112 protein-coding genes, 1 tRNA gene and 2 pseudogenes (1 of these 115 running past the window's edge) are annotated in these 111,596 nt (G+C 66.7%); 79 read left to right on the plus strand and 36 right to left on the minus strand.

Annotation, left to right across the window (positions count from 1 at the left end; all coding sequences use genetic code 11):
* Positions 1-80 precede the first annotated feature (80 nt).
* Positions 81-157: transfer RNA gene (locus H7A85_RS08740), tRNA-Met, on the minus strand.
* 140 nt (positions 158-297) lie between these two features.
* Between H7A85_RS08740 and H7A85_RS08745 the strand changes: the two genes are divergently transcribed.
* The 11 genes from H7A85_RS08745 (at position 298) to H7A85_RS08795 (ending at position 14,674) form a co-directional block, all read left to right on the plus strand.
* The gene (locus tag H7A85_RS08745; RefSeq protein WP_182085557.1) at positions 298-900 is read left to right on the plus strand and encodes a DNA-3-methyladenine glycosylase; all 603 of its coding nucleotides are present in this window, start codon (positions 298-300) and stop codon (positions 898-900) included.
* 38 nt (positions 901-938) lie between these two features.
* Positions 939-1,892, plus strand: coding sequence for a DMT family transporter (locus H7A85_RS08750; RefSeq protein WP_182085558.1), 954 nt, complete (start codon positions 939-941; stop codon positions 1,890-1,892).
* 423 nt (positions 1,893-2,315) lie between these two features.
* Positions 2,316-2,897, plus strand: a complete 582-nt coding sequence (locus H7A85_RS08755; protein WP_182085559.1) for a hypothetical protein — start codon at positions 2,316-2,318, stop codon at positions 2,895-2,897.
* 63 nt (positions 2,898-2,960) lie between these two features.
* Complete coding sequence (locus tag H7A85_RS08760; RefSeq protein WP_210270237.1) at positions 2,961-4,100, plus strand: CsgG/HfaB family protein; 1,140 nt, start codon at positions 2,961-2,963, stop codon at positions 4,098-4,100.
* 104 nt (positions 4,101-4,204) lie between these two features.
* The gene (locus tag H7A85_RS08765; protein WP_182085561.1) at positions 4,205-7,957 is read left to right on the plus strand and encodes a hypothetical protein; all 3,753 of its coding nucleotides are present in this window, start codon (positions 4,205-4,207) and stop codon (positions 7,955-7,957) included.
* A 111-nt stretch (positions 7,958-8,068) separates the two neighbouring features.
* The gene (locus H7A85_RS08770; protein WP_182085562.1) at positions 8,069-8,665 is read left to right on the plus strand and encodes a peptidoglycan-binding domain-containing protein; all 597 of its coding nucleotides are present in this window, start codon (positions 8,069-8,071) and stop codon (positions 8,663-8,665) included.
* Between the two features lie 92 nt (positions 8,666-8,757).
* Positions 8,758-9,609, plus strand: coding sequence for a DUF2793 domain-containing protein (locus H7A85_RS08775; RefSeq protein ID WP_182085563.1), 852 nt, complete (start codon positions 8,758-8,760; stop codon positions 9,607-9,609).
* Positions 9,610-9,721: 112 nt separating this feature from the next.
* The gene (locus H7A85_RS08780) at positions 9,722-10,873 is read left to right on the plus strand and encodes an anhydro-N-acetylmuramic acid kinase (RefSeq protein ID WP_182085564.1); all 1,152 of its coding nucleotides are present in this window, start codon (positions 9,722-9,724) and stop codon (positions 10,871-10,873) included.
* 74 nt (positions 10,874-10,947) lie between these two features.
* Complete coding sequence (locus tag H7A85_RS08785; protein ID WP_182085565.1) at positions 10,948-11,451, plus strand: 2Fe-2S iron-sulfur cluster-binding protein; 504 nt, start codon at positions 10,948-10,950, stop codon at positions 11,449-11,451.
* Positions 11,448-12,431, plus strand: a complete 984-nt coding sequence (locus H7A85_RS08790; protein WP_182085566.1) for a xanthine dehydrogenase family protein subunit M — start codon at positions 11,448-11,450, stop codon at positions 12,429-12,431. Before H7A85_RS08785 ends, H7A85_RS08790 begins: the two co-directional genes overlap by 4 nt.
* Complete coding sequence (locus H7A85_RS08795; RefSeq protein WP_182085567.1) at positions 12,431-14,674, plus strand: xanthine dehydrogenase family protein molybdopterin-binding subunit; 2,244 nt, start codon at positions 12,431-12,433, stop codon at positions 14,672-14,674. Before H7A85_RS08790 ends, H7A85_RS08795 begins: the two co-directional genes overlap by 1 nt.
* A gap of 41 nt (positions 14,675-14,715) precedes the next feature.
* Here H7A85_RS08795 and H7A85_RS08800 read toward each other — a convergent pair whose 3' ends face one another.
* Positions 14,716-15,675 (minus strand): sugar kinase, encoded by a 960-nt coding sequence (locus H7A85_RS08800; protein WP_182085568.1) that lies wholly within the window; start codon positions 15,673-15,675, stop codon positions 14,716-14,718.
* Positions 15,675-16,601: a ribokinase gene (locus H7A85_RS08805; RefSeq protein ID WP_182085569.1), complete on the minus strand. Its 927-nt coding sequence runs from the start codon at positions 16,599-16,601 to the stop codon at positions 15,675-15,677. Before H7A85_RS08805 ends, H7A85_RS08800 begins: the two co-directional genes overlap by 1 nt.
* Positions 16,602-16,700: 99 nt before the next feature.
* Here H7A85_RS08805 and H7A85_RS08810 point away from each other — a divergent pair, with 99 nt between their 5' ends.
* From H7A85_RS08810 to H7A85_RS08830, 5 genes are all read left to right on the plus strand, one after another.
* Positions 16,701-17,099, plus strand: coding sequence for a LysR family transcriptional regulator (locus H7A85_RS08810; protein ID WP_182085570.1), 399 nt, complete (start codon positions 16,701-16,703; stop codon positions 17,097-17,099).
* Between the two features lie 67 nt (positions 17,100-17,166).
* A complete protein-coding gene (gene modA, locus H7A85_RS08815; protein ID WP_182085571.1) occupies positions 17,167-17,925 on the plus strand; it encodes a molybdate ABC transporter substrate-binding protein in 759 nt (252 codons plus the stop codon).
* Positions 17,903-18,610 carry a molybdate ABC transporter permease subunit gene (modB, locus tag H7A85_RS08820; protein WP_182085572.1) on the plus strand — a complete coding sequence of 236 codons (708 nt, stop codon included), beginning with the start codon at positions 17,903-17,905 and terminating at the stop codon, positions 18,608-18,610. The genes modA and modB overlap by 23 nt, the downstream gene beginning before the upstream one ends.
* Entirely contained in the window at positions 18,607-19,779 is a 1,173-nt protein-coding gene (modC, locus tag H7A85_RS08825; protein ID WP_182085573.1) for a molybdenum ABC transporter ATP-binding protein, read from the plus strand. Before modB ends, modC begins: the two co-directional genes overlap by 4 nt.
* A complete protein-coding gene (locus tag H7A85_RS08830; RefSeq protein WP_182085574.1) occupies positions 19,752-19,958 on the plus strand; it encodes a molybdopterin-binding protein in 207 nt (68 codons plus the stop codon). The genes modC and H7A85_RS08830 overlap by 28 nt, the downstream gene beginning before the upstream one ends.
* Positions 19,959-20,014: 56 nt before the next feature.
* Here H7A85_RS08830 and H7A85_RS08835 read toward each other — a convergent pair whose 3' ends face one another.
* Both H7A85_RS08835 and H7A85_RS08840 read right to left on the minus strand, forming a co-directional pair.
* Positions 20,015-23,155, minus strand: a complete 3,141-nt coding sequence (locus tag H7A85_RS08835; RefSeq protein ID WP_182085575.1) for an efflux RND transporter permease subunit — start codon at positions 23,153-23,155, stop codon at positions 20,015-20,017.
* The gene (locus H7A85_RS08840) at positions 23,152-24,351 is read right to left on the minus strand and encodes an efflux RND transporter periplasmic adaptor subunit (protein ID WP_182085576.1); all 1,200 of its coding nucleotides are present in this window, start codon (positions 24,349-24,351) and stop codon (positions 23,152-23,154) included. The genes H7A85_RS08835 and H7A85_RS08840 overlap by 4 nt, the downstream gene beginning before the upstream one ends.
* Positions 24,352-24,438: 87 nt before the next feature.
* On the opposite strand from H7A85_RS08840, the gene H7A85_RS08845 reads away from it, so the two are divergent.
* From H7A85_RS08845 to H7A85_RS08855, 3 genes and pseudogenes are all read left to right on the plus strand, one after another.
* Complete coding sequence (locus H7A85_RS08845; protein WP_182085577.1) at positions 24,439-25,098, plus strand: TetR family transcriptional regulator; 660 nt, start codon at positions 24,439-24,441, stop codon at positions 25,096-25,098.
* A gap of 229 nt (positions 25,099-25,327) precedes the next feature.
* A complete protein-coding gene (locus H7A85_RS08850) occupies positions 25,328-25,732 on the plus strand; it encodes a helix-turn-helix domain-containing protein (RefSeq protein WP_182085578.1) in 405 nt (134 codons plus the stop codon).
* Positions 25,733-25,751: 19 nt separating this feature from the next.
* A pseudogene (locus H7A85_RS08855) lies at positions 25,752-26,132 on the plus strand (DUF6456 domain-containing protein); the annotation flags it as partial.
* A gap of 67 nt (positions 26,133-26,199) precedes the next feature.
* On the opposite strand, the gene H7A85_RS08860 reads toward H7A85_RS08855, so the two are convergent.
* Positions 26,200-26,622, minus strand: a complete 423-nt coding sequence (locus H7A85_RS08860; protein ID WP_182085580.1) for a SufE family protein — start codon at positions 26,620-26,622, stop codon at positions 26,200-26,202.
* Between the two features lie 76 nt (positions 26,623-26,698).
* Complete coding sequence (locus H7A85_RS08865) at positions 26,699-27,088, minus strand: DUF5330 domain-containing protein (RefSeq protein ID WP_182085581.1); 390 nt, start codon at positions 27,086-27,088, stop codon at positions 26,699-26,701.
* A gap of 414 nt (positions 27,089-27,502) precedes the next feature.
* On the opposite strand from H7A85_RS08865, the gene H7A85_RS08870 reads away from it, so the two are divergent.
* The 3 genes from H7A85_RS08870 to H7A85_RS08880 are packed head-to-tail and all read left to right on the plus strand — an operon-like array spanning position 27,503 to position 30,291.
* The gene (locus H7A85_RS08870) at positions 27,503-29,215 is read left to right on the plus strand and encodes a HAMP domain-containing sensor histidine kinase (protein ID WP_182085582.1); all 1,713 of its coding nucleotides are present in this window, start codon (positions 27,503-27,505) and stop codon (positions 29,213-29,215) included.
* 10 nt (positions 29,216-29,225) lie between these two features.
* Entirely contained in the window at positions 29,226-29,951 is a 726-nt protein-coding gene (locus H7A85_RS08875; protein ID WP_182085583.1) for a peptidoglycan-binding protein, read from the plus strand.
* 4 nt (positions 29,952-29,955) lie between these two features.
* Positions 29,956-30,291: a DUF1491 family protein gene (locus H7A85_RS08880; RefSeq protein WP_182085584.1), complete on the plus strand. Its 336-nt coding sequence runs from the start codon at positions 29,956-29,958 to the stop codon at positions 30,289-30,291.
* A gap of 10 nt (positions 30,292-30,301) precedes the next feature.
* Here H7A85_RS08880 and H7A85_RS08885 read toward each other — a convergent pair whose 3' ends face one another.
* Positions 30,302-31,336, minus strand: a complete 1,035-nt coding sequence (locus H7A85_RS08885; RefSeq protein ID WP_182085585.1) for a hypothetical protein — start codon at positions 31,334-31,336, stop codon at positions 30,302-30,304.
* A 272-nt stretch (positions 31,337-31,608) separates the two neighbouring features.
* Between H7A85_RS08885 and H7A85_RS08890 the strand changes: the two genes are divergently transcribed.
* Positions 31,609-31,803, plus strand: a complete 195-nt coding sequence (locus H7A85_RS08890; RefSeq protein ID WP_182085586.1) for a hypothetical protein — start codon at positions 31,609-31,611, stop codon at positions 31,801-31,803.
* Between the two features lie 9 nt (positions 31,804-31,812).
* Here the strand turns inward: H7A85_RS08890 and H7A85_RS08895 are convergent, their stop codons facing one another.
* Genes H7A85_RS08895 through H7A85_RS08905 form a run of 3 tightly spaced genes read right to left on the minus strand, consistent with a single transcriptional unit; the run spans position 31,813 to position 35,176 of the window.
* A complete protein-coding gene (locus H7A85_RS08895; protein WP_182085587.1) occupies positions 31,813-32,394 on the minus strand; it encodes a DUF1254 domain-containing protein in 582 nt (193 codons plus the stop codon).
* Positions 32,387-32,974 (minus strand): DUF1214 domain-containing protein, encoded by a 588-nt coding sequence (locus H7A85_RS08900; protein WP_182085588.1) that lies wholly within the window; start codon positions 32,972-32,974, stop codon positions 32,387-32,389. Before H7A85_RS08900 ends, H7A85_RS08895 begins: the two co-directional genes overlap by 8 nt.
* Positions 32,975-33,019: 45 nt before the next feature.
* Positions 33,020-35,176, minus strand: a complete 2,157-nt coding sequence (locus tag H7A85_RS08905) for a PBP1A family penicillin-binding protein (protein WP_182085589.1) — start codon at positions 35,174-35,176, stop codon at positions 33,020-33,022.
* Between the two features lie 176 nt (positions 35,177-35,352).
* On the opposite strand from H7A85_RS08905, the gene H7A85_RS08910 reads away from it, so the two are divergent.
* The 31 genes and pseudogenes from H7A85_RS08910 to H7A85_RS09060 all read left to right on the plus strand — a co-directional run bounded on the left by H7A85_RS08910 (position 35,353) and on the right by H7A85_RS09060 (position 64,423).
* Positions 35,353-35,841, plus strand: a complete 489-nt coding sequence (locus tag H7A85_RS08910) for a YcgN family cysteine cluster protein (protein ID WP_182085590.1) — start codon at positions 35,353-35,355, stop codon at positions 35,839-35,841.
* A gap of 115 nt (positions 35,842-35,956) precedes the next feature.
* Positions 35,957-36,331, plus strand: a complete 375-nt coding sequence (locus H7A85_RS08915) for a hypothetical protein (protein WP_182085591.1) — start codon at positions 35,957-35,959, stop codon at positions 36,329-36,331.
* A 41-nt stretch (positions 36,332-36,372) separates the two neighbouring features.
* A complete protein-coding gene (locus tag H7A85_RS08920) occupies positions 36,373-37,620 on the plus strand; it encodes a terminase family protein (RefSeq protein WP_244631091.1) in 1,248 nt (415 codons plus the stop codon).
* A 40-nt stretch (positions 37,621-37,660) separates the two neighbouring features.
* Positions 37,661-38,878: a phage portal protein gene (locus H7A85_RS08925; protein ID WP_182085593.1), complete on the plus strand. Its 1,218-nt coding sequence runs from the start codon at positions 37,661-37,663 to the stop codon at positions 38,876-38,878.
* Positions 38,879-38,913: 35 nt separating this feature from the next.
* Positions 38,914-39,255, plus strand: a complete 342-nt coding sequence (locus H7A85_RS08930; RefSeq protein WP_348519697.1) for a DUF6107 family protein — start codon at positions 38,914-38,916, stop codon at positions 39,253-39,255.
* Positions 39,252-39,797, plus strand: a complete 546-nt coding sequence (locus H7A85_RS08935; protein WP_182085595.1) for an HK97 family phage prohead protease — start codon at positions 39,252-39,254, stop codon at positions 39,795-39,797. The genes H7A85_RS08930 and H7A85_RS08935 overlap by 4 nt, the downstream gene beginning before the upstream one ends.
* A gap of 82 nt (positions 39,798-39,879) precedes the next feature.
* Positions 39,880-41,130 carry a phage major capsid protein gene (locus H7A85_RS08940; protein ID WP_182085596.1) on the plus strand — a complete coding sequence of 417 codons (1,251 nt, stop codon included), beginning with the start codon at positions 39,880-39,882 and terminating at the stop codon, positions 41,128-41,130.
* Positions 41,131-41,200: 70 nt separating this feature from the next.
* Positions 41,201-41,749: a phage head-tail connector protein gene (locus tag H7A85_RS08945; protein WP_182085597.1), complete on the plus strand. Its 549-nt coding sequence runs from the start codon at positions 41,201-41,203 to the stop codon at positions 41,747-41,749.
* On the plus strand, positions 41,750-42,082 hold the full coding sequence (locus H7A85_RS08950) for a phage head closure protein (protein WP_182085598.1): 333 nt from the start codon (positions 41,750-41,752) through the stop codon (positions 42,080-42,082).
* Between the two features lie 233 nt (positions 42,083-42,315).
* Entirely contained in the window at positions 42,316-42,726 is a 411-nt protein-coding gene (locus tag H7A85_RS08955) for a DUF3168 domain-containing protein (RefSeq protein WP_182085599.1), read from the plus strand.
* Between the two features lie 88 nt (positions 42,727-42,814).
* Entirely contained in the window at positions 42,815-43,228 is a 414-nt protein-coding gene (locus tag H7A85_RS08960) for a phage major tail protein, TP901-1 family (RefSeq protein ID WP_182085600.1), read from the plus strand.
* A gap of 1 nt (position 43,229) precedes the next feature.
* Positions 43,230-43,568 (plus strand): gene transfer agent family protein, encoded by a 339-nt coding sequence (locus H7A85_RS08965; protein WP_182085601.1) that lies wholly within the window; start codon positions 43,230-43,232, stop codon positions 43,566-43,568.
* A gap of 47 nt (positions 43,569-43,615) precedes the next feature.
* A pseudogene (locus tag H7A85_RS08970) lies at positions 43,616-43,795 on the plus strand (phage tail assembly chaperone); the annotation flags it as partial.
* The gene (locus H7A85_RS08975) at positions 43,788-44,369 is read left to right on the plus strand and encodes a phage tail tape measure protein (RefSeq protein ID WP_182085603.1); all 582 of its coding nucleotides are present in this window, start codon (positions 43,788-43,790) and stop codon (positions 44,367-44,369) included. The pseudogene H7A85_RS08970 and the gene H7A85_RS08975, both read left to right, overlap by 8 nt.
* A gap of 2 nt (positions 44,370-44,371) precedes the next feature.
* Entirely contained in the window at positions 44,372-45,004 is a 633-nt protein-coding gene (locus H7A85_RS08980) for a DUF2460 domain-containing protein (protein WP_182085604.1), read from the plus strand.
* Complete coding sequence (locus H7A85_RS08985; protein ID WP_182085605.1) at positions 45,001-45,876, plus strand: DUF2163 domain-containing protein; 876 nt, start codon at positions 45,001-45,003, stop codon at positions 45,874-45,876. Before H7A85_RS08980 ends, H7A85_RS08985 begins: the two co-directional genes overlap by 4 nt.
* Positions 45,873-46,310: an NlpC/P60 family protein gene (locus H7A85_RS08990; protein WP_182085606.1), complete on the plus strand. Its 438-nt coding sequence runs from the start codon at positions 45,873-45,875 to the stop codon at positions 46,308-46,310. The genes H7A85_RS08985 and H7A85_RS08990 overlap by 4 nt, the downstream gene beginning before the upstream one ends.
* A gap of 3 nt (positions 46,311-46,313) precedes the next feature.
* On the plus strand, positions 46,314-50,162 hold the full coding sequence (locus H7A85_RS08995) for a glycoside hydrolase/phage tail family protein (protein WP_182085607.1): 3,849 nt from the start codon (positions 46,314-46,316) through the stop codon (positions 50,160-50,162).
* Positions 50,163-50,208: 46 nt separating this feature from the next.
* Positions 50,209-50,403 carry a hypothetical protein gene (locus H7A85_RS09000; RefSeq protein WP_182085608.1) on the plus strand — a complete coding sequence of 65 codons (195 nt, stop codon included), beginning with the start codon at positions 50,209-50,211 and terminating at the stop codon, positions 50,401-50,403.
* A gap of 100 nt (positions 50,404-50,503) precedes the next feature.
* The gene (locus H7A85_RS09005; RefSeq protein WP_182085609.1) at positions 50,504-50,815 is read left to right on the plus strand and encodes a hypothetical protein; all 312 of its coding nucleotides are present in this window, start codon (positions 50,504-50,506) and stop codon (positions 50,813-50,815) included.
* Between the two features lie 36 nt (positions 50,816-50,851).
* On the plus strand, positions 50,852-51,514 hold the full coding sequence (locus H7A85_RS09010) for a response regulator transcription factor (protein ID WP_182085610.1): 663 nt from the start codon (positions 50,852-50,854) through the stop codon (positions 51,512-51,514).
* Positions 51,514-52,941, plus strand: coding sequence for an ATP-binding protein (locus H7A85_RS09015; RefSeq protein ID WP_182085611.1), 1,428 nt, complete (start codon positions 51,514-51,516; stop codon positions 52,939-52,941). The genes H7A85_RS09010 and H7A85_RS09015 overlap by 1 nt, the downstream gene beginning before the upstream one ends.
* 50 nt (positions 52,942-52,991) lie before the next feature.
* On the plus strand, positions 52,992-53,390 hold the full coding sequence (locus tag H7A85_RS09020; protein ID WP_182085612.1) for a hypothetical protein: 399 nt from the start codon (positions 52,992-52,994) through the stop codon (positions 53,388-53,390).
* A gap of 570 nt (positions 53,391-53,960) precedes the next feature.
* Complete coding sequence (locus H7A85_RS20820; protein ID WP_244631057.1) at positions 53,961-54,677, plus strand: hypothetical protein; 717 nt, start codon at positions 53,961-53,963, stop codon at positions 54,675-54,677.
* Positions 54,674-55,153: a cytochrome c maturation protein CcmE gene (ccmE, locus tag H7A85_RS09030; protein WP_182085614.1), complete on the plus strand. Its 480-nt coding sequence runs from the start codon at positions 54,674-54,676 to the stop codon at positions 55,151-55,153. The genes H7A85_RS20820 and ccmE overlap by 4 nt, the downstream gene beginning before the upstream one ends.
* Complete coding sequence (locus tag H7A85_RS09035; RefSeq protein WP_182085615.1) at positions 55,150-57,126, plus strand: heme lyase CcmF/NrfE family subunit; 1,977 nt, start codon at positions 55,150-55,152, stop codon at positions 57,124-57,126. Before ccmE ends, H7A85_RS09035 begins: the two co-directional genes overlap by 4 nt.
* 2 nt (positions 57,127-57,128) lie before the next feature.
* Positions 57,129-57,605 carry a cytochrome c-type biogenesis protein gene (locus H7A85_RS09040; protein ID WP_182085616.1) on the plus strand — a complete coding sequence of 159 codons (477 nt, stop codon included), beginning with the start codon at positions 57,129-57,131 and terminating at the stop codon, positions 57,603-57,605.
* A 126-nt stretch (positions 57,606-57,731) separates the two neighbouring features.
* Positions 57,732-59,249, plus strand: coding sequence for a Do family serine endopeptidase (locus H7A85_RS09045; RefSeq protein ID WP_182085617.1), 1,518 nt, complete (start codon positions 57,732-57,734; stop codon positions 59,247-59,249).
* Between the two features lie 115 nt (positions 59,250-59,364).
* Positions 59,365-60,042, plus strand: coding sequence for a response regulator transcription factor (locus H7A85_RS09050; protein WP_182085618.1), 678 nt, complete (start codon positions 59,365-59,367; stop codon positions 60,040-60,042).
* A gap of 42 nt (positions 60,043-60,084) precedes the next feature.
* Positions 60,085-61,485, plus strand: coding sequence for a HAMP domain-containing sensor histidine kinase (locus tag H7A85_RS09055; protein ID WP_244631059.1), 1,401 nt, complete (start codon positions 60,085-60,087; stop codon positions 61,483-61,485).
* The gene (locus H7A85_RS09060) at positions 61,466-64,423 is read left to right on the plus strand and encodes a bifunctional [glutamine synthetase] adenylyltransferase/[glutamine synthetase]-adenylyl-L-tyrosine phosphorylase (RefSeq protein WP_182085826.1); all 2,958 of its coding nucleotides are present in this window, start codon (positions 61,466-61,468) and stop codon (positions 64,421-64,423) included. The genes H7A85_RS09055 and H7A85_RS09060 overlap by 20 nt, the downstream gene beginning before the upstream one ends.
* Positions 64,424-64,430: 7 nt before the next feature.
* Here H7A85_RS09060 and H7A85_RS09065 read toward each other — a convergent pair whose 3' ends face one another.
* A complete protein-coding gene (locus H7A85_RS09065) occupies positions 64,431-66,788 on the minus strand; it encodes a PAS domain-containing sensor histidine kinase (protein WP_182085619.1) in 2,358 nt (785 codons plus the stop codon).
* 228 nt (positions 66,789-67,016) lie between these two features.
* Positions 67,017-69,698 (minus strand): aminopeptidase N, encoded by a 2,682-nt coding sequence (pepN, locus tag H7A85_RS09070; RefSeq protein ID WP_244631060.1) that lies wholly within the window; start codon positions 69,696-69,698, stop codon positions 67,017-67,019.
* A gap of 231 nt (positions 69,699-69,929) precedes the next feature.
* On the opposite strand from pepN, the gene H7A85_RS09075 reads away from it, so the two are divergent.
* Positions 69,930-70,880 carry a DMT family transporter gene (locus H7A85_RS09075; protein ID WP_244631063.1) on the plus strand — a complete coding sequence of 317 codons (951 nt, stop codon included), beginning with the start codon at positions 69,930-69,932 and terminating at the stop codon, positions 70,878-70,880.
* Between the two features lie 55 nt (positions 70,881-70,935).
* On the opposite strand, the gene H7A85_RS09080 is transcribed toward H7A85_RS09075, so the two are convergent.
* On the minus strand, positions 70,936-71,265 hold the full coding sequence (locus H7A85_RS09080; protein WP_182085620.1) for a hypothetical protein: 330 nt from the start codon (positions 71,263-71,265) through the stop codon (positions 70,936-70,938).
* Positions 71,266-71,403: 138 nt separating this feature from the next.
* Entirely contained in the window at positions 71,404-72,261 is an 858-nt protein-coding gene (locus H7A85_RS09085) for a uracil-DNA glycosylase (RefSeq protein WP_182085621.1), read from the minus strand.
* Positions 72,262-72,442: 181 nt separating this feature from the next.
* Here H7A85_RS09085 and H7A85_RS09090 point away from each other — a divergent pair, with 181 nt between their 5' ends.
* Both H7A85_RS09090 and H7A85_RS09095 read left to right on the plus strand, forming a co-directional pair.
* A complete protein-coding gene (locus H7A85_RS09090; protein WP_182085829.1) occupies positions 72,443-74,107 on the plus strand; it encodes an electron transfer flavoprotein-ubiquinone oxidoreductase in 1,665 nt (554 codons plus the stop codon).
* 42 nt (positions 74,108-74,149) lie between these two features.
* On the plus strand, positions 74,150-74,758 hold the full coding sequence (locus tag H7A85_RS09095; protein ID WP_182085622.1) for a glutathione S-transferase family protein: 609 nt from the start codon (positions 74,150-74,152) through the stop codon (positions 74,756-74,758).
* On the opposite strand, the gene H7A85_RS09100 is transcribed toward H7A85_RS09095, so the two are convergent.
* The 3 genes from H7A85_RS09100 to H7A85_RS09110 form a co-directional block, all read right to left on the minus strand.
* Positions 74,759-75,769, minus strand: coding sequence for an endonuclease/exonuclease/phosphatase family protein (locus H7A85_RS09100; RefSeq protein WP_182085623.1), 1,011 nt, complete (start codon positions 75,767-75,769; stop codon positions 74,759-74,761).
* A gap of 2 nt (positions 75,770-75,771) precedes the next feature.
* Positions 75,772-77,271: an AMP nucleosidase gene (locus H7A85_RS09105; RefSeq protein WP_182085624.1), complete on the minus strand. Its 1,500-nt coding sequence runs from the start codon at positions 77,269-77,271 to the stop codon at positions 75,772-75,774.
* Positions 77,272-77,335: 64 nt separating this feature from the next.
* A complete protein-coding gene (locus H7A85_RS09110) occupies positions 77,336-77,485 on the minus strand; it encodes a hypothetical protein (RefSeq protein ID WP_182085625.1) in 150 nt (49 codons plus the stop codon).
* Positions 77,486-77,690: 205 nt separating this feature from the next.
* Here H7A85_RS09110 and H7A85_RS09115 point away from each other — a divergent pair, with 205 nt between their 5' ends.
* Positions 77,691-78,398, plus strand: coding sequence for a glutathione S-transferase family protein (locus tag H7A85_RS09115; RefSeq protein ID WP_182085626.1), 708 nt, complete (start codon positions 77,691-77,693; stop codon positions 78,396-78,398).
* A gap of 33 nt (positions 78,399-78,431) precedes the next feature.
* Here H7A85_RS09115 and H7A85_RS09120 read toward each other — a convergent pair whose 3' ends face one another.
* The 3 genes from H7A85_RS09120 to H7A85_RS09130 form a co-directional block, all read right to left on the minus strand.
* A complete protein-coding gene (locus H7A85_RS09120) occupies positions 78,432-79,589 on the minus strand; it encodes an acyltransferase (RefSeq protein ID WP_182085627.1) in 1,158 nt (385 codons plus the stop codon).
* Positions 79,589-79,939 carry a DUF2147 domain-containing protein gene (locus tag H7A85_RS09125; protein WP_182085628.1) on the minus strand — a complete coding sequence of 117 codons (351 nt, stop codon included), beginning with the start codon at positions 79,937-79,939 and terminating at the stop codon, positions 79,589-79,591. Before H7A85_RS09125 ends, H7A85_RS09120 begins: the two co-directional genes overlap by 1 nt.
* 85 nt (positions 79,940-80,024) lie before the next feature.
* Positions 80,025-80,372 carry a DUF2147 domain-containing protein gene (locus tag H7A85_RS09130; protein WP_182085629.1) on the minus strand — a complete coding sequence of 116 codons (348 nt, stop codon included), beginning with the start codon at positions 80,370-80,372 and terminating at the stop codon, positions 80,025-80,027.
* 340 nt (positions 80,373-80,712) lie between these two features.
* Between H7A85_RS09130 and H7A85_RS09135 the strand changes: the two genes are divergently transcribed.
* Positions 80,713-80,979, plus strand: coding sequence for a sel1 repeat family protein (locus H7A85_RS09135; RefSeq protein WP_244631064.1), 267 nt, complete (start codon positions 80,713-80,715; stop codon positions 80,977-80,979).
* A gap of 16 nt (positions 80,980-80,995) precedes the next feature.
* Here the strand turns inward: H7A85_RS09135 and H7A85_RS09140 are convergent, their stop codons facing one another.
* Entirely contained in the window at positions 80,996-82,102 is a 1,107-nt protein-coding gene (locus tag H7A85_RS09140) for a pyridoxal phosphate-dependent aminotransferase (RefSeq protein ID WP_182085630.1), read from the minus strand.
* 629 nt (positions 82,103-82,731) lie between these two features.
* Here H7A85_RS09140 and H7A85_RS09145 point away from each other — a divergent pair.
* Positions 82,732-83,976: a porin gene (locus tag H7A85_RS09145; protein ID WP_182085631.1), complete on the plus strand. Its 1,245-nt coding sequence runs from the start codon at positions 82,732-82,734 to the stop codon at positions 83,974-83,976.
* A gap of 838 nt (positions 83,977-84,814) precedes the next feature.
* On the opposite strand, the gene H7A85_RS09150 is transcribed toward H7A85_RS09145, so the two are convergent.
* Positions 84,815-87,007 carry a lytic transglycosylase domain-containing protein gene (locus H7A85_RS09150; RefSeq protein ID WP_182085632.1) on the minus strand — a complete coding sequence of 731 codons (2,193 nt, stop codon included), beginning with the start codon at positions 87,005-87,007 and terminating at the stop codon, positions 84,815-84,817.
* Positions 87,008-87,304: 297 nt separating this feature from the next.
* Between H7A85_RS09150 and dapA the strand changes: the two genes are divergently transcribed.
* From dapA to H7A85_RS09165, 3 genes are all read left to right on the plus strand, one after another.
* Positions 87,305-88,189, plus strand: a complete 885-nt coding sequence (gene dapA / locus H7A85_RS09155) for a 4-hydroxy-tetrahydrodipicolinate synthase (protein ID WP_182085633.1) — start codon at positions 87,305-87,307, stop codon at positions 88,187-88,189.
* Positions 88,190-88,267: 78 nt separating this feature from the next.
* A complete protein-coding gene (gene smpB, locus H7A85_RS09160) occupies positions 88,268-88,747 on the plus strand; it encodes an SsrA-binding protein SmpB (protein WP_182085634.1) in 480 nt (159 codons plus the stop codon).
* 69 nt (positions 88,748-88,816) lie between these two features.
* Positions 88,817-89,401, plus strand: coding sequence for a peroxiredoxin (locus H7A85_RS09165; protein ID WP_182085635.1), 585 nt, complete (start codon positions 88,817-88,819; stop codon positions 89,399-89,401).
* 16 nt (positions 89,402-89,417) lie between these two features.
* Here H7A85_RS09165 and H7A85_RS09170 read toward each other — a convergent pair whose 3' ends face one another.
* Together H7A85_RS09170 and H7A85_RS09175 are read right to left on the minus strand one after the other, a co-directional pair.
* Entirely contained in the window at positions 89,418-90,086 is a 669-nt protein-coding gene (locus tag H7A85_RS09170; protein ID WP_244631066.1) for a uracil-DNA glycosylase, read from the minus strand.
* A 4-nt stretch (positions 90,087-90,090) separates the two neighbouring features.
* Positions 90,091-90,687, minus strand: a complete 597-nt coding sequence (locus tag H7A85_RS09175; protein ID WP_182085636.1) for an NYN domain-containing protein — start codon at positions 90,685-90,687, stop codon at positions 90,091-90,093.
* A gap of 215 nt (positions 90,688-90,902) precedes the next feature.
* Between H7A85_RS09175 and rpoZ the strand changes: the two genes are divergently transcribed.
* The 9 genes from rpoZ (at position 90,903) to recO (ending at position 98,605) form a co-directional block, all read left to right on the plus strand.
* A complete protein-coding gene (gene rpoZ, locus H7A85_RS09180; RefSeq protein WP_182085637.1) occupies positions 90,903-91,316 on the plus strand; it encodes a DNA-directed RNA polymerase subunit omega in 414 nt (137 codons plus the stop codon).
* A gap of 111 nt (positions 91,317-91,427) precedes the next feature.
* Complete coding sequence (locus tag H7A85_RS09185; RefSeq protein WP_182085638.1) at positions 91,428-93,623, plus strand: bifunctional (p)ppGpp synthetase/guanosine-3',5'-bis(diphosphate) 3'-pyrophosphohydrolase; 2,196 nt, start codon at positions 91,428-91,430, stop codon at positions 93,621-93,623.
* 40 nt (positions 93,624-93,663) lie between these two features.
* Entirely contained in the window at positions 93,664-94,242 is a 579-nt protein-coding gene (gene pyrE, locus H7A85_RS09190; protein ID WP_182085639.1) for an orotate phosphoribosyltransferase, read from the plus strand.
* 23 nt (positions 94,243-94,265) lie between these two features.
* A complete protein-coding gene (locus H7A85_RS09195) occupies positions 94,266-94,841 on the plus strand; it encodes a DUF2062 domain-containing protein (protein ID WP_182085640.1) in 576 nt (191 codons plus the stop codon).
* Positions 94,838-95,242: a holo-ACP synthase gene (gene acpS / locus H7A85_RS09200; protein ID WP_182085641.1), complete on the plus strand. Its 405-nt coding sequence runs from the start codon at positions 94,838-94,840 to the stop codon at positions 95,240-95,242. The genes H7A85_RS09195 and acpS overlap by 4 nt, the downstream gene beginning before the upstream one ends.
* Positions 95,243-95,339: 97 nt before the next feature.
* On the plus strand, positions 95,340-96,074 hold the full coding sequence (gene lepB / locus H7A85_RS09205; RefSeq protein WP_182085642.1) for a signal peptidase I: 735 nt from the start codon (positions 95,340-95,342) through the stop codon (positions 96,072-96,074).
* The gene (rnc, locus tag H7A85_RS09210; protein ID WP_182085832.1) at positions 96,062-96,769 is read left to right on the plus strand and encodes a ribonuclease III; all 708 of its coding nucleotides are present in this window, start codon (positions 96,062-96,064) and stop codon (positions 96,767-96,769) included. The genes lepB and rnc overlap by 13 nt, the downstream gene beginning before the upstream one ends.
* A 79-nt stretch (positions 96,770-96,848) precedes the next feature.
* Complete coding sequence (gene era / locus H7A85_RS09215) at positions 96,849-97,796, plus strand: GTPase Era (protein WP_182085643.1); 948 nt, start codon at positions 96,849-96,851, stop codon at positions 97,794-97,796.
* Positions 97,797-97,879: 83 nt separating this feature from the next.
* Positions 97,880-98,605 (plus strand): DNA repair protein RecO, encoded by a 726-nt coding sequence (gene recO, locus H7A85_RS09220; protein ID WP_182085644.1) that lies wholly within the window; start codon positions 97,880-97,882, stop codon positions 98,603-98,605.
* Here the strand turns inward: recO and H7A85_RS09225 are convergent.
* The 7 genes from H7A85_RS09225 to H7A85_RS09255 form a co-directional block, all read right to left on the minus strand.
* Positions 98,586-99,110 (minus strand): tyrosine protein phosphatase, encoded by a 525-nt coding sequence (locus tag H7A85_RS09225; protein ID WP_182085645.1) that lies wholly within the window; start codon positions 99,108-99,110, stop codon positions 98,586-98,588. The two genes, recO and H7A85_RS09225, sit on opposite strands and share 20 nt — an antisense overlap.
* Positions 99,107-99,745, minus strand: coding sequence for an HD family hydrolase (locus H7A85_RS09230; RefSeq protein ID WP_182085646.1), 639 nt, complete (start codon positions 99,743-99,745; stop codon positions 99,107-99,109). Before H7A85_RS09230 ends, H7A85_RS09225 begins: the two co-directional genes overlap by 4 nt.
* On the minus strand, positions 99,742-100,590 hold the full coding sequence (locus H7A85_RS09235) for a folate-binding protein YgfZ (protein ID WP_182085647.1): 849 nt from the start codon (positions 100,588-100,590) through the stop codon (positions 99,742-99,744). Before H7A85_RS09235 ends, H7A85_RS09230 begins: the two co-directional genes overlap by 4 nt.
* A gap of 83 nt (positions 100,591-100,673) precedes the next feature.
* The gene (locus tag H7A85_RS09240) at positions 100,674-101,522 is read right to left on the minus strand and encodes a hypothetical protein (protein ID WP_182085648.1); all 849 of its coding nucleotides are present in this window, start codon (positions 101,520-101,522) and stop codon (positions 100,674-100,676) included.
* Positions 101,523-101,555: 33 nt separating this feature from the next.
* Entirely contained in the window at positions 101,556-101,816 is a 261-nt protein-coding gene (locus H7A85_RS09245; RefSeq protein WP_182085649.1) for a hypothetical protein, read from the minus strand.
* An 83-nt stretch (positions 101,817-101,899) separates the two neighbouring features.
* Positions 101,900-102,352 (minus strand): TIGR02301 family protein, encoded by a 453-nt coding sequence (locus H7A85_RS09250; RefSeq protein ID WP_244631068.1) that lies wholly within the window; start codon positions 102,350-102,352, stop codon positions 101,900-101,902.
* Positions 102,353-102,448: 96 nt separating this feature from the next.
* Positions 102,449-102,886 carry an NUDIX domain-containing protein gene (locus H7A85_RS09255; RefSeq protein WP_182085650.1) on the minus strand — a complete coding sequence of 146 codons (438 nt, stop codon included), beginning with the start codon at positions 102,884-102,886 and terminating at the stop codon, positions 102,449-102,451.
* A gap of 53 nt (positions 102,887-102,939) precedes the next feature.
* Here H7A85_RS09255 and H7A85_RS09260 point away from each other — a divergent pair, with 53 nt between their 5' ends.
* Genes H7A85_RS09260 through H7A85_RS09270 form a run of 3 tightly spaced genes read left to right on the plus strand, consistent with a single transcriptional unit; the run spans position 102,940 to position 105,372 of the window.
* Positions 102,940-103,689 (plus strand): SOS response-associated peptidase, encoded by a 750-nt coding sequence (locus H7A85_RS09260; protein WP_244631069.1) that lies wholly within the window; start codon positions 102,940-102,942, stop codon positions 103,687-103,689.
* Positions 103,690-103,709: 20 nt separating this feature from the next.
* Positions 103,710-104,747 carry a M20/M25/M40 family metallo-hydrolase gene (locus H7A85_RS09265; protein ID WP_182085651.1) on the plus strand — a complete coding sequence of 346 codons (1,038 nt, stop codon included), beginning with the start codon at positions 103,710-103,712 and terminating at the stop codon, positions 104,745-104,747.
* Positions 104,748-104,760: 13 nt separating this feature from the next.
* Entirely contained in the window at positions 104,761-105,372 is a 612-nt protein-coding gene (locus tag H7A85_RS09270; protein ID WP_182085652.1) for a LysE/ArgO family amino acid transporter, read from the plus strand.
* 12 nt (positions 105,373-105,384) lie between these two features.
* On the opposite strand, the gene H7A85_RS09275 is transcribed toward H7A85_RS09270, so the two are convergent.
* On the minus strand, positions 105,385-105,651 hold the full coding sequence (locus tag H7A85_RS09275) for a hypothetical protein (protein ID WP_182085653.1): 267 nt from the start codon (positions 105,649-105,651) through the stop codon (positions 105,385-105,387).
* Positions 105,652-105,864: 213 nt separating this feature from the next.
* Here H7A85_RS09275 and cysS point away from each other — a divergent pair, with 213 nt between their 5' ends.
* The 4 genes from cysS to rarD all read left to right on the plus strand — a co-directional run bounded on the left by cysS (position 105,865) and on the right by rarD (position 109,824).
* Positions 105,865-107,298 carry a cysteine--tRNA ligase gene (gene cysS, locus H7A85_RS09280; protein WP_182085654.1) on the plus strand — a complete coding sequence of 478 codons (1,434 nt, stop codon included), beginning with the start codon at positions 105,865-105,867 and terminating at the stop codon, positions 107,296-107,298.
* The gene (gene pip, locus H7A85_RS09285; protein WP_182085655.1) at positions 107,295-108,257 is read left to right on the plus strand and encodes a prolyl aminopeptidase; all 963 of its coding nucleotides are present in this window, start codon (positions 107,295-107,297) and stop codon (positions 108,255-108,257) included. Before cysS ends, pip begins: the two co-directional genes overlap by 4 nt.
* A gap of 31 nt (positions 108,258-108,288) precedes the next feature.
* Positions 108,289-108,786, plus strand: a complete 498-nt coding sequence (locus tag H7A85_RS09290; protein WP_182085656.1) for a GFA family protein — start codon at positions 108,289-108,291, stop codon at positions 108,784-108,786.
* A 66-nt stretch (positions 108,787-108,852) separates the two neighbouring features.
* Complete coding sequence (gene rarD / locus H7A85_RS09295) at positions 108,853-109,824, plus strand: EamA family transporter RarD (RefSeq protein ID WP_244631070.1); 972 nt, start codon at positions 108,853-108,855, stop codon at positions 109,822-109,824.
* 13 nt (positions 109,825-109,837) lie between these two features.
* On the opposite strand, the gene H7A85_RS09300 is transcribed toward rarD, so the two are convergent.
* The 3 genes in view from H7A85_RS09300 to H7A85_RS09310 are tightly spaced (at most 58 nt apart) and all read right to left on the minus strand, a layout consistent with a single transcriptional unit that may run on beyond the window.
* The gene (locus tag H7A85_RS09300) at positions 109,838-110,443 is read right to left on the minus strand and encodes a TIGR00730 family Rossman fold protein (RefSeq protein WP_182085657.1); all 606 of its coding nucleotides are present in this window, start codon (positions 110,441-110,443) and stop codon (positions 109,838-109,840) included.
* A 58-nt stretch (positions 110,444-110,501) separates the two neighbouring features.
* Positions 110,502-111,092, minus strand: coding sequence for an energy-coupling factor transporter transmembrane protein EcfT (locus tag H7A85_RS09305; RefSeq protein ID WP_182085658.1), 591 nt, complete (start codon positions 111,090-111,092; stop codon positions 110,502-110,504).
* A protein-coding gene (locus H7A85_RS09310) for an ABC transporter ATP-binding protein (protein ID WP_182085659.1) crosses the window boundary here: on the minus strand, positions 111,089-111,596 show its 3' portion. The gene runs 170 nt beyond the window's last position; only the last 508 of its 678 coding nucleotides appear in the window; its start codon lies off the right edge, out of view; the stop codon is at positions 111,089-111,091. Before H7A85_RS09310 ends, H7A85_RS09305 begins: the two co-directional genes overlap by 4 nt.

Consider the following 111,596-nt stretch of genomic DNA (forward strand, 5'->3'; position numbering starts at 1 on the left):
ATTGCAACAACATGCGACATGGACCGCTCAAGAGCGGTGGGCCGTGGAGTTCTAAGCTTATGTTTTTGCTTGTGAAAGTTTGGTAGCAGTGGGCAGACTTGAACTGCCGACCTCCGGGTTATGAATCCGGCGCTCTCACCAACTGAGCTACACTGCCGTGCAAGCCTTCGATGAGGCTCGAACATCCGTCGCCGCCCGGCCGGGTTGGCCGGTGCGATAGGCGGCGATATACGGATGGCGCGGCGCGCCTGTCAAGATGGCCCATGCCGTTCGCCCCCGTGCCGAACGAGGAAGTCCATGCGCCCAGCCTCCTCCAATCTCTTCGAACTCGGCGCACCCGAACTCGCGCGTCGCCTGATCGGCGCCGAACTCCTGTTCGGCAAGGTCGGCGGGCGCATCGTCGAGACGGAAGCCTACCAGGCCGACGACGCGGCCTCGCATTCGTTCAAGGGGGAGACACCGCGCAACCGCTCGATGTTCGGCCCTGTCGGGCGCGCCTATGTCTATTGCTCCTACGGCATTCACTGGTGCCTCAACATCGTCTGCGACGGACAGGCACCCGGGAGCGCCGTTCTCCTGCGCGCGCTGGAGCCCACCGAAGGGATCGAAGCGATGGGCGAGCGGCGCGGGACGAGCGACATTCACCGTCTGTGCTCTGGCCCGGGCCGTCTGACCCAGGCGCTCGGGATCGGCATCGAGCAGGACGGAATGCCGATCGACGAAGCGCCGTTCGAGCTTCGCCTGCCCGAGCGTGTGGTCGAAACGCTGGCGGCTCCGCGCGTCGGCATCACCAAGGCCGTCGACGTGCCTTGGCGCTTCTACGCCGCGAATTCGCGTTTCGTCAGCGGATCGCGGGTGGTTCGTTCGCGGCTTGTAGACGAGCCTTCATCGCCGCTGTAAGCCGCCCGAAAACCTTCTCCGTTCCGAGACGCCCCTTCATGAACTCGAAACCGCCCGGTGCCGCCGCGTTCGGACGCAGTACCCTTTGGGGCGTCGGGTTCATGGTGTTCGGCTGCTTCATGTTCTCGGTCAACGACGCGATGGGCAAGTGGCTCGTCGGGACATATGCGGTGGGGCAGCTCATTCTCCTGCGCAGCGTCGCGGCGATGATGGTGCTGGGCCCGTTCGTCTGGTCGAAGGGCGGGGTTCGCACCCTGCGCTCGGGCCAGCCGTGGCTTCACGCGCTGCGTGCGTCTGGTTCCGCGGCGGAAACGGGCTTCTTCTACTGGGCGCTCGTGCACCTGCCGCTCGCCAACGTGATGACCTTCTATCTCGCCGGCCCGATCTACGTGACGGCGCTTTCGGCACTGATTTTGAAGGAGCCCGTGGGGCGTATCCGGTGGGCGGCGGTGCTGGTGGGTTTCAGCGGGGTGCTCATCGCGCTCGGGCCGGATCTGACAACGGCCGGATGGCCGGCCCTGATCGCGGTTGCCGGAAGCTTCGCCTACGCTGTTCTGATGATCCTGACGCGCCATCTGGCGTCCGCCGGCGAGGTGACGCTGATCGGCTGGCAAACGGTCGCGGCCTTGGTTCTCGGGCTGATCCTGGCGCCGATGCATTGGGTCCCGCCCGCCGCTTCCGATCTCGGGTTCATGTTCCTGCTCGGCGTCGTCGCGATGGCAGCACATGCCTGTGTCAACCGTGCGCTGGTAATCGCTCCTGCGTCCGTCGTGGTCCCCTACCAATACACGCTGATCGTCTGGGCTCTTCTGTTCGGCGTGATGATCTTCGACGAGGTGCCGCGCCCGTCGATGCTCGTGGGAGCCGCCATCATCACGGCTTCCGGCGTCTTCATCTTCTTGCGCGAGCAAAGGCTCGAGACGCAGACCACCGTTCGCACCGCTGCGGCGACGGTGGGGGCGCCCGACGACGTCCAACTGCCGGAGCGTTGATCGGTCGAGGCGTACGACACCGCCACCCCATGGTCGGTGCAACCGCGGCTTCGATGTTCCCTTACGGCAACAGTCCCAACGGGCTCAATTCAGAGTCGTGGAACAATTGCACTTATAAGTTGCAATTCCCCGTAGGGTTGTGGCCTATGGGCTTTGCCGTCGCGGGAGTGCGTCAGGTTTCCGCCCGCTACCCTTCGGGCTGAACCGCAACGACCCTTCGTGCCGGAGCAGCCCGACCACCCGTGACGACCCCGCTTCGGGCGGAGATGTCGCCGCGAGGCATGCCGGACAATCGAATCGACCCCGATCCACTCGACCCCGCGAGCCTGGAGCTGAGCCTCCGTGTCCGCCGCAGCAAGGCCGCAAGCGATGCAGACTTCGCATAATTCTCCCAAGTCTTCTCGGCCCCGGCTGGTTCCCCGCTTGGCGACGATTTTCGTGATCATCACGCTGGCCGTCAGTCCGACGTGGTCGGCCTGGGCCAACGGATATGGCGAGAGCGCCCCCTGGCAGTTCCGCACGAGCGCCGACCGCGCCAATCTTTCCGTGAATCTCGACCTGATCGAGCGCAAGCGTGGCGGCTACTACGACAGCTTCAACCCCAACACCAACGTCTACAGCACCACCAATATCGACCGGCAGTTCAACTGCCAGGTGTCGTCGAGCGCCACCGGCAACGCCAGCGACAACGGGCAGACGGCGCGCTCCTCCTCTCCCGACACGCGGAACGAGGCGGGAATCTCGTCGGGGGCCAACGGCAACGCGGCGACGAACGCTGCGGGGTTGCCGGACAGCACCCTGAACAACGGGCAGACGAATTCCGGCAGCCAGACATCGGGTGTCGCCGGCTCCTATGCGGGGGCGGGGGGCGGGGTGATCGCCGCCAATGGCGGGCGCACGTGGCAGGCGCTGAACAACCAGCAGACCAACGGGGGAAACCAACAGGCCAGCGTTTCCGGGAGCGAAGCCTGCTCCTTCGGAGGCACCGGCGGCGCGCTGAACTGAAACGGCAAGCTCGGCTCGCGCGCAGCGTCGGCACAACGAGGGGACATGATGGTTTCGCGTAACATGAGGTTCGCTGCTCTGGCATCGGCGGCAATGCTGCTGCCCGGCTGCGCCAGCATCGAGCACAAGCAGTTCGCGCCGGGGGAGGCGCCGGTCGTGGTCGGCCCGCCCGTGCGCTCCAACGTGACGCCCTACGACGAGGCGCTGGCCTGCCTCGGCGACGAGATTCGCTCTTCGGGACGCAAGAAGCTCGGCATCGCGGTCGGCGACATCAAGGACTATACCGGCAAGTACAACCAGAACGAAGGCGCCGCGATCACGCAAGGCGGCGCGCTCATGGTGTATTCCGCGATCGGCAAGATGAACGACGCGGTGACGCTGCACGAGCGGTTCGACACGCGCGTCGCGGAAGCCGAGCTGATCTATCTCGACCGTCGCCAGCTCGGCGACGGGCAGCAGTACCCGCTGGGGCCGGGCGGGGCGCTCGTGCCCTACAAGCCCTATTTCGGCGGCTCGATCCGTGCTTCCGACTATTTCATCATCGGCGGCATCACCGAGCTGAACTACAACATCAATTCCGGCGGGGCGGAGGCCAACGTCAATCTCGTAGGCCCGAAGGCGCGCGTTTTCACCCTGAACGTCGCGGTGGACCTTCGCATCGTGTCCACCGAAACGCTGGTGGTCAGCCATACGGTGTCGATGTCGAAGCAGATCACCGGCTACGAGGTCGGCTTCGGCGTCTTCCGCTTCTTCGACAACGATCTCTTCGACATCAATCTGGGCGCCAAGAACCAGGAGCCGCTGCAGTTCGGCGTGCGCACCACGCTGGAAGCGGCGACGATCGACCTTCTGGCCCGGACGGCCAGCGTCTCGCCGTTTTCCTGCCTGGAGAAGGGGCCGGAAAAGGCGCTTCGCTATGTGTCGAAGACGCCGCCAGAGCCGCGCCTTCCCGCGCCCCCACGCCGCGCGGCGAGCGCTGCACCTTCGGACGAGCGGCGGGTCGCGGCAAGCCTGCCTCCGCCGCCCCCGGCGGCGCGGCCCGCCGTGACGCTGGGCTCCCCGACGGCGCGCACGTCAGGCCCGGCCGCCGCCCTGTCGGGGCCGAGCACGGAAGCGGCGCTGGCGCGCGAAAGCCTTCTCGAAACACCCGGCGCGCCCGCGCAGGTGCGGCCGACGACGCCCGGAGTCTTCGGCCAGTACTGAGTGCCCAACGCTTTGCATGCGGCGAGGTGGGCGCCGACACGAACGCCACCGCAACAGGAGCCGATCGCATCGCGGGAAAGCGTGCGGAGGAAACGGAGAACGACATGACGACGAACAACAGAAGCCGCCGGCTCAAGCTGCTCGGCGCCTCCAGTGTGGTGACGATCGCCGCGACCGTGGGCCTTGCCCAGGCCGCGACCATCATTCTGCCGGGCACCGCCTCGACCGGACAGTCCGGTGCGTCCACGCAACTGATCATCAACACCCAGTCGCTGGCCAATGCGGCGTTGCGCGCCTCCTACACGCCGGGCGCCGCTTCGACCGGCAGCCTGACGACGATCGGCATCGAAACGGCTGTCGGCACGACCGCCGAGCAGGCCGCGCGGACCGAAAGCCTCGTGGTCGACGACAACCGTGTCCTTGCGACGGCGACAGCCAACACGGGCATCTCCACCATCCAGGTCTCGCAAGCGAACAACGTTCTCAACGGAGCCAATGCGGGAATCGCGGTCGGCTCCAGCCAGTCGGTTGAAGGTCTCGACGCAGCCTCCAGCATCACGCAGGCGCGGGTCGGCCTCGGCCTGACAGGCGGCGTCCTGCCTCCCGCCTCGGGTCTTTCCCTGGACCAGAACACCGTCGCCGCAGCGGCCACCGGCAACTCCTCGACGAATGCCGTGGCGGGGATCGTGCCGACGACCGCTTCGCCCGGGATCGTTTCGTCCGTCACGACGAATACGTTCGGTTCCCAAGCGACGGCGGGCGTCGTCGTCGCCAACGATCAGCGCGCATCGGTCACCGAGGGCCTCAGGTCCAACGTGGGCGGCAGCACCGTGGGCGTCTTCGCCTCCGTCGATGCCGCCACGAATTCGGCCATCACGGCAAGCGCCAACTCGATCGACGCGTCGTCACAGGTGAACTCGACGCAGAACTTCGTGCGCTTCAATCCGACGACGGTGGTCGCACCCGCCCAGGCGGGCGGTGTTTCCACGGTTCAGACCGGCGCGCCGTCCCTCGACGGCGTGAGTGTGGCCGTCGCCAACAATCAGACCGCGACGGGCACCGCCCGGATCAGTTCGAACGTAGAGAATTCCGACGTTCTCGTCACCGTGACACGGACCGTCACCGATTCGGCGCTCTTCGCGGGCGATGTCGCGGCCACGGGCAATCGGATTTCAGCAGCTGCCGGCGTCAACAGCTCGGCGCTCAACGGTATCCGTATCGACGGCCTGTCGGTCGATGGCGCCTCGGCCGGACCGACCGGTGGAGCGATCGCGGGTGCGCTTACGTCTTCCTTCAACCGCGATCTGGCCGTGGTGAATAGCCAGACGGCGAGCGGACGCTCGCCCGTCGATGCACTCGTGGCCGGAAGCGACGTGCGGATCGATATCGACGGCACGTCCGGCTCCGTCACCTCGGCCGACAATCTTCTTTCCGCGTCCTCGACCGGCAACGAAGCGCTCGACAACCGCATCGAGTTCGACGGACGCTCGTTCGCGGCAACGGCGGCCGTCACCAACAACCAGAGCAATGCGGCAAGCCAGTCGTCACGTGCCGAGAACAGTTCCGTGCTGATCAACGGCGGCAACGTGGCGAACGGGTCCGTTGCCCTTCGCGGCAACCGCGTGGTGTCCGCCGCGTCGGGCAACTCGGCGAGCAACGCGGTCGATGTGACGGCCTTCTCGGTCGAGGTTCCGCCGGGCGGCGTCGCGAGCCTCGGGGAAGCCACCGTCGTCGGCGCCTTGATCGGGCTGAACCAGCCGGTTTCGAGCGCCGGCCTCGGCGTCCTGTCGAACCAGTCCAACTCCGCTTCGGCGAATGCGCAGGCGACGCGCACGACGATCGGCGCCGGCCTCGGGGCGATCGCCGACGGTTCGGCGACCGTCGCCGGTAACACGGTGGACGTTTCGGCCTCCGGCAACATTGCCGACAACTCGCTGGCGCTCGACACGTTCTCGTTCGGCCCGTCCAGCGGCACGGCGCTGCCGCTCAACATCAACTCCGCGGTTCTCGCCAGCCTCGGCACGCTTTCCGTCCAATCCAACACCGGATCGACCAACGCGCTCGGCCGAGACAATGCCATCGGACTGTCGGTGGCGGGTGCGACTCCCGGGTCCGATCTGTCGGTCACAGGCAACGCGATCCGCACGGCGGGAACGGGCAACTCCAACGCCTCGCTTCTGTTCGGCGGGTTCGGCGCGAACGGCGCGGCGCAGGAGGGACAAACATTCGCCTTCGACGGCTCCGCGGCGCTTCGTTCCGATCAAACGAATTCCGGCCCGGAAAACGTCGGCCAGCAGTTCCGGAACTCCATCGGCATCCAGCTGACGGGTGGCGGCTCCGATAACCTCGCGGGCTCGTCGATTGCCGTTTCCGACAACGCGCTGGAGGCTGCGGCGACGGGCAACGCATCCAGCAACCGGATCTTCCTGAACGGCTTCTCGGTCGCCAACTCGGCGGTAGGCGGGCTTCCGTCCGGCTCTGGCTACATCGCCTTCCCAGGGATCGACGTCATCGGATCGGTCGCCGACCTGTCAGCCATCAGTCGCCAGGCGAACTCCGCTTTCGAGAATGCGGTCAACCGGAACTCCACGATCGGTCTCTCGGCTGCGGGCTCCTCGCTGACCGACGGATCTGCCCAGATCGGCGGTAATCGCATCGGCGCGGACTCCAGCGGCAACATGGCGACCAACGTCGTCGCGGTGGCGGGGACCGACGGGGCGCCGGCGCAGTCCGTATCCGCCGCCGCCGTGGCAGCCAGCAGCCAAGTCAACAACGCTTTCCTCGGATCGTTGTCGGAGGTCGACGGCGCGACCATCGGCATGACGCTCTCGGGTGTCGTCGACGCGGCGGTCGGGGTTCTCGGCAATGCCATCGAGTCGAATGCCGTCGGGAACTCCGCCACCAACGCCGTGCAGATCTCGGCGTTCGAGATCAACGGGACGCGTAATGCAGGCCTGTTCAACCTGCCCGACGTGACTTCGGGCGCGGTCGGGGTGACGCAGGCGAGCTTTGCGGCCGTCAATCGACAGGACAACGCCAGTCTTCTGACGACTGCCTCGCTTAGCAACGCGCGCATCGCCATCGACGCGGCGGGAGGGAACTCCGACTCCGACCTTTCGGTGTCGAACAATCTCGCTCGGGCATCGGCTCTCGGTAACTCCGCGACCAACAGCGTCCAGCTGACCGCCGGAAGCACGCTGACGAACCCCAGCGCGTCCATCCTGAACGGCCAGACATCGACCGTGTCATCCAATGCCACAGCGTCGGGTGTCGCGACCGGGCTGACGAGTGCGGGTGGGCTGGGCAACGCAGCGTCGGTCGGTGGCAACACGCTGACCGCACTGGCTGGAGGCAACAGCGCCAGCAACACGCTGTCCGCGTCCTCGTTCAGCCAATCTGGCGGTCTCGTCGGCGGCATCGCGGCCAGCGACGGAACGACACGGTCGCCGTTCGCCATCACCAGCGTCCAGCTGAACGGCGGCGGGCACGTGGCGGCGATCAACAACGCCACGATCGGGGTCGTGAGCACCGGGCTTTCGGGCGGCGGCTCGCAGCGGGTCGGCGGAAATTCGATCGCGGCGGTGGGCGTGGCCAACGAGGCGGTGAACCGCATCGCACTCAACACCGCCGGGCGTAGCTCCTACGGCGGCGCGGCGATCAACAACGTGCAGACCAACCTGTCGGGCGGCAACGTCACCTCGACGGTGACGGGTGCGCGGATCGGGGTCGCCTCGCAGTTCGGCTCCGGCCTGTCCAGCGCCGTCACCGGCAACACGGTCTCGGCCTCGGCCACCGGCAACAGCGCGGTGAACTCGATCGGCGGCAGCGTCGGGTCGTTCTACGGCTCGTCGCGCTGACGGGAAGGGGCTGCCGCTTGGGCGGCCGCCCTTCGCAGAACCTACGGGAGGGGGCTTTCGGGCCTCCTCCTATCCTCGTCTTTTCTTCCCAAACGCTCCCCGGAGATTTCCATGCGATTGCTTGCTCCGTTGCTGGCCTCCTGCCTGTGTCTTTCCTCTGCCCACGCCGCGACGACGGCGGACGAGTTTTCCGTTCGCGGGCTGGGCGCGCAGCCCTGCGAAGCACTGGTCAAGGCTTACGATGACGAGGCGCAGCGACCGGCGGTGGTCGCCGTGCTCGGCAGTTGGGTCGCCGGCTACCTCAGCCACGCCAACCGCGCGACGCCGAGCGCCTTCGAGGTCATGCCGATCTCCGACAATCAGACCGTCGCCCATCTTGTGGTCAGCATCTGCCGCGACAACCCGGCAAGCCTTGTGGAAAGCGCGGCCGCCGGGCTGACGGATCGAATGAAGTCCGGGATCCAGACCACCAGCACGGCCCTCAGCGAGATCGGCGAGGGCGCCAAGAAGGTCGCCGTTCGCGCCGGAACGATTGCGGCGGTGCAGGCGCAACTCAAAAAGGACGGTTATCTAACGGGCGCGGCGGACGGCGCCTACGGCCCGGCGACCGCCAAGGCGCTGGTGGCCTTCCAGACCGCGCGCGAGCTGCCGACGTCCGGTGTGCCCGATGCCGCGACGCTAGTCAGCCTGTTCCTCGGGCGGGACTAGGCGCGCGCCCGGGGAAGGATTTCTCCGCTCTTAGTCCTCTCGGGCGCGTGCCGCTCGCAGGATGGCCGCTCCTTGATTCTGGAGCTTGGCCGATGTCCACGTCCCCTCGTCTTTCCCTTCCTCTCCTGATGCCGCAGCAGGCGCAGCGCCACCTGACGCTGAACGACGCGTTCAGGCTGCTCGACGTGTTCGTCCAGACGGCAGTGGTTTCGGCCGAACGTATCGATGAGCCCGAAGCAGGGGAGGAGGGGCAGCTCTTCATTCTGCCGGACGGTGCCTCGGGGCTGCGCTGGAGCGCGATGACGGCGGGGTCTCTCGCGTTGTTCGAGAACGGCGGCTTCGTGGAAATTCGGCCGGTGCCGGGGCAGATTGCTTTCGTGGCGGATCGACGCGCGCTTCTCCTCTTCGATGGCGACGCCTGGGTGTCGGACGTGACGGCGCGAGATGAATGGCCGGCCATTGGTGTCAACGCCGCCCCGTCCGCAGGCAACCGGCTGACGGTCGCGGCCGACGCCGAGCTTCTCACCTTCGACAACCGGACGCCGGGAAGCGGCGACGCGCGCAAGGTCATCAACAAGTCGGCGCAGGCGAACGTCGCCTCGGTCCTGTTTCAGACGGCCTTCGCGGGGCGCGGGGAAATCGGCCTCCTGGGCAACGACGCGCTGACGTTCCGTGTTTCGGCCGACGGCGGCTCGTTTCGCGCCGGCCTGCGGCTGGAAGGGGCGAGCGGGCACGTTTCGGTGGCGAGCGAATCGGCGCCGGTCTGTGCGCTGGACGTGGCTGGCCCGGTTCGGGTTGCGCGCTATGCCAAGGCCGCGCTGCCCGCCGCAACCGCGGGCGCTGGGCAGATCGTGTTCGTTTCGGACGACGCCGGCGGCGCGGTGCTGGCCTTCAGCGACGGGGCCGCGTGGCGGCGGGTGACGGATCGCGCCATCGTGATGTGAGTGGACCGGGAATTGCACTCTCGTCAGCTTGGCGCGGGATAGGCGTGCCACAGCCTTTGCGGCGCGGCGGATGTTTTCGGTTTTCCGTCGCGACGAATCGAGGAGTGTCGCAATGTCGGTTTGGTCGATCGGGCTCATGACGGGGACGGTGCTCGACGGCAATGTCGATATCGCCATGCTGTGCACCGACGGCGAAACCATCCACGAGTTCGGCCCGACGCTTCTGGCGCCCTACCCGAAGGACATCCGCCCCCTCCTGAAGGACACGCTGGCGGCGGCCGCGCGCTGGAACTTCGATGGGCCGGAGCCCGCCATCTTCCGAACCGCCGAACAGGCGCTCACGGCTGCCCAGAGCGAGGCCGTCGCTGCCTTTCTGGAGGACGAGGGCCTGCCGGCAGGCGATGTCGGCGTGGTCGGGTTCCACGGGCAGACGGTTCTCCACCGCGCGCCGAGCCCGGAGCGAAAGGGCGCAACCCGGCAGCTCGGCGACGGGCAGGCTATGGCGAACCGGCTCGGCATCCCGGTCGTGTTCGATTTCCGCAGCCGCGACGTCGAAGCCGGCGGGCAGGGCGCGCCGCTGGCCCCGATCTACCACCGCGCCCTTCTGGCCAAGATCGGTGCCGGCGAGGAAACGGCGTTCCTCAATCTCGGCGGCGTCGCCAACATCACCTGGGTTGCCGCCGACGGCGCGATGCACGCTTTCGACACCGGGCCGGCCAATGCGCCGCTGAACGACTGGATCCACGCCCACACGGGCGGCGAGATGGACCGGGACGGGGCGATCGCCAGCGAGGGCCGCGTGGACGAGGTACGGCTCGCACGGCTTCTGGAGCATCCTTACCTCACAAAACCCTATCCGAAATCGCTCGATCGCAACGATTTTACCGCGCGCATGGCTGAAGGCCTGTCGCTGGCCGACGGCGCCGCGCTCCTGACCGCATTCACCGCGGCGGCGGTCGGCAAGGCATTGGACCTCCTGCCGGTTCGCCCCAAACGGCTCGTGGTCGGCGGCGGCGGCCGGCGCAATCCCTATCTCATGAGCGAGATCACGAAGCGCTCGGGCGCCGAGGCGGTGAACGCCGACGCGCTGGGGCTGCGCGGCGACGCGATCGAGGCGGAATGCTTCGCGTTTCTGGCCGTTCGCGTCCTCAAGGGGCTACCGATCAGCTTCCCCTCGACCACCGGCGCGCCTGAGCCACTGACCGGCGGTCACATTGCAAGGCCGGTAGGCGGCCAAGCAGAGGATCGCGGCAAAAAGTCGTAAACGCTCGTTCCCGCGCATCCCTACCGCTCTAGCTGCGTTCCAAGATTGGAAACGTTACAGAGAGCGGCACATCCATGCGATTGACGGTCAACGGGACGGAGCACACGCTCGACGTCGATATCCGCACTTCGCTCCTCGACGCCCTCCGGGACCACCTGGAACTGACGGGTTCGAAGAAAGGCTGCGACCATGGCCAGTGCGGCGCGTGCACGGTCTTGGTCAACGGCCGGCGCATCAACTCCTGCCTGACGCTCGCCGTCATGCACGAGGGCGACGAGATCACCACGATCGAGGGTCTGGGCGCGCCCGGCCATCTGCATCCGATGCAGGAAAGCTTCGTCCACCACGACGGCTACCAGTGCGGCTACTGCACGCCGGGGCAGATCGTCTCGGCCGTCGGCATGCTCGGCGAGATTCGCGACAACTGGCCGAGCCATGTGTCGGACGACCTTGGCGGCGGTGTGGAGCTGACGAATGCCGAGATTTCCGAGCGGATGAGCGGCAACATCTGCCGCTGCTCGGCCTATCCCAACATCGTCAACGCGATCCGCGACGCGGGCGAGAAGGGGGCCCTGTGAAGTCCTTCGATTACGAGCGCGCGTCTAGCGCCAGTGAAGCCGCCGCCGTGGCGGCGGATGCCTCCACCAAGTTCATCGCGGGCGGCACCAACCTCCTCGACCTGATGAAGCTGCAGATCGAGACGCCGCGAAAGCTCGTCGACATTTCGCGCCTTCCCCTGCGCGAGGTCGAGGCGGACGGTTCTAGCCTTCGCATCGGCGCGCTGGTCACCAACAGCGATCTGGCGGCCAATGAAATCATACGCCGGGACTACGGCGTCCTGTCGCGCGCGCTTCTGGCCGGCGCATCCGGCCAGCTGCGCAACAAGGCGACGACCGGCGGCAACCTCCTCCAACGGACACGCTGCGGCTACTTCTACGAGACCAGCGCCCGCTGCAACAAGCGCGAGCCGGGCTCGGGCTGCGATGCGCGGGGCGGCTTCAACCGGATCCTCGCGATTCTCGGCACGTCGGAACACTGCATCGCCACGCATCCGTCCGACATGGCGGTGGCGATGCGCGTCTTGGATGCGGCGGTCGAGACGATCCGCGCCGATGGTTCGACGCGCGAGATCCCGATCGAGGAGCTTCACCGCCAGCCGGGCGACACGCCGCATATCGAGACGAGCCTCAAAGCCGGCGAACTGATCACCGCCATCCGCCTGCCGGAGCCGGTGCGGGGACATCACTTCTATCGCAAGGTCCGCGACCGGGCGTCCTATGCCTTCGCCCTTCTCTCCATCGGCGGCATCCTGCGGATGGAGGACGGGCGCATCGCCGACGTGCGACTCGCCTTCGGCGGCATCGGCACCGTTCCCTGGCGCTCCAAGGGCGTCGAGGAGCTTCTGGTCGGCGAGCGGCCGAGCGAAGTGCTCTTCTCGCGCGCGGCCGACCTGCTTCTTTCGGGCGCCGAAAGCTTCGGCGACAACGACTTCAAGATCGATCTCGTTCGGCGGACGCTGCCCGCCGTCCTGGCCGAAGCTTCGCGAGGAAACGCCTGATGGACACGACCCACAGCTTCCGCATGGACGAGCCGGTCGGCGAGACGCGGCTCGACCAAGGCGTCCAGAACGTCATCGGCAAGGGCGTCGATCGCTTCGAAGGGCCGCTCAAGGTGTCGGGCCGGGCGCCCTATGCCTACGAGCATCTGCATGGCCGAAACGTCGCCTTCGGCTTTCTCGTGCTTTCCACGATCGGCGCCGGCAAGGTCAAGTCGATCGACACGATGCGCGCGCAATCGACGGCGGGCGTCCTGACCGTCGTGGTGGACAAGCGCGGGCCGCGCGCGGCCGCAGATCCCAGCGATCCGGCACCGACCCCGGCGGGCGGCGAGGTGACGCATTACGGCCAGCCGCTCTGCCTCGTCGTGGCGGAAAGCTTCGAGGTCGCGCGCGACGCCGCCAAGCTCGTCGACGTCGAATACGAGACCGAGGACGGGCGCTACGACCCGATCGCGCTGCAGGACGAAGCTTACGATCCCGGACCGGGTACCATCCCCTCGGTCACCAAGAAGGGCGACTTCGACGCGGCGTTCGCCGAGGCCGAAGTGAAGCTCGACGAAACCTATACGACGCCGAGCCAGAGCCATTCGGCGATGGAGCCGCATGCGGCGGTCGCCAGCTGGGACGATGGCAAGCTGACGCTCTACGGCTGCTATCAGCTGGTTTCCACCAATGTCGGCCAGCTCGCCAAGGCGCTGGGCATCTCGAAGTCGAAGATCCGGATCCTCGCGCCCTACATCGGCGGCGGTTTCGGCGGCAAGCTGGGGATCGGGCCGGAGGCCGTCTTCGCCTCGATCGCCGCGATGGAAACCGGACGCCCGGTCAAGATCGCGCTGACGCGCCAGCAGGTCTACCAGACGACCTCGCGTCGCTCCGACACGATCCAGCGCGTGCGCCTCGGCGCCACGCGAGACGGGCGCATTACCGCGATCGGCCACGACACGATCACCAGCAACACGCCGGGCGACGAGTTCTTCGAGCCGGCCGGCATCTCGACCATGTTCCTGTATGGCGGCGAGAACCGGCTGATCACCCATCGCAAGACCGACGTGAACATTCTCCTGTCGTCCTCCATGCGCGCGCCCGGCGAGGCGGTCGGCATGCTGGCGCTGGAAAACGCCATGGACGAGATGGCCGAGAAGCTCGGGCTCGACCCGATCGAGTTCCGCAAGCGCAACGAGCCCGAGGTGGATCCGCAGGAGGGGCTGCCGTTTTCCTCGCGCAAGCTCGTCGAGTGTATGGACGTGGGGGCGGAGCGCTTCGGCTGGAATACGCGCAACGCCGTGCCGGGCAGCCGGCGCGAGGGCGAGTGGCTGATCGGCATCGGCATGGCGACCGCCTCGCGCAAGAACCTGCTCCAGCAGTCGTCCGCAAGGGTCACCCTGTCGCCGGAAGGCCATGCGTCGGTCGAAACCAACATGACCGATATCGGCACGGGGACCTACACGATCCTCCAGCAGATCACGGCGGAAATGCTGGGCTTGCCGTTGGAGCATGTGACGGTGAAGCTCGGCGATTCCGACGATCCCGACGCGCCGGGCTCGGGCGGTTCGTGGGGGGCGAATTCTGCGGGCTCCTCGGTCTATGTCGCCTGCGAGGGGGTGGTCGAGGCGATCGCCAAGAAGCTCGGCGTAAAGGTCGACGACCTGACGCTGAAGGACGGAACGGCGATCGCCGGCAACCGGCGGACGGGGCTGGCGGAGATTCTCGCTGGCGAGGCCATCACGGTGACCGGCACGTTCAAGCCGGGCAAGGCGTTCAAGGAAACGCATCAGGCGAGCTACGGCGCGCATTTCTGCGAGGTGGCCGTCAACGCCTATACCGGCGAAACGCGGGTTCGCCGCCTGCTGACGGTCGGCGCGGCCGGGCGCATCCTAAACGAGAAGACGGCGCGCTCGCAATGCTACGGCGGGCAGATCTTCGGCATCGGGACGGCGCTGACGGAGGAACTCGTCGTCGACAAGCGTACCGGGCTGATGGTGAACCACGACCTCGCCGAGTACCACGTTCCGGTCAACGCCGACGTGCCACAGCTCGACGTGGTGCTTCTGGAAGAACGCGACCATGCCGCGAGCCCGCTGGCGGGCAAGGGCATCGGCGAGCTCGCGATCAGCGGCGTCGGCGCGGCGGTGACCAACGCGATCTACAACGCCTGCGGCGTGCGCGTGCGCGATTATCCGATGACGCTGGACAAGGTGCTCAAAGGCTTGCCGCGCCAAAGCGTGGCGCAGGCTGCGGAGTAGGACGGGCGGGGCGGATCGGACGATCCGCCCCGTTTCTCATTTCAGGCGGAAGGCCCGTCGGGCCAGAGTGTATGCTCGGGCGAGACGATGGCGCCGTATTCGCCGATCACGGCGGAGGCCATGCGGTGTCCGGCGAAGGCGGCCGAAACGAGGCCGCCACCTTTCAGGACCACGGCCATCGCCGCGCCGTTGAAGCTGTCGCCGGCGGCCGTCGTGTCGACGATGCGGGTGACAGGCTGGCCGGCAACTTCGCGAAGACGCCCCGGCTCGGCGACAACTGCCGGTTCGCTGCCGGACTTCACGATCGCCGCCGAAGCGCCGAAGCCGAGCAGACGACGAGCGGCGGTGTGGCCGTCCTCGTCTCCATAAAGGGCGCGTTCGTCATCGAGACCTGGCATGGTCAGCGTGGCCGTGGCGTGGCCCGCCCGAATGACGCGGGCGGCGTCCTCTCGGCTTTCCCAAAGGCGCGGGCGGTAGTTGCCGTCGAAGCCGACGATCTTGTCCGCCGCCTTCATGCGAGCGGCCAGGGCGAGAAGTCGGTCCCGGCCCTCGGGCGACAGGATTGCGAGCGAGATGCCGGTGAAGTAGAGCGCGTCGAACTTTTCCAGCGCAGCGGCGAGCTTATCCTCCTCGCCGTCGTCCAACAGGCGCCGGGCAGCGGCGGCGGAGCGCCAATAGGCGAAGGATCGCTCCCCGCCCTCGTCGCGGCTGATCGCGTAGAGTCCGGTGGTTTCGCCGGGTGCGACGCGAACATGCGTCGCTCGGACACCCTGCGCTTCGATGAATGCCGGGATCTCGGCACCATAGGGATCGTCCCCGACGCGGGTGACGTAGTGGACCTCGACAGCCGGATCGCGGCCCAGCGCCCGGCGGCAGTAGACGGCGGCGTTCAACGTATCGCCGCCGACCGTGCGACGCATCGCACCGGGCTCATCGCCCGCCCGCTCGAACAACTCGATCATGCATTCGCCGAGAAAGGCAATGCGCGCGGGCGTCGCCATCAGGCGGTTTCGGCCAGGAAAGCGTCGATGCCGGCGGCGCTCGGCATGGCGCTGCGCGCGCCGAAGCGAAGGCAGGCGAGCGAAGCGGCGGCGACGGCTCGGCGGATCGCATCGGGGACCGGGAGCCCCGCATCCAGGCCGACGGCGAGGACCCCGCACAGCGTATCGCCCGCGCCGGTCGTATCAACGGGCTCGATGCGCGGCGCGGCGAAGCGCTCGGCTCCGCCGTCCTGCGAGACGAGGACGGCACCGGCCGAGCCAAGAGTCGCCAACACCGAAAGGCCGATCTCGCGCGCCAGCCGCTCGGCGGTGGCTTGCGGTTCGATCTCGACGCCGAGGCCCAGGAGTTCGGCGGTTTCGACCAGTTCGTGCTCGTTGACGATCAGGAGATCGGTATGGCCGAGAAGCGCACCGAGATCGGTGGAGCCGACGCCGGTCGGCACGGGAGCGAGGTTCAGCACCACCTTCGCCCCGTTCGCCCGCGCGGCTTCGGCGGCCCGCAGCGTCTCGGTGAAGGGAAGCTCCATCTGGAGGACCAGGATAGACGGGCGTTCCGGCCAAAGCGCGTCGAGCTGATTGGCGCGCACCGAACGGTTGGCGCCGCTGGCCACCGTGATGGCGTTCTCGCCGTCGGCGGCGACCGTGATGAAGGCGCAGCCGGTCGGATCGTTCAGCCTGGCGAGCCCAGTCGTGTCGATGCCCTCGTCGGCCAGGATCGCCGCCTCGCCCTCGCCGAACGCATCCTGCCCGACCGCACCCACGAAGTGCACGCGGCCCCCCGCGCGCGCCGCCGCGACGGCCTGGTTGGCGCCCTTGCCGCCCGACAGCTGTTCGTAACCCGGCGCCAGGACCGTTTCGCCCGGCCGGGCGATCGATCTCACCTTGCACACGAGATCGACGTTCACCGACCCGAATACGACGATCATGGCGCATGCCCTCCATTCCATGCGCCCGTGCGTAGCGAAGAACGGCAGGGGCGACAAGCGCGGCTGGACAAGACGGGGGCGGCGGCCGACAAACGAGGCATGAGTTCCCCGACCCAGCCGTTCGATCTTTCCCAGGTGCCGCGCCTTCGTCTCGTCTTCGGCGAGCGGCGGATCATGGGGCCGGGGCGGGCCGACCTTTTGGAGGGCATCCGCGAAACCGGCTCGATCGCCGCTGCCGGCCGGCGCATGGACATGAGCTACAAGCGCGCCTGGACGCTGGTCGAGGAACTGAACGCGACGTTCGACCAGCCGCTGGTCGAAGTCAGCCGAGGCGGGCGGGCGCATGGCGGCGCCCGGCTAAGCGAACGCGGAAGCGAGGTGCTGGAGCGCTATCGCCGGATGCAGGCGGCCAGCGACATGGCCATCGCCGCCGATCTCGACGCGCTGGCGAAGAACGTCGCCACTGCGGCCTCGACCGATATGTCCGAACGGAAATAACGCTTGCCGACGGTTCGGGCGAGCGGCTAGCGTCCCGATATGTTTTCTTGAACATATCGGGGTCTTCATGATTCGCCTGACGCGACGTTTCCTGTTCCTTTCCGCGGCTGTCTTGGCCGTGCTTCCGGGCGTGGCCGCGCAGGCAGCCTCCACGCAGGTCGCCGTGGCGGCGAATTTTACGGATGCGGCCAAGGACATCGCTAAGGCGTTCCAGGAGAAGACGGGCGACGAGGCCGTGCTCTCGTTCAGCGCGACGGGTCAGTTCTACACGCAGATCACGCAAGGGGCTCCGTTCGAGGTGTTCCTGGCGGCCGACGACGACCGGCCGACCCGTGCGGTCAAGGAAGGGTTCGGCGTCGAGGGAACGGTCTTCACCTACGCGATCGGCCAGCTCGTCCTGTTTTCGCAAAACGCCGACACCGTGAAGGGCGAGGAAACGCTGAAGGCGAACGCGTTCGCCAAGCTCGCTATCGCCAACCCGGAATCGGCACCCTACGGCGCGGCGGCGATCGAGACGCTGAAGGCACTGAAGCTCTACGACGCGATTCAGCCGAAGATCGTGCAGGGAACCTCGATCGCGCAGGCATATCAGTTCGTCCAGACCGGGAATGCCGAGCTCGGCTTCGTCGCCCTCGGCCAAGTGGTGAACGAGAAGGGCGGTTCGCGCTGGGATGTGCCCCAGGATCTCTACACCCCGATCCGGCAGGACGCGGTTCTCCTCAAGACCGGCGAGGGGAATGCGGCGGCCAAGGCCTTCGTGGACTTCTTGAAGACCCCGGAAGCGCTCGAGATCATCCGCCGATATGGCTACCGCACCGGCGAGTGAGGTGCCCGACCTAGGCGATCTCTGGTCGCCCATCCGGCTGACGCTGGAGCTGGCTTCGCTCACCACCGTTCTCCTTCTCCTCGTGGGAACGCCGATCGCCTGGTGGCTGTCGCGTTCGCGCTCGTGGGCGAAGGATGCGGTGGCGAGCGTCGTCGCGCTGCCGCTGGTGCTGCCGCCGACGGTTCTCGGCTTCTATCTTCTGATCGCGTTGGGGCCGAGCGGGCTCGGGGGATGGTTCGGAGGCCTGTTCGGCGTTCGAACCTTCGCCTTCTCCTTTCCGGGCCTCGTCATCGGATCGGTGATCTACTCCATGCCCTTCGTGGTGCAGCCGATCCGCAACGCGTTCGAGGCGGCGGGCGAACGGCCTTGGGAAGTGGCGGCGACGCTGCGCGCATCGCCCTGGGACCGGTTCCTGACCGTCGCCGTGCCGCTGGCGAGGCCGGGGTTTCTCACCGGCGCGGTGCTGGGCTTCTCGCACACGGTCGGCGAGTTCGGCGTGATCCTGATGATCGGTGGTAATATTCCGGGAACCACCAAGGTTCTGTCCGTCGCGATCTACGACTATGTGGAAACGCTGCAATGGGGGAAGGCGCATATTCTGGCGGCTGGAATGCTCGTCTTCTCGTTTCTCGTGATCTTCGCGGTGTCGATGCTGGATCGGCGCGCGGTGGCGCGCATGCGATGAACGAGGCGGACGACGATGCCGCGATCTCCGCCGCGTTTGGCGGGCGGCTCGGCAGCTTCGATCTCGACGTCGCCTTTCGCGCACCGCTCGCAGGCGTCACGGCTTTGTTCGGGCCCTCCGGCTGCGGCAAGACGACGGTGCTGCGCTGCATGGCGGGGCTGCAGCGGCTTGCCGGTCATATGCGGATCGGGGACGACGTCTGGCAGGACGAAAGACACTTTCGGCCGACGCACCGGCGCGAGATCGGCTACGTGTTCCAGGAGGCCAGCCTCTTTCCCCATCGCTCGGTGCGCCAGAACCTCATGTACGGGTTCGAGCGCGCGATGCGGGGACGCGGCGATGCTCCGGCGATCGGCTTCGACGAGGTTTGCGACCTTCTGGGGCTGGAGCGGCTGATCGATCGCTCTCCCGTGCGCCTTTCGGGCGGGGAGCGGCAGCGCGTGTCGCTCGGGCGCGCCCTTCTTTCTCAGCCGCGCCTTCTCCTGATGGACGAGCCGCTGTCCGCGCTCGACGCCATGGCGAAGGAGGAGATCCTTCCCTATTTCGAGCGCCTTCACACTCGGCTTCGCCTGCCGATCATTCTCGTCAGCCATGATATTCGCGAGGTGGAGCGGCTGGCCGACCGGCTGATCCTCTTGCGCGAAGGGCGGGTCGTGGCGAACGGCTGGCTGAACGATCTCTTGACCGACCCGGCGCTGCCCTTCGGTCGGCAGCGCGGGTCTGCCTCCGTGCTCACTGCGGTGGTTTCCGGCTACGACGGAGAGGATCGGCTGCTGCGACTGGATCTCGGCGGGCAGAGCGTTCTCGTGGCGGCCGAGCGGCAGCCCGTCGGCGTCGCCGCGCGGCTGCGCATCGCGGCATCCGACGTCAGCCTCGCGCTCGATCGCCCGTCCCGGTCCACCATCCTCAATGTGCTTCGGACGCGCATTCTGCGCATCGACCCGACGGAAGGGGCCGAGGCTTTGGTGTCTCTCGCGCTGGGCGAGGGTGGGGGACAGATGCTCCAGGCCCGCATCACCCGCCGCTCCGTCTCCGCACTGGGTTTGCAAATCGGCGACGATGTGTTTGCTCAGGTGAAGGGAGCTTCGCTGTCGGCATCGCAGGGGGCGGACCTCTCATTCTCAACGAAAGGATCGACCTCATGCGCATCTCCGCCCGAAACAACCTGAAGGGCCGTATCGTCTCGATCGAGAAGGGCGCGACCACTGCGCATGTGAAGCTCGACGTCGGGGGGACGATGGTGACCGCCTCGATCACCAACGCGGCGGTGGACGATCTCGGCCTTAAGGAGGGCGGGGACGCCTATGCGATCGTCAAGGCGTCGGACGTGATGATCGGCGTCGACTGACGCTTCACGCGGTCACAAACGAAGAAGGGCGCCTTTCGGCGCCCTTTTTTTGCTGATCATTCGGCCGGGGCCGGCAGGGAGCCCTGCGGCTCCGGCTTCGATGCTTTCGGCTTCTTGTCGCGCGCCAGCAGCTTGTAGAAGAGCGGGATGAAGAAGATCGCGACGAAGGTCGCCATCAACATGCCGCCGATCACGCCGGTCCCGATCGAATGCCGGCTGGCCGACGAGGCGCCCGACGCGATTGCCAGCGGCACGACGCCGAGGATGAAGGCAAGCGAGGTCATCACGATCGGGCGGAAGCGCAGCTTTGCCCCTTCCAGAGCCGCGTCGAAGGCGGACAGGCCTTCCTCGCGTTTGAGAACCGCGAACTCGACGATCAGGATCGCGTTCTTCGCCGCGAGCCCCACCAGGGTCACGAGGCCGATCTGGAAGTAGGTGTCTACCTCCAACCCGCGAAGCCAGATCGCCAGCAGCGCTCCGAACATGGCGAAGGGCACCGCCAGAAGCACCGCGATCGGCAGCGACCAGCGCTCGTACTGCGCGGCCAGGATCAGGAACACCATGACCATGCCGAAGCCGATGGCGATGGCGCCCGTGCCGCCGGCCTGGATCTCCTGGTAGGCCGAGCCCGTCCAGGCGATCTCGTAGCCCTCGGGGAGAACTTCCGCGGCGATCTCCTGCATCGCCTGCAGCGACTGACCCGACGAGTAACCGGGGGCGGGGCCGCCGGACACCTTGGCCGCGTTGAACGCGTTGAACCGCTCGATCAGGTCCGGGCCGATGATGCGCTTGGTGATCAGGAGCGTATCCAGCGGCACCATGGCGCCGTTGGACGCCTGGACGTAGACGAAGCGCAGATCCTCCGGCTTCTCGCGGAAATCCGACTCCGACTGCAGCGAAACGCGGTAGTTGCGACCGAGCAGCGTGAAGTCGTTGACGTAGAGCGAGCCGAAGGTGGACTGCATCGTCTCGAAGATCGACGTGATGGGAACGCCGAGCGCCTTCGCCTTCTCGCGGTCCACGTCGATCTGGTACTGCGGCACGTTGGCGTCGAACGTGGTGCGCACGCCCGCAAGCTCCGGCCGCTTGGCGGCGGCTGCCACCACGAGGTTCGTGGCTTCCACGAGCGCTTGCGTCCCGCGGCCCGTCCGGTCCTGCACAAAGAGGTCGAAACCGCCCGTGGTGGACAGGCCCTGGATCGGCGGCGGCGAGAAGGCCAGCACCATGCCGTCCTGGATGCCCGCGTTCGCACCGATGAAGGCGCCCGGCAGGTTTCGCGCGTCGAGCGAGGGATCGGAACGCTCCGACCAGTCCTTGAGGGTGACGAACGCGGCGCCCGCGCTCGTCTTCTGCGAACCGGAAAGAAGGTCGAAGCCCGCGAAGGCGACGACGTCCTCGACGGCCGGATTCTGGCGGATGTTGGCCGAGACCTGGTTCATCACCTCCGTCGTCCGGGGCAGGGACGAGGCGGGTGGCAGGAAGGCGACCGCGAGGTTGGTGCCCTGATCCTCGTCCGGCACCAGCGAGGAGGGGATGGTCTGGAAGAAGTAAACCGTGCCCCCGACCAACGCGGCGAACAGGACGAGCGACAGGAACGCCCGGCGCATGATGAAGGCGACGCCATGCCCGTAGCCGTTCGTCAGCCGGTCGAACATCCGGTTGAACCAGCGGAAGGGAGCCAGCGGCTCCTTGTGCTCCTCGCGCAGGAGAAGACCGCAGAGCGCGGGCGTCAGCGTCAGGGCGACGATGCCGGAGATCGTCACCGAGGTCGCGATGGTCACGGCGAACTGGCGATACATCGTGCCCGTCAGGCCGCCGAGGAACGCGACGGGAATGAACACCGCGCACAGGACCAGGACGATCGCGATGACCGGCGAGGTCACTTCGCTCATCGCCTTGGCGGTCGCTTCCTTGGGTTTCAGATGCTCGTCGCGCATGATGCGCTCGACATTTTCCAGAACCACGATCGCGTCGTCGACGACGATGCCGATGGCCAGGACCAGCCCGAACAGGGTGAGGAGGTTGATCGAGAATCCGAGCGCCAGGAGGACGCCGAACGTTCCGATGATCGACACCGGCACCGCGATCATCGGGATCAGGGTCGCGCGGAAGCTCTGGAGGAACAGGTAGACCACCACCAGCACGAGGACCATCGCCTCGATGAACGTGTGGATCACCGATTCGATGGAGGCGTTGATGAACTTCGTGGTGTCGTAGGGGATGGCGTAGGTGATGCCTTCGGGAAACTGGTTGGACAGTTCCGACATGCGCGTGTTGACGGCTTCCAGCACGTTGAGCGCGTTGGCGCCCGGTTGCAGGTAGAGGCCGATCGGGATCGTCTCGTTGCCGTTGTAGGTCGCGTTGAAGGCGTAGTCCTGCGCGCCGAGCTCGACGCGCGCGATGTCCTTCAGGAGGAGCGAGGCGCCGTTGGCGTCCGAGCGGATGATGATGTTCTCGAACGCCTGCGCGTCCGGCAGACGTCCGGCGGTCGTCACCGAATAGGTGAAGGCGAGCGGGTTGTTGGACGGCTGGGCCCCGAACTGACCGGCGGCGAACTGCGCGTTCTGCTCCCGGATCGCGGTGGCGACGTCGCCGGGCGTCAACTGGTACTGGGCGAGCTGGTCCGGCCGAAGCCAGATGCGCATGGAATAGTTGCGCTGGCCAAAGAGCTGCGCGTTGCCGATGCCGGGAATGCGCTTCAGCTCGTCGAGCACGTACAGGAGCGCGTAGTTCGACACGTAGGTCGCGTCGTAACGCGGATCCGACGACGTCATGGTGGCGACCGCCAGGATCGACGACGACTGCTTCGTCACCGTGACGCCGAGGCGCTGCACCTCGGCGGGAAGCTGGGAAATCGCCTGCTGGACCCGGTTGTTGACGTTGATCGTCGCCTGATCGGGATCGGTGCCGGACTGGAAGGTGACGTTGATCGTCGATGTGCCCGCCGAGGAGTTCGACGAGTTCATGTAGATCATGTCCTCGACGCCGTTGACGACCTGCTCGATCGGGGCGGCGACGGTCTGGGCGACGGTTTCGGCGGACGCGCCGGGATAGGTCGCCGCGATCTGCACCTGCGGCGGCACGAGCTCCGGGTACTGCTCGATCGGCAGCGAGCGCATGCCGGCAAGGCCGGCCAGCACGATGACGATCGAGATGACGGCCGCAAAGACCGGTCGGTCGACGAAGAAGCGGTTCATTGGGCGGCTTCCGTCTGCGCCTGCGCGCTGGCCTGGGGGGCGGGAGCGGCGGCGGCTTGCGGTGCGCCGTCCGGGCTGCCGGCCGGCGCTGCGCCGGTGGGATTGACGGGCGCGTTGGGCCGGACCTTGATGACGCCGACCGTGACGACGCGGTCGCCCTCCTTGAGACCGGTCGAGATCAGAAGCCGCTGATCGAGCTCGCGCCCGACGGTGACGGGTCTCACCTCGGCGACATTCTCGTTGTTGAGAGTGTAGACGAAGGTTCCCTGCGGCCCCTGCATCAGGGCTTCGGTGGGGATCGTCACGGCGTTGGGAATGGTCAGGCCTTCGATTTCGACGCGCACGAACTGACCGGGCAGAAGCTGGCTGTCCGGGTTCGGAAGAACGGCGCGCGACAGGATCGTTCCGGTCTGCTGGTCGATGTTGGAGGAGGTGAAGTCGATCCGACCCTGCTGGGCGTAGTTGGTGCCGTTGCCGAAGCGAACGGTCACCCTGACGCTTTCGAGCGAGCCTTCCGCCGTTCCGTCCTCGATGGAGCGACGGATGGAGAAGGCTTCGGTGTCGGCGGCCGAAAAGTTCACATAGGCGGGGTCGAGCTGAGAGATCCGGGTGAGAAGATCGCCGGAATTCAGGAGCGAACCCTCGGGCACCTGTTCGAGGCTCGTGATGCCGCTCGCCGGCGCTTCGACCGACGTGTAGTCGAGCGACAGATTGGCGGTCTGGAGGCGCGCTTGCGCCTGCGCCACGGCGGCGTCCGCCAACTCGCGCTGCGAGGTCGCGTCGTCGAGATTGGCGGTGGACGTGGTGCCCGAGCGCACGAGGGCCTGGGCGCGCTCTTCGGTGCGCCGCGCCTGCGCGAGCTGCGCCTGGGCCTGCTGCACCTGCGCCTGGGCCAGCGCGACCTCCGCCTCGAAGGGGCGACGGTCGATCTCGAACAGGAGATCGCCGGACTTCACCTGCGCGCCCTCGTTGAAGGTTCTCTGCAGAAGCACCCCGCCGACGCGCGCGCGCACCTCGACCGCCCGGGAGGCTTCCACGCGGGCGGGATATTCGAAGGTGACGGGGACGCTGGATGGCTTCACCGTTTCCACCGTCACGGCTGGGGGAGGCGGGGCCGCACCGCCTTGCTGCGCCAGCGCGGGCAGCGACAGGCCGAGCGTCGCGGCGAGGGACAATGTGAGGCGGGAAGCGATCATGGGGAGCTCCGCCGAGCAGATGTCGGCAATTCGAACTTGAAACTGTCCCTACTTACATTCATGACTGAATGTAAGCAAGGAGGAGACATGCGAAGAACCAAGGCTGAGGCGCAGGAAACCCGAAGCGCCATTCTGGATGCGGCTGAGCACGTGTTCTTCGAGCGAGGCGTCAGCCAGAGCGCGCTCTCGCATATCGCTTCCCAGGCCGGAATCACGCGGGGGGCGATCTATTGGCACTTCGCGGGCAAGAGCGATCTCTTCCTCGCCATGCACGAGCGGGCGTTCCTGCCCGAGCGCGCCTTTATCGAAAGCCAGGGCCTGGAAACCTCGGCCGAGCCGCTCGGCGAACTGCATCGCTGCGCACTCGAATGCATCCAGCGTTTCGCCTCGGACGAAAGGGCGAAGCGCGTGTATTCGATCCTCCATCTGCGCTGCGAGTATGTCGGCGAGATGGAGGCGGTGATGAACTGCCACCGGCGGAACGAGGATGACATGCAGCAGATCATCCGCAAGGTGTTCGAGCGCGCGCGCGATCTCGGAGAGCTCAAGGCGCCCTGGCAGCCGGGGACGGCGGTGATCGCATGCGTCGGGACGTTTACCGGCCTGATCACCGAATGGTTGCGCGCGGGCGAGGACTTCGACATCCGCGAAACGGGAAAGCTGATGCTGGACGCGCTGTTCGCAGGCTTCGGCTCGGTCCGCGGGTTTTCCAGCGGAGCGACGACGGAAATCCTAGCATCCGCTTAAGTCACGTAAGGGACGCAACTCCTGAGCCGGGTCGGCCTTTGGTGATGCTCCCGTTCCGCAAACGTATGGGGCGTGCTGGAGAACTTTATCTCTTAATCGGCGCGTTCGTATCGGGCTGCCGGTGCGACCACGACATTTCCGTGTATGCATGCAACCTTGGGGAAAAGAAAATATTCCTACACTCCGGGTTCGGTTGTAGGAATCGGACCACCTTCAACGGAGTCGTCCAATGCCCCAGTTTGCCAACCATCTTTCGTCCGAGACGTCGTTTTCCGTGCGCAACCGGATCGATCCCGGCGGACGCGGGCGCCTTCAATGCCTCGTGGCGGTGGATATCGTCTCGACCTTCCTCGGCGTTTCGGCGGCCGACATCCTGTCGGAGCATCGGGCTCAGGCGCCGATCGCTAAGGCGCGACATGTGGCGATGTACCTGTCGCACATCGCCTTCCAGCTTCCGCTCAGCACGGTGGCGCAGGGGTTCGGCCGGGATCGCTCCAGTGTGACCTATGCCGTCGGCCGAATCGAGGATGCGCGCGACGATCGGAGCTTCGACGCTCTTCTCGCCCGCATGGAGGCGCTGACGACCTCCTGCCGACGCTTGGCGATGCCCGGCGCCGTCGAGGAGGACTTCTGAGCCGATGGCGGTTTGCGACGAATCGCCGCTCGCCCGTCTGGCGACCCGCAAGGGAACGGACGGTCGGCCCTTTCTCAGCCGGGACGAGGTGGAGGCGGGCGAGCGGCTCCGCGCGGACTTCACGCGCGGCGGAATGCTGCCGAGCGTCACGCAGCGTTGGGACCGGATGCCGGGATCGGGAGGCCGGATCGGGCCGGCGGACCTCAGCGATGCGGCGATGGACTGTCGAAGCCGCGTCGATCGCGCGCTACGGGCCGTCGGGCCGGAACTGTCGGGCGTCCTCGTCGATATCTGCTGCTTCCTGAAGGGGACGGAGTGGGTGGAGAAGGAGCGGCGCTGGCCGGCGCGCTCGGCCAAGCTGATGCTGAAGGCGGGGCTCGCCAGCCTGTCGCGGCACTACGGGCTGGTAGCCGTGGCGAGGGGAGCCGATGGGCGGGGAGGCGAGCCGCCGGCTCGCTGAGGCCGCGTCAGGCCGGCTGGAGCGCGCTTTCGGCGTCCGCCCGGATCCGCCGCACCATGGAGCGCAGGCCGTTGGAGCGCTGCGGGGTCAGGTGATCCTGCAGGCCGAGACGGGCGAAGACGGCGTCGGCGTCGAGGTCGAGGATCTCGTTCGCCGGTCTGCCGGAGTAGAGCGACAGCGCGATGGCGACGAGTCCCTTGACGATGTGGGCATCCGACTGCCCCGCGAAGAAGACGCGCGGGGGCGCGGCGTCGTCGCGCCGGCTGGTGAGCCAGACCTGGCTGACGCAACCCGGAACCTTGGTTCGATCGTTCTGGTCCGCTTCGGGCATCGCCGGAAGTTCGCGGCCGAGTTCGATCAGGTAGCGATACCGATCCTCCCAATCGTCGAGAAGCTCGAAGTCGGCGACGATCTCGTCGATATGGCGCATGGCGGTTCCGTATCCGGTCCGGGCTCGGGTCCTGTCGCGCTCATATAGGAAAACGCGGGCTGCGATGAAAGGCGGCTCAGGCGCCGTGCACGGGCGGCAGGTAGGGGCGCGGGGCCGGCGCGCCGTTGGCGGGGTGTTCGCTCGGGCGGGTCGGACGGATCGTCTCGGGCTGGTCCACGGGGCCGGGTACGGGGACGGATGGCTGGGCCCCCGTCGCCAAACCATAGACGAAGGCCATGCCCTCGGCGATGCGCTCGCCGGCGAAGACGGCGGCGTTGCGCCCGCTCTCGCAGGCGAGCGGCGCGCGTTCGCAAAAGCCGCCGAGGTCGGCCACGGCCTGCTGTACGCCGAAGATCAGGGACGCCGCGTTCAGATCGGACGGCGTGCCCGTTCCGTCCTCGTGCTTCGGGGCGAGGAAGAACAGGGCAAGGCCGATCAGGAAGGCAAGCTTCAAAAGAAAGCGCATGGGGGCCGGCGACCTGGCGATGACGAAACCCTGGATCGCACGCTGCGACCCGCGATGGCCAACCATATGCATCGATTTCGATTCAAATGAGATGATCGACCGGCCACTGTTGCAGGTTCGTCGTGCGGAAGCATGTGGGGCGAATGATACAAGCTATTGTTTTCGCTGCTATATGTTCGACAACGATGCATTAACCATAACTTCAACTCGGCGTCCCCGACGGTTGTGAGCCCTCGCTCCGTGGCGGTCTGGCGAAAGGCGGGGTGTTCTGGCTTATGCCTTCCTTAAAAGGTTAAGGCCAATCTCCCGGGCATGGTGAATGATGGTCCGGTGAGCCCATGATGGGTTCGAGTGCGGGCCAGCGCATATGGGTGAACGATGGCTCTGTCGCACAACAGCGGGAAGACGGGACGAGTGGCCGACTTCGCGGGACTTCGGCGCCAGATCGAGGATCGCTTCGCCGGTTTCCTGTCGTCGGGGATCCTCGATCCCAGCGCGCGTCGGCTTCGCGCCCGCCTCGTCGCGGGGCTGGTGGCAGCGAGCCTTCTGACGGCGATGCTGGCGCCGCTTGCGGCGATCGCGCCGGGCGGCGTCGTCCTCCTGCCGGCCGCGTTGACGATCGCCTTCGTGCTTCTTGGATCGGCGACGCTGGTCGCGGTCGGCTGCGAGCTGGCCCTGGTTCTGGCCGGCCTGCATCTCGCCGGCTCGATCGTTCTGGCCGCGCTGGCGATCGCGCTCGACAGTTTCTGGATCCTGGCGCTGGTGGCCGTCGGGCCGATCGAGGCTTGGAGCGCGAACCGGCCGCTTTCGGCCAAGCTGATGGTGCCGGCCGTTCTGGCGGCCGTCGGCGTCACCGGCTTTCTGTCGCTGCACGGCCTCGGGCCGGCCTCGCAAGGCTTTGCCGGCGCGCTCGTCGCCGTGCCGATGCTGACGGCCTATGCGACCTTCGTCACCTGCCGCTTCGCCTTCCGGAACAAGCTCGGCTTGAACGCTTCGGAAGCCTCGGCGTCCACGCCCTTCGTGATGCTCGATCTGGAGGGCCGGGTGACGGGTGGCGGCAACGGGATGACCGGGGAGGCCGGACAGGTCTTCGCGCACCGTCTGCATGTTCTCGATCGGATCACCTTTCTGCGCGCTCTCGACGCGATGCGCGACGGAGGAGAGGGGCGCGACCTCGAACTTCGGCTGCGGAGCGAGGATACGACTGAGAGCTATCGTACGGCCTTTGTCCGCCTCGTGCCGGTCGCGGGACATGGCCGCACGCTTGCGGGCGTTCGCGCCGAGTTCGAACGGGGCGCCACAGAGGCTCCGGCGCCTAAGGCCGCGACGGACGAGCATTCGGCTTTCCTCGCTACCGTGTCCCATGAGCTGCGCACGCCGCTGAACGCGGTGATCGGCTTCTCGGACATGCTCGATCAGGAGCTTTGCGGCGGGTTCACCGACCCTCGCCAGCGCGAATATGTCGGCCTGATCCGCCGCTCCAGCCAGCACGTGCTGGGCATCGTCAACTCGCTTCTCGACGTGTCGAAGATCGAGGCGGGTCGCTACGAACTGGAGCCGGTGGAATTCTCGATCGCCGAGGCGGTCCGCACGGCCGGCGACATGGTTCGCCCGGACGCGGACCGGAAAGGCCTGCGCCTGACCTTGCGCAATTGCGACGAGGCGGACACGATCGTCGCCGACCCGCATGCCTGCCGCCAGATCCTCATCAATCTCCTGTCCAACGCCGTGAAGTTCACCGAGGCGGGCACCGTTTGCCTGGCCGTCGGGCTCGACGCGGACTGGCTGACCCTGACGGTCAGCGACACCGGAATCGGCATCGAAGCCAAGGACATCGATCGTCTGGCTCGCCCGTTCGTTCAAGTCTCTCAAGGGGCCTCGCGCCGCTTCGAGGGAACGGGGCTGGGGCTTTCGCTCGTCAAGGGCTTGAGCGAGCTCCATCACGGAGCCATGCACATCCGCAGCCAGATCGGACGCGGCACGACCGTGACCGTTCGCATACCCACGGACTGCGCGGAGCGTATCCGCGCCGGCCACACCTCTTCCGACAATATCGTAGCGTTGACCGATGCCCGCAAAAAAACCAGCCTCATCCCGCAAGACTCGCAAACCCGTCGCTCGGCCTAATCCGGTGGCGATGGTGGCGGGTCAGGCCGCGATGCTGACGGGACGCACGGCCTTCGCCGGGCTGGCCGGCGGCGCGCGCATCATCATGGCGCGTCCGGCCCTGTTCGGCGGGATCGCGCTGTTCTCCGTGTCCGCCGGCCTCGTGGCCGACAACGCGCTGAACCGGCAGGGCGGGCCGCACCCGCATCCGATGCTGGTGACACGGGCGGTGGAAGCGGCGCAGGTCGCGGCGGTTCCAGCCGCTCCTGCCGCGCCGCGTGCGATCACCAACGATCCGCGCATCCTGCCGTTTCCGCTGGTGCGCGAAGTGCAGGCGCTTCTGGCGGAGGAGGGATACTACAACGTCGAGGTGGACGGACGCGCGGGGCAGGCGACCGATATGGCGATCCGTGCCTTCCAAGCTGACCGTGGCCTCAGGGTCGACGGGATGGCGACGCCGCTTCTCCTGACGCAGATCCGGCAGGCGGCCTCCGGCGACGGAACGCAGGTCGCCAGTCTCGAGCCCGATGCTTCGGTGACCGGTGCGATCGCTTCGGATGGCGGGGCGGATCTCGTTCGTGAGATTCAGGCCAAGCTCGCCGAAGCCCGGGTCGCCGACATTCGCGCCGACGGCATCCTCGGCGAGCAGACGCGGGCGGCGATCCGCACGTTCCAGGCGCTGGAAAGCCTCGACGTGACGGGCGAGCCCTCGATGGAGGTTCTGGAGCGCCTGCGCGCGGTCAGCGCCGGGCACTGACGCCATGCGCCTGACGAGCGAGATGTTCGCGGCCTACGTGGTCCGGCGCGTCTTTGCGGACGGCGGCTTCGCGGCGGTTCTCCGGCGCGGCGCGGAGGCGGCGGGGGCGATGTTCTTCACGCTGCGCGAGCGCGACGGCTCGATCCGCCTCCTGTGCCCGGCACCGCAATCGCTGGCCGACGAAAAGGGCGATCGCCGTTTCCTGATGGAGGCGATCGCGGACGAGGACAAGCTGGAGCAGCGCTTTGCGCGCGAGGCACGGTTCGACCCGGACTTCTGGGTGGTGGAACTCGAGACCGACCAGCCGGAACGCTATCTGACGATCGTTCCGGGAGACTGAGGGGCCGACGTCAGCCTTCCGCCTCTCGCGGGGCGGGGCGTTCGACGCGGCGGCCGAACTCGCGGCGCGGCTGAACCACGGCGCGCACGCTTTCGGGCGCGGCCACCGGCTGGTGGCGATGGGCATGAAGGCGCGAAGCGCTGACCATCGAGCGGCAGTCCTCGACCTTCAGCGTCCGATAGTACAGGGCGAGACGATCGAAGGCCCGGACATCCAGACCGATCGCCGGCTTCAACATCATCAGGATGCTCATCGCGTCGGCCGACTTCGCGGCCAGCGCCTTTAGCGCGACGGCGAGACGCTCTCCGCTCGCATCCTCCATGATCGTGGCGAGAATCTTGTCCGACAATGACAGGGCGCTGGCCAGCCCCTCGTAGAAGCGCGCGTCCTCCCGGTCCATGGCGAGGGCGACGAGGTCTTCGAGGCGCGCGGGCGCAGGAGCGCCGGTGGAGGGGCTGCGTCCGGTAAGAGCCAGGCGGCGAAGGGCTTCGCGCACGGCGTCCACCGTGGTTTCCGATCTGCGCACGGGGCGTCTCGGCTCGAGAAGCGGGGTTTCGGCGAGGAATTCGGGCGAAAGCGAGGGGCTTTCGGGCAGCGTCCTTGCCGCCGGTGGCGGTTCGGCTTCGAGCGTGGGCTCGGGCAGGGGATCGGGAACCGATGTCGGACGGCTGAGCCGCTTGTCGACGAGACGGGCGACGCGTTCGTCCCCGGACTGCTGGAGGCTGAGGAGATCGGCGTCCGAAAGGGTTGGGCTCGATACGAGGAAGGGCGCGGAAATCTCGATCGGCGCGGCGATGAGAAGTTCGACGATCCCCCGGGGAACGCGGGGGGAATGCGACAGGACGGCGCCGACGCCGCGCCGTGTTTCGTCCGCGATGCGCGCCCACAGCGGGGTAACGAGCCGCGCCAGATCCTCGCTCTGCCGCTGCGACGGGTGGCGCAGCGAACCGTAGGCGGAGACGGCAGCCGTCACCACGGTATCGAACTCCTGCTGGCCCGACTGGCGTTCGAGGGATCGGAAGATCCGCGGTGCGGCGTCCTTCATGGGGCTCCAGATGCTGGTTCGGTGCTGAGTCCGTCAGCCATGAAAACTAGAAGGAATCTCTTAGCGACCTGTTAACCCTGCGAAGCTTGGCCGCGGCTGACCGACGCTGGTTGTTTCGCGACGCTCGACGCGGCGGTCAGCGCCGGACAAGGCCTGTCGCCGATGGTCTGGCCGGGCGGGGTTCGCGTTGCTTTTCAGTCCTCGACCAGACACTGCGGAAGCCCATATAGGCTGACCGAACGCATTGGATGGTCCCGGCTGGAGGGAGCGAGATGACCAATATCCACCAACTCGTCTGGCCCGAGCGAGGGCCGGCAATCGCTGCGGGCGAAGATGCCGGACCGCGCGTCTCGGCCGAGGTCCTGATCCTGCCATGCGTGCGCCGCGAGCGGCTGGAGGCGGATGTTCGGCCGATCCAATCGGGTCTCCACTGCCAGACGCTGAGGACGGCGGACTGCGCGTCCTGATCGGATCGGTCAGTTCGGCGTTCGGCCGGCTTCCTCCGGGGTCGCCGGGCGACAGGTGATCGAGCGCACGAAGCGATCCACGAAGGGTCGGTCGCTTTCGCCCTCCACCAGCGAGCGGACCATCAGATAGCCCTGCGCGACCGGCAGTTCGACCGGGATCATGTTGCCTTCGCTCTCGCTGCCCTCGATCCGCGCCAGATCGAGCTGCTCGCGCGTGCCGACCATGATGTCGAGCGCGCCTTCCAGCGCGACACGCTCGCTGATCGAATAAAGATTGTCGCCGTTTCGCCCGTAGATCGAGGCCGTCCAGAAGCTCGTTCCCTCGTCGGCATAGATCCGGGCGGGACCGTCCGCGACGGAAAAGCGGCAGGCGGCATCCATGAAGGCGGGGTCGATGAAGACGAAGTTCGCGGACTCGGCAGACGGATCGCCCCGCGCCTCGATGCGCACCACCGAATACAGATCGCCGAGCCGCGAAAGGCGGCTCCACGCGTCGTTCTCCGCGCGGGAGGGGACGGCGAGAACGATGGCGATGTGGGCGATCGCCGCGCCGACGAAGCCGACGAGAACGGCAAGAAGAAGCTTACCCATCTGCGAGGCACCCCGTTCGCACGATGAAGGGCATGGCGATCGGCGCGGCGCCGCTGTCGGTGCTCACCGGCGTATCGTAGAGCGTCAGCGCCAGAACGTAGCTACCCGTGCCTTCCAGGGCGAGCCAATTGCCCGGCTGGGCCAGGGCGCCGACCGAGATCACCGCGCGATTGTCGTCCGAGCGCATCCAGTTCAAGGACACGAGATGGGTCGGGCGGCCCTCCGTGGCCGGCATGGGACGCCCCGTTGGTTCGAAGGCGGACAGGGTGGTGACGCGGGCGGGGGGGTAGGCGCCTTCCAGACGGTAGTTGCACTCGCGCCGAAGCTCGCGGCCTCCTGTGTCGGTGCGAGCCTGGAACGCGACGCCTTCGCCGAGGCCGAGAGTCAGGTTGCCGGAGCGCGCGAGGCGGGCCTTGGAATAGGGATCGGCGCTCGGCGAGCCGGCCGTACGGTCGGCGTGCCAAGGGCCGACGACGAGGATGTCGGCGCCCTCGTAATGGTCCAGCATATAGGATGCCGACCAGCCGCCGAGGCCGAGCGCGATGCCGATGGCAAGGATGGTGAGAAGCAGGAAGCGCATGGGGGTTCTATGGCCCCGAACGGGACGGGGCGCCAGACCGGTTCGTCAGCGCCGCACGACGGGCGGCGCCGGGTCGGGCGCGGAGGCCGCGAACTTCTCCGGCCCTGCCGGCTCGATGCTAGAGAGCAGTTTCTCGAGGTCTGACAGGACCTTGCGCGTGTTGTTGTTGATGATGCTCGGGCGCGCGATCTGCGGCGCGCCGTCGCCCTCGGGCTTGGGAACGTCGATCGTGCCGGGGGCGGGGATCGGATTGTCGATATAGGGGATCGGGCGCAGTTCGATGCCCTGGTGCGCCGCTTCCATGAAGCGCTGCCAGGTCATGGCGGGAAGGCCGCCGCCCGTCAGCTTGTTGGTCGGGCGATAACTGTCGTTGCCGAACCAGACGGCGGCGGTGAAGTTGCCGGTGAAGCCGACGAACCAGGCATCGCGGTAGCTTTGGGTGGTGCCGGTCTTGCCGCCGGCGCGCGTCATCGACAGGCGCGCGCGCCGGGCGGTGCCGACCTCGGGGATGCGCACGAACATCGAGTTCATGCTCTTCGTCGCCTGCTCAGACAGGACGCGGCGGCGCGGGGGCATGTCGCGCTGCGCATCCCATAGGACATGGCCTTCGGCATCGGTGATCTGCTGCACCGCATGGCGGTTGGAGGACAGGCCGCCGGCGGGGAACACGGCGTAGCCCGTCGCCTGATCGAGGATCGTCACCTCGTTGGTGCCGAGCGCGATGGTCTTGTCGCCGCGCAGCGGGGTTTCGACGCCCATCGCCTTGGCGAGCTCTGCGACCTTGCCGGGCCCGGATTCCTGGCTGAGCTTGACGGCGACCGTATTCAGCGAGCGGGCCATCGCGTCCTGGATCTGAATGCGGCCGGCGAACTTGTTGCCGTAGTTCTGGGGCATCCAGTTGCCGACGCGCACGGGACCGTCGACGATGAAGTCGCTCGGCTTGTGACCGTTTTCCATGGCCAGCGCGTAGACATAAGCCTTGAACGAGGAGCCCGGCTGGCGGAGCGCACGGGTGGCGCGGTTGAACTGCGACAAGCCGTAGTCGCGGCCACCGACGAGTGCGACGACGCCGCCATCGTCGGCGATCACGGCCATGGCGCCTTCCTCGACGGCGTAGGCCTTGCCGTATTGGCGCAGGTGGAAGTCGACCGATTCGTCGGCAAGCTTCTGAAGGCCCATGTCGATCGTGGTGCGGGCGACGAAGGTGCGTTGGGGAAGTTTGGCGGCGATGCGCTGGATCTCGTCGAAGGCGAAATCAAGGAAGTAGTCGGGCGAGCGGATCACCGAACGGTCCACCGCCGTCGCGGGATGGCGGCGGGCGGCGACGACCTGACCCTCGGTCATGAAGCCGGCATCCACCATGGCACCGAGCACGACGTTGGCGCGGGCGCGGGCTGCGGGCAAGTTGTTGTGCGGGGCGTATTGCGTCGGTGCCTTGAACAGGCCGGCGAGCATGGCCGATTCTGCGAGGTTCACGTCGCGGATGTTCTTGCTGAAGTAGAACTGAGCGGCCGCCGCCGCGCCGTTGGCGCCGCCGCCCATATAGGCGCGGTCGAGATACATGCCGAGGATCTCGCGCTTCGTGAGATTGGCCTCGAGCCAGAGCGACAGAAAGGCCTCGTTCACCTTGCGCTCGAAGGAGCGCTCGTTGGACAGGAAGAGGTTCTTGGCGAGCTGCTGGGTCAGGGTCGAGCCGCCCTGGACGACGCCGCCGGCCCGCGCGTTCTGGCCCAGCGCACGGCCGAGGCCGATGAAGTCGATGCCCCAATGTTCGAAGAAGCGACGATCCTCGGTGGCGAGCACGGCCTTGACGAAATGATCGGGCAGTTCGTCGATGGGAACGGCGTCCGCCTTGAGGATGCCGCGACGGCCGATCTCGTTGCCGTGGCGATCCAGGAACAGGACGGAATAGTCCGCCTGCTGGGGCAGGCCGGCGACGGTCTTCTTCATGGCCGGCTGGGCGAGTACGAGGAGGGCGATGAAGCCGGCGACGCCGATCGTCAGCGTCTCGCAGGTGAGCTCGACCACCACGCGGTTGAAGCCGCGGACGCGAAAACGGCGGGAAACGATGGTGATCGTTTCCCAAGCCGCCGAAAATCCATGAAAAAGCCGCCAGAGGGTGGTATCGAGCCACGCATCGACTTCGATCAGACGAGACGGGGCGCGGCGCCCCTTCGGCTTGGACGAAAACAGATTTCGCACGGTCTGAACACAATCCCCCGGCGCGCGGCGACGACGCGCCAGCCCATACTAACCGAACCCACCGGCGAAACAATCGAGCCCGAGGCTTTCCCTTCGGTTACCCCCTGCGCATGGGTAGATATGGATTGGGGTGGATCCGAGGCGAGACCGGCATGGAACGGACCTGACGAAACGTGATGAACGATCAGCCTTTCTGGCAACGTAAGACGCTGGAGGAGATGACGCCCTCGGAGTGGGAATCCCTTTGCGACGGCTGCGGGCGCTGCTGCCTGAACAAGCTGGAGGACTGGGATACGGGCGAGATCATCTGGACGCGTGTCGCCTGCCATATGCTGGACGGGGACAGTTGCCGATGCTCGGACTATCCGAACCGGCATGCGAGCGTGCCGGACTGCGTGACGCTCGATCCCGGCCTCGTGCGCTCGATCCCCTGGCTGCCGCCGAGCTGCGGCTACCGGCTCGTGGCGGAAGGGCGCGACCTCTACTGGTGGCATCCGCTCGTTTCGGGCGATCCGGACACGGTACATGCGGCCGGAGTTTCGGTGCACGGGCAGACGATCAGCGAAGAGGGCATGGAGCCGGAGGACTACGAGGAGCATCTGGCGGACTGGCCGGGCGAGGACCCCGGCGAGGGCCAACGTCCGGTCGACAGGAAAATAATCTGATTTAGGAAAATAGTCATTGACAGCGTGACGGTCCGGATATAGGGTTCAGGCACAGTCGGATTGGTGCGCTTCACGGAGGCGGTCGGTTCCCGGAAGGGACGGCCGCCTTTTTGGCGTGCCCCTGCAAGCGGGGATCGGGATGGCGGACGAGGCACTTCTTTCGGAGCGGCTGTTCGCCGCGCTGACAGCCGAGATCGCCGCCTTCGAGAAGCGACCGCGCCGGACGGCGCCGCCGGGCGAGGTGCTGCCGAAGAAGACGGCGGCCGAGCGCAGCGCGGACGCGAAGGCGCGGGTGGACGCGATCTCGCAGCTGACGCGCACGCTGGAGAAGCTCCTGGAGCTGAAGCGGCTGGAGGCGATGTCGCGCGAGACGGGGCGGGCGGAGGACGAGGCGGAGGCGGCGCGCCTGCGGGCGGAGATGCTGAAGCGGCTGCGCGCGATCGACGCGCGCCGCGAAGGGCGCGCCGGGCTGTTCGAGGCGGCCGTCTGATGGACGGCTTCTGGGCGGAGGTCGAGGAGGAACTGGCTGCCATGCCGGCGCATGTCCTGCGGGGCGCGATGCCGGGCTGGGCGGCCTGCGCGAGGCCGGCGCAGTTGCCGCCGCCGAGCGACTGGCGGCAGTGGCTGCTGATCGGCGGGCGCGGGAGCGGCAAGACGCGGGCGGGCGCGGAGTGGATCCGGGCGTTGGCTCTAGGCGAGGCGCCGCTCGGGCCATGCGTCCACGGGCGGATCGCGCTGGTGGCGGAAACGCTCGGCGACGCGCGGGAAGTCATGGTGGAGGGGGAGAGCGGGCTGCGGTCGCTGGACTACGAGACGCGCCCCGTTTTCGAGGCGACGCGCCGGCGGCTGGTGTTCCCGAACGGGGCCGTGGCGCAAATCTTTTCCTCCGAGGACCCGGACGCGCTTCGTGGCTACCAGTTCGACGCGGCCTGGGGCGACGAGCTGGCGAAATGGACCTATGCCGACGCCTGCTTCGACAACCTGCAGCTGGCGCTGCGGCTGGGGCGGCATCCCCGCATGGTGCTGACGACGACGCCGCGCGGCGTTCCGATCCTGAAGCGGCTGTTGGCCGAGGATGGAACGGCGGTGACGCGGATGCGAACGGCCGAGAACGCCGGCAATCTGTCGGATGGTTTCGTTGAGGCGATGGACGCGCGCTACGGCGGGTCGCGGCTGGCGCGCCAGGAACTCGACGGCGAGATGATCGAGGCGCGCGACGATGCGCTGTTCGACCGGGCGGCGATCGACGCCTCGCGCGTTCGCGCGGTGCCGGATCTTCGACGCATCGTCGTGGCGGTGGATCCGCCGGCGTCGTCCGGGCAGCGCTCGGACGCCTGCGGGATCGTGGCGGCAGGGCTGGGCGCGGACGGGACGGCCTATGTCCTGGCGGACCGCAGCCGGCGCGGGATGAAGCCGCCGGAATGGGCGGCGGCGGCGATCGCACTCTTTCGCGAATGGGAGGCGGACCGGATCGTCGCCGAGGTGAACCAGGGCGGCGAGATGGTGGAGGCTGTGCTCCGGGCGGTGGCGCCCGACGTGCCGGTTTCGAGCGTTCGCGCCTCGCGCGGCAAGTGGCTGCGGGCCGAGCCTGTGGCGGCGTTCTACGAGCAGGGGCGGGTGCGCCATGCCGGGAACTTCGCCGATCTCGAAGACGAGATGTGCGATTTCGGGCCGGACGGATTGTCGAACGGGCGCTCGCCGGACCGGCTGGACGCCCTGGTCTGGGCGATCACGGCCCTGATGCAGCCGCGCGCGGAGCCGCGCGTACGACGTCTTTGACGCCAACGACTTGGCGCTTCCGCTTCAACGGAGACATGAGATGGGTTTGGGGACGAAGCTGAAGGCCTTCGCGGGCCTTGGCGGCGCGGACGCGCGCGCGCCGGAACGCCGGTCGGGCGGCTATGGCGGGGGAACGCTGGTGTTTTCGGGCGCCGGCGACGAGGCGGATTGGAGCGAGCGCTCCTATGCCGGGCTTTCGCGCGCCGGGTTCATGCGCAATCCGCTGGTGTACCGCTGCGTCCGGCTGGTGGCGGAGAACGCGGCGGCGGTGCCGCTTCTTCTCTACGACGGCACGCGGGAGGTGGAGGCGCATCCGCTGCTCGACCTCCTGCGCCGGCCGAACGGAATGGGGGACGGGGCGGCACTGGTGGAAGCGCTGGTGGGACACCTCCTCCTGTCGGGCGCCGCGCATGTGGAGGCGAGCGTTCTGGACGGCCGGCCGAGGCTTCTTCATGCGCTGCGGCCGGACCAGACGCGCGTCGTTTGCTCGGCGGACGGATGGCCGGAGGTGGTGGAGCACCGCACCGGCGGGCGGGTGCGGCGCCTCGGCCTCGACGGGGACGGGGATCGGCCGGCGAGCGTGCTGGCGATCCGGCTGTTCCATCCGTTGAGCGAGGCGGACGGGTTCGCGCCGATCGCGGCGGCGCAGACGGCTCTGGACCTCCACAACGCGGCGACCCGCTGGAATAAGGCGCTTCTGGATAACTCGGCGCGGCCTTCGGGGGCGCTGGTGTATCAGGCCGGGGATGGGAGCAATCTTTCGCCGGACCAGTTCGAGCGACTGAAGACGGAGCTGGAAAGCGGCTATGCCGGCGCGGCGCGCGCCGGGCGGCCGATGCTGCTGGAGGGTGGGCTGGACTGGAAGGCGATGGCGCTTTCCCCGCGCGACATGGATTTCATGGAGGCACGCAATGGGGCCGCGCGCGACATCGCGATCGCCTTCGGCGTGCCGCCGATGCTGCTCGGCATTCCGGGCGACGCGACCTATGCCAACTATGCCGAGGCCAACCGGGCACTGATCCGGCTGACGGTGCTGCCGCTGCTGTCAAGGCTGTGCGGCGCGTTGGGGAACTGGCTCGGCGCTTATTTCGAGGGCGGCGAGCGGCTGCGGCTCGGCTACGACGCGGACCGGATCGAGGGGCTTTCGGTGGAGCGCGAGGCGCTCTGGTCACGGCTGGGATCGGCCGGCTTTCTCGACGACGACGAGAAGCGCGAGGCGGTGGGCTACGGCCCGCGCGAACCTCGGCGGGATCGATAGGCTCATCACACAAGGGGGATCGAGACATGGATACGATGGCGGGGGACGTCGCGTCCCCCTTGGCGCTGTTCGGCGCCAAGCTGGCGGGGGCGATCGGCGGATCGGTGGTGTCGATCGCCTACCTCCTGCCGTCCGGTCGGCGGGAAGCGGCGGCGCGGTTCCTGACCGGCGCGGTGACGGGGCTGGTGTTCGGCGGGCCGGCGGGGCTGGCGCTGGCCGAGCACCTCGACCTGGCGGGCCGGATCGGGGCGGCGGAACTGGCGCTGATGGGATCGGCGGCGGTGAGCCTTTGCGCCTGGTGGGCGCTGGGTGCGGGCCAGCGCTTCACGGACGGACTGTTCTCGGTCGCCGCGCTGAAGCGGAGCGTCGGGCGATGACGCGGGTGCCGAACGTGAAGCGGACGCGATCGCTGGCCGCACAGGAAGCGGACGCCGGCGTCATTCGCGGCTATGCCAGCCTGTTCGACAGGGTGGACAAGTCCGGCGACCGGATCCAGCGCGGAGCCTTCGCGCGCTCGCTGGCGGAACGGACGGCGGCGGGTATCCGCATGCTGTGGCAGCACGATCCGGGCGAGCCGATCGGCCTTTGGACCATGCTGCGCGAGGACGAGCGCGGGCTCTATGCCGAAGGGCGGCTGGAGCTCGGCAGCCGGCGCGGGCGCGAGGCGATGGCGCTTCTGCGCAGCGGCGCAATCGACGGATTGTCGATCGGCTTTCGCGCCCGGCGCGCCGAGCCGCTGCGCGGGGTGGCGCGCCGGCTTCTGACCGATATCGACCTTTGGGAGATTTCGGTCGTGACCTTTCCCATGCAGGAAGCGGCGCGCGTCACGGAAGCGCGCTCGTTCGCGGGCGATTGGGCGGGGCGCCTCCGGGCGGCGGCCCGGCGCATCGCGCCGCCGGGTTTGGCCGCGCCGGCCTGATCGCGGCTTCTTTCATTTCCCCCGAAACGTCCCGCGCCGAGCACCGGTGGCGGGACGTCTTCGTTTCAGCCGAGGAGACGACATGCAGAACCACAACCAGACGTCGCTGGAAACCAAGGCGGGCGGCGGGCGCGAGGGCGCGCAGGCGTTCGACGACTTCATGGAGGCGTTCGACGCGTTTCGCGAGGCGAACGACGACCGTCTCGACCAGATCGAGAAGCGGATGAGCGCGGACGTTCTGACCGACGAGAAGGCCGAGCGCATCTCGAAGGCGATGGACGAGCACGAGAAGCGCATGGAGCGCCTCGTCCTCAAAGGCCTGCGCCCGCCGGCGGGCGGGGCGGAGACGGCGAGCGGCCAGCCGAGCGAGCATCGCTCCGCCTTCGAGGCCTACGTGCGCGGCGGCGACGAAAGCCGGCTGCGGCGGCTGGAGGAGAAAGCGATGTCCGGCCTCGTCGGGGCGGACGGCGGCTTCCTTGTGCCGAGCGAAACGGAGGTGGAGATCGGGCGCCGGTTGGCGGCGGTTTCACCCATTCGCGGCATCGCGGGCGTTCGCACGGTTTCGTCGGCTGTCCTGAAGAAGCCCTTTGCGATCACCGGGGCGCAGACGGGCTGGGTGGGGCAGGCGGACGCGCGGCCGCAGACGGCAGCGCCGCAGCTTGCCGAGCTGGCCTTCCCGACCATGGAACTCTACGCCATGCCGGCGGCGACCAACGCGCTGCTCGACGATGCGGCGGTGGATATCGACGCCTGGGTCGGCGAGGAGGTCGAGCAGGCCTTCGCCGCGCAGGAAGGAGCGGCCTTCGTCAGCGGCGACGGCGTTTCACGGCCCAGGGGCTTCATGGCCTATCCGACGGTCTCCGAAAGCAACTGGGCCTGGGGCAGCGTCGGCACGGTGGCGACCGGCTCGAACGGCGCGTTCCTGGCCGGCACGGCGGCGGATGCGCTGATCGACCTGATCTACGCGCTGAAGGCGGGATACCGGCAGAACGCCAGCTTCGTGATGAACCGGCGAACGCAGAGCACGATCCGCAAGCTGAAGGACGCGGAAGGCAACTACCTCTGGCAGCCGCCGACGGCGGCCGGCGGACGCGCGACCCTGATGGGCTTTCCGGTGGTGGAAGCCGAAGCGATGCCGGACATCGCGGCCGGGGCGCGGGCGATCGCCTTCGGCGACTTCGGGCGGTTCTACCTCGTGGTCGATCGGCAGGGGGTGCGCGTTCTGCGCGACCCGTATTCCGCCAAGCCCTACGTCCTCTTCTACACCACGAAGCGCGTCGGCGGCGGGATCCAGGACTTCGACGCGGCCAAGCTCCTGAGCTTCTCGGCCTGACGGGGCGGGCGGAGCCGCGATGGCGGCGGCCCCGTCTTTCCAGCCTGCAAACGGAAACAAAGGGGGCGGGATGATCTGGATCGACAGTGGAGCGCCGGCGACGGAGCCGGTGAGCCTTGCGGCTGCGAAGGCGCATTTGCGGATCGAGCGGGACGACGAGGACGAACTGGTCCTCGGGTTGATCCGCTCGGCGCGCGAGGCGCTGGAGGCGCGCACGGGGATGGTGCTCGGACGTCGCGGGTTTCGGCTGTGTCTTGAGGACGCCCGCGAGGGGACGCTGTGGCTGACGCGGCGACCGGTGCGCGGCGTCGTCATGGCGCAGGTCTTCGACGCGGACGGCGATGCGGCGGAGATCGAAGCGACGGCCGTGCGCATCGCGGCAAACGGCGAGGCTCTAATCCTGCCGCGCGCGGTGCGGGCGGGGCGGAACGGGGTCGAGATCGATCTCGACATGGGGCTGGCGGCGGAGGAGGTGCCGGAGATGCTGCGGGTCGCGATGCTGCAGCTCGTGGCGGCGTCCTACGAGATGCGTGGGGTCGGCCAGGGTTCGATGCAGCCGGCGGTGATGCCGCCGCTGGTTCGCGGGTTGATCGCGCCGTTTCGGCGGATCGGGCTTTAGATGGTGCCGCTGTTTCTGGACGCGGGGCTCCTTCGCCACCGCGTCACCATCGAGCGCAACGAGGTTCTGCCCGACGCGATGGGCGGCGGGCGGGCCAACTGGGTGGAGGTCGGCGAGACGTCGGTTCGGTTGGAGCCGATCCGTGCGGAGGTGGAGGAGCGTCTCGAGCAGCGTGTGGGGGTGGCGACGCACCGGGTGACCTTGCGGGCGCGAGCCGGTTTGGAGCGCGGGATGGCGTTTCGCTTCGGCGCGCGACGGCTTCTGATCCGCACGGTGCAGGATCCGGACGAGACGGGGCGGTATCTCGTGTGCCGCTGCGAGGAGGAGGCGTGATCGGGCGCGGGAGCGTCCGGTTTCGGCCGGACGGCTTGCGCAAGGCGTTGGGCAGCCGAGTTCGTGAGGAGGCGGTTCGGCGTGTGGTGACGGCGCTCGGCCAGGATGCCGGCGATACGCTTCCCCGATCGGATGCCCAAAAGTTAACAGGGTTCGAACGCGCCGAGCGCTTATCACGCGATGTGTAGTTTGATATCTTCGCGTGAAACCCCGAGCAAAGAGGATCGTGTGACATGGCGCATCCGAGCGCGGAACTGCAGACCACCGTCGTTTCCACACTGACGAGCGACCAGGCGATACTCGGCCTTCTGGGCGGGCCGAAGGTGTTCGACCACGCGCCGGAGCGCATGGCGTTTCCCTATCTGACGCTCGGCCGGACGGCGGTGATCGACTGGTCCACCGGGACCGAGGACGGGGCGGAGCATATCCTGACGCTGCACGTCTGGGCCAAGGGCGGCTCGAAGCAGGAAACCTACGAGATCATGGACAAGGTCTCCAACCGACTGCACGACCAGGCGCTGCCGCTTTCGAGCCACCGGCTGGTGAACATGCAACTCAAGTTCGCGGAAGCGCGACGCGAGCCAGACACGGATGCCTATCACGGCATTCTGCGGTTTCGCGCGGTGACGGAGTCGCTGGCCTAAACGACGACGATACAGAGACAATCGCAAGCAAGGGCGGTCCGGAGGGGCCGCCCTTTTTCGTTTCGAGGACATGGGCAAGGAGAGTGGAATGGGCGCGCAGCGGGGCAAGGACTTTCTCCTAAGGGCCGACGCGGAGAACACGGGCGAGTTCGCGACGGTGGCGGGGCTTCGCTCGCGCCGGCTTTCGTTCAATGCCGAGACTGTGGACGTGACCGACAGCCAGAGCGCGGGACGTTGGCTCGAGCTGCTCGGCGGGGCGGGGGTACAGCGGGCCTCGCTCTCCGGTTCGGGCATCTTCAAGGACGCCGCGTCCGACGCGGTGATCCGGCGCCTGTTCTTCGAGGGGCGCGTCGCGGCGTTCGAGGCGGTGATCCCGGATTTCGGGACGGTCAGCGGGCCGTTTCAAGTGACGGCGCTGGAATATTCCGGCGAGCACAATGGCGAAGTCTCGTTCGAGATCTCGCTGGAGTCCGCGGGCGTGCTGGCTTTCGGGGCGCTTTGAGATGGCGGTGAACCGGCGGCGGGGCGAGGTGGAGGCGGTTCTGGACGGGCGGGCGCGCAGGCTCTGCCTGACGCTTGGGGCGCTGGCGGAACTCGAGGATGCGTTCGCGCTGGAGGACATCGCGAGCCTGGCGCAGCGCTTCGGCAACGGTCGGCTTTCGGCGCGTGATCTGACGCGGATCATCGGTGCGGGGCTTCGCGGCGGAGGCGAGGCCGTGTCGGACGACGAGGTGGCCGCGATGACGATCGAGGGCGGTGCGGCTGGGGCCGCACGGGTCGCGGCCGAACTGCTGACGGCGGCCTTCGGCGAAGCCGGAGAGGACGCCGGGCGCCCTCGCTAGCCGCCGCGCCGGATGGGCCCGAGGGTGCGGCGGCTTTTCCCTGGGATGAACTCGTGGGCGTGGCGGTGAACGTCCTGCACTTGACGCCACACGACGTCTGGCGCGCGACGCCGCGCGAACTGGCGCTGGCGCTGCGGCCGTTCGCGGCGCGCGGCACGCCGCCCTCGCGCGGGGCGCTCGACGAACTGATGAAACCCTTTCCCGATCGGAGGGGACCCGATGTCTGACACCGTGGACGCCATGCGCATCTCGGTCGAGGCCGACACGCGCGGTTTCGAGCGCGCGCTGGCCGATCTCTCGACCCGCGCCAACGCCTTCGGCACGGCGCTGAACAGCGCCTTCAGAGGTGCTGTCGGTGGCGGCAAGTCGCTCGACGGCGTGTTGCAGCAACTGGCGGGGCGGATTTCGACGATCGCCCTCGATGCAGCCTTGAGGCCGCTGACGCAGATGGCCGGCGGAATGCTTGGTCAGGTTTTGTCGGGGGTCGGGGGAGGCGCGGCGACGGCTGCGACCAGCAGTATCGTGCCGTTCGCCAAGGGCGGCGTCGTTCGGGCGCCGAGCTTCTTTCCGACCGGCGGGCAGATCGGGCTCATGGGCGAGGCGGGGGCGGAAGCGATCATGCCGCTGAAGCGTGGGGCGGACGGATCGCTCGGGGTCGCGGTGCAGGGCGGGGGTGCGAAGGGGGCGGGGTCGATCGTCTTCAACATCTCGACGCCGGACGCTGCGAGCTTCCGCAAGGCGGAGGGGCAGATCCAGGCGATGATCGCGCGCGCGGCGCTGCGTGGGCAGCGAGGGCTTTGACGATGATCGCATCCTTCAGCGAGGAGCGGTTTCCGCTTCGCGTCGCCTTCGGCACCACGGGCGGACCGGAGCGGCGCACCGACATCGTGCGGCTTTCCACCGGATACGAAAACCGCAACCAGCGAACGCGCCACTCCTTCCGGCGCTACGACGCCGGGTCCGGCGTGCGAAGCCTCGACGATCTGGCGGCTGTGCTGGAGTTCTTCGAGGCACGGCGCGGGCGGCTCGTCGGGTTTCGCTTTCGCGACCCGTTCGACCATGCATCGGCGCGGATGGGAACGGCGGTGACGCCCTTCGATCAGGTCTTGGGGGGCGGAGACGGCGAGACGGCGGAGTTCGCGCTCGCCAAGCGCTACGGGACGGAGGCGGATGCCTACATCCGACCGATCGTGAAGCCGGTGGCGGGAAGCCTGCGCATCGGCGTCGACGGGGCGGAGGTTTCGGCGGGGTGGGCGCTGGACGCGGTGCGCGGGACGGTGTCCTTCGCGGCCCCGCCGGGGGTGGGGGCGCGGCTGACGGCCGGGTTCGGGTTCGACGTGCCGGTGCGCTTCGACATGGATCATCTGGCGATCAATGTCGCGGCTTTCGAGGCCGGCGACATTCCGACGATCCCGCTCGTGGAGGTGCGGCCATGAGGGCGATCTCGGAGGCGTGGTCGGAACGCCTGCGCCGGCCCGCAACGACGCTGGCGCACGCCTGGCGGCTGAGGCGGAGCGACGGTTTCGTGCTCGGCTTCACCGATCATGACGAAGATCTCGCCTTCGCGGGAACGGTGTTTCGCGCGGCGACGGGATGGACGGCAGGCGAAGCGGAGCAGACGCTGGGGCTCGCGGCTGGCAGCCAGGGGATCGAGGCGGCGCTCTGCGACGAGGCGCTGCGGGAGGAAGATATTGCGGCGGGGCTCTATGACGCGGCGGTGGTCGAAATCTTCCGGGTGGACTGGCAGGCGCCGGACGATCACCTTCTGATGGACGTTGCGGATCTTGGCGAGGTGACGCGGACGCGCAACGCCTTCACGGCGGAACTGCGGGGGATCGCCGCAAGGCTGGAGCGGCAGACCGGGCGCTTCTATCGGCGTCGGTGCGACGCGGTGTTCGGCGACCGCCGCTGCGGGATCGATCCGGGGGAATGGACGCGCCAGGGGACGCTGGCGGCGCTTCTCGACGGGGCCATCCTCGTGGAAGGGCTGGGCGAACTGGATGCGGCGTTCGGGCTCGGGCGGCTGGCCGTGGCCGACGGGAGTTGGCGCGCGGTGGGTTCGGTGCGTCCTGAAACGGGACGCGCGGATGTGGTGCGGATCGAGCTGCCGCAGCCTTTGCTTCCCGCTTGGGATGTGGGCGATCCGGTTCGGCTCGTCATCGGCTGTGACAAGGCGTTTGCGACCTGCCGGGATCGGTTCGGCAACGGTCTGAACTTTCGCGGATTTCCGCATATGCCGGGGACGGATGCGGCGCTGGGTGTTGCCAAGTCGGGCGCTCTCCATGACGGCGGACCCGTGGTTCCATGAGCACTCGGAGCGACGTGCTCGCGGCCACACGCGGGTTTCTCGGGACGCCGTACCGGCATCAAGGGAGCCGGCGAGGGGTCGGGTGCGACTGCCTCGGGTTGGTTCGCGGCGTCTGGCGCGAGCTTTACGGGGCGGAGCCGGAACGGCCCGGACCCTATTCGCCGGACTGGGCGGATACCGGGGACGGCGACCCCCTCTTCGCTGCCGCTTTGAGGCACTTCATTCCCATCGGGAACGGCGAGACCGGCGACCTCGTCCTGTTTCGCTGGCGGGAGCGAGGGCCAGCCCGCCATTGCGGCATTCTGGACGTGGCGGACGCTGCCGGGCAGCGGGTGATCCATGCCTATGAGGGATCGGCTGTCGTGTCCTCGCCGCTGACGCCGGGCTGGGCCGGGCGGATCGCAGGGGTGTTTCGTTTTCCCGAGAAGGTTTGAGCCATGGCGACGGTACTTCTGCAGGCGGCGGGCGGAGCGCTCGGCGGGATGATCGGCGGCCCGTTCGGGGCGGTGGCGGGGCGGGCGCTTGGAGCGCTCGGCGGCTATGCCGTCGACAGCCGACTGTTGAACGGTCGGACGCAGCGCGAAGGCGCGCGGCTGACGGCAAACCGGGTGATGGAGGCGGACGAGGGAGCGGGGGTCGCGCGCGTCTACGGCACGGCGCGGGTGTCCGGTCAAGTCATCTGGACGACGCGGTTCGAGGAGGTGCAGAGCACCGAGCGGCAGGGCGGCAAGGGCGGCGGGGCGGGAGCCGCGACGACCTCCTACAGCTATTTCGGCAATGTCGCGGTCGGGCTCTGCGAGGGGCCGATCGCCTGCGTTCGCCGGGTCTGGGCGGACGGGGAGGAACTCGATCTGGCGGCGACGCAATGGCGCCTGCATCGCGGCGACGAGACCCAGGCGCCCGATCCGCTGATCGAGGCGAAGCAGGGGCGCGGCAACGCGCCGGCCTATCGCGGGCTGGCCTATCTCGTGTTCGAACGCTTGCCGCTGGAGCGCTGGGGCAACCGCATTCCGCAGATATCCTGCGAGGTCGTCCGGGTGGTGGGGTCGCTCGAGGGAAACATCCGCGCGATCACCATTATTCCGGGCGCGACGGAGCATGGGCTCGACCCGATCGTGGTTCGCGAGCGGATCGGGGAAGGCGAGGACCGATTTCTGAACCGGAACATGCTGCACGGGGCGAGCGATTGGTCCGCTTCGCTGGACGAACTGACGGCGCTGTGTCCGAAGTTGGAGCGGGCGGCGCTGGTGTGCGCATGGTTCGCAGACGATCTGCGTGCGGGACGCGCGACCTGCCGGCCGGGCGTCGAGACGCGGGTGCGCGACGAAACGGAGGTCTGGCGGTCGGGCTCCGTCGGACGCGAGGGGGCGAGACTCGTCAGCCAAGTGGACGGCGGGCCGGCCTACGGGGGTACGCCGTCGGACGCAGGCGTTCTCAGAGCGATCGCGGCGCTGCGAGCGAAGGGGTTGAAGGTGACCTTCTACCCCTTCCTGCTGATGGACGTTCCGCCGGACAATCGGCTGCCAGACCCCTATGGGGACGGGTTCCAAGCCGCGTTTCCCTGGCGCGGGCGGATGACGCTCGACCGGGCGGAGACCGAGACGGGAACGGCCGACCGGACGCAACGGGCGCGGCAGGACATCGAGCGCTTCGTCGGATCGGCTCGTGCAGAGCACTTTCGGGTCACGGGCGGAGAAGTTCGGTACGAGGGACCGGTGGAGTGGTCGTACCGCCGGATGATCCTGCATCAGGCTCACCTGGCGCGGGTGGCCGGCGGGGTGGACGCCTTCGTGATCGGCTCGGAGATGCGCGGGCTGACGCGGCTGCGGGACGGCGACGGGCGCTTTCCGTTCGTGGAGGCCCTGATCGCGCTGGCTCGGGAGGTGAAGGCGCTTCTGCCGGCGGCGACGGTGACCTATGCGGCGGATTGGAGCGAGTATTTCGGCTACCAGCCGGCGGACGGGTCGGGCGACGTGTTCTTCAACCTCGATCCGCTATGGGCGGAGCCCTCGATCGGGGCGGTGGGGATCGACAACTATCTGCCGCTGACCGACCACCGGGACGGGGATGCGGGGTCGCCGTACGACGTCGGCGAACTGACGGCGGGGATCACGGGCGGCGAGTATGCCGAATGGTTCTATGCGGATGGCGGAGCGCGGGAGCGCGGCGAGCGGTCGCCGATTACGGACGGGCTTGGCAAGCCGTGGGTGTTTCGCGCGAAGGATCTGCGGTCCTGGTGGGAGAATGCGCACCACGAGCGGCGCGGCGGGCGCGAGCTGGAAGGGGCGACGGACTGGGTGCCCCGGTCAAAACCGATCTGGTTCACCGAGCTCGGGTGTCCGGCGGTCGACAAGGGGGCGAACCAGCCGAACGTGTTCGTCGATCCGAAATCGGCGGAGAGCGCGTTTCCGCATTTTTCCGACGGTGGACGGGACGACCTTCAGCAGCGGCGGTTTCTGGAAGCGCATCAGGCGCATTGGGACCCGGACGTTGCGGGGTTCGAGGAGGGACGCAATCCGGTCTCACCGATCTATGGCGGGCGTATGGTGCCGGCGGATGCGATCCATCTTTGGACCTGGGATGCGCGCCCGTTCCCGACCTTTCCTGAACGCGCGAGCCTTTGGCGGGACGGCGACAACTGGCGGCGCGGACACTGGCTGTCCGGCCGGCTCGGACGCGGGCCGCTCGACGGGCTGCTGGCGGCGCTGCTGCGTGACCACGGGATCGAGGACTTCGATCTTTCGGAGGTGGAGGAACTGATCGGCAGTTTCGTCGTGTCGGAACCCGGTAGCGCAAGGGGCGAGATCGAGGACCTGCTTCGGCTGTGCGGCATAGAGGTGCGCGCGGAGGCGGGGCGGCTGTGCTTTCGCTCGGCAAGGCGGGGCGCGCCGGTAGAGCGGCCACTTGCGCTGGTGGACGGTGACGACGAGGCGCGGTTCGAGATCCGCCGCTCGCAGGCCGACGAGTTGCCCGGCGAGATCGTGGTCGGGTTTGCGGACGCGGACCGCACGTATCGCCCCGCAGTTGCCGAGGCGGATTTCGGCCTGCGCGAAGGGCCGAACCAGGCGAGCATCGAACTGACGGTCGTCATGACGGAAGGAGAGGCTCGGCGGCTGGCCCGAGGGCTGCTGGTGCGGGAGGGGGAGGAACGAGAAACCGCCCGGTTTGCCGTTTCGCCGACCGAGATCTGGCTGGTGCCGGGAGATCGGATCCGGCTCGACGAGGTGCCGGGGACCTGGCAGATCGAACGGATCGAAGACGGTGCCGCCCGAAGGATCGAGGCGCGTCGGTTGCCCCCAGGGGGACGTGCCGGAGGGACGGACGAGGGCAAGACGGGCGTCGAGCCTGTGGGACCGGTGTTTGCTTCACGCCCGGTGGTGCACACCCTCGATCTGCCGAAGCTTGAAGCGGGCGACGAGCGAGGGGGCGAACGGATCGCGATATCCGCGCGGCCTTGGGTGCCCTACGCCGTTTTGGGTTCCACATCCCGTAGCGGCCATTCGCCGGTTCTGGAGGTGCGCTCGCGAGCGGTGGTGGGGCGGCTCGTGGAGGCGCTGGAGAGTGGGCGCGAGACGATCCTCGATCGCACCAACGTCATCGTGGTCGATCTTTCGTCGGGAAGCCTGTCGTCGCTCGATCCAGCGCGGGTTCGCGCCGGGGAGAACCGGGCAGCGGTGCATACGGCAAGCGGAGGGTGGGAGGTTCTGTCGTTCGATGTGGCGGAGGAGGTCGCCCCGTCGCGTTGGCGCCTCTCGAACCTGACGCGGGGCATCGGTGGAACGGGCGAGGAGGCGCAGGCCGGTTCGGCGGCAGGGAATGCCTTCGTGCTTCTGGATCGGGGCGTCGGGCGAGTCGAGGCCGGATCGAACGAGGATTGGCTGGTGGTTCCGGCAGGACATACCCTGGACGATCCGGCTGCCGTTCGCTGGGAAGGAGCGGCGGGACTTCGATGGAAGCGGCCGCTGTCGCCGGTGCATCTACGAGGCCGGTACGGCACCGACGGGCTGGAGCTTTCCTGGATACGGCGGACGCGATCGATCGACGACGCCTGGGACGGGGTCGACGTCCCCATGGACGAGGAGCGCGAGGCTTATGAAGTGTACCTCACGTTCCCGAACGGACGGCACGTGATCGAACGCGTGTCCGAGCCGAAGCTGCGGCTGACGAGTGCCGAACTGGCGGCACAAATGGGCGAACTGTCGGCTTCGATCTCGGTTGAGGTCGCCCAGGTCAGCCAGTCGGTCGGGGCGGGTGCGCGGACGCGACTTGCTCTGCATTCGACCTGAACTGGATCATCCACGGAAACGAAAGGCCATTCGAATGGAGGAAACGATGCGTTGGTATGAAAGCAAGGCCGTATGGGCCGCCGCGCTCGCTCTTGCCGGTGCGGTGTCGGGATTGCTCGGCTTCGATCTCGTCGGGCTGGAAAGCGAGGACACGGTTCTCGCGATCACGGCGGCGGGAAGCGCCGTGGGGGCGGCGGTGATCGTCCTTCGCAGTCTGCGGAAGGTGGCCCGGGCCGGGTAGCGGGAAGCCCGGGGAGCTGCGTGGAACGCGCTCCCCGGGCATTCATTCGACATTCAGCGACCCGCAGCTAGAGTGGGAATCGCCTGACGACGGATGACCCATGACCCGATACCTGTTCCGCCGCCGATTCCTGTCTGCCGCCTTCCTGTTCCTCACGGGTTTGGAAGCGGCTTCAGCTGCGATCGGCTCGCCGGATGATATCGCGGATCGGCGACCCGGACCCGAACCGGTGCTGATGGCGCAAGGCGGATGCGCGGCGGCCGTCGCGCAGGCGGAGGATCGGACCGGAGGGCGGGTTCTCTCGGTTCGAAGCGTGCAACAGGGCGACCGGGTGGTTTGCGTCGTGACGGTTCTCGTGCCGGCGAGCGACGGCAATCGTCCCCGACGCCAGACGATCACAATCGAGCAGTAGTCGGAGAATAAGACCGGATTCGGCTGCGGAGACACGATGCGCATTCTGATCGTTGAAGACGACGTCAACCTGCGTCGGCAGTTGAACGAGGCCATGGGCTCGGCCGGCTACGTTGTGGATCAGGCTTCCGACGGCGAGGAGGGGCACTTCCTCGGCGATACGGAAAGCTACGACGCGGTGATCCTCGATGTCGGGCTGCCCAAGATGGACGGGATCAGCGTTCTGGAGCGCTGGCGCCGGGAAGGGCGGTCGATGCCAGTTATTCTTCTGACGGCGCGAGATCGCTGGAGCGACAAGGTGGCAGGGATCGACGCGGGGGCGGACGACTACGTGGCCAAACCCTTCCACATGGAGGAGGTGCTCGCGCGGGTGCGCGCGCTGATCCGCCGGGCGGCGGGGCATTCGTCGTCCGAAATTCATTGCGGGCCGCTGCGCCTCGATACCAAGGCTTCGAAGGCGAGCCTCGACGGCGCGCCGTTGAAGCTGACCTCGCACGAGTACCGCCTCTTGTCCTATCTGATGCACCATCAGGGCGAGTTGGTGTCGCGGACCGAGCTGATCGAGCACATGTACGACCAGGACTTCGACCGGGACTCCAACACGATCGAGGTGTTCATCGGCCGGCTGCGGCGCAAGATCGGCAACGAACTGATCGAAACCGTGCGGGGCCTGGGTTACCGCATGCAGCATCCCGGCTGATGGCGGACGAGACACCGGCACCCGCTTCGTCCTTGCCGAGCCGTTGGGGGCGGTGGGCCCGCAGTCTGACGCTGCGTGTCGTCACGCTTTCGAGCGTCTGGGTGGTCGCTGCATTCGTGGTCTTCGGCGGGCTGATCTCCAATCTCTACGAACGGACCGCGCAGTCCGGCTTCGAGGGGGTGGTGCGGGCGCAGCTCTACAACCTCATCAACTCCGTGACGGTCGATGAAACGGGCGGGTTGGAAGGGGTGCCGAACCTTGGGGACCTACGCTACTCGCAGCCGCTTTCGGGCTGGTACTGGGAGGTGATCCCCGCGAGCGCGAACACGCAAGGGCGGCTGGCGTCCTTCTCGCTCGGCCCGCGCAAGATCGATGCGCAGCCGACGGAGTTGTCGCCCTTCGACATCCAGTATCGACGCGACTACCGGACGATGGGGCTCGACGGCGAGACGCTCTACGTCGAGGAGGCAGAGGTGGTCCTCGATGCGGAGAACCACACGGCGCGCTTTCGCGTGATGGGAAATGCCAGCGTGGTCGAATCCGATGTGGCCGCCTTCGATCGCAAGATGGCGCTCTATCTTGGCCTGTTCGGGCTCGGGTCGATCGTCATCAACGCCTTGGCGATCCTCTACGGGTTGCATCCGCTGACCAAGGTCCGTCGCGCGTTGGGGGCGGTTCGAAGTGGGCAGGCGGACGGCTTGAAGGGATCGTTTCCGACCGAGATCCAGCCGCTGGCGACCGAGATGAACGCCCTGATCGACAGCAACCGTCGCATCGTCGAGCGAGCGAGAACGCAGGTCGGCAATCTCGCGCACTCGCTCAAGACGCCGATCGCCGTACTTCTCAACGAGGCGCATTCGGTTGGCGGCGAGAAGGGCAGGGTGATCGCGGATCAAGGGGAGACGATGCGCCAACAGGTGCAGCACTATCTCGACCGGGCACGGGTCGCGGCGACCGATGGCGCGATCGCGCGAACGCCGGTTCTCGCCGTCCTTGAGCGCTTGCTGCGCGTCATGATCCGCTTGAACCCGCAGCTTCGGTGCGAGCGCGCCTTTTCCACCGATGCCGGCGAGATCACGTTTGCGGGCGAGCAGCAGGACCTCGAAGAGATGGTCGGAAATCTCTTGGAAAACGCAACGAAGTACGGGCAGGGCAGAATCATGCTGCGACTGGAGGCGATCGGAACGGATCGATTGCGCGTCGTGGTCGAGGACGATGGACCGGGCCTGTCCGACGTCGAGATGGCGGAGGCGACGAAACGCGGACGCCGGTTCGACGAGCGGCAGGCCGGCAGCGGGCTGGGCTTGTCGATCGTTGCTGATACCGTTTTGCAATACCGGGGGGCTTTTCGCCTTTCGCGTTCGAAAATCGGGGGATTGGAGGCCGAGGTGATCTTGCCTCGGGTGCCGGAGACGACGATTTCGTGAAGTGACGTTTCGCTCACATCGCACTGGCCGCGCGCGCGGCGGACGAGTTCATGCAGAAATTCTCGCCTTTCTTCGCACTCGCCCTTCTCCTGCCCGTGCTCGGCGGGTGCGTCACCACGGCGGCGACACCTGGACCTGAGCCGTTGACGGAGCGCGCTGCGGCCTTGCGCGGGAGCATCGCGCCGACGGCCTCGGTCAAGCTGTCCCCGACGGCGGAAGATCGTGCTCTTCTCGCGCAATATCAGGCGCTGCAGTTCGGGACCGTGGGACAACCGATCGACTGGGAAGCCGACGGTTTCAAAGGGGTGATCACGCCGACCCAGCTCTACCGCGTCGGGTCTCAGGACTGTCGCGGGTATACGCATCTCATCAGCCGGGGAGCGTCGAAAGTGCGACAGGTCGGCACGGCTTGCCGGACCGGGCAGGACCTTTGGACGCCGGTGGCCTGACGCGCCGGACTGGCGCCGGCTCTGCATCGGCTGGGACAAGACGTCCGGGGTTGGTAGTGGCGCTATGGCGGATGGTGGTTTAGGACCGTTCCAATCCGCCTGGTCTTCCGGATCGAGTGTTCGGCGGACCGACGCAGGACTTTTCACGCCGTCATGTTGTTCTGGTTCCTCGCCTTTCTGATCGCCACGACGGTGACGCTGGTCACCGCTCTGCCGCTTTTGCGGCGTCCCGTGGCGATGGCGGTTCCCAGAAGCGCACACGATGAAGAAGTCTATCGCGCCCAATTGACCGAGCTCGAGCTCGACGAGCGCAAGGGGTCGATCGGCGCAAAGGAAGCTGCAACCGCACGGGCCGAGATCGCAAGACGCCTTCTTCGCGCGCACGATGAGACGAGGAATGCTGCTGGTCCGGCGGGGGGCGGACGTTGGGCACAGTGGTGCGGGCTGGCCGTCGCGCTTCTCTTGCCGATCGGGGCGTTCCTCTTCTACGACCGCTGGGGTTCGCCCGAGGTGCCCGATCAACCGCTCGCTCTTCGTCAGAACCTCGATCAGCCGACGGACCTACCGTCCATGGTGGCCGAGATCGAACGTCGTTTGGCCGCGAGACCGGACGACGGTGCTGGTTGGAGCGTCGTCGCCCCGGTTTATCTGCAGATGGGAGAAGCCGAAAAGGCCGTGCATGCATTCGGCAACGCCCTTCGGCTGACAGCGCCGACGGCGCAGAAGCACGCGGGGCTCGGAGAGGCGCTCGTGCAAGCGGCGGATGGCCGAGTGACGGAACAGGCGCAAACGGAGTTCCGTTCGGCGCTCGCCCTCGACCCGTCATGGACGCCTGCGCGTTTCTACATGGCCCTGGCCCTTTCGCAGCAAGGTCGGACAGCCGAGGCGGCGGACGCCTGGAGCGAACTGTTGCGGACGGGACCGGCGGATGGTCCCTGGAGGCCGATCGCCGAGGCAGCGCTCGCCGACGCGCGTGGCGTCTCGAAACAAGGTTTGGGCCCGACGCAGGCCAATGTGGATGCCGCCGCCGAGCTTTCCGAGGATGACCGGGGTCGGATGGTCGAAGGGATGGTTTCCGGCCTGGCGGATCGCCTGAAGGCATCGCCGCAGGACGTGGACGGATGGAAGCAACTGATGCGGAGCTACGTCGTCCTGAACGATAGCGCGCGTGCGACTGCGGCGCTGGCCGAAGCGGAGGCCGCATTTCCGTCGGGTTCCCCCGAACGTATGGACATCGTCCGATTTGCCCGAACGCTCGGGATCGCCGACGATACGAGAGACCCATGACCCGCAAGCGCAAACGATTGGCGACGATCTTCGGCATGCTCGCCGTGTTGGCGACGGCGGCTGGACTCGTTCTGACCGCCCTTTCGGACAGCGTCGCGTTCTTCCATTCGCCCACCGACATTCGCAACCGCATGCCCGACAGCTCTCAGCGGATTCGCCTTGGCGGTATCGTCGAGACAGGAAGCGTTGAGCGGCAGGCAGGCGGAGCGGTATCCTTTCGTGTGACCGATACGGTGGAAAGCGTCCCGGTCGCCTATGTCGGCCTCCTGCCCGATCTCTTTCGCGAGGGGCAGGGGATCGTGGCGGAAGGGCATTTGGAAGGGGATGGGCATTTCGTGGCCGACACAGTTCTGGCCAAGCACGACGAAACCTACATGCCCAAGGAAGTGGTGGACGATCTGAAGGCGCGAGGGATCTGGAAGGAGGGATCGGTGGTGCCGGTTGCCGACCGGGTGGTGCCGGGTGCGGGCTCATGATCGTCGAACTCGGACATTTCGCGCTGGTGCTGGCCCTCGGGACTGCGCTGGTCCAGTCCGTGCTGCCGCTGATCGGTGCACGGGTCGGCGACGTCCGACTCATGGAAGCCGGCTCGACGACTTCGATCACTGGGTTCGTTCTCCTGGCGCTCGCCTTCGGCGCGCTGACGGCGGCCTATGTTGGGTCCGACTTCTCGGTTCTGAACGTCGTCGAGAATTCGCATTCGGCCAAGCCGATGCTTTACAAGGTCACCGGTGTATGGGGGAACCACGAGGGTTCGATGCTCCTCTGGGTGCTGATCCTCGCCTTGTTCGGCAGCCTCGTCGCCTCCTTCGGCCGCAGCCTTCCGCCCAGCCTGAAGGCGACGGTGCTTTCAGTGCAGGGGTGGGTGCTTTCAGCATTTCTCCTTTTCATTCTGCTGACATCGAACCCGTTCACGCGCGTCGTGCCGGCGCCGTTCGAGGGGCAGGATCTCAACCCGATCCTACAGGATATCGGCCTCGCGATTCATCCGCCGCTCCTCTACCTCGGCTATGTCGGCTTCTCGATTTCCTTCTCCTTCGCGGTGGCGGCGCTGATCGAAGGACGGATCGACGCGGCTTGGGCAAGGTGGGTTCGACCCTGGACCCTTTTGGCCTGGCTGTTTCTGACGGCGGGCATCGCGATGGGATCCTACTGGGCCTACTATGAGCTCGGATGGGGCGGGTGGTGGTTTTGGGACCCGGTGGAGAACGCGTCCTTCATGCCCTGGCTTTCCGGGACGGCTCTGCTGCACTCGGCGGCGGTGATGGAAAAGCGGTCGGCCCTGAAGATCTGGACCGTGCTGCTGGCGATCCTCACCTTTTCGCTCAGCCTTCTCGGCACGTTCCTGGTGCGATCCGGCGTGTTGACCTCGGTCCATGCCTTTGCCGTCGATCCCGAGCGTGGGGTGTTCATTCTCGCCATTCTCTGCATCTTCATCGGCGGTTCCCTCGCCCTGTTCGCGTGGCGGGCGGCGGATCTGGAGGTCGGCGGTTTGTTCGCTCCGATCTCGCGCGAGGGAGCGCTCGTCTTCAACAATCTGTTCCTCACCACGGCCACCGCGACCGTGCTGGTCGGGACCCTGTATCCGCTTCTTCTGGAGGTGCTGACGGGCGAGAAAATCTCCGTCGGCGCACCGTTCTTCGATCTGACGTTCGGGCCGCTGATGGTTCCGCTCCTGTTCGCGGTTCCCTTCGGGCCGCTTCTCGCCTGGAAGCGGGGCGATCTTCTGGGAGCGGCGCAGCGCCTGTATTTCGCGGTGGGCGCAGCGCTTGGAGCGGGCGTGCTGACGTTGGCCATGACGGAAGGTCTGAGGGTGCTGGCGGCATTCGGCATCGCCTTGGCAGCCTGGGTCATGGCGGGAGCCCTGGTGGATCTCGTCGAGCGCTCCGGGGTTCGAAAGGTTGGTTGGCGGGTTGCGGGGGGACGACTCCGAGGGCTGCCTCGATCGGCCTTTGGAACGGCGCTGGCGCATTTCGGTGTTGGCGTCACGCTGATGGGCGTCGTCTGCGTCAGCGCCTTCGATACGGAAATGGTGGCGACGATGGCACGGGGCCAAATCGTCGAAGCCGGCGGGGTGCAGATACGCTACGACGGTCAGGAGCCGCGCCAGGGGCCGAACTATCGCGATGATGTCGGACATTTCACCCTGCTGCGGCAGGGAGCGGCGTTCGCGCAAATGGATAGCGCCAAGCGTTTCTACCCCGCGCGGCAGATGCCGACGACCGAGGCGGGAATCCATACGTTCGTTTTCAGCCAGCTCTATATCTCGTTGGGCGATGCCGGAGCGAACGGAGGGGAAACCGTCGTTCGCATCTGGTGGAAGCCGATGGTGACGCTGATCTGGTTCGGCGCGGTCGCGATGGCGCTCGGTGGGCTCGTGTCCTTGAGCGATCGGCGGTTGCGCGTAGGAGCGCCAGCGCGTCGACGCTCGGTCGCGGTACGGGTTTGAAGATGACGCGCGCGAGACTCCGGCTGGCCCTAGCATTTGCTGCGCTCACCGCGATCTCGCCGGCCTGGGCCGTCCGACCGGACGAAATGTTGGCCGATCCGAAGCTCGAACAGCGCGCGCGCGACCTCTCGGCAGGTCTGCGTTGCATGGTCTGCCAGAACCAGTCGATCGACGACTCCGACGCGCCGCTGGCGCGAGATCTGCGCATCCTCGTGCGCGAGCGGTTGCAGGCAGGCGACGACGATGGCGAGGTGCTCGACTACCTCGTGTCGCGATACGGGCAATTCGTTCTTCTTCGCCCGCGCCTCGAATGGGAAACCGCTGTTCTGTGGGGCACGCCTTTGGTCCTGCTGGCGATCGGGGGTGTGCTGCTTGTCCGCCGGAATCGCATCCCTACGGCATCAACAGCCCATTTGAGTCCGGAGGAGGAAACCCGCTTGCGCGCGCTTCTCGACGAAACGGGCGACGCGCGGCGCTGAAAGCGCACCTTACGAAGCTTTCATCGAGGCGAAAACTTGCCGTAACGTTCCTTTCCCTAAGTTCCATCCATCGGGCAGACGACACTCGTGCTGCCGCCGGATCGGGAAACGAACGAGGGTTCCTCCATGAGCATCCAGTTTACCAAGACCAAGCGTCGCTTCTCCGCCGCCGTTCTGGCTGCCGGCATGGCGGGCGTCGCATTCGCCGGCGGCGTCGTCTCCAACGTCGTTCCGAGCTTCGCCGAACCTGTTCGCGTTCAGCCCGCGAACGAGAACCCTGGGTTCGCCGACGTGGTGGATCGGGTTTCGCCGGCTGTCGTGTCCGTGCGCGTTCGCGAGCAGATCAAGCCGGCCGCCGATCGCTCCGACAGCGCCGAGTCGCCGTTCGACAATCTGCCGGAGAACCACCCGCTCCGCCGCTTCTTCGAGTTCGGCAACCCGAACGGGCAGGGCGGTCCGGGAAGCCAGCAGGGTCCCCGCCGCAGTCCGCGCCAAGGCATGGCTCAGGGGTCCGGCTTCTTCGTTTCCGACGACGGCTACCTCGTGACCAACAACCACGTCGTGGAAGGCGGCAGCGACTATACCGTGGTTCTCGATGATGGGACCGAGTTGACGGCCAAGTTGATCGGTGCGGACTCGCGGACCGATCTCGCGCTCCTGAAGGTGGACGGCGGCGACCGGAAGTTCACCTATGTCGACTTCGCCGACGATTCCAAGGTCCGGGTCGGCGAGTGGGTGGTGGCGGTCGGCAATCCGTTCGGGCTCGGCGGTTCGGTCACGGCCGGCATCGTCTCCGCGCGCGGACGGGACATCGGCGCTGGCCCCTACGACGACTTCATCCAGATCGACGCGGCGGTGAACCGCGGCAATTCGGGCGGTCCCGCCTTCAATCTCGAGGGCCAGGTGATCGGCGTCAACACCGCGATCTTCTCGCCGTCCGGCGGCAACGTCGGTATTGCCTTCGCCATTCCCGCCTCCACCGCCCGCAGCGTCGTTCAGTCGCTCCGCAACAACGGCAGCGTGCAGCGCGGCTGGCTCGGTGTTCAGATTGCGCCAGTGACGAAGGACATTGCGGAAGCGCTTGGGTTGAAGGAGGAGAAGGGTGCGATCGTTACGCTTCCCGACACCGATACCCCCGCAGTGAAGGCCGGCATTCAGACGGGCGACGTGATCACGGCCGTAAACGGGGAAACCGTGAACGGTCCGCGCGAGTTGGCCCGAAAGGTGGCGGAGTACAATCCCGGCACGTCCATCGACGTGACGATCTGGCGCGCGAACAAGGCGCAGGACATCAAGGTTCAGCTCGGCGATCTCGCCAATCTGGATGAGGCATCGAACGCGGGCGGCGGCCGCAACGTGCCGGTCAACCCGTCCTCGCTCAGCGGCTACGGTCTGACGCTGACACCGTCCGACGAAGGCGACGGGCTGGTGGTGACCGATGTCGACCCGGATTCGGAAGCTGCCAACCGGGGCGTCTCGGCCGGCGACACGATCGTGGCGGTGAACGGATCGCCCGTGAAGTCGCAGCGCGAGGTCGAGACCGCGATCAAGAGTGCGGCATCCTCCGGGCGCAAGGCGGCGCTGTTCCAGCTTCGCAACGGTGATCAGAACCGTTTCGTGGCTCTGCCGATCAGCGGAAGCTGATCGCCTGATAGGTTAGCCATGGGGGCGGCGTGCGAACGCCGCTCCCGCTTTCCCATCGATCCGGCGAAGGGTAACAGTGATGACGATGTCCGCGCGCTCCCCTACATCCGAGTCTATGCGTATTCTGATCATCGAAGACGACCGAGAGGCCGCCTCCTACCTGACAAAGGCTTTGAAGGAGTCCGGCCACGTTCCCGATCATGCGGGCGACGGGGAAACGGGGCTCCATATGGCGGAGACGCAAGCCTACGATGTGCTCGTCGTGGACCGCATGCTTCCCCAACGCGACGGGCTGTCGGTGATATCCAGCCTTCGCGAGAAGGGGGTGACGACCCCGGTCCTGATCCTCTCGGCTCTTGGTCAAGTGGATGACCGGGTGACTGGGCTGCGGGCCGGCGGCGACGACTACCTGCCCAAGCCCTACGCCTTCACCGAACTTCTCGCGCGCGTCGAGATCCTGGGCCGGCGACGCGGGGCCAAGGACGTGGAAACCGTCTACCGTGTCGGCGATCTCGAACTCGATCGGCTGTCGCACGAGGTGAAGCGTGGCGGCAAGACGATCATTCTGCAGCCGCGCGAGTTCCGGCTGCTCGAATATCTGATGAAGCATGCAGGTCAGGTGGTGACCCGGACGATGCTTCTTGAGAACGTCTGGGACTATCACTTCGACCCGCAGACCAACGTCATCGACGTTCACATCTCGCGGTTGCGCTCCAAGATCGAGCGCGATTTCGGCGAGCCGCTGCTCCATACGGTGCGAGGCTCGGGCTACATCATCCGCGCCGGCGACTGAGCCGCCTTGCGCAGGCCGACGCTGTTCCGTGTGCGGGAGTTGATGCGCGTCACTGCGTTTCGACTGTCCGCCGTGTATCTCGGGCTCTTCGCGCTGTTTGCGACGATCCTTCTCGTCTACGTGACGGAAACCGCTTCGACGATCCTGCAGACGCAAAGCCGCGACACGATTTCCGACGAGATCCAGATCCTCGACCGCATCTATCAGACGACGGGGATCGCGGGCGTGGTGCGTTCGATCGACCGGCGCGCGCGCCAACCCGGGGCTTCGCTCTATCTCGTCACCGACGCGACCGGACTGATCCTGGCTGGGAACGTGCAGAGCCTCGAGGCGGGCCTTCTGGACGATGCGGGGTTCAAGTCGTCGCCGTTTCGTTACGCGCGCTTCACCGATACCGAGCGGGATCGCTACCACACGGCGATCGCACAGGTCGTGCAGCTTCCCAACGGGATGCGTCTCCTCGTCGGGCGGGACCAGACCGATCAGGAGCGGATCCGGGTGATCGTTCGCAACGCCTTGTTTCTGGCGTTGATCCTGATGACGTTCGGCGCTCTCCTGGCTTGGTTCCTAGTGGGGCGAACGGCCCTTCATCGACTGGATCGGATGTCGGCGGCCACCGCTCGGATCATGGCGGGCGATCTCAGCGAGCGCCTTCCGCTGGCGGGAACGGGCGACGAGTTCGATCGTCTGTCCGAGAAGCTCAACGTGCTCCTGGCGCGGATCGCCTTGCTTCAGGAAGGGCTGCGGCAGGTTTCCGACAACATCGCGCACGACCTCAAGACCCCACTGACGCGCCTGCGTAACCGTGTCGAGGCGGCGCTTGGGGAGGAGGCGCCCGAGCGGACGACCCGTCAGGCTATGGAAGCGGTCTTGGCGGAGGCCGATGGGATGATCCGCACCTTCGACGCGCTTCTGATGATCAGCCGCGTCGAGGCGGGATCGCATCCGGCGTTGATGACTCCGGTCGATCTCGCCGCGATCGCATCGGATGTGGCGGAACTCTACGAGCCCTTGGCCGAGGATATCGGCGGAACGCTCCTTGTGGACGCGCCCGATCCGGTGGTGGCTCCCGTCAGCCGCGAACTCATCTCGCAAGCTATCTCCAACCTCATCGACAACGCCTTGAAATACGGCTTGTCGGACCGGGATCTCCGGATTTCGGTTTCCCTCCAGCAGATCGACGATCGTTGCCGTCTATCGGTGGCCGACAACGGCAACGGTATCCCGGACGATAAGCGCGAGCGCGTCCTGGAACGCTTCTTTCGCTTGGACGAAAGCCGATCCAAACCCGGCTCCGGCCTCGGTTTGTCGTTGGTGCAGGCGATCGCGGCGCTGCATGGGGGCACGTTGATGCTTGACGATGCGAAGCCCGGGCTCAAAGTCACCCTCGACATTCCCACGAAGAGGTCGGGTCAGACGGATGATGGACGGCTCAAGCCTTGAGTTGCGGATCGGGGGAGCGGGTCGAATCCAGCCCCTGTCACGAGATGAACTCGATCGCCGACGAGCGGAACTGACGACGCGAGCGCGGGAGGCCGAGCTTCCCACCCTTTCATCCTGGCTGGACGAGCGCTCGTACGACGCCGATCGGCTCCTATCGGCGTTGTCGCTTTCCCCTTATCTCGCCGGCCTGGCGGAGCGCTTCCCGCAGTGGATCGAACGTCTGTTTTCGACGGATGCGGGCAGTCGCATTCGCGAAATCATCGATGCCCTCGACGCCCCCATTCCTTCCGACGCCAGCGAAGCCTCGCAGATGTCGGAACTGCGTGTCGCGAAAGCGGAGGCGGCTTTCCTCATCGCCTTGCGCGACCTCTTCGGCGCAGCCGATCCCGCTCGCACGACAGCCGATCTCTCGGACCTTGCCGAGGCAGCCGTCCGGCGCGCGCTCCGCTTCTGCCTTCTCGACCTCCACCGCCGTGGGCAACTCGATCTGCCCGATCCCGATGCGCCCGAGATCGGCTGCGGCCTCACGATCCTAGGGATGGGTAAGCTCGGCGGCGGCGAGCTGAACTATTCCAGCGACATCGACATCATCCTCTTCTTCGAACCCGAAACGCCATCGATCGTCGATCGGATGGAAGGGGTGGAGATGTTTTCCAGGCTTGGACGCCGCCTCGTCCGGATGATCGGCGAGCGAACGCGCGACGGCTATGTGTTCCGGACCGACCTGCGACTGCGCCCGGACCCTTCGGCCATGCCGCTCGCCATCCCGATCCCGACCGCGCTCGTCTACTACGAGGGCGCGGGACGCGACTGGGAGCGCGCGGCGATGATCAAGGCGCGGCCGATCGCCGGCGACCCCGACGTCGGCGCGGCGTTCATGCGCGACATCGCGCCTTTCGTCTGGCGTCGCTATCTCGACTTCGTGGCGATTGCCGACATTCAGGCGATGAAGGCGAAGATCGACCGGCATCGCGGCTTCGAGAGCGTCGGCGTGCTGGGGCAAAACGTCAAGCTGGGGCGCGGGGGCATTCGCGAGATCGAGTTCTTCGTCCAGGCGCAGCAATTGATCGCGGGCGGGCGGATGCCCGCTCTGCGTACCCGCCGAACGGACGAGGGTCTTCGGCGGCTGGCCGAGGCGGGGTGGGTGAAGCCGCAGGTCGCCGACGAGTTGACAGGGTTCTACTGGTTTTTGCGGCGGGTCGAACACGCGATCCAGATGGTCGCCGACGAGCAGAGTCATACGCTGCCGCAGACGCAGGAAGAATTGGTGCGGATCGCGAGGCTCTGCAACTTCGCCGATACCGAAGGCTTCGGTGCGGAGCTTCTAGCCTACCAGAAAGGGATCCGACAGCGCTTCGCCGATCTCTTTCTGGAGCGAGGCGATACGGAACGCGAGCGATCCGACGTCGATGCCCTCATGCAGGATGAGGACGATGCGGATGCGCGGCGATGGTTGGAAGCCAAAGGATATGCGCGCCCCGCAGACATCGCCCGGATCGTTCATCGCTGGGGCACGGGACGCTACCGCGCGACGCGATCGGAGGCGGCGCTCGATCAGCTTCGCGCCGTCTTGCCGCTCCTGCTCGGCGCCTTTGCGGACGGACCGGACCCGGACTCCGCCCTGATGGCTTTCGACCGGTTTTTGGAAGGTCTCCCTTCCGGCCTCCAGTTCTTCTCGCTGATCGCTTCCAACCCGCGTCTTCTGGATCTCCTGGCGCTCGTCATCAACTCATCGCCGCGTCTGGCCGACACGATCGCCCGCCGCCCGCATGTGTTCGACGCGCTGCTGGATCCGGCCTTCTACGACGAACTGCCCACGCGCGATCTGATCCGGGATCGCCTTCGCGCGTTTCTGGCCGACGCGAGGTTCCTGGAAGAGCGCCTCGATCGCCTGCGCATCTTCGCCTCCGAGCAACGCTTCCTCGTGGGCGTACGTCTCTTGTCGGGGTCGCTCGACGGAGCGAGCGCGGGGCTGGCCTTCTCCGATCTCGCCGAAACCGTGCTGGCGGAGGTGCTTCGCGTCGTCGAGGCGGAGTTCGTGCGCGCGCATGGGCATGTGGAAGGAGGGCGCTTGGCGGTGCTCGGGCTTGGACGGCTCGGGTCGCGTGAACTGACCGCAAATTCCGATATCGACCTGATGCTGCTTTACGACCATGCCGAGGGTGCCGAGACGTCCGACGGGGAACGCCCGCTGGCCGTTTCGACCTATTACGCGCGGCTGACGCAGCGCCTGATCTCGGCGCTGACGGCGCCCACCGCCGAAGGCGTCCTCTACGAGGTGGATTTCCGCCTTCGCCCATCGGGCAACAAGGGACCGCTCGCGACCGCGATCGGCAGCTTTCGCAAGTATCAGAGCGAAGCCTGGACGTGGGAGCGCATGGCGTTGACCCGCGCCAGAACGGTGGCGGGAGACGACCACCTGCGCGCCGAGATCGGCGAGGCGATCCGGGAGGCCATCCGATCGCATGAGGGCGATCCGTTGCTGACCGACGACGTCGCCGACATGCGCGCTCGGCTCGAAGCACAGAAGCCTGCGCGCGGTCCTCTCGATCTCAAGCGGATCGTCGGCGGCCTGACCGATCTCGAGTTCCTGGCGCAGTGGGGGATTCTGACGGGCCGAGTTCCGCTGGACGCCATCGGAACGCCGACCGGCGACGTCCTGAAGGTCTTGCGTGAGTCATTGATGGAACAGCGTTCGGATATCGACCGGCTGCCGAACGCGATGGCAGAACTCACCGAAGTGATGCAGATCCTGCGGCTCGGGCCGGACAAGGCCATGTGCATCGCCGACCTTCCCGCCCCGTTGGCCGACCGCCTCGCCGGAACGCTCGATTTGGCCGACCGCTCGGGCGTCGAACCTCAGGTGGGGGAAACGGCGGCCGAGGTGCGTGCGATCTTCGCCGAACTCGTTCCGTATCATTCAGGGGCCGGCGCCTGATGCTGTCTCAGGCGGCGCGCGACAATTGGCTCTCGATCGATTCGGGCTCGTTTTCGACGTCGGAGTAGGGAAGGCGGAAGCTGACAGCCGTTCCCCGACCGGGCGAGGAGGTGATCGACATCGAGCCCCCCTGCAGTTCGATCAGCGAGCGGGCGATGGCGAGGCCGAGACCGGTCCCCTTGTGCGTCCGGGTCAGCTCGTTTTCGACCTGCTCGAAGGGTCGACCCAGGTTGCGCAGCGATTCACGCGGAATGCCGATGCCGTTGTCCACGATGGTGATTACAGCATAGGCCCCGCGAACGCGGGTGCGGATCCGTACCTCGCCACCGGGGGACGTGAACTTCACGGCGTTCGCAAGAAGGTTGAGTAGGATCTGCTTGGTCGCGCGACGATCGCCCGAAAGCACGAGGGCGTCCGGCATCTCCAGCCGCATGTCCAGCGACTTGGACGCCGCCGGAACCTCGACGATGCGGATCGCCTCGGCCAGGATCGCCGGAAGGTCCAGCACTTCCTGCACCAGCGCCATTCGCCCGGCTTCGATCTTCGACATGTCGAGAATGTCGTTGATCAGCTTGAGGAGGTAGTGGCCGCTTTGATGGATGTCGGCGGCATATTCGGTGTACTTGCCGTTGCCGATCGGACCGAAGCTTTCCTCGCGCATGATTTCGGAGAAGCCGATGATCGCGTTGAGCGGCGTGCGCAGCTCGTGGCTCATGTTGGCGAGGAAGGTCGTCTTCGCCTGGTTGGCGCTTTCCGCGCGTTCCTTCTCGATCATGTAGTTGCGATTGAGATCGGCGAGCTGGCGCGCTTTCGCCTCCGCGTCGCGTCTCGCGGTCGACAGGTCGTTGATCGTGGCCATCAGACGACGCTCGGAGTCGCTGAGGCGCTCCTGGTGAACCTTCAGCTGCGTGACGTCCGTTCCGATCGAAACGTGGCTTCCGTCGCCGGTTACGCGTTCGGACACCTGCAGCCAGCGCCCGTCCGCTAGAAGCGTTTCGCTGGCGCGCTCGCCGAGCACGAAGCTCGGGCTCGTCAGCTTGCGCTCCTCGATGGGCCGACGCGCCTTCGCGCGAACGGCGGCGAACGGCGTGCCGGGCCGGACATCCTGATCCGAAAGCCCGAAGACCTCCTGGTATTTGGTGTTGCAGAGCACCAGACGATGGTCCGCGTCCCAGAGCACGAAGGTCTCGGAAATGTTCTCGACAGCGTTCTGAAGCCGGAGGTTGGCCTCGTCCGTCATCTGCGCGAGAAGGTGGTTCTCGCTGATGTCGACGGCGACGCCGATCAGATGAATCTCGTTGTCCGGGTTGCGCACGATCTCGGCGCGCGCGCGCAGCCAGATGTACTGGCCCTCCACATGGCGCATGCGAAACGAGCGCTCGATATTGCCGACGCTGCCAGAGGCAATCTGCCGGGCGAACTCGAAGAACGAGCCGTCGTCGGGATGCAGAAGCTCCGACACTTCGGAAAACGACAGGACGCCGTCGCGCGGCTCCAGCCCGACCATTTCGTACATCGAGCGCGACCAGAACATCAGTCCGCGCGCCAGATCCCAGTCCCAAAGCCCGCATCGGCCCCGTGACAGGGCGGTTTCCACCCGGTGGTGCTGGTCGTTCAGAAGACGGTCGGCAACGCCCGCGCGGGTCGCCTGCCGGAAGTAGGCGACGAGGATGGCGAGGAGCACCAGGGCGGTGACACAGAACAGGGTGACGTTCAGCGAAACCGAGCGGCGCCATTCGGCAAAGACGTGCCCTTCGTCGCGCAGGAGCACGATGCTGCCGAGCGAGCCGCCGAGAAGAGCCGCCGATGCCATGGCATCATCGCCGTTCCAGGACACCGGCATCACCCCGGCGCGCTCGCCAAAAACGAGAAGCGGCTGGCTGCTGTCCACCAGCGTTTCAATCTCTCGGCCGAGCGCGACCTCGTGCCCGGCGGTGGTGGCGACCACACGGCCGGACTTGTCGGAAACCATCGCCACGAGCCCGTTCTCCTTCAGGAAGGCGGGCAGGGCGCTGTTCAGGAGGATCTGAGCCTGCGTGTTGGGATCGGTCGTTTGAGCGTGGTTCAAGGAGGCATCTTCCGCCCGCATCAAACTGGCGGCGATGCGCAGGTCCTCCGAAGCGCGTTGTTCCAGAAGGTCACGCTCCTCGATCAGCGCGACGAGACGCGCGATCGCGAGGATCAGAAGGAACCCGATGACGAGATAGGGAATCGTGACGCGCAGGACCGGCTCGAGATCGGCGATCCGCCCATGGCCGCCGTGCAGAAGACGAAACCGTACGCGCCGGAACAGGGTTCTCCATCTCTCCGATGCAAGGGACGAATCCGTCCTTGCCGGAGCGCGTGTCGCGTCCGAACCCACCATTCCGACCCCTCGCCGTCATCTCATGGGAACGAACGCCGCAAGCCCGAACCCGATGGTTAATGAATCAGGTGAGGCCCAAAATGTCCAGAACGCGCGGCCGGTTTCCTGCGGCCGCGCAATCCTGAATTCTGATTGTTGCAAGGGATCAACAGCGGTTTTCCAACGCTTTCCAAACCTGTGGTTAGCGAGTGGTAAATCCGTCGTCAGTGCGCATTAGAATCAGGCTCTTCAAGCTAGGGTCCGGGTCAGAATATCGGTCAAATCCCGTGAGAGATTCGGTTGCGACGCCAAAGCCTGCAGGGCGGCGCGCGCTTCGCTTTGACGGGTCGGCTCGAACGAGCGCCACGAACGGAAGGCCGTGGCCAGCCGCGCGGCGGTTTGCGGGTTCAATTGGTCCAACTCGGCCAGTTGCTCGGCGACCCATCGATAGCCGCTGCCGTCCGCCGCATGGAAGATGCGCTGGTTTCCGGTCGCAAACCCGCCGATCAACGCGCGTGCTCGGTTCGGATTGGAAAGCGAGAACTTCGGATGATCGCGCAGCTGGCGCACGGTCTGCAGGGTTTGCGGAGCGGGAACCGTGGCTTGCAGCGCGAACCACTTGTCGAGAACCAGGGCGTCCGTCTCGAACGCGGCATAGAATCGGTCCAGCGCCTCGGCGGCTTCCGGCGCGGCGGGAAAGCGATGGGCGAGGAGGGTGGCCGCTGCCAGGCGGTCCGTCATGTTGTCGGCGCGGGTAAAGATCGCAAGGAGCTCGCCCGGTCCGACCTCGCCCGCCGACAGGAAATGCAGGAGGCCGTTGGCAAGGGCTCGGCGCCCGGCGCTGGCGGCGTCCGTTCCGAAGGCGCCGGACGTCGCGAGCAGCTCGTCCCGAACGGCGCGAAGTTTTTCCCCGCCGATCCGCGCAACGGCGGACATCAACGCGTCGCGCGCGGAATGGATCGCTTCCGGGTTGACATTAGTCTCCAGAAGACGCGCGATTTCCGCTTCGCCCGGAATCGCGATCATCTGCGCTCGGAGTGCGGGCTCGAGGCGCTCGTCCAGCGCGCTTGAAAGGATGGCGTCGACGATCTGTAGGTCGAAGGATGTCGCGCTGCTGTCCCGGCTCGGCAATGCAGCGTTCTTCAACGCTTCGCCGAGAATGTCGTTCAGGGCACGCCAGCGGTTGAACCCGTTGGGATCGAAGGTCGCAAGGGCCAACCGGTCCGCAGAGCTCTGTTCGTGACGTAGAACAACGGGCGCCGAAAAGTCCCGCAGGATCGACACGAGCGGACGCTCGTTCAACCCATCGAAGACGATCTCCGCGTCCCTCGTCGTCAGATGGATGACGTCGCCTTCGATCTCGGCGCCGCCGGCCGACGCCTCCGCCGCGATATCCTGCCCGTCGCGCCCGACCAGTCCGAAGCGAATGGGAATGTGCATGGGCTCGGTGCCCGTGCCCGCCGCGCCCTTCGACAAGCTCTGGGACAGGGAAAGCGTCAGCGCCCCGTCGGCGAAACGCTCGCGAACGTCGAGGACGGGCGTTCCGGCTTGATGATACCAAAGGGCGAAATGGGTGAGGTCGGTCGCGCCTGCTTCCTCGAAGCAGCGCAGGAAGTCCTCGATTGTCGCGGCCTCGCCGTCGTGCCGGTCGAAATACAGATCCATGCCTGCGCGGAACGCGGTTTCGCCGAGGATCGTCGCGATCATTCGGACGAGTTCGGCGCCCTTCTCGTAGACGGTCGCCGTGTAGAAGTTGTTGATCTCCCGGTAGCGGGTCGGGCGTACCGGATGCTGGAGCGGCCCCTGGTCCTCGGGAAACTGTTGTGCCTTTAGCCCATGGACGGACGAAATCCGCTTCACCGTCGCCGAGCGCTCGTCGGCGCTGAACTCCTGGTCGCGGTAGACCGTCAGCCCTTCCTTGAGGCAGAGCTGGAACCAGTCCCGGCAGGTGATGCGGTTGCCGGTCCAGTTGTGAAAATATTCGTGCGCGATCACGGTCTCGACGCCGGCATAGTCCGCATCGGTCGCCGTGTCGGGGCCCAGCAAAACGTATTTGTGGTTGAAGACGTTGAGACCCTTGTTCTCCATCGCCCCCATGTTGAAGTCCGAGATCGCGACGATGTTGAAGACGTCGAGATCGTATTCCCGGCCGAAGCGGCGCTCGTCCCATGCCATCGATCGGCGCGTGGCATCCATGGCGTAGGCGGCGCGGTCCGACAGGCCGGGTTCGGTGTAGATCGCAAGCTCCACGTCGCGCCCGCTCGCCGTGCGGAACGTGTTCTCCAGAACGTCGAGCCTGCCGGCGACCAGCGCGAAGAGATAGGATGGCTTCGGATGCGGGTCTTCCCAGATCGCGAAGTGCCGTCCCTCCGAAAGATCGCCATGCCCGGCGGGATTGCCGTTCGAAAGGAGAACGGGCGCGCTGTCCCGGTCCGCCTCGATCCGGACGCGGTAGGTCGCCAGGACGTCCGGCCGGTCGAGGAAGTAGGTGATGCGGCGGAAACCCTCGGCCTCGCATTGGGTGCACCAGACGCCGTTGGACCGGTAGAGGCCCATCAACTGCGTGTTGTCTTCCGGTCGCAGACGGGTTTCCAGCTTAAGTTCGAAGACCTCGTCCGCCGGGAGCCCTTGGATCCGCAGTCGGTTTGCGGAAACCTCGTATTGCGACGGGTCGATGTCGGTCCCGTTCAGACTTAACGATGCGAGCGTCAACTGGTCGGCGTCGAGATCGAGCGGCGTATCGCGGTCCACTCCCGGTCGGCGCTGCATCGTCAGCCGCGAGGAAACGTCGGCCTTCCCGTCGTGCAGCGAAACGTCGAGATCGACATGGCGGATGGAAAAGGGGGAGGGTTGGTAGTCTTCGAGCCGAACCACCTCGACTTCGTTGTGGCTGTTCATCGTCGCTACGCCCCGCTTGGAATGGTCCGACATCGGATAGCCTCGCAGCGAAGGCTTGCCAACGGCTCGATCGGTCGATCACGCCTTGTCGCGATGATTCGAGAAAGGTGAGGCAGGCTTATCGATCGCCGCTCGACGCATCGCAAGCGGATGCTATGACCACCCGGAGCCGATGCGCGCATCCGACCGAATCGAAGTGCGCGGGGTCGTTTCCATGCCGCCCGCGTTCGCAGGCGGTCCGCAACCGCAGCGATGTCTCGTTTCATGAACGCCTTGCCGCCCACCTTCGTCGACCAGCGGCCCATGCTCGGCATCGGGTTGAAGGTGCTGTCGGTCACCGCTTTCGTGGGAATGCAGACATCCCTCAAAGGGCTGGGCACCGAAATCCCGGCGGGGCAGCTGGTGTTCTTCCGCTCCATCTTCGCGCTCGTTCCCGTCCTGATCTATCTTCTGTGGCTCGGTACCCTTCGCAGTGCGCTCCGCACGGACGATATCGGCGGCCACTTCCTGCGCGGCGCGATCGGCGTGACGTCCATGATCCTGGGCTTCTACGCGATCGGGCGGCTGCCCTATCCCGAATGGATCACGCTGTCCTATGCGGCGCCGCTTCTGACGGTCTTGTTCGCGTCCGTGTTTCTCGGCGAGATCATCGGCCGCTATCGCTGGACGGCCGTGATGCTCGGCCTGTTCGGGATCGTCGTGGTTGCGGCGCCGAACCTGACGGTTGGAGCAGGCTCCATCGGCCGCGAGCAAAGCTTCGGCATGGCCGCGTCGCTCGCCGGCGCCTGCGTTTCGGCGATCGCGATGATCCAAATCCGCCGCTTGGTGCGGACCGAGCGCACGGCGACCGTGGTGATCTACTTCTCGCTGACATCGAGCGCGGTCGCCCTCATCAGCGTTCCCTTCGGCTGGGTCTGGCCAAATCCGCAGCAACTGACCCTTCTGATCGTAGCGGGCTTGTTCGGCGGCGTCGGCCAGCTGCTTCTGACCTCGTGTTATCGCTACGCGGAAGCGTCGACCATCGCTCCCTTCGAATACACATCGATGATCCTGGCCATCGCGATCGGCGCCTTCGTCTTCGGCGAGGTGGTCAGCGCGAGCACACTGATCGGCGGCTCGATTGTCGTGTCGGCTGGCGTCTTCATCATCGCGCGGGAGCACCATCTGGCGCGGAAGCGTCGCCTCGTTCGCCGGCTGCCCGATCCGACGAAATAGAAAACGCGGATCCCGAAGGGACCCGCGCTCTCAAGTTTTCGACGTGGGGCCGTGATCAGTAGCCGTAGGCCCAGGCCTTGTTCTTGGCGTCGTAGGAGTAGATCGCCGTTCCCGAGCCCGGGATGCTGAGGTTCTTCGGCGCCTGCTCGATGCCCGAACTGTCGGCTTCCGTTCCACCGAAATTGCTGCGGGCCGGCGCGCCGTAGGTGCCGCGAGCCAGGGGCTGACCCGACTGGACGCGCTGCTCGTGCCAGACCTTCTGCTGCTGGTCGTGCTGGTAACGAACCGCCTTCTCCTGTCCGGCGCGCGTGGTCTGCGCTGTGGCGGCGGTTCCCATTCCGGCGGCGCCGATCAGGGCGGCAGCGATGATGGCCATCTTCTTCATGTCGAACTCCCTTCGGTTTCGGGCGCCGGGCCACCGCATTCGCGGCCTCGGTGCTTCCAAATCGCAAGGCAAACGAACGACTTTGGCGGTTGGTTTCAAAAAAACGTCAGCGGGAATTTCGGATGGTCGGTCGTTGGATCACCGCGCAAGTTCCGCAAGGCGTTCGCGCAGTGTCAGGAGATCGCGCCAGGCCCAGCGCTTCTGGCCGGGTTGCCGCAGGAGAAAGGCGGGGTGGAGCATGGCGATGGCAGGGATTTCCAGCCCGTTCGGCGTCGTCACGCTCAGCCAGCGCCCGCGCAGCCGCGTGATGGCCTCGTCCGAGCGCAGAAGCACGCGCGATGCCGGCGATCCCAGGCAGACGAGAACGCGCGGGCGAACGAGTTCGATGTGGCGCATCGTGAAAGGAAGGCAGAGCTCGGTTTCGGCGGGCGTCGGCGTCCGGTTGCCCGGCGGACGCCAGGGAACGGTGTTGGTAACCCGCACAGCGTCGCGCGCCACCCCGATCGAACCGAGCATCCGATCGAGCAGGCGTCCCGACCGGCCGACGAACGGCTCACCCGACAGATCCTCGTCGCGTCCCGGTGCCTCGCCGACCAGCATGAGGTCGGCGTCTTCCGCACCGTTGCCGAAGACGAGGTTCTTGGCCGTCTGCCGCAGACCGCAGCCGGTATAGGCCGTCAGCAGGGCTTGAAGCTCGGCAAGCGTCTGCGCGCTCGCCGCTTTTGATCTGGCATCCTCGATATCGCTCCGCCCGTGCTCGGCCATGGGAAGCCCCATGGCAGGGGGGGCGGCAGCGGCGGGACGCGCGGTCGGTTGCGGCTGCGTCCGTGCGGACGCGGCGGACCCGTCGGGACGGCGACGGGTGGCCTCGCGTTCCGTTTCCGCAAACCGATCACGAGGTTCGTCCGCCACGAAGCTGCAAACGCCGGCGCGCTCGTACCAGTCGAGAAGCGCCGACCATTGATCCAGGGCCGAGGGGTGATCCGAATGCCGCATGGATCCCGTTGTAGTTCGCTTCGCGCCGCGCCGCATCCTGTTTCCGCGCGCTCGGTAAGCGCGTCGAAATGACAGTCGCAAATTCTTACGTAAACGTAAGTTTGCGGTTGCGCTTTCCAACCCGTCCGATAAGCCATATCCACGCAGTTAGACTCATTCCATCAAGCCCCTACGACGAGGACTGACGATGACCCAGACGCTTCCCGATCGCGAGTCGATGGAGTTTGACGTGGTGATCGTGGGCGCGGGTCCGGCCGGTCTGTCGGCGGCGATCCGGCTCAAACAGGTGAACCCGGACCTTTCCGTCGTCGTCCTGGAGAAGGGAGCGGAGGTCGGCGCGCACATCCTGTCCGGTTGCGTGCTCGATCCGTCCTCGCTCGACAAGCTCCTGCCGGAATGGCGCACGGAGGAAACCCCGATCCGCCAGCGGGTGACGGAGGACCGGTTCTACGTCTACGGGCCCCAGGGCGGGGTGCGCCTGCCGAATTTCGGCATGCCCAAGCTCATGGACAACCACGACAACTACGTCGTCTCGCTCGGCCTCGTTTGCAAATGGCTGGCGGAAAAGGCGGAGGGTCTTGGCGTCGAGATCTATCCTGGCTTCGCGGCGAGCGAGCTTCTGTTCGACGAGGCCGGCGCGCTCGTCGGGGTCGCCACCGGCGACATGGGCATCGAGCGTTCCGGCGAGCCGGGACCGGCGTTCCAGCGCGGCATGGCGCTGATGGGCAAGTATGTCCTGATCGGCGAAGGCGTGCGCGGATCGCTGGCCAAGCAGCTGATCGCGCGGTTCGGACTGGCCGACGGCGCCGAGCCGCAGAAGTACGGCATCGGCATCAAGGAACTTTGGGAGATCGACCCAGCGAAGGCGAAGCCGGGCCTCGTGCAGCATTCCTTCGGCTGGCCGCTCGACATGTCCACCGGCGGCGGCTCCTTCCTGTATCATCTGGAAGGCAACCAGGCCTATGTCGGCTTCGTGGTCCACCTGAACTACAAGAACCCCTATCTCAACCCGTTCGAGGAGTTCCAGCGCTACAAGACGCACCCGGACGTCGCCGAGCTCCTGAAGGGCGGCAAACGTCTTTCCTACGGCGCGCGGGCGATCTCGGAAGGGGGATACCAGTCGGTTCCGAAGCTCGTGTTCCCGGGCGGCGCCCTGATCGGCTGCTCGGCGGGCTTCGTCAACGTGCCGCGCATCAAGGGCGTCCACAACGCGATCTCCAGCGGAATGCAGGCCGCCGAAGCCGCGGCGGAGGCGATCGGCGCTGGCCGCGCGCAGGACGAGCTGACCCCCTACGAGGCGGGATGGCGGTCCTCGCCGATCGGGCGCGATCTGTTCCGCGTTCGCAACGTCAAGCCGCTCTGGTCGCGCTTCGGCACGGCGCTCGGCGTCGTGCTCGGCGGCATCGACATGTGGGCGCATCAGCTGATCGGACGCTCGCTGTTCGGCACGCTCGCCCACGGCAAGACGGACGCCGCATCGACCGAGCCGGCCGCCCGGCACAAGCCGATCCCTTATCCGAAGGCGGACGGCGTCCTCACCTTCGACAAGACCTCCTCGGTGTTCCTGTCCAACACCAACCATGAGGAGGATCAGCCGATCCACCTCCGGGTCAAGGACTACGCGCTCCAGAAGACGTCGGAGCACGACGTCTATGCCGGCTTGTCCCAGCGATATTGCCCGGCCGCGGTCTACGAGTGGATCGAGGAAGGGGCCGACGCCCCGCGCTATCAGATCAACGCGCAGAACTGCGTTCACTGCAAGACGTGCGACATCAAGGATCCGAACGGCAATATCACCTGGGTGCCCCCGCAGGGTGCCGAAGGCCCGGTCTACGGGACGATGTAGTCGGCCGGTTCGCCTAGAACTGCCGAGGATGGGGAGATCGTCGTGTCGCAGAAGCTGAAGCTGTTCCACAACCCGCGAAGCCGGGCCGTCACCGCCCATTGGATGCTGGAGGAGGCGAGGGCGGACTACGAGCTCGTTCCGATCGCCTTCGACCCGGCAGGCGCGCGAGACCCCGCGCTTCTCGCCGTGAACCCGATGGGCAAGATTCCGACCCTCGTCCTGCCGGACGGAACGGTGGTGACGGAAACGGCGGCGATCCTCGCCTGGGTCGCGGACGCCTATCCGCAGGCCGATCTGGCGCCCGCGCCCGGCTCGCCCGAGCGCGGCACCTATTATCGCTGGCTTTTCTTCTGCGGTTCCTGCTTCGAGCCCGCGCTGATCGAGCGGATGATGCGCGCCGATGCGCCGCCGCTGCCCAAGGGCATGGCAGGATGGGGCAGCTACGACGACGTAATCGATACGCTCGAGGGAACGATCGCGAAGGACTATCTCGTCGGCGATCGGTTCAGCGCGGCCGATCTTTATGTCGGCGCGCAGCTCTGGTGGGCGACCACGTTCAAGGCGCCGCGCGTCGCCGACAACCCGGCGATCCAGGCCTATGTCGGCCGGTTGACGGAGCGGCCGGCGTTCCGACGCGTCACCGGCGGCTGATCAACCGCCCGCGACATCGACGCTTGGCGCCTCGGGCTGTGGCGCCTCGGGCTGCGACGGCGCGACGCGGAAGTGGACGAGAACCGGAAGGTGGTCGGAGGACGTCGCCTTCAGGCGCTCCGTCCGCACGATCGAAATCGCGGGCGAGGCGAGGACGTTGTCGATCCCCAACCCGAAGTACCGACCCCATTCGGCGGATACCTGCTCGGGAAACCAGGTCGGCCCGATGCCCGGCACGACCCGGGTTCGCGTCGCCTCGGCATAGGCCGACAGGAACGCGCTCCAGGGCACGGAATTGAAGTCCCCCGCCAGGAGGACCGGCTCGGGCAAAACGCCGAGCGTTTCGCGGATGCGCTCGAACCGCTGCCATTGCTCGCCCGGCCAGGGCCAAAGCTGGTGATGCGCCGCCACCGTGACCGGGGTGCCGTTCAGATCGACCCGCGCCAGCGCCAGCGAGTTGCGGCTGTCGCAATGCGTTCCGGTGCCCGCTACGAAGGGCCGGCGCGAAAGGATGGCGGAATCGCCGTGGAAGCCGTCCGCGTCCTGACAGAAGACGCGGAAGGGATAGGTCGTATCCAGCGAGGAGAGGGCCGCCTGCCATTCCGGCGTGATCTCCTCGAGCGTGACGATGTCGGGGCGGGCGTCTGCGATCCGACGGATCGCCTCCGTCGGATCGCTCGCCTTCCACAGGACGTTCATCTGAAGAAGCGTGTAGACCGCGCCCGATGCGGAAGGATCGGCCTTTTCGGCTAAGAAGAAGGGTGCGGCGCTGCCGATGCCGAGCGCGGCGATCAGCACGGCGAATGCGGCGCTGGCCCGCAGCCGCATCCAGACGACGATGGGTGCGGCCAGCAGAAGAAGAACGGCAAGGTGGACGCGAAACTGCGCCACGCTGTCGAAGGCCAGCACCCAGGCTCCGAGGAAGCCCAGCCCGATGGCGAGGCTGGCCCCAAGCACGAGGACGCGCAGCCCGACCCGGACCCACGTCCTGTTCGCGGTCGATGTCGCCATGGCTACTGGAAGGCCGTTTCGAAGAACGAGCGCAGCTTGCGCGAGTGAAGCCGTTCCACCGGCATTTCCGACAGGCTTTGCATCGCTCGGATGCCGATCTCGAGATGCTGTGACACCTGCCGCTTGTAGAACTCGGTCGCCATGCCCGGCAGCTTCAATTCGCCATGCAGCGGCTTGTCGGACACGCAAAGCAGCGTGCCGTAGGGAACGCGCAGGCGATAGCCGTTGGCCGCGATCGTGGCCGACTCCATGTCGAGCGCGATGGCGCGGGACATCGACAGACGCTCCACCGGCTCGGTCTGGTCGCGAAGCTCCCAGTTGCGATTGTCGATCGTCGCGACCGTGCCGGTCCGCATCACCCGTTTCAGGTCGTAGCCGGACAGGCCGGTGACATCGGCCACCGCCTTTTCCAGCGCGACCTGCACCTCGGCGAGCGGCGGGATCGGGACCCAGGCCGGAAGATCCGCGTCCAGGACATGGTCTTCGCGCACATAGGCGTGGGCGAGAACGTAGTCGCCGAGCGCCTGCGTGTTGCGAAGCCCGGCGCAGTGCCCGAGCATCAGCCAGGCATGCGGGCGCAGCACCGCCACGTGGTCCGTGATCGTCTTGGCGTTGGACGGGCCGACGCCGATATTGATCATCGTGATACCGCTCGCATCCGCCCGCTTTAGGTGATAGGCGGGCATCTGCGGCAGGCGCGGGGGCGCGAGGCCCGTTTCGGGCTCCGACTGCCCGGCACGGGTGACGAGATTGCCCGGCTCGACGAAGCTCTCATAGCCCCGACCGCCGTCCTCCATCAGCATCCGCGCCATGGCGCAGAACTCGTCCACATAGAACTGGTAGTTCGTGAAGAGGACGAAGTTCTGGAAGTGGCGCGGGCTGGTCGCGGTATAGTGCGCCAAGCGCAGGAGCGAGTAGTCGACACGTTGCGCGGTGAACGGTCCGAGCGGCAGCGGGGCGCCCGGCTGCGGCACGAAATTCCCGTTGACGATCCGGTCGTCCGTTGCCTCGAGATCGGGCACGTCGAAGATGTCGCGCAAGGGCTTGTCGAGCTTCTCGGCCAGCGCCCCGTCGACATAGGTCCCCTCGGGCAGGGCGAAGTGCAGCGGCATCGGCGTCTGCGAAACGCCGACCTCGATCGGCTGCCCGTGGTTGCGCAGGAGCTGCTCGAACTGCTGGACGAGATAGTCGTTGAAAAGCTCGGGCCGCGTGATCGTGGTGGCGTAATGCCCCGGTCCCGGCACGAAGCCGAAGGACAGGCGCGAATCGACGCGCGCATGGCCGGCCGTGTGGATCGCGGCTTCCGGATAGAAGGCGCGGTAGCGTTGTGACGTGTCGCTGGATTCCAGCACCCGGTCGAAGCTGTCGCAAAGGAACCCGACGGACGCGTCGTAGATCTCGCGCAGCGCGTCCACCGCCGCCTGCGGCTCCGTGAACGCGCGCGTCGCGATCGGCGGCGGCGTCGAGATGTCGGGTGCGGGGCGAGCGGGCAACTGGGTCATGAACCCTATCTAGCCGAGGACAGCGGCCCGGGAAATGGGGCGAGCGGGCGCCGACGCGCTCCGCTCAGCGAACGCAGACGGCGCCCTGTTCGTAGCACCCCTGCACCACCGACTGCGCGGCTCGCTCACCGCTACGGTCGTGATGGACGAGGGCCGAGAAGCTCACCGCGAAGAGCGCGAGAAGCGAGGTGACGACGGAAAGGCGGAAGACCATGCTGATCGCTCCTCTGAGGGGTCGGTCCGATGATTGATCGCCGAACCTGAATCCGGGCTGGAGCGCCCGTTCAGGACCCGTTCAGCGGCTTTGACACCGGCTGAGCGGGTCCTTGCGACGTGTTCCCATCATCACCATCCCGCCCCATGGTGCAACCCCGGCCGATCCGCCCTAGCTTGGATGCAAGCAGCTCCAAGGAGGCTCCATGCCCGATCAGACCCAGCCTATCGAACTCCACTACTGGCCGACCCCCAACGGCTGGAAGGTGTCGATCCTTCTGGAGGAACTCGGCGTTCCCTACGAGTTGAAGCTCGTCAACATCGGGGCGGGCGACCAGTTCAAGCCGGAGTTCCTGGCCATCGCGCCCAACAACCGCATGCCGGCCATCGTCGATCCGGAAGGGCCGGGCGGCGCGCCGATCTCGGTGTTCGAATCGGGCGCGATCCTCCAGTACCTCGCGCGCAAGTTCGCTCGATTCTACCCCTCGGACGAGCGGGCTCGCGTCGCGGTCGATGAATGGCTGTTCTGGCAGGTCGGCGGCCTTGGGCCGATGGCGGGCCAAGCCCATCACTTCCGTCAGTATGCGCCGGAGAAGATTTCCTACGGAATCGACCGATATACCAACGAAGTCAACCGCTTGTACGGCGTCATGAACAAGCGGCTAGAAGGGCGCGAGTTTCTGGCGGACGAGTATTCGATCGCCGACATGGCCTGCGTCGGATGGATCGTGCCCCATGCCAACCAGGGACAGGACCTCGAGGATTTCCCCAACCTCAAGCGCTGGTTCGGGACGCTGAACGCGCGCCCGGCGGTTCAGAAGGGGCTGGCCGTCGGCAAGGAGGAGCGGGAGCGGCTCAACCTCGCGCAGGACAAGAACGCCCAAAGCGTCCTCTTCGGGCAGCGCGCGCGTTGATGAAAGGGACGGGGAGCCGGAGCCAGCTCCCCGTCAGTTCTTGAACAGGAAGATGACCGCGACGAGAGCGTAGGCCCCGACGAAGATCCAGGCCCAGCGCCGGAAGCTTTCGGGCGTCGAACGATCCGAGCGTTTGCGCAGGAATCGGTACATCCGCAGGTCCAGCATGCCGAGCGGCGCGGCCACCGCGATGGACGCTGCGACGGCCACGAACCAGAGCGCCACCGGATCGAGCGGCACGTAGGTGTAGACCGACATGATGATCGGCACGTGGCAGAGGTAGAGCGCGTAGCTCCAGTCCCCGAGCTTGGTCGCCGCGCGCGTCACCACCGTGTCGCGCTCCCCCCGATATTCCGGCAGAAGGGCCAGCCCGACCAGAATGACGGCCGCGGCGGCCGAATACAGGCGGGCGAGACCGACGTCGGCAAGGTCCGCGCTCACTGCCGCGAAGGCCACCGCGATCACGGCAAGCGCCGGCTGAAACTTGTGTCGGCGCGCCAGGGTGGGAATGAGGAGCCCGCCCGCGAAGGCCGCGTTGACGGCCATGAACGGCATTTCCGTGATGTAGGTGATCAGCCGTCCCTGAAGCGCCGGATACAGAAAGGCGCTGGCGATCGACAGCACGATCCATCCGACCGCGATATGGTTCAGCCATCGAAGGAGGCCGGCCGTCGTCACCACGAACAGGAGGACGTAGAAGAACACTTCGAAGACGAGCGTCCATTCCACGGCCAGCCGGTAATTCCCGTTGGGCCCGATCGGCACCAGCGAGAGGGCACGCGAATCGATGCCCCCGTCGAGGCCGAGCGCGAAGGGCAGGATGATCGCGGCGAGGAAGAAGATCGGGTAGATCCGCAGGACGCGATGGATCAGGAACGGCGCGGGCGCCGTCGTGCGGATGATGTCCGCCATAAGGGCGCCGGAGATCGCGAAGAACACGGCGACGCCGACCAGCCCGAACTCGTGGTCGAAGATCGAGGAGAAGCGCGTGTCTCCGAACTCGAACTCCGTATAGGTCGAGGCGTGGTAGAGCAGTACGAAGAGCGCGGCGATGCCGCGCAGCCACTGAAGGTTGCGGTTGCGCTGCCGAAACAGGGGAAGCGGCTCGTGGACGGCGGTGACCGACGCGGCCGGACCGGACGCCGGGGCCAGGATCGGTACGGGTCGTTCCATGTCGCTCGTCTGGGCCATCAGCCGCTGGCCCCCGTGCGGGTCCAGGTCTGGGATCGGCAGAACACCTTGGCCACGCAGCCGGTGAGTGTCAGTTGGTTGCCTTCGATCTCGACCCGGCCTTCGTACTGCTTGTCGTTGGAAGGATCGATCACGCTTCCCGTGTAGCGCTGCCCGCTCCCTTGCATGATCCCGACCGTCTTGCCGGCATATTTGCCGCTGTTCACCTTGGAGCAGAAGCCTTGCGGGCAGGCGCGGTAGCTGACCGTTTCGCCGTTGGACAGGCGCCAGACGCCCAGAATGGGCTCGGCCGCCGCCGCCGGCGCACCCAGCGCGATGGCGACCGCTGCCGCTTGGAGCAGGCGAGGCATGGCAGAACTCCCGAGGATCGATCCGAAGAGCGATCCCCCAAAAGGGAAGGCTGCGTCAAGGGCGCTCTGCGTCGGGAACGGCGCGTCAGAGACGCGTCAGCGCCTGGGACCGACAGATCAGGCCGCCGAGAACGCAGCCGGAAACCGACAGAGTGTCGCCCGTCAGCTTGCCCTTGCCGGAATATTCCTTGCCGCCCTTCGTATAGTCGGTGACGGTGCCCTCGTAGTTGCCCCCGCCAGACGGCTTCATCTGGCCGAACGTCTTTCCCTTGTTCGGACCGTTTACGTAGGTCAGGCAGAAGCCGCCCGAACAGGCCGCGATCCTGGCATCGTTGCCGGACGGCATGCGCCAAGTGCCCTCGATCGGGTCCGCCGCCAGAGCGCCGCCGGTCAGCATCGACAGCGCGAAGGAAAGGGTCGCGAGATGTTTCATGATTCCTCCCAAGGTCGCCGTCGCCTCCCAACGGTCCGGTCGCCTTCCGCGAACGTAAACGGGAACCCGCATCTCGCCAAGCGGCGTCGAGTGCATCTCCGGTTTCGGCTTTCGCGAACATCGTCAACGCGGCGCCAACGCGCATCCTCAACGAAGGTGTAAGCCATCCAAGAAAGCAGCGGCCGCAAAGGGGTTTGATGCTTCGGGAGGGAAAGTATCTCCAAGCCGTGAATGCTGTATTCAATTCAAATTAGCCACGCATTTTAAGCGACGTTTCAAACTGCGCTGCCATTCTTCGATCCAAGGGCCGAACGCACAAGGCCCAAACGGAGATCGGCAGATGGCACGCTTCGATTTGCAGGATGGAGATTTCGGCACCGCTCTCGGCGTGGCGGCACCGATGGGCGAAACACTGTTCGCCATGGGCCTGCGCCTTTCGGCCGGCAGCGGCGCCGACCTCGTTTCGGCCCACATGTACTTCAACCTCGCCGACCAGATGGGTGTCGAGGATGCCGCTTCGCACCGCTACGAGGTGGCGGAGGCGATGACAAAGGCCGAAATTGGCCGGGCGCTTCGCTCGGCGCGCGAGTGGTTGGCGCGCAACTGACCGCGCCAAGGGGCTCTCAGCCGAGCTCGCGCCTCGCCTTTTCCAGGGATTTGGCTAAGGCGGCGGCGAAGAGCTCAAGCTGCTCGTCGGTACCGACGGTCACGCGGATCATCCGGTCCAGCGGCGCGACGCCCGGCATGCGGATGAAGACCCGCTCGGCGAGAACCCCGTCCAGCACCTTGCGGGCGAACGCGCCGTCCCGGCCGCAGTCGATCGTGACGAAGTTCGTGGCCGAAGGGAGTGGGCGCAGTTCCGCATCCCCCGCAATTTTCGCGAGTCGGTCGCGAGCGCGAACGATCCGCGCCACCGTTTCGCTGAGGAAGCCCTGGTCGGCCAGGGCCGCGAGGGCGCCCGCCTGGGCCATCCGCGACACACCGAAATGGTTTCGCACCTTGTTGAAGTGGGCGATCGTCTCGGGCGCGCCCACGATATAGGCGACGCGTACGCCCGCCATTCCATAAGCCTTCGAGAAGGTACGAAACCGCAGGACGTTCGGCTGGATTCGACCGATCGGCGGCAGCGCGGAAGGTGGTGCGAGGTCGCTATAGGCCTCGTCGAGGACCAGCAGCGTATCGTTTGGGGTTTCTCGCATCAGGCGCTCGACGTCGGCGCTCTCGTGCCAACTGCCGGTCGGATTGTCGGGATTGGCGAAATACAGGAGCTTGGTGCGCTTCTCCCGCGCTCGGTCCAGAAGCGCGTCGATATCTTCACGATCGTCCCGGTAGGGTACGAAGTCCAGCGAGCCGCCGTGCCCCGCCACCTGATAGTTGAAGGTCGGATAGGCGCCGAGCGAAGTGACGGCGCGGTCTCCCGGCTCCAGCGTCAGCTTTGCCAGAAGGCCGAAGAGACCATCGATTCCCTCGCCGACCATGATGTTGTCGGGATGCAGCCCGTGATGGGCCGCGATGGCCTCGCGCAGGGCGAAGTGTTCGGGATCGCCATAGGCCCAACTTTCCGAAGCGGCGCGTGCCATCGCCTCGACCACCCGCGGCGAGGGACCGAACACGCTTTCGTTGGCGCCGAGACGGGCCTGGAACGGCACGCCGAGTCGGCGCTCGATGGCCTCGGGGCCTACGAAGGGAACGGTCGCGGGAAGGCGGAGAGCCAGAGACGTGAACGGCATGGAACTCTCGGTCGGATACAGTTGTCGAAGTGTTTAGGTGAAATCGCGGGGCCTCGAAAGTTGACCCAGCAGCAAAACGCGGGGTCCGGCAAAGGGAGAAGCGATCCTGATCCGCGGGTCGCACGCCGAGGGTCTCGTATCCTCCGGCTTGATCTTGGATGCGGCATGCAGAATCACGCCTCGGTCAGACTCGAAGCGCGACACGGCCCCGCCCCATTTCTGCCCGAAGTGCGGCGTTTCCACTGTTTCGATCGAAAGGGCAGTCTCGGTCTTTCATGACCGCGCGCCGCCATGGGCAGGGTTCGTGGGCGGTTCTTCTGCCTTGGTCGAAGCTTGCGAACCCCTGTGGCGCAAGGTTTCGGTAAGGTTCGGGCAAGCTCGGCCCGGCCGGCGCCATTATGGTTAACGGCGTGTGAACGCAAACGTGGCCTGGCTGCAACAGCGGTGTGGCCAACACGTCTCGGAGGCGGGGGTGTGTCGTTTCCGTGATTGCATCCGCGCCGCGTCTGAATATTCTCAACATCGAAAGAGCGGGGGACGACCCGGACTTTCAACGGGGATGGGGCAGGGAAGGCTGTCCTTCGAAACGAAGCCCAACCCTAACCTATAACTTGACTGGAGGTCAGGACATGAACATTAAGAGCCTTCTTCTCGGCTCCGCTGCGGCCCTCGTCGCAGTTTCCGGCGCCCGCGCTGCCGACGCCATCGTGGCCGTCGAGCCCGAGCCGGTCGACTACGTCCGCGTCTGCGACGTGTACGGCAAGGGCTTCTACTACATCCCGGGCACCGAGACCTGCTTGTCGGTCGGCGGTTACGTCCGCTTCCAGGTGAACGTCGCCGGTGACCCGGCCGTGAACCTCGAAGGCGACGACTACCAGGTCGCCAGCCGCGTTCGCGCCCGTCTGAACTTCGACGCCCGCGAAGAAACCGAGCTCGGCACCCTGCGCGCCTTCGCCCGCCTCCAGGCCACCAACACCTCGGGCGGCTCCAACGGCGTCGCGATCGATCAGGCCTACATCCAGCTCGGCGGCCTGCTCATGGGCTACCGTGACACGCTGTGGTCGTCCGGCATCGGCGGTCTCGAAGACGGCCTTCTGACCGACTCCGACCTCGTCGTCGGCGACTTCAACACCAACCAGGTCTCCTACACCTTCGCCGCCGGCGGCTTCTCGGCCACGCTCGGCCTCGAAGACGACGGCACGGGCGACGTGGTTCCGGACGTCCACGGCAAGATCGTGTACTCGGGTGCATGGGGCGGTGCTTACCTGTCGGCCGTGTACGACGAGACGTTCAACGCTGAAGACGTTTCCGACATCTTCGGCGACAACAACCAGTTCATCACGCTCTCGGGCAACTTCCCGACCCTTCTTCAGGACGGCAACAACGACGCCTTCGCTCTGAAGGGCGGCGTGCTCCTGAAGGACCTGATCGCTCCTGAGTCGCAGCTGAAGATCGAGGGTCACTACGCCTTCGACCCGACGGTCTACGCGACGATCGACGGTCTGGCCACGGTCAACACCTTCGCCGCCAACAACCCGAACATCCTCAACCCGACCCCGGGTTCGGTTCCGATCGTTCTCGAGTATGCGGTCGGCGCGGGCTACGCCCAGGCGTTCGGCAAGCTCGGCGTGGCGCTCGCTGGCCAGTACGGCGAGACCTTCGACACGCAGTTCTTCGTGCTCAACCCGGTGGGTCAGGTCACGACGTTCGACGCGTCCGGCGAGTACTGGGCTGCCGTTGCCAACGTCGGCTACCAGATCACCAACAACTTCGCGACGCTCGGCGAAGTCGTCTACCGGAACGTCGACTTCGGCGGTCCGATCGGCGACACCGACCAGGTCAGCGGCTTCCTCCGCTTCCAGCGCGACTTCTAATCCGACCTTTCGGATCTGAAACAAGGGGCCCGGCGAAAGCCGGGCCTTTTGGCGTTTGGGGTAAGGGCATATCGAGGAGGCCCGACCGTGCGTTTCATTTCGAGGATACGGCAGTCCAATTCTTTCCCGCTCCTGGGAGTAGAAGCGTTTAGCTCCCTTGATCCCGCTCGCTTCGAACTGCCCTCATTCGGAGTGGTGCACCGCTCACGAAAGACCGAATGCATGAGCGAGGATGCCGTCATTGAGGGGAGGGTAAGACCGACGCCCTTTGGTATGAGAATGGAGGTTTCGGCGAGGCGTGCTGTGTGCCTCGATGATCCTTCCCGAAACTAGTCCGTCGTCCCACCGTCTGTTGCCTGGGAAGGTGAGGAGGGGAACACCTACTGTCTTACCCTTGGCACTAGCAGCTGTTCGGCGCCCTGCCACTCAAAGTCTACGACCTGGTTCGGACGCGCTGAAACGCTTCAGCTCGGGTGTTCACATGCATCGGAGGTGCATCTATGGGCGTGGACCGGATCCCTCTGTCTTCTACTAAGAAATTACGGATGCCACCTCGCCGGAACGCCGTGCCGAACCATACGGAACGGTGGATCGGCCCGCGCCGGCCTTCATCAAATGGAGAGATTCGAGCCTCTGCGCCAATCGATGCCGAAAGCCTCTCGAGGCCATCGCACGAGATCTTCAAAGGCTTCGGCTCATTTGCCGGCACACCGCATTGGACTTCCCATCCCTTCGCACACCGTTCCAACAACCGATGCTTCCCCCGGGAAAGCACGCGCGAAAACGCCCGGCCGCCATGCGCTCCGGGCGTTGCGATTCCGGGAAGGGAAGGAGGGCGCTAGCCCCGGCGGCCCAGCGTCAGGTCGCGCTCGATATCGAACCCGGCGCCGAGGCGCATCTTGTAGACCTGATAGTTTTCCATCACGCGCTGGACGTAGTTGCGCGTTTCGGTGAAGGGGATCAGCTCTACCCAGTCCACCACCTCATCGATCGACTTGCGACGCGGATCGCCGAAACGGTCAATCCATTCGCGCGCACGCCGAGGGCCGGCGTTGTAGGCGGCGAAGGTCAGGATGTAGGAGCCGTCGAACGATGAAATCTGCTGGCCGAGATACTGGGTGCCGAGCAGGGTGTTGTAGGACACGTCGTTCAGAAGACGTGCCTCGGAGTAGGGGACCCCGGCATTCTTCGCCAAGCCCTTGGCGGTCGCCGGCATGACCTGAAGCAGGCCGAGCGCGCCGACCGGCGACTTGGCCTTCGGATTGAAGGCGCTTTCCTGGCGTGCGATCGCATAGGCGAGTGCCTTGCCCGATGCCGAGATGTTGGCGCTCTGCGGGATGACGCCGATCGGGAAGGCGAGCGCCGGGGCATCGACGCCGCGCGCATAGGCCGCCTTGCCGACGCCGAGCGCCAGGCTATGATCGCCGCGCCGTTCCGCCATGCTCGATAGAATGGCCAACTCGCCGGGGCTGTTCAGCTCTTCCGCGAGAGCCCGATACAGACTGTCGGCGCGCCAGGACGAGCCGATGGCCTCGAGCCGCTTGATCGCGCGAACCGCCTCGCGGTTTTCGAACGTCTGCCGTTCCGCGTTGGACGGCCGAGGATAGGCGATCTCGCCCGGCGCGCGGCCGAGCTTGGCGCTGGCAAGCTGACCGTAGTAGGTCGCGCCGTATCGCGAGGCCTTGCCATAGTAGTCGCGCGCGCTGCCGGGGCCACCCGCTTCGGCTGCTCGGCCGAGCCAGTAAAGAGCACGGGACTGCGTCAGCGGCCTCGAGGAAATCTGACTGATCCGCGCGAAATGCTTCGAAGCGATCGCCGGATCGTTGAGGTAGCGCAGCGCGTACCAGCCGGAATGGAACTCGGCCTCGACCGCCTCCGTCACACCTTCGGCGGAATGCGCGGCGACAAGCCGATAGGCCGCGCGTCGATCCCCCCTTTCCAGAAGCATGCGCGACACGATGCGGCGCTCGTTCCACCACGCGTCCGGATCGACCAGCGAGGCCTTGTCACGCGGCGCCTTTTCCAGGATCGCCGCAGCTTCCAGGAACTTGTCCTTCTTGCGCAGGTTCTCGGCGGCCGTGAACAGGTAGCTCGGGTCCGATTTCAGGCTGGGATGGACGCGCGCCAGGAGTTGGTCGGCGTCGCCGGTGCCCTGGATCGATGCGGCGCGCGCCTTGAACAGCGACTCGGCGCCGGCCAGCGTGGCCACGCGCGACGCATCGCCGACGCGATCGGCGTAGAGCAGCTTGTCCATACGGAACTTGTGGTCGGCGCGCGTCAGAAGCGCTCCGAAGGTCGACAGCATCTTCCCCTCGGTCGCCTTGTCCAGCCGGTCGTTGCGCCAGGAGCGGACGATGGTCTCCTTCGCCTTGCCGGCTTGGCCCAGCTCGATATAGGCGCGGGCGAGCGCCATCGCGCCCTCCGGCGTCTTCGGCGCGTCGCCGGCGAAGGCGCCGACGACGTCGCCAGCGCGCATCGGGTCGCGATAGAGTGCGCGTTCGAGATTGGCGCGGATCGTCGACATGCCCGGCCAGCCGCGGAGCTCGATCGCGGTATGGGCGATCTCGGCGGCGGGCACGTCGCTCGTGCCGCGCAGTGCGATCGCCCAGGACATGATGTGCCGATCGAGCGAACCCGGCGCCATGCCTTCGCGAATGGCGAGAGCGCGGGGAAGGTCGCGATGCGTCGCGTCGAGCCCGGCCTGCAGGTCGCCTCGGATCGGCGTCACGTTGGAAACGCGCGAGCCCATCGCGGCGATCGAGGAGGTGAACGCCATCGCGTCCGCCGGCGCCGCCTGAGGCCGGCTCGCCGGCTGCGGCTGGCGAACCAGCGGGTTGGCGCTCGGGCGCGGGGCCGGGGGCGCGCCGAAGCGCTGCGCATCGGGCTCCTGCTTTCGACCGAAGAGATTGGGCATCTTCAACGTAGGCAAAGGCAGGCGCGGCATGAAGCCTTCGGCCGCCGCCGTGCCGGCCAGAAGCAGCGACAGGAGGGCCGGAGCGAGAAGGGTCTTGGCCCGGGTCGACTGTCGCATGGGATCTCCTGCGGTACGGATATCACAGACGCTCTGACACTTGAGCGCATGGTTGATCAAAGCTTGCCCCAGCCCGATGAAGAAGCGGTAAACCCTACCCGATCACGAATGGTCACCTTCGCTTGTTTCACGTCGGTGGCTTCTTTATGGTGCGGGCGTCCGCGCGAGCGGGTCGGACTATTCGTGCCGGCCGCTTGGCGTGTGGCGTGGCGCCGCAGGGTCGTCCATCGCCCGACCCGAGCACGCCCGACGTCGCTTCGGCCAAAACATCATCCGCGCGTCGACGGGAGTGACGACATGACCTTCAAGGGTTCGCTGACGGCTTTGACCACCCCGTTCACCGAGGACGGGCGCGTCGACGAGGTCGCCTTCCAGTCCCTGGTCGAATGGCAGATCACCGAGGGCACCCACGGTCTCGTGCCGGTCGGCACCACGGGCGAAAGCCCGACCCTGACCCACGCCGAGCACAAGCGCGTGGTGGAGCTCTGCATCGAGGCGGCGGCGGGCCGCGTTCCGGTCATGGCGGGGGCGGGCTCCAACAACACGGCCGAAGCGGTGGATCTCGCCCGTTCGGCCAAGACGTCGGGTGCCGACGGCATCCTCGTCGTCACGCCCTACTACAACAAGCCCAATCAGCGTGGGCTCTACGCGCACTATGCGGCCGTGGCGAAGGCGGTCGATCTGCCGATCTTCATCTACAACATTCCCGGCCGCTCGATCATCGACATGACGCCGGAGACGATGGGCCGGCTCGCGAAGGATTTTTCCAACATCGTCGGCGTCAAGGACGCGACCGCCAAGCTCGATCGCGTGTCCGAACAGCGCATCACCTGCGGCGCGGACTTCGTTCAGCTTTCGGGCGAGGACGCGACGGCGCTCGGCTTCAACGCCCATGGCGGTCTCGGCTGCATTTCCGTGACCGCCAATGTCGCGCCGCGCCTGTGCTCGGAGTTCCAGACGGCCTGCCTCGCCGGCGACTTCGCCAAGGCGCTGACCTATCAGGACCGGCTGATGCCGCTGCACAAGGCGCTGTTCATCGAGCCGAACCCAACCGGCCCGAAATATGCGCTGTCGCGCCTCGGCAAGCTGCGCAATGTCGTGCGCGAGCCGCTGGTGACGATCGAAGCCTCGACCGAGCAGGCGATCGATGCCGCGCTTCGCCATGCCGGCCTTCTGAATTGATCCGGGCGCCCGGCCGCCCCATCTAGCGAAGGCGCCGAGGAGGCGCCTTCCTTATCCTTCGAGGCGACGCATCGATCCATGGCAAAAGCGCCCAAGCCCAAATCCAACGTCGTCGCCGACAATCGCAAGGCGCGCTTCCACTACGAGATCATCGACACGCTGGAAACCGGCCTCGTGCTGACGGGAACCGAGGTGAAGGCGCTGCGCCTCGGCCGCGCGACGATCGCCGAATCCTACGCGACGGAGGAGCAAGGCGAGATCTGGCTGATCAACTCCTACGTGCCGGAATATCTCCAGGCCAACCGCTTCAACCACGAGCCGAAGCGCCGGCGGAAGCTCCTTGTTCACAAGGCGCAGCGCAACCGTCTGGCCGGGGCTGTGCAGCGCGACGGCATGACCCTCGTTCCGCTCAAGATCTACTTCAACGACCAGGGCCGCGCGAAGCTCGAACTGGCGGTCGCCAAGGGCAAGAACGCGCCGGACAAGCGCGAATCCATCAAGGAGCGCGACTGGAACCGCCAGAAGCAGCGCGTGATGAAGGAAGCCGGGCGCGACTGACGGCTGCCCTCTTGGCGCTTCGGGCAGAGGGGCGTAACGTTTCCCGATCGATAGGGGAGGGAAGCGCCGATGACGGATCTCACCACCTTGCCCGATGGGCTCGAGCCGCCGCTCGACGACGGGGCGGCGGCCCACCTCGTTGGGCGCATGCTGCCTTCGCTCTCCCTTTCCTCGACGGCGGGTGGCAGCGTCGATCTTTCGCGCTGCCGGGGTTTGGCCGTCGTCTACGCCTATCCGATGACCGGCCGGCCCGGCGCGCCGCTGCCCGGCGGCTGGAACGAAATTCCGGGTGCGCGGGGCTGCACGCCGCAGGCCTGTTCCTTCCGCGACCACTTTGCCGAACTTCGGGCGCTGGGCGTCGCGCACGTCTTTGGCGTGTCCACGCAGACCACGGCCTATCAGCGCGAAGCGGCCGAGCGGTTGCATCTGCCGTTTCCGCTTTTGTCCGACGCCGCTCTCGAATGGCAGGACATGCTGGACCTCCCGACCTTCGAGGCGGACGGCGACGTTCTGTTGAAGCGTCTCACGATGATCGCAAGGGACGGCGAGATCGTCGCGGCGCTCTACCCCGTATTTCCGCCCGATCGCAGCGCTTCGGATGTGCTGGACTGGCTGCGCGCGCGCAAAGACACTGCCTACGCCGCGCGCAACTAAGGGCGGCCAAGCGTCCTCAGTCGAGGTGCTCGCGCACGGCTCGGAACACATCCACGAACATATCCTCCGTCAGCCGGCCCGTGTTCGTGTTGTAGCGCGAGCAATGGTAGGAAGAGAACACCCGCAAGGCGCCGATGTCGTGTTGGCCGCCATGGCTGAACGGCGCATGCTTCAATTTGGCGCCGAGCGCTCGCAGCGTGGAGTCGTGCGCGATGCGTCCGAGCGTGACGAGGGCCCGAAGGTTCGGCAGGGCTTCGATCGTCGGTGTTAGGAACCGGCGGCACGTGTTGATCTCCGCGCCGATCGGTTTGTTCTCCGGCGGCACGCAGCGCACGGCGTTGGTGATCGCGCTGCCCGTTAGTTCCAAGCTGTCGTCGGGCCGCGCTTCGAACTCGCCCTTCGCGAAGCCGAAGCGCTTCAGCGTCGCGTAGAGGAGATCGCCCGCATAGTCTCCGGTGAAGGGGCGTCCCGTCCGGTTCGCGCCGCGCACGCCGGGCGCGAGACCCACCACCAGAAGCGCGACGCTTTCCGGACCGGCCTCCGGCAGGAACGTATCCACCGGCGCGTTGTACCAATCCGGCTCGCGCGCGCGCCACTCGTGGCGGAACGCGGCGAGCCGAGGGCAGAGCGGACAGTCGCTCGGCGGCGAGGCGTCCGGCAGGGGCGGAGAGTGCGGGGCGATCAAACGGTTAGGCTCCTTCCACGTCCTCGTCCGCCGGGTCGGTTTCGATCCGCCGGGCGAGTCTCGCTTCGCGCTCGGCCGGGCTGCGGCCGACCTCGGCTTGAAGCGAGCGCAGGTCGATGAAGTGGTCGGCCTGCCGTCGCAGGTCGTCGGCGATCATCGGCGGCTGGGTCGACAGGGTGGACACGACGGAAACCTTCCGGCCTTTGCGCTGCAGCGCTTCCACGAGCGAGCGGAAGTCGCCGTCGCCCGAGAACAGGACGAAATGGTCCACCGCGTCGGCCAGCGCCATGGCATCGACGGCCAGCTCGATGTCCATGTTGCCCTTGATCTTGCGCCTTCCCAGCGAGTCCGTGAACTCCTTGGCGGGCTTGGTGACCACGCGATACCCGTTGTAGTCGAGCCAGTCCACGAGGGGGCGGATCGAGGAGTATTCCTGATCTTCCAGAAGGGCCGTGTAGTAGTAGGCGCGCAGGAGATAGCCGCGCTTCTGGAAGGCCGTGAGGAGTTTCTTGTAGTCGATATCGAAGCTGAGAGCGCGGGACGCGGCATAGAGATTGGCGCCATCGATGAAGAGGGCGATCTTCTCACGGGTATCGAACATGGGGAGCCTTGCGGAGTGCCTGCCGGCGAATCGGGACGACACGGGACATCGAGTCGCAGGACCGAAGGATATGTGGCGCCAGCCGGCTTGGCTATAACCGCACCAAACTCCATACGGTCGCGACTGGTAATATTGGGTCGGTCCCTTGTGCTCCCATTGTCAAGGGGTTAAACGAGCGCTTCCGCTTCATCCCACCCGTTCCACAGGAGACAGGCATGGCCCGCGTCACCGTAGAAGATTGCGTCGACAAGGTCGAGAATCGGTTCGAGCTCGTCCTCCTCGCCAGCCATCGGGCCCGGCAGATCGCGCAAGGCCAGCCGATCACTGTGGACCGCGACAACGACAAGAACCCGGTGGTCGCGCTCCGCGAGATCGCCGACGAGACGCTGTCGCCGGACGATCTCAAGGAAGACCTGATCCATTCGCTGCAGAAGCATGTCGAGGTGGACGAGCCCGAGCCGCAGGCGCCTGCCGTCCCGGCCCTGACCGATTCCGCCGAGGCGGGCACGACCACGGCCACCGCGTCGGACGATGACGACGATGCCGTCACCTTCGACCGGATGTCGGAGGACGACCTTCTCGCCGGCATCGAAGGGCTGATCCCGCCGGAAAAGAACGACGATTTCTGATCGTCGGGCTGCAAGAACCCTTCCGGTTCTTCCGCAATGCAACCTATATTGAAAGGCGTCTGGAGCGATCCGGGCGCCTTTTTCTCATGACCACAGGGATAAGCATTCGGCATGATGCGGCAGTATGAACTCGTCGAGCGCGTGGCGGCCTACAAGCCGAACCTCGATGAGGCGCTGCTCAACCGGGCCTATGTCTACGCCATGCAGAAGCACGGCGCGCAGAAGCGGGTGAACGGCGACCCGTATTTCTCGCACCCGCTCGAAGTCGCCGCGATCCTCACCAACCTGCGTCTCGACGAGGCGACGATCGCCACCGCGCTCCTGCACGACACGATCGAGGACACGGACGCGACGAGGAAGGAGCTCGACCACCTCTTCGGCCAGAAGATCGGGACGCTCGTCGAAGGGCTGACCAAGATCCGCCGGCTCGACCTCGTGTCGAAGAAGACCGCGCAGGCCGAGAACCTTCGCAAGCTGCTCCTGGCGATCGCGGACGACATCCGCGTCCTTCTCGTCAAGCTCGCGGACCGGCTGCACAACATGCGCACGCTTCATCACATGAAGCCGGAGAAGCGCGCGCGCATCGCCGAGGAGACGATGGACATCTATGCCCCGCTCGCCGGGCGCATGGGCATGCACGACATGCGCGAGGAGCTGGAAACCCTCTCGTTCAAGTATCTCAACGCCGAAGCCTACGAGACCGTCACGGCGCGTCTCGCCGAGCTTCGCGACCGCCATTCCGAAACGATCGCCCAGATCGAGGAAACGCTCACCGTTCGCCTGAAAGAGAAGGGGATCCATTCCTCCGTCTCGGGCCGCCAGAAGAAGCCCTATTCGGTGTTCTCCAAGATGCAGCGCAAGGCGCTGTCGCTGGAGCAGCTGTCCGACATCTTCGGCTTCCGCGTCATCGTGCCGGACGAGGAGGACTGCTACCGCACGCTCGGCATCGTTCACCGCACCTGGCCGCTCGTGCCCGGCCGGTTCAAGGACTACATCTCGATCCCCAAGCAGAACGGATACCGTTCGCTCCACACCACCATCGTCGGCCCCTCGCGCCAGCGCGTGGAACTGCAGATCCGTACCGAGGGGATGCACCACGTCAACGAATACGGCATCGCCGCGCACGAACTCTACAAGGACGGGCACGTCTCGCTTTCGACCGAGTCGGAAGCCTATTCCTGGCTGCGCCGCACGATCGAGTCGCTCTCGGAAGGCGATACGCCCGAGGAGTTCCTCGAGAACACCAAGCTCGAGCTGTTCCAGGATCAGGTCTTCTGCTTCACGCCCAAGGGCCGCCTGATCGCCCTGCCGCGCGGGGCGACGCCGATCGACTTCGCCTATGCCGTGCATACCGACGTCGGCGACACCTGCGTCGGCTGCAAGATCGACGGGCGCATCATGCCGGTCGTCACCGAACTGACCAACGGCGACGAGGTCGAGATCATCCGCTCCAAGGCCGCCACCCCGCCGCCCGCCTGGGAGGATGTGGCGGTGACGGGCAAGGCCCGCTCGGCGATTCGCCGCGCGGCGCGCCATGCCGTGCGCCGGCAATATTGCGGCCTCGGCCAGCAGATTCTGGAGCGTACCTTCAACCGGGCCGGCAAGACCTTCGCGCGCGATGCGCTGAAGCCCTATTTGCAGAAACTCGGCCACCGCGACTTGGATGATGCGCTGGCAGCGGTCGGCCGGGGGGAACTGGCTTCGGCCGACGTGTTCCGCGCCGTTCACCCCGACTTCCAGGACAGCCGCGCCTTCAAGGGCGAGCGGCTCGGCGAAAAGGACGGCTGGTTCAATTTGAGAACCGCCAACGGTCTGATCTTCCGCGTGCCGGAGGAACTGGGCGAGGACGCGGGCGCTGCGCAGCTTCCCATTCGCGGCGCTGCAGGCGAACTGCCCGTGCGCTTCGGCCCGGACGGGGCGGTGCCCGGCGACCGGATCGTCGGCATCTTCCAGCCCGGGAGCGGCATCACGATCTACCCGATCCAGTCTCCGACGCTCACCGAATTCGACAATTCGCCCGATCGCTGGATCGACGTGCGCTGGGATCTCGACGCGGAGGCGACCGCGCGCTTTCCCGCCAAGATTCGCGTCGCCGCCCTCAACGAGCCGGGGACGCTGGCCGAGATCGCCGAGACGATCGCCCTCAACGACGCCAATATCCACAACCTTTCCATGGCCTCGACGGCGCCCGACGTGACGACCATGGTGCTGGATCTGGAGGTCTGGGACCTCCAGCACCTGACGCGCACGCTCAATCAGTTGCGCGCCAAGGCTTGCGTCACCGACGCCATCCGTGTGAACGGCTGATCTCCGAAGGTATCGCGATCAGCGCCAGGGGCCGTCGGACATGCAGACCGAAGACGTCATCGAGATTTTCCGCAAGGCCGGAGCCTATCTGGAAGGGCACTTCATTCTGACCTCCGGGCGGCGCAGCCCGATCTTCCTGCAGAAGGCGCGGGTGTTCATGCATCCGCAATACACCGAGGAACTCTGCAAGGCGCTGGCCGAACGGCTGCGCGCGGCGATCGGCGGGCCGATCGACTATATCGTCGGCCCGGCCGTCGGCGGTCTCATTCCGGCCTACGAGACCTCGCGCCATCTCGGCGCCCCCTCGATCTACGTCGAGCGCGAGAACGGCGTCTTTCGCTTGCGCCGCTTCGAGATCCCGAAGGGTGCGCGGGTGGTGATCATCGAGGACATCGTGACGACGGGCTTGTCGATCCGCGAAACGATCACCTGCCTGCGCGAGCTCGGCGCCGAGGTGCTGGCGGCGGGTTGCGTCGTGGACCGCTCGGCGGGCAAGGTCGATGTCGGCGTGCCGCTCGTGTCGCTGGCGCAATACGAGGTGCCGAGCTACGCTGCGGACGATCTGCCCCCGGAACTTGCCGCAATTGCGCCTATCAAACCCGGTAGCCGCTCGCTCTAGTTGCCCTTGGAATCCAACGATCCATGCTCTTCCGGCGTCGCCAGCCCGAAACCCTCGCGCAGCGCCTGCGCGGCGCCCTGTGGCCGCGCCGGTCGTGGCGGCGCTCGCTGCGCTACATGCAGAAGCGCGTCCTGCGCCTGCGCGCGACGCCGCACGCGGTGGCGGCGGGCGTCGCGGCCGGCGTCTTCGCGACCTTTACGCCGCTGATCGGCTTCCACTTCGTGATGGCCTTCGTGATCGCCTATCTGATCGGCGGAAACATCGCGGCGGCTGCGCTGGGTTGCCTGATCGGCAACCCGCTGACCTATCCCGTGATCTGGGCCTCGACCTACGAGGCGGGGCGCTACGTCCTGCGCGCCGAAGTGCCGGATGGGCATGCGCCCGAAAGCCTCGGCTCCGCGCTGACGCATATGGACATCACGGCGATCTGGGAGCCCTACCTCAAGCCGATGCTGGTCGGCAGCGTCCCGCTCGGTCTGTTCTTCGCCTTTGTCGCCTACGCCCTGGTCCGCATCGGCGTCCAAAGCTTCCAGACCGCGCGCTCGCACAGGGCGAAGGTCGGTCGGGCAGGCCCCCGTTCGGCGGGAATGCCGTCGTGATCATCGGCTTGGGAAGCGACCTCATCGATATCCGTCGCATCGAAAAGACTCTCGATCGGCATGGGAGCCGGTTCACCGAACGCGTCTACACGCCGATCGAGCGCGAAAAATCCGATCGTCGTGCCCAGCGCGCGGCGTCCTACGCCAAACGCTTTGCGGCCAAGGAAGCCTGTGCCAAGGCGCTCGGAACCGGTCTGTCCCAGGGTGTCTTCTGGCGCGACATGGGCGTCGTCAACCTGCCGAGCGGCCAGCCGACCATGGCGCTGACCGGCGGAGCGGCCGAACGGCTCGCCCGGATGCTTCCCGAAGGGCATCGCGGGGTGATCCACTTGACGATCACCGACGATTTTCCGCTGGCCCAGGCCTTCGTCATCATCGAGGCCCTTCCCGGCACGGTTTGAGGCGCGGCCGGGAAACCGTTGCCGAAACCTTGCCGAGCCGTTACTAGGGCCGGGTGCGCCTCGGGGCGCGCAAGACCGCAATCAGGAACGCATTCGTATGGTCGATCGCGCCGTCAGCAAGGACAAGGGTGGCTTCGGGGAGACGGTGAAGGTCGTCGTCCAGGCGCTGTTGCTTGCGCTGGTCATCCGCACCTTCCTGTTCCAGCCCTTCTCGATCCCGTCCGGCTCGATGATGCCGACGCTTCTGATCGGCGACTATCTCTTCGTTTCGAAGTGGTCCTACGGTTTCTCGAAATACTCGCTGCCCTTTTCACCGGATCTGTTCGACGGCCGCATCCTGGCGTCCGACCCCGAACGCGGCGACGTCATCGTCTTCCGCAAGCCGAACGAGGTGCAGACCGACTACATCAAGCGCCTGATCGGCCTGCCGGGCGATCGCGTCCAGATGCGCGAGGGCGTGCTCTACATCAACGGGCAGGCGGTGCCCAAGGAGCCGGACGGCTTCTTCACCACCGAAAGCGGCACGCAGATCCCGCAATATCGCGAAACGCTGCCGAACGGCGTGACCTACACGACGTTGGATGCCGAGCCCGATTCCGTCGGCGACAACACGCGCGAGTTCGTCGTGCCCGCCGGTCACTACTTCATGATGGGCGACAACCGCGACAACTCGCTGGATAGCCGCTTCGACGTCGGCTACGTGCCCTTCGAGAATTTCGTCGGCAAGGCGCGGGTGATCTTCTTCTCCATGCAGAACGACGCTTCGCCGCTCAAGATCTGGGAATGGCCGACCAACATGCTGCCGGGCCGCATCCTGACATGGCTCGGGTGAAGGGCAACAGCGACGCGCTGGATCGCCTGCAGGACCGGATCGGCCTGCGCTTCGCCGACCTGAACCGGCTGGAGCGGGCACTCACCCATTCCAGCCTCAAGAAGTCGTCCACCGGCTCCAGCTACGAGCGGCTGGAATTCCTGGGCGACCGCGTTCTTGGCCTCGTCATCGCCGAGAAGGTCTTCGAGCTTTATCCCAAATCCGACGAAGGCGACCTGTCGCTCCGCCTCAACACGCTGGTCAGCGCGCAGACCTGCGCGGCCGTCGCCGACGAGATCGGGCTCTACGAATTCATTCGTCATGGCGCGGATTTGAAGCGCGCGGCCGCCGGTAAGAACCGCAACATCCGCGCCGACGTGGTGGAGGCGCTGATCGCCGCGATCTACCTCGAGCATGGTCTGGAGGTGGCGCGCGGCTTCATCTTGGAGCGCTGGGCTTCCCATATCGCGGCGCCGCAGGTGGCGCGGCGGGACCCGAAGACCGAGCTTCAGGAATGGGCGCACAAGCGTTCCGGCGCGCCGCCGACCTACGAGCTTCTCGACCGGTCCGGCCCCGACCACGAGCCCGTCTTCACCGTTCGCGCCTCGGTCGCGAAGGTGGTGCCGGCCGAGGGGAGCGGGCCGTCCAAGCGTGTGGCGGAACAACGGGCCGCCGAGGCGATTCTCACTCGCGAAGGCGTGTGGGAAACATCCTGAACGGGCATTCCATGGGCGCCGAGAAGCGTCCTCATTCCTCAGGCCGCCGCGAAAAGCGGACCCAAGAGCGAGAGCACCTTTGAGCGAACACGAAACGACGCCGGACGAGACCACAACAGCCGTCGAGGCCGAAACCCCGACGCGATCCGGCTTCGTAGCGCTCCTCGGCGCGCCCAATGCCGGCAAGTCGACGCTGGTGAACCAGCTCGTCGGCACCAAGGTCTCGATCGTCACGCACAAGGTGCAGACGACGCGCGCGCTGGTGCGCGGCATCGCGATCCGCGACCGGACGCAGATCGTCTTCGTCGACACGCCCGGCGTCTTCAACCCGAAGCGGCGTCTCGACCGCGCCATGGTGCGCACCGCCTGGGGCGGCGCAAAGGACGCCGATATCGTTCTGCCAATCATCGACGCCGATCGCGGCTTGAACGACGAGGTCCAAGCGATCCTCGCCCAGCTCGCCGACGTGAAGCAGCCCAAGGTTCTGCTTCTCAACAAGGTGGACCGGATCAAGCGCGACCGCCTCCTCGGCATGACGCAGGAGGTCAGCGCCAAGGCCGATTTCGAGCGCGTGTTCATGATCTCCGCGCTGACCGGATCGGGCTGCGACGACTTGATGTCGTTTCTGGCCCAGCGCCTGCCGGAAGGCCCGTGGTACTACCCGGAAGACCAGATTTCCGACCTGCCGCTGCGCCAGCTCGCGGCCGAGATCACCCGCGAGAAGCTCTATCTCCGCCTCCACCAGGAGCTTCCCTACGCTTCGACCGTGGAAACCGAGCTGTGGGAGCAGCGGCCCGACGGGTCGGTGCGCATCGAGCAGACGATCTATGTCGAGCGTCCGTCGCAGAAGGCGATCGTTCTCGGCCACAAGGGCGAGACGGTGAAGGCGATCGGACAGGCGGCGCGCAAGGAGATCACGGAAGCGGCGGAACAGAAGGTCCATCTCTTCCTGTTCGTGAAGGTGCGCGAGAACTGGGGCGACGATCCCGAACGCTATCGCGAGATGGGGCTCGACTTCTCGTCCTGAGCATTCCCCGTCTCGTGTAAGAAGGCCTAAGCCGTCCTATATGAAAGGCCTGGCGCAGCGCGAACGGAGCATCCTCGCTTCCCATGGAGTGGCGTGAACAGGGCATCGTTCTCGGCGTTCGCCGGCAGGGCGAGACGAGTGTCGTCGCCGAGGTGATGACGCGCGCACGGGGCCGGCATCTTGGGCTCGTGCGTGGCGGGCGCTCGCGTCGGCTCCAGCCCGTTCTCCAGCCCGGCAACACGGTCGAGGCGACCTGGCGCGCCCGGCTCGACGAGCATCTCGGTTTCATGACGGTGGAGCCGGTCGAGCTTCGCGCCGCGCAATTGATGGGAAGCGCCGTCGGGCTCTACGGCATTCAGCTTCTGGCTGCGCACTTGCGCCTTCTGCCCGAGCGCGACGCGCATCCGCGCCTGTTCGACGCGCTGGAACTGATCGTCGGACACCTGCACGATCCCTTGTCGGCCGGCGCGCTGATCCTGCGCTTCGAGATCGCGCTTTTGGAGGAGCTCGGCTTCGGCCTCGATCTCGAAACCTGCGCGGCCACCGGCGGGCGCGAGGCTCTCGTCTATGTCTCGCCGAAATCGGGCCGAGCGGTCAGCCGCGAGGCCGGCGAGCCGTGGAAGGACAGGCTGCTGCCGCTGCCGGCCTTTCTCCACGATGCGGCGGCGCCGACCGATCTGGCGGAAATCGGCGCCGGGTTTCGGATGACCCGCTTCTTCCTCGCTCGCCATGTCTGGGAGCCGCGGGGCCTGCCCGAGCCGGAAGCCCGGCTGGGCACGCTCGGCGTCATCAACCGTTCGAAAGCGTGAGCGGGAGAACGAACGGCGTTCCGGCAAAGGCATCCGCGCCGCGTCCGATCCGCTGAATCGCGGCCACCATACGCCCGCCGCGCCCGAGCTTTTCGTCGGCTAGTTGGATCAGGAGCGGGTTGGGCGTCGCCGAGGGCGCGCGGCGGCGGAGCTCCTGCGCCAAGGCTTCCTCGTCGAGCTCCGGGTTGATTGCGATCGCCAGGATATAGGCTGCCGCCGTCGACCGGCTGATGCCGGCCCAGCAATGGACGGCGAGCGGCTTCTCGCGGTTCCAGCGCCGGCCGAACTCCAGAAGCTGGTCGAGATGGTGCGACCCCGGGTGCGTCAGCCCTTCGGCGGGCGCGGCGATGTCGTTCATGCCGAGAAACAGATGCCGCTCCGCGCCGATCGAGGGCGGACGCTCTACTGCCGTGTCGGCGTTGATCAGCGTCACCACGTCGCCCGCGCCGTGCTCGGCGACGGTCGCGTGCAGATCGGCGAGCGAAGAAACCACGAGGTAGGTCACGAGGCGATCGTCCTTTTCGTTGGAATGGCGCCGATATCCCGCAGGAAGCGGAAGCGCTCGATGAAGCGTCGGCCGATATCGGCGGCAGGCAGGGGGGTGAAGCGGTCAGGGGAAAGCGCCACGCCGCCCGGCTTGCCGAACAAGGCTTCGGCTTCCCTCGGCTCGAAGCCGGCCAGAAGCCTCGCCTCGAAATGGGCGGACACTTTGTCGGCGCCCTTGATCGCGCGCTTTACCGATGCGGGCAGTTCCGCCGGCAGGCCGAAGCGCAGATGGATCGCGCCTTGCAGCCGCGCTTCGACGCCCTTGTAGTCGCCGCCGAGCACGCTCTTGAACGGCGAGATCATGTCGCCGATGACGTATTCGGGAGCATCATGAAGGAGGGCGGCCAACCGCCAGCGCGGGTCCGGCTCTCGTGCCGCGATGATCTCCTCCACGATCAGCGAATGCTGCGCGACGGAAAAGGCGTGATCGCCAAGCGTTTGCCCGTTCCACCGCGCGACGCGCGCCAGCCCGTGGGCGATGTCCTCGATCTCGATGTCGAGCGGGGAAGGGTCGAGCAGGTCGAGCCGGCGGCCAGACAGCATGCGCTGCCAGACGCGCGGCGGCCTGGGCGCCTTCGATCCACGTCCCGTCATGCCTCGTCGGCGGCCGGCGTGGCGGCGGGCTCCGGCAGGGCGTAGGCCGCCCATTCCGGAACCTCGGCTTCCAGCGGCACGCCGTCCGCGCTCAAGGTGCCGCCGACTGCCAGGGCGTCGGCGAGCTTGTCGATCCGCACCATGCCGACGCCGAGGCTGCCGGCCGCAGAGAGAACCGTGCCGATCGTCTTGCCCGAGGCCTTGAGGTTCGCGCCCGGCGTCAGGTGCCCCTCGGCGCGAAGCACCATGATGCGGCGGCGCGCGGTGCCGCGATGCTGCATCCGGGACACGACTTCCTGCCCGACATAGCAGCCCTTGCGGAACGAGACCCCGCCGTTCTGGTCGAGGAGGACATCGTGCGGGAACACGTCGGAGGCGGGAAAATCCCGCTCCGCTTCGGTGATACCGAGCGAGAAGCGCAGCGCCTCGAACGCAGTCGTATCATCGTCCAGCGCTTCGGCTTGCGCTCCGTAGACGCGGAAAACCTCGGCGGGGAAACGCCGATCCCGAAGGCCGGATGCCGGCGAAGTCGCTTCGTCCCAGGCCGCACCGACGGCTTCGTCGGACGGGACGATCGCGACCTTGGCGCGGAGCTTGTAGAGCGTGAGGCGTTTGGCGAGGTCGCCGCGCGCACCGGCCGCGACGTCGAGGCGCAAACCGCCCTCGATGCGGCTCGCCAGAAAGTCGAAGAGGATCTTGCCCTGTGGCGTCAGGAGGGCAGAGGGCCGAACGTCGCCTTCCTCCAATGTTTCGAGGTCGGCGGTGACGAGATTCTGCAGGAAGGATTGGGCGTCCTCGCCCGTCACGTGAAGCGTGGAGCGATCGGACAGTCGGGCGGAGGGCATGGGCGGTGATCCACTGGCTTCGAGCTCGGCGCTCGTTGCCTATGTGCCGATCCGTTCGTTGAAGACAAGGGGCTAAGCGCGGCTCAGTCGCCGGCGACGAAGAACTCGAACCGCCCTTCCGGCGAGATGCCGACGCGGTAGAAGTCGTAGGCCCCGTTGGCCACCATGCGCTGGTAGTCGCCCGCAGTCACCAGCTCGAACAGCTCGACGAGCTGCGGCTTGGTCAGCGCTTCGAGGTTCACCTGCGTGAAATAGGGCCAGACGTAGATGTCGTTCTCGCCATCCGCGTCGAGGCGGACATGGGAGGCTTCCAGCGTTTCCAGGAGAATGGCGAGAAGCTCGACGCCTTCGCCGTCCCCCGATGCATCCTTGAGCGTCTGGATCGGGTCCTGCTCCAGCGGCTCGGCGGACACCACCGTTGGGTCCGCTCCGGTTTCCAGAAGCGGACGGAGCTTCTCGATGTCGCCGCTGCGCGCCGCCTCCATCAGCTTCTCGCGCAGGTCGCGAACCGGCTTCGGCAGGCCTTCGTCGCCCCGCACGATCTCGATCGGGGGAAGCTCGGTCTGGGGTGTCGCCCGTGCGCCTTCTTGCGCGCCGGCATCGGCGTCCCCATCGATGCCGTCGTCGCTCGGCGCCGCTTCGTTCGTTTGCTGGGCCCCGGGGGCGGGAGGTGTGCTCGGAGCAACCGTAGGCGGTGTTTCCTGCGCGACCCCGGCAGGCGGCGTCGGCTGACTGGCGGGGGGAGGGGCTGAGGGCTCGGGCGCGCCCGGAATGGGCGGCAGGGGGACCGAGACGATGCCTTCGCGGCCCGGTGGGACCGTGCCGTCCTCGCCCGTGATCTGCGAAAAGGCGAGGGCCGGCGCGGTCGCAAAGCCGCCGGTCAGAAGAAGGGCGGATGCCAGACAGGCGGCGCGGAGTCGTGAAACGGTCATTCCGATCCCTTCGCGAACTCTGTCATGCCGAATCTATTGCAGCGAACGGACGGCGCGGAACTCGCCGAACTCCACGCGCTGGCGAAGCGTGTCGAGCATCTTGAGGACGTCCGCATCGCCGTGGCGGCGAACGAGTTCCGTCACCGCTGTCACCATCGCGGTCTCGGCGAGGATCTCCGTCTCGATGCCGTCCGAGATGCCGTCCGCCCAGGCCTCGCTATGATACTCGCTGGCGACTTGCTTCTTTTCGGCGACGATCAGCTCGTCGAGGTCGGAACCGTGCAGATCGATCATACCGGGAACTCCATTTTCCGCCTCGTGCAATGGCTGAACCACACGCGGCAGGCAACGACGATTTCCGCCGTCTGAACAAATCGTTAATTTCCGTACCTTGCGCCGATCTCTCGCGAAAGGTCGGCGCCTTCCTTGGCATATCTTTCCACCGCGACCGTCGCAGCCGGGGTACACTTTCGATAGGTGGACTCGAACGCGCGGTATCCCTGGTTGAAATGCGCCACGAGAACGCGCCGATCCGCCTCGCTCGGCGACTGCGCTTTCAGAATGGCGTCCATCTTCTCGCGCCACACGTCGGCATTCGCATCGCCGCAGATGCCACGCAGGAAATGCAACGAGCCGAGCACCGTCGCTAAGCGACCGAGCGGCTTCATGTACGGAGCGTTGGACGGCTTGGCCGTGCTCTCGGCGGGTGCCGGTTCGGCCGGCGCGGGCTTCTTGTCCTGAGCGCTGGAAGGCTGCATCGCCATCGATCCCAGCAGAAGACCGAGACCCAGGACGCGAACCAATTGAACCAAATTTTCCGCAGCGCTCATGCGGCAGATTTGCAACTCGAATGGGGTGATTGCAAGACGCTCTTGACGCGCGGTCAAGAACTTGCCGCGTTAAGGTTAGCGCCCGAAAAGAACGGCTCAGCGCCCGGCCGACGGGGCGGTGGCGCCTGCCTCCTCGACGATGTCGGCGAGGCCCGGCGTCGTTCGCCCCTCCAACTCCATCGACCGGACCGCCTCCACCGGGACGAAGCGTGCCTCCTCCGCGTCGTCGGCGGCCTGGACGGTCTCCACCGTCCCCTCGAAGCGCGCTCGGAATACGGCGATGACCGCATGGGCGTCATGCGCCGGGTCGATCGCTTCGTGCAGGCGCACGAATTCGACATGCGCCAAGGAGACGCCCGTTTCCTCGCCGAGCTCCCGGCGCGCGGCGTCCTCCAACCGCTCGCCGAACTCGACACGCCCGCCCGGCAGGCTCCATGCGCCCTTCCACGGCGCATGGCCGCGCTTCACGAGGCACACCGCGCCCTCGCGCAGGAGGCAGACGGATACGCCGAGGAGAGGTCGTCTGACGGTCATCCCCGTGGCATAGCGATCGCGCGCACCGCCGCCAAGTGTCGCCTCCGCGAGGGATGCGCTACATCCCCCTCATGTGCGGACGCTTTTCCCTGACGGCCACGCCCGAAGCCGTGGCCGAAACCTTCTCGCTGGGCGCGCTCGACCCGTTCCCGCCGCGATACAACATCGCGCCGACGCAGCCCGTTCTCTACGTCGCGCCGGTCAAGCGGCGCGGTGCCGTGCGCCGGGAAGGGGCCTTGGCGCGCTGGGGTTTCATTCCCGCATGGGCGAGCGACCCGGCGCATCTGCCGCTGATGTTCAATGCGCGGGCTGAAAACGCAGGCGCGCGCAACTCGTTTCGAGCGGCGCTGCGCTATCGCCGCTGCCTCGTTCCGGCATCGGGCTTCTACGAATGGCGCCGCCGCGAGGGCGAGAAAGGGCAACCGTTCTTCATCCGGCCGGTGGATGGCGGGGTCGTCGCGTTCGCGGGGATCTTCGAAACCTTTCTCGCGCCGGACGGCAGCGAGATCGACACGCTGGCTATCCTGACGGCGCCCGCCGAGCCTTTGCTTCGCCCGATCCACGAGCGCGCGCCCGTCGTGATCGGCGAGGAAGATTTCGAGCGCTGGCTCGATGTAGAGAACCACGCGCCGGACGACGTCGCCGATCTTCTGCATGCCAGGTGGACGGATGGCTTCGCCGCGGTTCGGGTGTCCGATCTCGTGAATACGGTTGCCAACATGAGGCCGCAGGTTCAGGAACCGTTGGAGCCATCTTCGCCGCGCGGCGACGGCCCGTCGCCGAGCCAGCCGCGCCTTCTCTAGCCCCCGCCGAGCCCGTCGCCATGAACATCGATCTCCTGAAGCGCCTTTGCGAAACCCCCGGCGTTCCCGGCCACGAACACCGCGTGCGCGATCTCATCGCGGCGGAAGCCGCCGATCTCTTCGACACGATCGAAACGGATGTGATGGGATCGCTGGTCTGCACGCGCAACGGAGAGGGCGACGATCCCGAGCGCGTGGTCCTCGCCTGCCACATGGACGAGATCGGCTTCCTCGTGAGCCACGTCTCGGACAAGGGCTTCATCCACGTCTCACCGGTCGGCGGCTTCGATCCGCGCAACCTGTTTTCGCGTCGCGTGCTCGTGTGCACCGAGGGAGGCGACTACAAGGGGATCATGATGGCGGAGGGCAAGCCCATCCACATCTCCGCCCCCGAAGACCGCAAGAAGGTGCCGGAGCCGACGGACTTCTTCGTCGATATCGGCCTCGGGTCCGCCGCGAAGGACAAGGTGCGTGTCGGCGACTTCGTGGTGATGGACGAGCCGCTGGTCGAGATGGGCGAGCGCATCGTCTCCAAGGCTCTGGACAACCGCATCGCCTGCTGGCTCGGGCTCGAGGTCGCTCGCAAGCTCGCGTCGGACGGCGCGAAGCACAAGTGCCGGCTCACCGTCGCCTTCACGGTTCAGGAGGAGGTCGGCCTTCGCGGGGCCCGCACGGTCGCCGCCGATCTGCGCCCCCATATCGGGATCGGCATCGACACGACGCTCGCCTGCGACACGCCGGGCGTGCCCGAACGCGACAAGACCACCGAACTCGGCAAGGGCTTCGGGCTGCATCTGAAGGACAATTCCTTCATCGCCGATCTGCGGCTGACGCGCGAGTTCGAGGACATCGCCCGGGCGAACGACATTCCCTGGCAGCGCACGATCCTGGCCGGCGGCGGCATGGACGGGGCGGCGCTGCAGCAGGCGGCCTCGGGCGCGCGCGCCATCGGCATCGTGGTCGGCACGCGCTACATCCACACCGTCTGCGAGATGATCGACCGGCGCGATCTCCTTGCCGCGCGGGACGTGCTGGCGGCCTTCGTCGCCACCCGCTGAGGGTTCACGAGCCATGCTCTTCGAACCGGCGCTTCGCGGCTTTGCCACGGGCGGCGCGCTGATCGTCGCGATCGGCGCGCAGAACGCCTTCATTCTCGAACGGGGATTGGCGCGAAGTCACGTCTTCACCCTTTGCCTGATCTGCGCGCTGTCCGACGCCGTGCTGATCGCGGCCGGCGTCGCGGGGCTCGGACGGCTGATCGCAGCCCACCCGTCGCTCCTTTGGTACGTGACGCTCGGCGGCGCGCTTTTTCTGGCCGCCTATGCGCTGATCGCCGCGCGCCGTGCGCTGGCGCCGTCCGCAATGTCGGTCCGGGGCGGGCGGGAAATGACATTGCGGGCGGCGGCTGGCACCTGCCTCGCCCTGACCTTCCTCAACCCGCATGTCTATCTGGATACCGTGATCCTGCTCGGCAGCCTGTCGGCGCGCTATGGCGAAGCGGGGGCCCGCATCGCCTATGCAGCCGGCGCGATGACGGCTTCGTTCGCCTGGTTCTTTGCCCTTGGCTACGGCGCCCGCCTTCTGGCGCCGCTCTTCGCGCGACCGTCGGCCTGGCGCGTTCTGGACGCGGTGATCGCGTCCATCATGTCGCTTCTCGCCTTTGGCCTCGTTCGAAGCCTTTAGGCCTTCGTCGGCTCAGTCGTGGGCGTTGTGGTTGGCCGTGTGCAGCTTGCGGCTGATCTGCAGCGCCTGTTCCTTGCGGCGGGCGGCGCTGGCAGCCAGAACGGCGGCGATGCCGATATCGCCGTAATTCTTGAGAAACTCTTGATCGCGCTCGCGCTCACGTCGCGACTGGAAGTTGAACTGCTGCTGGGTCATTCCGAATGCCTGTCGGGTTTTGCGTGGAGCGGCGAATTGAGCGTCGGATTGCGACGGTTTGGCGGCGCGAATCAGGAAAATCAAGGAATCTATACTTAACGAAACGTTGCGACCGGGACATGTGGCGTGAACGCATCATTGTGCGATGCGGTACAAAATGCTCTTCAAGGACTTATACTTCCCACTCGCCTACACGCCGTCGTGAAGGACGGTGCGATCCTGCCTCGGTTTGAACCGAGCGTGCTTTGGCTGTAGCTCTGCCTTGCCGCCTCGGCGGCGACGTTTCGAGGGCCTACGATGAATCACCGCGCCATTCCGCTGCTGCTCACCAACACGCTGACCCGCACCCGGGAGGAGTTTCGTCCGCTGGACTGGCGCTCCGACACCGTGCCGGAAGACGAGCGCCGGGTGCGGATGTATGTGTGCGGACCGACGGTCTACGACTTCGCCCATATCGGCAACGCCCGGCCGGTGATCGTCTTCGACGTCCTGTCCCGTCTCCTGCGTCATCTCTACGGGGCCGAGAGGGTCGTCTATGTCCGCAACATCACGGACGTCGACGACAAGATCAACGCACGCGCGGCAAGGGACTATCCCGATCTTCCCTTGAACGAGGCGATCGCGCGCGTCACCGAAAAGACCGCCGCGCAGTTCCATAAGGACGTGGCGGCGCTCGGATGCCTGCCGCCCGACGTGGAGCCGCGCGCCACCGCCTTCGTTTCTCCGCGCGCCGACGGCTTGCCCGACATGGTGTCGATGATCGAGACGCTGATCGCGAAGAACCATGCCTATGTCGCGGGCGGCGAGGTTCTGTTCGATGTGTCGTCGATGCCGGGCTACGGGGCGCTGTCGCATCGCAAGCTCGAGGACCAGCAGGCCGGCGCGCGTGTCGCGGTCGAGGCGTACAAGCGCAACCCGGCCGACTTCGTCCTTTGGAAGCTGTCGAGCGAGGGCGAGCCCGGCTGGGACAGCCCGTGGGGTCGTGGGCGTCCGGGCTGGCATATCGAATGCTCGGTGATGAGCGCGGCCTATCTCGGCCAGACCTTCGATATCCATGGCGGCGGTCTCGACCTGATCTTCCCGCACCACGAGAACGAGATCGCCCAGTCCTGCTGCGCGCACGGCACCGAGCGCATGGCTGAAGTCTGGCTGCACAACGGCTTCGTCCAGGTGGACGGGCGCAAGATGTCGAAGTCGGAAGGCAACTTCGTCACGATCGCAGATGTCCTGGAAAGCGAGACGATCGGCGGCCGGCGTTGGCCGGGCGAGGCGGTGCGCCTCCTGATGCTGAAGACTCACTACCGCGAGCCGATCGACTTCACGGCGGCCAAGCTCGAGGACGCGGTGCGCGAGCTGTCGAAGTGGGAGCGCCTGGCGCGCGCCGAAGGAACGATCGCAAGTGACACGGTCGACGACGAGTTCCTGCGCTTCGTCTGCGACGACCTTTCCCTTGCCAACGCGATCGCCCGCGTTCATGCGCTGTTCGACGACGGCCGAGCGGGGCATGCGCTCGCCTGCCTGAAGCTTCTCGGCATCGAGCCGGTGCGCGAGCAGGCTCTGGCGCCGGACGCGGCTGCGCGGATCGCCGAGCGGTTGGAGCTTTTGCGGGCCAAGGACTTCGCGGCGGCCGACCGCATCCGAGAAGAGCTCGCGGCGCAAGGCATTCTTCTGAAAGACGGAAAGGACCCGGCCACGGGCGAGCGCGTCACGACCTGGGAGATCCGGCGTTGAGCCAGACGCGACGTCAGGCCTATCCGGCGATCCAGCCCTACCGGACCGGCCATCTCGATGTCGGCGACGGGCACGTCCTCTACTACGAGCTTTGCGGCGCGCCGGAGGGCAAGCCGGTCGTCTTCCTTCACGGGGGGCCGGGCAGCGGCTGCAGCCAGGCGCATCGGCGCCTGTTCGATCCGGCGCGCTACAACGTGCTCCTGTTCGATCAGCGCGGCTGCGGCCGGTCCTCGCCGCTCGGCGAGTTGCGAGCCAACACGACGCCCGATCTCGTTGAGGATATCGAGCGGCTCCGGCTCCAGGTCGGCTTCGAGCGGTTCATGCTGTTTGGCGGCTCCTGGGGCTCGACGCTGGCGCTCGCCTATGCGCAGGCGCATCCCGCGCGCGTCACCGAGATGGTGCTGCGCGGCATCTTCACCGGCCGGCGAAGCGAGCTCGACTGGTATTACCGGGAGGGCGCCGGCCGCCTGTTTCCCGACGAATGGGAGCGCTTCCTCGCCCCGCTTTCCGATGCCGAGCGCGCCGATCCCATCGCCTCCTATCGCGCCCTGCTCCTGGACGAGGACCGCAACGTGCGGGCGCGCGCGGCGCGCGCCTGGACCGACTGGGAGGCGCGAACCGTCTCCATGCGCGCGATCCACGACGTCGCGGGCGGGTTCGGTGCCAGCGATCACGCCATCGCCTTCGCCCGCATCGAGAACCACTACTTCGTCCACGACCTTTGGATGGAGGAGGGGCAGCTGATCGCCAACGCCGACCGATTGGCCGGTATTCCCGGCATCATCGTCCAGGGGCGCTACGACGTGGTCACGCCGCCCGTCACGGCTTGGGAACTCCACAAGGCCTGGTCGAATTCCGAGTTGCAGATCGTCGAGGACGCCGGGCACGCCTTTTCGGAACCCGGCACCCTCGATCGCCTGATCCGCGCGACCGATCGTTTCGCGGGCGGGCCAAGCTGAGGGCCTGACAGCACCGGAAGGGGTAACGTCCATGACGCTGAACCATCGTTCGATCCGCACCGGCGGCTGCCAATGCGGCGCCGTCCGCTTCCGCATCGAGGGCAAGCTCGGCCGGGCTTCGGTCTGCCATTGCCGGATGTGCCAGAAGGCGTTCGGCGCCTTCTACGCGCCGCTGGTGCAGGTCGGGTCCGCGGCGCTCGTCTGGACGAAGCGCGAGCCGGCGCGTTTCCGCTCGTCCACCCAAGCCCTGCGCGGCTTCTGCGACGCTTGCGGAACCCCGCTCACCTACGAGGCGGCCGACGGCGTCGCGCTGGCTATCGGTGCCTTCGATGACCCGTCCGGCATCGAGCCGGAAATCCAGTTCGGGGTCGAGAACAAGCTTCCGTTCGTGGACGGTATCGGCCATCTGCCCGCGCGGACCACGCAGGACGACGTCGCCGACGCGCCTTATCTCGCCGACGTCGTTTCGCTCCAGCATCCCGATCGCGACATGTCGGGAGACGCGCCGGGCGAGTCCCGCCGGATCTGAGCGCGAAGCGCACGACCCATCACGAATTCGAATAAGTCGCATCAGAGAAACTTTGGTGCGCTGACGATGAGCAGTCGGTACAAGCGTGGCGTCGTCCTGTCGCCCTGCGAGCATGCCATGTCGGACCCATCTCCCGAACCTGCCAGGGGCTACGCCTACGGCGTCGTCGCCTACCTGATCTGGGGTCTGGTCCTGCCGATCTACATGAAGCTCCTGGCGCATGTTCCCGCGCTGGAGGTCATGGGCCAGCGCGTTCTCTGGTCGTGGGTGCTGACGCTCGGCATCCTCGTCGTTTCGGGCAAGCTGTCCGGCCTGCGTCCCGCGCTGACGCCGCGAGTGCTGGCGATCCTGGCGGTCACCGCCTGCCTGATCGCCGTGAACTGGGGGGTCTACGTCCTTGCCATCGCGACAGGGCACGGGCTCGATGCGGCGCTCGGCTACTACATCAACCCGCTGGTCAATGTCCTTCTGGCGGCCGTCTTCCTCGGCGAGCGTTTGAACCGTTTGCAAAGCGCGGCGGTCGCCATCGCGGCAGCTGGCGTACTGATCCTGACGATCGAAAACGGTGGGCTCCCGTGGGTGTCGCTCGCCCTTGCGTTGTCGTTTTCCGCCTACGGGCTCCTGCGCAAGACCGTGCCGATCGCGGCGACAGAAGGCTTTTTCGTCGAGGTGACGCTCCTCCTCCTACCCGCCCTCCTGATCTCGATCTGGCTGGTGCGCGGCGGCACGGGCCATTTCGGCACGGGCGCCTTCGAAACCTGGCTTCTGGTCGGAACCGGCGTCATCACGGCGGTGCCGATGATCCTGTTCTCGCTCGCCGCGCGCCTCCTGCGCTACACGACGGTCGGCCTCCTGCAATACATCGCGCCGACGCTGATCGCGCTGACCTCGATCTTCCTGTTCGGGGAGCCCTTCGGCTTGTGGCAGGGGGTCGCCTTCGCCTGCATCTGGGGCGCACTGGCGCTTTACAGCTGGTCCATCCTGCGGGTCCGTCGCGCTCAGGCGAGGCTCCGGCCGGCGGCGGAAGCGGTCGGCTGAAGCCCGGAGCGGCTCAGAGCCGCTCGATCACTTCGGGCACACCTTCCTTCGCGCGGTGCGGCGCCGCGGCTTCCAGTGCCGGCAGAAGATCCAAGATCCGGTCCACCACGATGGGGCGTACCTGGTGCGCCGTGTGGATGAAGCCCGCGTCCCGCATATGGTCGAGAAGGTTCGAGAACGGGTCCCAGAAGCCGCCGATATTGGCGATGGCGATGGGCTTGGCGTGTCGCCCGAGCTGGCTCCACGTCATGATCTCGACGAGTTCCTCCAGCGTCCCGATGCCGCCGGGCAGGGCGACGAATGCGTCCGCCCGTTCGAACATCTTGTGCTTGCGCTCGTGCATGTCCTCGGTGATCACCAGCTCGTCGAGGCGCTTCAGCTCGCTCTCGGTCGCCTCCATATCGATCAGGAAGCGGGGAATGATCCCGGTGACCTGGCCGCCGGCGGCGATCACCGCGTCCGAGACCGCGCCCATGATACCTCGCGTGCCCCCGCCGTAGACGAGCTGCATTCCCGCCTCGCCCATAGCGCGGCCAAGCGCCTGGGCGGCTTCCATGTGGATGGGATCGCGGCCCGGGGAGGAGCCGCAGTAAACGCAGAGGGATCGAATCGAAGTCATGGCGGAAAGGGTCTTCCGATCGGGTTTGGGGGTCAAGGGGAGGGGATGTCGCTGGCGGTCAGCTTCGGGCGTCGATCGCTTCGGCGATCTCGTCGGCCATGCGCAGCGTGCGGAGGATGAGGGGCACTGCCATCGCGAACACGGATCGCTCCAGCCCGCGCGCGGCCTGCGCCTCGCGAACGTCCTGCATCACGACGCCGATCACGGGAATGAAACGGATGGCGAGGCTGATGGCGAGCCCGACCCGGGCGGGATCGACGCCGACGAAGCGAAGGAAGAACAGGGCGCGCTCGATGGTCTCCGTCATCGCCCAAACGCGCGTCGTCGCCGTCACGATGCCGGCGAGCAGAAACAGCGCCAGGAGGCGCGACACGACGAGAGCGGCTTCCAACGGCCCCGCGATCCAGACCTGAACCGCGCCGATCAGGACCGCAAGAGGCAGAAGGGCACGAACGGCAACCCAAGCCGCTCCGAACGGAAGGCGTGAGAGGGGAAACAGGGCGAGCGCCACAACCAGCGCTGCAAGCGACGCCGCAAGGCTCGGCTTCCAGAACAGAAGCGTGCCGACCAGCGCAAGGCAGGCCAGCTTGGCGCCGACCGGCGCGCGATGGAGAAGCGACGAGCCGGGGCGATACAGGCTGCCGATCATCGAAGGGACAGGTCGCGGTAGAAGGCAACGGCCTCGGCTGGCGCACCATCGCGGACCACCCGGCCGCCATCGAAGACGAGAACCCGGTCGAACCCGTCCAGAAGCGACAGATCGTGGGTGACGAGGACGACGGCGGGGCCCGCCCCGTCGACCGCGTCCATCACCCGACGCGTGTTGCGCAGGTCGAGAAGCGTCGTCGGCTCATCAAGGACCACGAGCTTCGGCTCGAGCACCATGACGCCCGCCAGCGCGACGAGCTGGCGCTCGCCCCCGGACAGCTCGTGCACCAGCCGCTCGCCGAAACCGGGCAAGCCGAAGCGCGCCAGCGCCGCTGCCACGCGCTCCGCGATCTCGGGCTTCGGAACGCTTCGGTTCTTAAGGCCGAAGGCGAGATCCTCCGCCACGGTTGGATAGACGATCTGGTGGTCCGGGTTCTGGAACAGGAAGCCGACGTCGCGCCGCACCGCCTTGGTCTCGCTCGCCGTGTCGCGGCCGAAGACGCGC

Source organism: Aureimonas sp. ME7, assembly GCF_903970965.1.
GTDB lineage: Bacteria > Pseudomonadota > Alphaproteobacteria > Rhizobiales > Rhizobiaceae > Aureimonas.

Bases quoted from the DNA above. Each gene is read 5' to 3' on its own strand.
- H7A85_RS08785 (WP_182085565.1), top strand. From the start codon at position 10,948: ATGCGATTGACGGTCAACGGGACGGAGCACACGCTCGACGTCGATATC.
- H7A85_RS08900 (WP_182085588.1), bottom strand. From the start codon at position 32,974: ATGCGCTTCCTGCTTCTCACCATCCTTGCCATCGGCATCGCGCTCGGC.
- H7A85_RS08985 (WP_182085605.1), top strand. From the start codon at position 45,001: ATGAGGGCGATCTCGGAGGCGTGGTCGGAACGCCTGCGCCGGCCCGCA.
- H7A85_RS08850 (WP_182085578.1), top strand. From the start codon at position 25,328: ATGCCCCAGTTTGCCAACCATCTTTCGTCCGAGACGTCGTTTTCCGTG.
- H7A85_RS09005 (WP_182085609.1), top strand. From the start codon at position 50,504: ATGACCCGATACCTGTTCCGCCGCCGATTCCTGTCTGCCGCCTTCCTG.
- ccmE (WP_182085614.1), top strand. From the start codon at position 54,674: ATGACCCGCAAGCGCAAACGATTGGCGACGATCTTCGGCATGCTCGCC.
- H7A85_RS09145 (WP_182085631.1), top strand. From the start codon at position 82,732: ATGAACATTAAGAGCCTTCTTCTCGGCTCCGCTGCGGCCCTCGTCGCA.
- H7A85_RS08860 (WP_182085580.1), bottom strand. From the start codon at position 26,622: ATGCGCCATATCGACGAGATCGTCGCCGACTTCGAGCTTCTCGACGAT.
- H7A85_RS09080 (WP_182085620.1), bottom strand. From the start codon at position 71,265: ATGAAGAAGATGGCCATCATCGCTGCCGCCCTGATCGGCGCCGCCGGA.
- dapA (WP_182085633.1), top strand. From the start codon at position 87,305: ATGACCTTCAAGGGTTCGCTGACGGCTTTGACCACCCCGTTCACCGAG.
- H7A85_RS08930 (WP_348519697.1), top strand. From the start codon at position 38,914: ATGGCGGGGGACGTCGCGTCCCCCTTGGCGCTGTTCGGCGCCAAGCTG.
- lepB (WP_182085642.1), top strand. From the start codon at position 95,340: ATGGTCGATCGCGCCGTCAGCAAGGACAAGGGTGGCTTCGGGGAGACG.
- H7A85_RS09120 (WP_182085627.1), bottom strand. From the start codon at position 79,589: ATGGCCCAGACGAGCGACATGGAACGACCCGTACCGATCCTGGCCCCG.
- H7A85_RS08935 (WP_182085595.1), top strand. From the start codon at position 39,252: ATGACGCGGGTGCCGAACGTGAAGCGGACGCGATCGCTGGCCGCACAG.
- H7A85_RS08890 (WP_182085586.1), top strand. From the start codon at position 31,609: ATGACCAATATCCACCAACTCGTCTGGCCCGAGCGAGGGCCGGCAATC.
- H7A85_RS09105 (WP_182085624.1), bottom strand. From the start codon at position 77,271: ATGACCCAGTTGCCCGCTCGCCCCGCACCCGACATCTCGACGCCGCCG.
- modB (WP_182085572.1), top strand. From the start codon at position 17,903: ATGGCTACCGCACCGGCGAGTGAGGTGCCCGACCTAGGCGATCTCTGG.
- H7A85_RS09150 (WP_182085632.1), bottom strand. From the start codon at position 87,007: ATGCGACAGTCGACCCGGGCCAAGACCCTTCTCGCTCCGGCCCTCCTG.
- H7A85_RS09015 (WP_182085611.1), top strand. From the start codon at position 51,514: ATGGCGGACGAGACACCGGCACCCGCTTCGTCCTTGCCGAGCCGTTGG.
- H7A85_RS08940 (WP_182085596.1), top strand. From the start codon at position 39,880: ATGCAGAACCACAACCAGACGTCGCTGGAAACCAAGGCGGGCGGCGGG.
- H7A85_RS09125 (WP_182085628.1), bottom strand. From the start codon at position 79,939: ATGCCTCGCCTGCTCCAAGCGGCAGCGGTCGCCATCGCGCTGGGTGCG.
- H7A85_RS09020 (WP_182085612.1), top strand. From the start codon at position 52,992: ATGCAGAAATTCTCGCCTTTCTTCGCACTCGCCCTTCTCCTGCCCGTG.
- H7A85_RS08795 (WP_182085567.1), top strand. From the start codon at position 12,431: ATGGACACGACCCACAGCTTCCGCATGGACGAGCCGGTCGGCGAGACG.
- rnc (WP_182085832.1), top strand. From the start codon at position 96,062: ATGGCTCGGGTGAAGGGCAACAGCGACGCGCTGGATCGCCTGCAGGAC.
- H7A85_RS09230 (WP_182085646.1), bottom strand. From the start codon at position 99,745: ATGACGGGACGTGGATCGAAGGCGCCCAGGCCGCCGCGCGTCTGGCAG.
- H7A85_RS08960 (WP_182085600.1), top strand. From the start codon at position 42,815: ATGGGCGCGCAGCGGGGCAAGGACTTTCTCCTAAGGGCCGACGCGGAG.
- H7A85_RS09045 (WP_182085617.1), top strand. From the start codon at position 57,732: ATGAGCATCCAGTTTACCAAGACCAAGCGTCGCTTCTCCGCCGCCGTT.
- H7A85_RS09010 (WP_182085610.1), top strand. From the start codon at position 50,852: ATGCGCATTCTGATCGTTGAAGACGACGTCAACCTGCGTCGGCAGTTG.
- H7A85_RS08875 (WP_182085583.1), top strand. From the start codon at position 29,226: ATGGTGGCGGGTCAGGCCGCGATGCTGACGGGACGCACGGCCTTCGCC.
- H7A85_RS08800 (WP_182085568.1), bottom strand. From the start codon at position 15,675: ATGGCGACGCCCGCGCGCATTGCCTTTCTCGGCGAATGCATGATCGAG.
- smpB (WP_182085634.1), top strand. From the start codon at position 88,268: ATGGCAAAAGCGCCCAAGCCCAAATCCAACGTCGTCGCCGACAATCGC.
- H7A85_RS09000 (WP_182085608.1), top strand. From the start codon at position 50,209: ATGCGTTGGTATGAAAGCAAGGCCGTATGGGCCGCCGCGCTCGCTCTT.
- H7A85_RS09300 (WP_182085657.1), bottom strand. From the start codon at position 110,443: ATGACTTCGATTCGATCCCTCTGCGTTTACTGCGGCTCCTCCCCGGGC.
- H7A85_RS08895 (WP_182085587.1), bottom strand. From the start codon at position 32,394: ATGGGTAAGCTTCTTCTTGCCGTTCTCGTCGGCTTCGTCGGCGCGGCG.
- H7A85_RS09085 (WP_182085621.1), bottom strand. From the start codon at position 72,261: ATGCGGCATTCGGATCACCCCTCGGCCCTGGATCAATGGTCGGCGCTT.
- H7A85_RS20820 (WP_244631057.1), top strand. From the start codon at position 53,961: ATGGTGGCCGAGATCGAACGTCGTTTGGCCGCGAGACCGGACGACGGT.
- H7A85_RS08980 (WP_182085604.1), top strand. From the start codon at position 44,372: ATGATCGCATCCTTCAGCGAGGAGCGGTTTCCGCTTCGCGTCGCCTTC.
- H7A85_RS08750 (WP_182085558.1), top strand. From the start codon at position 939: ATGAACTCGAAACCGCCCGGTGCCGCCGCGTTCGGACGCAGTACCCTT.
- H7A85_RS08945 (WP_182085597.1), top strand. From the start codon at position 41,201: ATGATCTGGATCGACAGTGGAGCGCCGGCGACGGAGCCGGTGAGCCTT.
- H7A85_RS08910 (WP_182085590.1), top strand. From the start codon at position 35,353: ATGAACGATCAGCCTTTCTGGCAACGTAAGACGCTGGAGGAGATGACG.
- H7A85_RS09065 (WP_182085619.1), bottom strand. From the start codon at position 66,788: ATGGTGGGTTCGGACGCGACACGCGCTCCGGCAAGGACGGATTCGTCC.
- H7A85_RS09140 (WP_182085630.1), bottom strand. From the start codon at position 82,102: ATGCCGTTCACGTCTCTGGCTCTCCGCCTTCCCGCGACCGTTCCCTTC.
- H7A85_RS09175 (WP_182085636.1), bottom strand. From the start codon at position 90,687: ATGTTCGATACCCGTGAGAAGATCGCCCTCTTCATCGATGGCGCCAAT.
- H7A85_RS08770 (WP_182085562.1), top strand. From the start codon at position 8,069: ATGCGATTGCTTGCTCCGTTGCTGGCCTCCTGCCTGTGTCTTTCCTCT.
- H7A85_RS08830 (WP_182085574.1), top strand. From the start codon at position 19,752: ATGCGCATCTCCGCCCGAAACAACCTGAAGGGCCGTATCGTCTCGATC.
- H7A85_RS09050 (WP_182085618.1), top strand. From the start codon at position 59,365: ATGCGTATTCTGATCATCGAAGACGACCGAGAGGCCGCCTCCTACCTG.
- H7A85_RS08765 (WP_182085561.1), top strand. From the start codon at position 4,205: ATGACGACGAACAACAGAAGCCGCCGGCTCAAGCTGCTCGGCGCCTCC.
- H7A85_RS08990 (WP_182085606.1), top strand. From the start codon at position 45,873: ATGAGCACTCGGAGCGACGTGCTCGCGGCCACACGCGGGTTTCTCGGG.
- H7A85_RS09060 (WP_182085826.1), top strand. From the start codon at position 61,466: ATGGACGGCTCAAGCCTTGAGTTGCGGATCGGGGGAGCGGGTCGAATC.
- H7A85_RS09235 (WP_182085647.1), bottom strand. From the start codon at position 100,590: ATGCCCTCCGCCCGACTGTCCGATCGCTCCACGCTTCACGTGACGGGC.
- H7A85_RS08845 (WP_182085577.1), top strand. From the start codon at position 24,439: ATGCGAAGAACCAAGGCTGAGGCGCAGGAAACCCGAAGCGCCATTCTG.
- H7A85_RS08865 (WP_182085581.1), bottom strand. From the start codon at position 27,088: ATGCGCTTTCTTTTGAAGCTTGCCTTCCTGATCGGCCTTGCCCTGTTC.
- H7A85_RS08835 (WP_182085575.1), bottom strand. From the start codon at position 23,155: ATGAACCGCTTCTTCGTCGACCGACCGGTCTTTGCGGCCGTCATCTCG.
- H7A85_RS08810 (WP_182085570.1), top strand. From the start codon at position 16,701: ATGAGTTCCCCGACCCAGCCGTTCGATCTTTCCCAGGTGCCGCGCCTT.
- H7A85_RS09270 (WP_182085652.1), top strand. From the start codon at position 104,761: ATGCTCTTCGAACCGGCGCTTCGCGGCTTTGCCACGGGCGGCGCGCTG.
- pepN (WP_244631060.1), bottom strand. From the start codon at position 69,698: ATGTCGGACCATTCCAAGCGGGGCGTAGCGACGATGAACAGCCACAAC.
- H7A85_RS08975 (WP_182085603.1), top strand. From the start codon at position 43,788: ATGTCTGACACCGTGGACGCCATGCGCATCTCGGTCGAGGCCGACACG.
- H7A85_RS08775 (WP_182085563.1), top strand. From the start codon at position 8,758: ATGTCCACGTCCCCTCGTCTTTCCCTTCCTCTCCTGATGCCGCAGCAG.
- H7A85_RS09130 (WP_182085629.1), bottom strand. From the start codon at position 80,372: ATGAAACATCTCGCGACCCTTTCCTTCGCGCTGTCGATGCTGACCGGC.
- H7A85_RS09135 (WP_244631064.1), top strand. From the start codon at position 80,713: ATGGCACGCTTCGATTTGCAGGATGGAGATTTCGGCACCGCTCTCGGC.
- H7A85_RS09240 (WP_182085648.1), bottom strand. From the start codon at position 101,522: ATGACCGTTTCACGACTCCGCGCCGCCTGTCTGGCATCCGCCCTTCTT.
- H7A85_RS08955 (WP_182085599.1), top strand. From the start codon at position 42,316: ATGGCGCATCCGAGCGCGGAACTGCAGACCACCGTCGTTTCCACACTG.
- H7A85_RS08880 (WP_182085584.1), top strand. From the start codon at position 29,956: ATGCGCCTGACGAGCGAGATGTTCGCGGCCTACGTGGTCCGGCGCGTC.
- H7A85_RS09260 (WP_244631069.1), top strand. From the start codon at position 102,940: ATGCGCTACATCCCCCTCATGTGCGGACGCTTTTCCCTGACGGCCACG.
- H7A85_RS09040 (WP_182085616.1), top strand. From the start codon at position 57,129: ATGACGCGCGCGAGACTCCGGCTGGCCCTAGCATTTGCTGCGCTCACC.
- H7A85_RS08805 (WP_182085569.1), bottom strand. From the start codon at position 16,601: ATGATCGTCGTATTCGGGTCGGTGAACGTCGATCTCGTGTGCAAGGTG.
- cysS (WP_182085654.1), top strand. From the start codon at position 105,865: ATGAATCACCGCGCCATTCCGCTGCTGCTCACCAACACGCTGACCCGC.
- H7A85_RS08920 (WP_244631091.1), top strand. From the start codon at position 36,373: ATGCCGGCGCATGTCCTGCGGGGCGCGATGCCGGGCTGGGCGGCCTGC.
- H7A85_RS09265 (WP_182085651.1), top strand. From the start codon at position 103,710: ATGAACATCGATCTCCTGAAGCGCCTTTGCGAAACCCCCGGCGTTCCC.
- modC (WP_182085573.1), top strand. From the start codon at position 18,607: ATGAACGAGGCGGACGACGATGCCGCGATCTCCGCCGCGTTTGGCGGG.
- H7A85_RS08840 (WP_182085576.1), bottom strand. From the start codon at position 24,351: ATGATCGCTTCCCGCCTCACATTGTCCCTCGCCGCGACGCTCGGCCTG.
- H7A85_RS08950 (WP_182085598.1), top strand. From the start codon at position 41,750: ATGGTGCCGCTGTTTCTGGACGCGGGGCTCCTTCGCCACCGCGTCACC.
- modA (WP_182085571.1), top strand. From the start codon at position 17,167: ATGATTCGCCTGACGCGACGTTTCCTGTTCCTTTCCGCGGCTGTCTTG.
- H7A85_RS09195 (WP_182085640.1), top strand. From the start codon at position 94,266: ATGCTCTTCCGGCGTCGCCAGCCCGAAACCCTCGCGCAGCGCCTGCGC.
- H7A85_RS09115 (WP_182085626.1), top strand. From the start codon at position 77,691: ATGCCCGATCAGACCCAGCCTATCGAACTCCACTACTGGCCGACCCCC.
- H7A85_RS09100 (WP_182085623.1), bottom strand. From the start codon at position 75,769: ATGGCGACATCGACCGCGAACAGGACGTGGGTCCGGGTCGGGCTGCGC.
- H7A85_RS08745 (WP_182085557.1), top strand. From the start codon at position 298: ATGCGCCCAGCCTCCTCCAATCTCTTCGAACTCGGCGCACCCGAACTC.
- H7A85_RS09290 (WP_182085656.1), top strand. From the start codon at position 108,289: ATGACGCTGAACCATCGTTCGATCCGCACCGGCGGCTGCCAATGCGGC.
- H7A85_RS09255 (WP_182085650.1), bottom strand. From the start codon at position 102,886: ATGACCGTCAGACGACCTCTCCTCGGCGTATCCGTCTGCCTCCTGCGC.
- recO (WP_182085644.1), top strand. From the start codon at position 97,880: ATGGAGTGGCGTGAACAGGGCATCGTTCTCGGCGTTCGCCGGCAGGGC.
- H7A85_RS08760 (WP_210270237.1), top strand. From the start codon at position 2,961: ATGAGGTTCGCTGCTCTGGCATCGGCGGCAATGCTGCTGCCCGGCTGC.
- rpoZ (WP_182085637.1), top strand. From the start codon at position 90,903: ATGGCCCGCGTCACCGTAGAAGATTGCGTCGACAAGGTCGAGAATCGG.
- H7A85_RS09035 (WP_182085615.1), top strand. From the start codon at position 55,150: ATGATCGTCGAACTCGGACATTTCGCGCTGGTGCTGGCCCTCGGGACT.
- H7A85_RS09305 (WP_182085658.1), bottom strand. From the start codon at position 111,092: ATGATCGGCAGCCTGTATCGCCCCGGCTCGTCGCTTCTCCATCGCGCG.
- H7A85_RS08885 (WP_182085585.1), bottom strand. From the start codon at position 31,336: ATGAAGGACGCCGCACCGCGGATCTTCCGATCCCTCGAACGCCAGTCG.
- H7A85_RS09250 (WP_244631068.1), bottom strand. From the start codon at position 102,352: ATGAGCGCTGCGGAAAATTTGGTTCAATTGGTTCGCGTCCTGGGTCTC.
- H7A85_RS09165 (WP_182085635.1), top strand. From the start codon at position 88,817: ATGACGGATCTCACCACCTTGCCCGATGGGCTCGAGCCGCCGCTCGAC.
- H7A85_RS08995 (WP_182085607.1), top strand. From the start codon at position 46,314: ATGGCGACGGTACTTCTGCAGGCGGCGGGCGGAGCGCTCGGCGGGATG.
- H7A85_RS09075 (WP_244631063.1), top strand. From the start codon at position 69,930: ATGAACGCCTTGCCGCCCACCTTCGTCGACCAGCGGCCCATGCTCGGC.
- H7A85_RS09185 (WP_182085638.1), top strand. From the start codon at position 91,428: ATGATGCGGCAGTATGAACTCGTCGAGCGCGTGGCGGCCTACAAGCCG.
- H7A85_RS09245 (WP_182085649.1), bottom strand. From the start codon at position 101,816: ATGATCGATCTGCACGGTTCCGACCTCGACGAGCTGATCGTCGCCGAA.
- pyrE (WP_182085639.1), top strand. From the start codon at position 93,664: ATGCAGACCGAAGACGTCATCGAGATTTTCCGCAAGGCCGGAGCCTAT.
- H7A85_RS09055 (WP_244631059.1), top strand. From the start codon at position 60,085: ATGCGCGTCACTGCGTTTCGACTGTCCGCCGTGTATCTCGGGCTCTTC.
- H7A85_RS08925 (WP_182085593.1), top strand. From the start codon at position 37,661: ATGGGTTTGGGGACGAAGCTGAAGGCCTTCGCGGGCCTTGGCGGCGCG.
- rarD (WP_244631070.1), top strand. From the start codon at position 108,853: ATGAGCAGTCGGTACAAGCGTGGCGTCGTCCTGTCGCCCTGCGAGCAT.
- H7A85_RS08780 (WP_182085564.1), top strand. From the start codon at position 9,722: ATGTCGGTTTGGTCGATCGGGCTCATGACGGGGACGGTGCTCGACGGC.
- H7A85_RS08965 (WP_182085601.1), top strand. From the start codon at position 43,230: ATGGCGGTGAACCGGCGGCGGGGCGAGGTGGAGGCGGTTCTGGACGGG.
- H7A85_RS09110 (WP_182085625.1), bottom strand. From the start codon at position 77,485: ATGGTCTTCCGCCTTTCCGTCGTCACCTCGCTTCTCGCGCTCTTCGCG.